Annotated in this window: 101 protein-coding genes, 3 tRNA genes, 1 pseudogene, 1 riboswitch and 1 other annotated feature (1 of these 107 only partly in view); of the genes and pseudogenes, 58 read left to right on the plus strand and 47 right to left on the minus strand. The window is 55.2% G+C overall.

The features are described 5' to 3' along the window. On the minus strand, window positions 1-56 hold the 5' portion of the coding sequence (locus AAER43_RS03000; RefSeq protein ID WP_014882440.1) for a YbaK/EbsC family protein. It extends 403 nt beyond the left edge of the window; 56 of the gene's 459 nt are visible here — the first part of the coding sequence; its start codon is at window positions 54-56; its stop codon lies beyond the left edge, outside the window. 328 nt (window positions 57-384) lie between these two features. On the opposite strand from AAER43_RS03000, the gene AAER43_RS03005 reads away from it, so the two are divergent. Further along, a complete protein-coding gene (locus tag AAER43_RS03005; RefSeq protein ID WP_014882441.1) occupies window positions 385-1731 on the plus strand; it encodes a PTS sugar transporter subunit IIC in 1347 nt (448 codons plus the stop codon). A 97-nt stretch (window positions 1732-1828) separates the two neighbouring features. On the opposite strand, the gene fhuF is transcribed toward AAER43_RS03005, so the two are convergent. Both fhuF and AAER43_RS03015 read right to left on the minus strand, forming a co-directional pair. After that, window positions 1829-2617 (minus strand): siderophore-iron reductase FhuF, encoded by a 789-nt coding sequence (gene fhuF / locus AAER43_RS03010; protein ID WP_023336732.1) that lies wholly within the window; start codon window positions 2615-2617, stop codon window positions 1829-1831. A 94-nt stretch (window positions 2618-2711) separates the two neighbouring features. Then, entirely contained in the window at window positions 2712-3776 is a 1065-nt protein-coding gene (locus AAER43_RS03015; RefSeq protein ID WP_050862269.1) for a GGDEF domain-containing protein, read from the minus strand. Window positions 3777-4037: 261 nt separating this feature from the next. Here AAER43_RS03015 and AAER43_RS03020 point away from each other — a divergent pair, with 261 nt between their 5' ends. After that, window positions 4038-4268, plus strand: a complete 231-nt coding sequence (locus tag AAER43_RS03020; protein WP_045282383.1) for a DUF1435 domain-containing protein — start codon at window positions 4038-4040, stop codon at window positions 4266-4268. A gap of 42 nt (window positions 4269-4310) precedes the next feature. On the opposite strand, the gene AAER43_RS03025 is transcribed toward AAER43_RS03020, so the two are convergent. The 4 genes from AAER43_RS03025 to rsmC form a co-directional block, all read right to left on the minus strand. Next, window positions 4311-4397: transfer RNA gene (locus tag AAER43_RS03025), tRNA-Leu, on the minus strand. Window positions 4398-4429: 32 nt separating this feature from the next. After that, window positions 4430-4515, minus strand: a tRNA-Leu gene (locus AAER43_RS03030). A gap of 28 nt (window positions 4516-4543) precedes the next feature. Then, window positions 4544-4630, minus strand: a tRNA-Leu gene (locus AAER43_RS03035). A 172-nt stretch (window positions 4631-4802) separates the two neighbouring features. Continuing rightward, window positions 4803-5831: a 16S rRNA (guanine(1207)-N(2))-methyltransferase RsmC gene (gene rsmC / locus AAER43_RS03040; RefSeq protein WP_014882445.1), complete on the minus strand. Its 1029-nt coding sequence runs from the start codon at window positions 5829-5831 to the stop codon at window positions 4803-4805. A 102-nt stretch (window positions 5832-5933) separates the two neighbouring features. Between rsmC and AAER43_RS03045 the strand changes: the two genes are divergently transcribed. From AAER43_RS03045 to AAER43_RS03080, 8 genes are all read left to right on the plus strand, one after another. Further along, a complete protein-coding gene (locus AAER43_RS03045; RefSeq protein ID WP_014882446.1) occupies window positions 5934-6347 on the plus strand; it encodes a DNA polymerase III subunit psi in 414 nt (137 codons plus the stop codon). Beyond that, window positions 6316-6759 (plus strand): ribosomal protein S18-alanine N-acetyltransferase, encoded by a 444-nt coding sequence (gene rimI / locus AAER43_RS03050; protein ID WP_014882447.1) that lies wholly within the window; start codon window positions 6316-6318, stop codon window positions 6757-6759. The genes AAER43_RS03045 and rimI overlap by 32 nt, the downstream gene beginning before the upstream one ends. Before the next feature lie 19 nt (window positions 6760-6778). Then, on the plus strand, window positions 6779-7456 hold the full coding sequence (gene yjjG / locus AAER43_RS03055) for a pyrimidine 5'-nucleotidase (protein ID WP_014882448.1): 678 nt from the start codon (window positions 6779-6781) through the stop codon (window positions 7454-7456). Between the two features lie 91 nt (window positions 7457-7547). Next, window positions 7548-9137, plus strand: a complete 1590-nt coding sequence (gene prfC / locus AAER43_RS03060; protein WP_050862270.1) for a peptide chain release factor 3 — start codon at window positions 7548-7550, stop codon at window positions 9135-9137. Window positions 9138-9436: 299 nt separating this feature from the next. Beyond that, window positions 9437-10054, plus strand: a complete 618-nt coding sequence (gene osmY / locus AAER43_RS03065; protein WP_050862271.1) for a molecular chaperone OsmY — start codon at window positions 9437-9439, stop codon at window positions 10052-10054. Between the two features lie 127 nt (window positions 10055-10181). After that, entirely contained in the window at window positions 10182-10343 is a 162-nt protein-coding gene (locus tag AAER43_RS03070; RefSeq protein ID WP_003856556.1) for a DUF1328 domain-containing protein, read from the plus strand. A gap of 120 nt (window positions 10344-10463) precedes the next feature. Continuing rightward, window positions 10464-11516, plus strand: coding sequence for a patatin family protein (locus AAER43_RS03075; protein WP_014882451.1), 1053 nt, complete (start codon window positions 10464-10466; stop codon window positions 11514-11516). Beyond that, complete coding sequence (locus AAER43_RS03080; RefSeq protein WP_050862272.1) at window positions 11513-12295, plus strand: TatD family hydrolase; 783 nt, start codon at window positions 11513-11515, stop codon at window positions 12293-12295. Before AAER43_RS03075 ends, AAER43_RS03080 begins: the two co-directional genes overlap by 4 nt. Here AAER43_RS03080 and AAER43_RS03085 read toward each other — a convergent pair. Then, window positions 12290-13150 carry a YjjW family glycine radical enzyme activase gene (locus AAER43_RS03085; RefSeq protein WP_014882453.1) on the minus strand — a complete coding sequence of 287 codons (861 nt, stop codon included), beginning with the start codon at window positions 13148-13150 and terminating at the stop codon, window positions 12290-12292. The genes AAER43_RS03080 and AAER43_RS03085 overlap by 6 nt on opposite strands. Next, window positions 13125-14660: a YjjI family glycine radical enzyme gene (locus AAER43_RS03090; protein ID WP_050862273.1), complete on the minus strand. Its 1536-nt coding sequence runs from the start codon at window positions 14658-14660 to the stop codon at window positions 13125-13127. The genes AAER43_RS03085 and AAER43_RS03090 overlap by 26 nt, the downstream gene beginning before the upstream one ends. Before the next feature lie 262 nt (window positions 14661-14922). Here AAER43_RS03090 and deoC point away from each other — a divergent pair, with 262 nt between their 5' ends. The 4 genes from deoC (at window position 14923) to deoD (ending at window position 19234) form a co-directional block, all read left to right on the plus strand. Continuing rightward, the gene (deoC, locus tag AAER43_RS03095) at window positions 14923-15702 is read left to right on the plus strand and encodes a deoxyribose-phosphate aldolase (RefSeq protein WP_023310320.1); all 780 of its coding nucleotides are present in this window, start codon (window positions 14923-14925) and stop codon (window positions 15700-15702) included. Window positions 15703-15811: 109 nt separating this feature from the next. Then, complete coding sequence (deoA, locus tag AAER43_RS03100; RefSeq protein WP_023332036.1) at window positions 15812-17134, plus strand: thymidine phosphorylase; 1323 nt, start codon at window positions 15812-15814, stop codon at window positions 17132-17134. Window positions 17135-17187: 53 nt separating this feature from the next. Beyond that, window positions 17188-18411 (plus strand): phosphopentomutase, encoded by a 1224-nt coding sequence (gene deoB, locus AAER43_RS03105; protein ID WP_014882457.1) that lies wholly within the window; start codon window positions 17188-17190, stop codon window positions 18409-18411. A 103-nt stretch (window positions 18412-18514) separates the two neighbouring features. Next, window positions 18515-19234: a purine-nucleoside phosphorylase gene (deoD, locus tag AAER43_RS03110; protein WP_050862274.1), complete on the plus strand. Its 720-nt coding sequence runs from the start codon at window positions 18515-18517 to the stop codon at window positions 19232-19234. 42 nt (window positions 19235-19276) lie between these two features. On the opposite strand, the gene AAER43_RS03115 is transcribed toward deoD, so the two are convergent. From AAER43_RS03115 to AAER43_RS03150, 8 genes are all read right to left on the minus strand, one after another. Then, window positions 19277-19981, minus strand: a complete 705-nt coding sequence (locus tag AAER43_RS03115) for a DUF1120 domain-containing protein (protein ID WP_023332037.1) — start codon at window positions 19979-19981, stop codon at window positions 19277-19279. A gap of 112 nt (window positions 19982-20093) precedes the next feature. After that, window positions 20094-20651: a hypothetical protein gene (locus tag AAER43_RS03120; RefSeq protein ID WP_050862275.1), complete on the minus strand. Its 558-nt coding sequence runs from the start codon at window positions 20649-20651 to the stop codon at window positions 20094-20096. Continuing rightward, window positions 20648-23038 carry a fimbrial biogenesis usher protein gene (locus AAER43_RS03125; RefSeq protein ID WP_050862276.1) on the minus strand — a complete coding sequence of 797 codons (2391 nt, stop codon included), beginning with the start codon at window positions 23036-23038 and terminating at the stop codon, window positions 20648-20650. The genes AAER43_RS03120 and AAER43_RS03125 overlap by 4 nt, the downstream gene beginning before the upstream one ends. A 45-nt stretch (window positions 23039-23083) precedes the next feature. Further along, the gene (locus AAER43_RS03130; protein WP_050862277.1) at window positions 23084-23785 is read right to left on the minus strand and encodes a fimbria/pilus chaperone family protein; all 702 of its coding nucleotides are present in this window, start codon (window positions 23783-23785) and stop codon (window positions 23084-23086) included. Window positions 23786-23854: 69 nt separating this feature from the next. Next, window positions 23855-24571 (minus strand): DUF1120 domain-containing protein, encoded by a 717-nt coding sequence (locus AAER43_RS03135; RefSeq protein ID WP_014882463.1) that lies wholly within the window; start codon window positions 24569-24571, stop codon window positions 23855-23857. A 239-nt stretch (window positions 24572-24810) separates the two neighbouring features. After that, window positions 24811-25521: a DUF1120 domain-containing protein gene (locus AAER43_RS03140; RefSeq protein WP_050862278.1), complete on the minus strand. Its 711-nt coding sequence runs from the start codon at window positions 25519-25521 to the stop codon at window positions 24811-24813. A 234-nt stretch (window positions 25522-25755) separates the two neighbouring features. Continuing rightward, entirely contained in the window at window positions 25756-26772 is a 1017-nt protein-coding gene (lplA, locus tag AAER43_RS03145; RefSeq protein ID WP_050862279.1) for a lipoate--protein ligase LplA, read from the minus strand. Window positions 26773-26811: 39 nt separating this feature from the next. After that, window positions 26812-27456, minus strand: a complete 645-nt coding sequence (locus tag AAER43_RS03150) for a YtjB family periplasmic protein (protein ID WP_014882466.1) — start codon at window positions 27454-27456, stop codon at window positions 26812-26814. Between the two features lie 117 nt (window positions 27457-27573). Between AAER43_RS03150 and serB the strand changes: the two genes are divergently transcribed. From serB to nadR, 3 genes are all read left to right on the plus strand, one after another. Continuing rightward, complete coding sequence (gene serB / locus AAER43_RS03155; RefSeq protein WP_008502066.1) at window positions 27574-28542, plus strand: phosphoserine phosphatase; 969 nt, start codon at window positions 27574-27576, stop codon at window positions 28540-28542. 74 nt (window positions 28543-28616) lie between these two features. Then, window positions 28617-30002, plus strand: a complete 1386-nt coding sequence (gene radA, locus AAER43_RS03160; RefSeq protein ID WP_014882467.1) for a DNA repair protein RadA — start codon at window positions 28617-28619, stop codon at window positions 30000-30002. 35 nt (window positions 30003-30037) lie between these two features. Beyond that, window positions 30038-31270, plus strand: a complete 1233-nt coding sequence (nadR, locus tag AAER43_RS03165; RefSeq protein WP_006810194.1) for a multifunctional transcriptional regulator/nicotinamide-nucleotide adenylyltransferase/ribosylnicotinamide kinase NadR — start codon at window positions 30038-30040, stop codon at window positions 31268-31270. Window positions 31271-31323: 53 nt separating this feature from the next. On the opposite strand, the gene AAER43_RS03170 is transcribed toward nadR, so the two are convergent. Beyond that, window positions 31324-32325 (minus strand): zinc-binding alcohol dehydrogenase family protein, encoded by a 1002-nt coding sequence (locus tag AAER43_RS03170; protein ID WP_050862280.1) that lies wholly within the window; start codon window positions 32323-32325, stop codon window positions 31324-31326. A 109-nt stretch (window positions 32326-32434) separates the two neighbouring features. On the opposite strand from AAER43_RS03170, the gene AAER43_RS03175 reads away from it, so the two are divergent. After that, a complete protein-coding gene (locus tag AAER43_RS03175) occupies window positions 32435-33334 on the plus strand; it encodes a LysR family transcriptional regulator (protein WP_050862281.1) in 900 nt (299 codons plus the stop codon). A 127-nt stretch (window positions 33335-33461) separates the two neighbouring features. On the opposite strand, the gene ettA is transcribed toward AAER43_RS03175, so the two are convergent. Next, on the minus strand, window positions 33462-35129 hold the full coding sequence (gene ettA, locus AAER43_RS03180) for an energy-dependent translational throttle protein EttA (protein ID WP_014882470.1): 1668 nt from the start codon (window positions 35127-35129) through the stop codon (window positions 33462-33464). Between the two features lie 227 nt (window positions 35130-35356). Between ettA and sltY the strand changes: the two genes are divergently transcribed. Further along, the gene (sltY, locus tag AAER43_RS03185; RefSeq protein WP_023332044.1) at window positions 35357-37294 is read left to right on the plus strand and encodes a murein transglycosylase; all 1938 of its coding nucleotides are present in this window, start codon (window positions 35357-35359) and stop codon (window positions 37292-37294) included. A gap of 55 nt (window positions 37295-37349) precedes the next feature. Continuing rightward, window positions 37350-37676, plus strand: a complete 327-nt coding sequence (trpR, locus tag AAER43_RS03190) for a trp operon repressor (RefSeq protein ID WP_014882472.1) — start codon at window positions 37350-37352, stop codon at window positions 37674-37676. Here the strand turns inward: trpR and yjjX are convergent. Next, window positions 37673-38188: an inosine/xanthosine triphosphatase gene (gene yjjX, locus AAER43_RS03195; RefSeq protein WP_014882473.1), complete on the minus strand. Its 516-nt coding sequence runs from the start codon at window positions 38186-38188 to the stop codon at window positions 37673-37675. The genes trpR and yjjX overlap by 4 nt on opposite strands. 50 nt (window positions 38189-38238) lie before the next feature. On the opposite strand from yjjX, the gene gpmB reads away from it, so the two are divergent. Next, on the plus strand, window positions 38239-38886 hold the full coding sequence (gpmB, locus tag AAER43_RS03200) for a 2,3-diphosphoglycerate-dependent phosphoglycerate mutase GpmB (protein ID WP_014882474.1): 648 nt from the start codon (window positions 38239-38241) through the stop codon (window positions 38884-38886). On the opposite strand, the gene robA is transcribed toward gpmB, so the two are convergent. Then, the gene (gene robA, locus AAER43_RS03205; RefSeq protein WP_023336739.1) at window positions 38883-39752 is read right to left on the minus strand and encodes an MDR efflux pump AcrAB transcriptional activator RobA; all 870 of its coding nucleotides are present in this window, start codon (window positions 39750-39752) and stop codon (window positions 38883-38885) included. The two genes, gpmB and robA, sit on opposite strands and share 4 nt — an antisense overlap. Before the next feature lie 211 nt (window positions 39753-39963). Between robA and creA the strand changes: the two genes are divergently transcribed. From creA to creD, 4 genes are read left to right on the plus strand one after another with little or no spacing between them, the layout of a single operon-like run. Next, a complete protein-coding gene (gene creA / locus AAER43_RS03210) occupies window positions 39964-40434 on the plus strand; it encodes a protein CreA (protein WP_050862282.1) in 471 nt (156 codons plus the stop codon). Between the two features lie 14 nt (window positions 40435-40448). Beyond that, window positions 40449-41138: a two-component system response regulator CreB gene (creB, locus tag AAER43_RS03215; RefSeq protein ID WP_057057765.1), complete on the plus strand. Its 690-nt coding sequence runs from the start codon at window positions 40449-40451 to the stop codon at window positions 41136-41138. Continuing rightward, the gene (creC, locus tag AAER43_RS03220) at window positions 41138-42562 is read left to right on the plus strand and encodes a two-component system sensor histidine kinase CreC (RefSeq protein ID WP_050862284.1); all 1425 of its coding nucleotides are present in this window, start codon (window positions 41138-41140) and stop codon (window positions 42560-42562) included. The genes creB and creC overlap by 1 nt, the downstream gene beginning before the upstream one ends. A 56-nt stretch (window positions 42563-42618) precedes the next feature. Continuing rightward, window positions 42619-43971 (plus strand): cell envelope integrity protein CreD, encoded by a 1353-nt coding sequence (creD, locus tag AAER43_RS03225; RefSeq protein ID WP_014882479.1) that lies wholly within the window; start codon window positions 42619-42621, stop codon window positions 43969-43971. Window positions 43972-44020: 49 nt separating this feature from the next. Here creD and arcA read toward each other — a convergent pair whose 3' ends face one another. Beyond that, window positions 44021-44737: a two-component system response regulator ArcA gene (arcA, locus tag AAER43_RS03230; protein ID WP_003856501.1), complete on the minus strand. Its 717-nt coding sequence runs from the start codon at window positions 44735-44737 to the stop codon at window positions 44021-44023. Window positions 44738-44832: 95 nt separating this feature from the next. On the opposite strand from arcA, the gene yjjY reads away from it, so the two are divergent. The 7 genes from yjjY (at window position 44833) to AAER43_RS03265 (ending at window position 51686) form a co-directional block, all read left to right on the plus strand. Beyond that, the gene (gene yjjY, locus AAER43_RS03235) at window positions 44833-44973 is read left to right on the plus strand and encodes a protein YjjY (RefSeq protein ID WP_085928893.1); all 141 of its coding nucleotides are present in this window, start codon (window positions 44833-44835) and stop codon (window positions 44971-44973) included. Window positions 44974-45372: 399 nt separating this feature from the next. Next, window positions 45373-46059 carry a tRNA/rRNA methyltransferase gene (locus AAER43_RS03240; RefSeq protein WP_050862285.1) on the plus strand — a complete coding sequence of 229 codons (687 nt, stop codon included), beginning with the start codon at window positions 45373-45375 and terminating at the stop codon, window positions 46057-46059. Window positions 46060-46270: 211 nt separating this feature from the next. Continuing rightward, the gene (thrL, locus tag AAER43_RS03245) at window positions 46271-46339 is read left to right on the plus strand and encodes a thr operon leader peptide (RefSeq protein ID WP_015572623.1); all 69 of its coding nucleotides are present in this window, start codon (window positions 46271-46273) and stop codon (window positions 46337-46339) included. Then, window positions 46278-46395: a sequence feature (Thr leader region), on the plus strand. (Overlaps the previous gene by 62 nt.) A 24-nt stretch (window positions 46396-46419) precedes the next feature. Continuing rightward, entirely contained in the window at window positions 46420-48882 is a 2463-nt protein-coding gene (gene thrA, locus AAER43_RS03250; RefSeq protein WP_050862286.1) for a bifunctional aspartate kinase/homoserine dehydrogenase I, read from the plus strand. Between the two features lies 1 nt (window position 48883). Further along, window positions 48884-49813 carry a homoserine kinase gene (gene thrB / locus AAER43_RS03255; protein WP_014882482.1) on the plus strand — a complete coding sequence of 310 codons (930 nt, stop codon included), beginning with the start codon at window positions 48884-48886 and terminating at the stop codon, window positions 49811-49813. Between the two features lie 3 nt (window positions 49814-49816). Continuing rightward, window positions 49817-51103: a threonine synthase gene (gene thrC, locus AAER43_RS03260; protein WP_050862287.1), complete on the plus strand. Its 1287-nt coding sequence runs from the start codon at window positions 49817-49819 to the stop codon at window positions 51101-51103. Window positions 51104-51392: 289 nt separating this feature from the next. After that, on the plus strand, window positions 51393-51686 hold the full coding sequence (locus AAER43_RS03265; protein ID WP_050862288.1) for a DUF2502 domain-containing protein: 294 nt from the start codon (window positions 51393-51395) through the stop codon (window positions 51684-51686). A 32-nt stretch (window positions 51687-51718) separates the two neighbouring features. Here AAER43_RS03265 and yaaA read toward each other — a convergent pair whose 3' ends face one another. Further along, window positions 51719-52492, minus strand: a complete 774-nt coding sequence (gene yaaA / locus AAER43_RS03270) for a peroxide stress protein YaaA (protein WP_014882485.1) — start codon at window positions 52490-52492, stop codon at window positions 51719-51721. A 66-nt stretch (window positions 52493-52558) separates the two neighbouring features. Further along, on the minus strand, window positions 52559-53989 hold the full coding sequence (locus AAER43_RS03275; RefSeq protein WP_023336743.1) for a sodium:alanine symporter family protein: 1431 nt from the start codon (window positions 53987-53989) through the stop codon (window positions 52559-52561). A 262-nt stretch (window positions 53990-54251) separates the two neighbouring features. Between AAER43_RS03275 and tal the strand changes: the two genes are divergently transcribed. The 3 genes from tal (at window position 54252) to AAER43_RS03290 (ending at window position 57348) form a co-directional block, all read left to right on the plus strand. Next, the gene (gene tal / locus AAER43_RS03280) at window positions 54252-55205 is read left to right on the plus strand and encodes a transaldolase (protein WP_014882487.1); all 954 of its coding nucleotides are present in this window, start codon (window positions 54252-54254) and stop codon (window positions 55203-55205) included. A gap of 110 nt (window positions 55206-55315) precedes the next feature. Further along, window positions 55316-55903 (plus strand): molybdopterin adenylyltransferase, encoded by a 588-nt coding sequence (gene mog / locus AAER43_RS03285; RefSeq protein ID WP_041911271.1) that lies wholly within the window; start codon window positions 55316-55318, stop codon window positions 55901-55903. A 122-nt stretch (window positions 55904-56025) separates the two neighbouring features. After that, window positions 56026-57348, plus strand: coding sequence for an MFS transporter (locus AAER43_RS03290; protein ID WP_050862289.1), 1323 nt, complete (start codon window positions 56026-56028; stop codon window positions 57346-57348). Here AAER43_RS03290 and satP read toward each other — a convergent pair. Then, window positions 57325-57891: an acetate uptake transporter gene (gene satP, locus AAER43_RS03295; protein ID WP_023332055.1), complete on the minus strand. Its 567-nt coding sequence runs from the start codon at window positions 57889-57891 to the stop codon at window positions 57325-57327. The two genes, AAER43_RS03290 and satP, sit on opposite strands and share 24 nt — an antisense overlap. Before the next feature lie 296 nt (window positions 57892-58187). On the opposite strand from satP, the gene dnaK reads away from it, so the two are divergent. The 4 genes from dnaK (at window position 58188) to nhaR (ending at window position 63639) form a co-directional block, all read left to right on the plus strand. Continuing rightward, on the plus strand, window positions 58188-60101 hold the full coding sequence (dnaK, locus tag AAER43_RS03300) for a molecular chaperone DnaK (protein WP_014882491.1): 1914 nt from the start codon (window positions 58188-58190) through the stop codon (window positions 60099-60101). Between the two features lie 87 nt (window positions 60102-60188). Further along, a complete protein-coding gene (gene dnaJ, locus AAER43_RS03305) occupies window positions 60189-61334 on the plus strand; it encodes a molecular chaperone DnaJ (RefSeq protein WP_014830600.1) in 1146 nt (381 codons plus the stop codon). Between the two features lie 172 nt (window positions 61335-61506). Then, complete coding sequence (nhaA, locus tag AAER43_RS03310) at window positions 61507-62682, plus strand: Na+/H+ antiporter NhaA (protein WP_023332057.1); 1176 nt, start codon at window positions 61507-61509, stop codon at window positions 62680-62682. A 57-nt stretch (window positions 62683-62739) separates the two neighbouring features. Continuing rightward, on the plus strand, window positions 62740-63639 hold the full coding sequence (gene nhaR / locus AAER43_RS03315; protein WP_014882493.1) for a transcriptional activator NhaR: 900 nt from the start codon (window positions 62740-62742) through the stop codon (window positions 63637-63639). Between the two features lie 57 nt (window positions 63640-63696). On the opposite strand, the gene rpsT is transcribed toward nhaR, so the two are convergent. Continuing rightward, window positions 63697-63960: a 30S ribosomal protein S20 gene (rpsT, locus tag AAER43_RS03320; protein ID WP_003856458.1), complete on the minus strand. Its 264-nt coding sequence runs from the start codon at window positions 63958-63960 to the stop codon at window positions 63697-63699. Between the two features lie 152 nt (window positions 63961-64112). On the opposite strand from rpsT, the pseudogene AAER43_RS03325 reads away from it, so the two are divergent. The 10 genes and pseudogenes from AAER43_RS03325 (at window position 64113) to AAER43_RS03370 (ending at window position 76341) form a co-directional block, all read left to right on the plus strand. Then, a pseudogene (locus AAER43_RS03325) lies at window positions 64113-64280 on the plus strand (DUF2575 domain-containing protein). 7 nt (window positions 64281-64287) lie between these two features. Then, window positions 64288-65214 carry a bifunctional riboflavin kinase/FAD synthetase gene (gene ribF, locus AAER43_RS03330; RefSeq protein ID WP_014882494.1) on the plus strand — a complete coding sequence of 309 codons (927 nt, stop codon included), beginning with the start codon at window positions 64288-64290 and terminating at the stop codon, window positions 65212-65214. Window positions 65215-65259: 45 nt separating this feature from the next. Beyond that, the gene (ileS, locus tag AAER43_RS03335) at window positions 65260-68076 is read left to right on the plus strand and encodes an isoleucine--tRNA ligase (protein ID WP_045135532.1); all 2817 of its coding nucleotides are present in this window, start codon (window positions 65260-65262) and stop codon (window positions 68074-68076) included. After that, complete coding sequence (lspA, locus tag AAER43_RS03340; RefSeq protein ID WP_008502034.1) at window positions 68076-68576, plus strand: signal peptidase II; 501 nt, start codon at window positions 68076-68078, stop codon at window positions 68574-68576. Before ileS ends, lspA begins: the two co-directional genes overlap by 1 nt. Window positions 68577-68693: 117 nt before the next feature. Next, window positions 68694-69143 carry an FKBP-type peptidyl-prolyl cis-trans isomerase gene (fkpB, locus tag AAER43_RS03345; protein ID WP_003856450.1) on the plus strand — a complete coding sequence of 150 codons (450 nt, stop codon included), beginning with the start codon at window positions 68694-68696 and terminating at the stop codon, window positions 69141-69143. Window position 69144: 1 nt separating this feature from the next. Next, window positions 69145-70095 carry a 4-hydroxy-3-methylbut-2-enyl diphosphate reductase gene (gene ispH, locus AAER43_RS03350; protein ID WP_014882496.1) on the plus strand — a complete coding sequence of 317 codons (951 nt, stop codon included), beginning with the start codon at window positions 69145-69147 and terminating at the stop codon, window positions 70093-70095. Window positions 70096-70300: 205 nt separating this feature from the next. After that, window positions 70301-71122: a 4-hydroxy-tetrahydrodipicolinate reductase gene (dapB, locus tag AAER43_RS03355; protein WP_050862290.1), complete on the plus strand. Its 822-nt coding sequence runs from the start codon at window positions 70301-70303 to the stop codon at window positions 71120-71122. Window positions 71123-71576: 454 nt separating this feature from the next. Continuing rightward, window positions 71577-72725: a glutamine-hydrolyzing carbamoyl-phosphate synthase small subunit gene (carA, locus tag AAER43_RS03360; RefSeq protein ID WP_014882498.1), complete on the plus strand. Its 1149-nt coding sequence runs from the start codon at window positions 71577-71579 to the stop codon at window positions 72723-72725. Between the two features lie 18 nt (window positions 72726-72743). Continuing rightward, window positions 72744-75968 carry a carbamoyl-phosphate synthase large subunit gene (gene carB / locus AAER43_RS03365; RefSeq protein ID WP_014882499.1) on the plus strand — a complete coding sequence of 1075 codons (3225 nt, stop codon included), beginning with the start codon at window positions 72744-72746 and terminating at the stop codon, window positions 75966-75968. Between the two features lie 139 nt (window positions 75969-76107). Further along, the gene (locus AAER43_RS03370; protein ID WP_014882500.1) at window positions 76108-76341 is read left to right on the plus strand and encodes a YgdI/YgdR family lipoprotein; all 234 of its coding nucleotides are present in this window, start codon (window positions 76108-76110) and stop codon (window positions 76339-76341) included. 46 nt (window positions 76342-76387) lie between these two features. On the opposite strand, the gene AAER43_RS03375 is transcribed toward AAER43_RS03370, so the two are convergent. Beyond that, a complete protein-coding gene (locus tag AAER43_RS03375) occupies window positions 76388-79324 on the minus strand; it encodes an autotransporter outer membrane beta-barrel domain-containing protein (protein ID WP_192856927.1) in 2937 nt (978 codons plus the stop codon). Between the two features lie 376 nt (window positions 79325-79700). Between AAER43_RS03375 and kefF the strand changes: the two genes are divergently transcribed. The 3 genes from kefF (at window position 79701) to folA (ending at window position 82683) form a co-directional block, all read left to right on the plus strand. Continuing rightward, complete coding sequence (gene kefF / locus AAER43_RS03380; RefSeq protein ID WP_014882502.1) at window positions 79701-80231, plus strand: glutathione-regulated potassium-efflux system oxidoreductase KefF; 531 nt, start codon at window positions 79701-79703, stop codon at window positions 80229-80231. After that, the gene (gene kefC / locus AAER43_RS03385; protein WP_032637522.1) at window positions 80224-82089 is read left to right on the plus strand and encodes a glutathione-regulated potassium-efflux system protein KefC; all 1866 of its coding nucleotides are present in this window, start codon (window positions 80224-80226) and stop codon (window positions 82087-82089) included. The genes kefF and kefC overlap by 8 nt, the downstream gene beginning before the upstream one ends. 114 nt (window positions 82090-82203) lie before the next feature. After that, window positions 82204-82683: a type 3 dihydrofolate reductase gene (gene folA / locus AAER43_RS03390; protein WP_006173915.1), complete on the plus strand. Its 480-nt coding sequence runs from the start codon at window positions 82204-82206 to the stop codon at window positions 82681-82683. A gap of 34 nt (window positions 82684-82717) precedes the next feature. Here folA and apaH read toward each other — a convergent pair whose 3' ends face one another. The 6 genes from apaH to lptD are packed head-to-tail and all read right to left on the minus strand — an operon-like array spanning window position 82718 to window position 89453. Further along, on the minus strand, window positions 82718-83566 hold the full coding sequence (gene apaH / locus AAER43_RS03395) for a bis(5'-nucleosyl)-tetraphosphatase (symmetrical) ApaH (RefSeq protein ID WP_014882504.1): 849 nt from the start codon (window positions 83564-83566) through the stop codon (window positions 82718-82720). Between the two features lie 4 nt (window positions 83567-83570). Continuing rightward, window positions 83571-83948: a Co2+/Mg2+ efflux protein ApaG gene (apaG, locus tag AAER43_RS03400; protein WP_014882505.1), complete on the minus strand. Its 378-nt coding sequence runs from the start codon at window positions 83946-83948 to the stop codon at window positions 83571-83573. A gap of 3 nt (window positions 83949-83951) precedes the next feature. Beyond that, window positions 83952-84773: a 16S rRNA (adenine(1518)-N(6)/adenine(1519)-N(6))-dimethyltransferase RsmA gene (gene rsmA, locus AAER43_RS03405; protein WP_008502020.1), complete on the minus strand. Its 822-nt coding sequence runs from the start codon at window positions 84771-84773 to the stop codon at window positions 83952-83954. Beyond that, on the minus strand, window positions 84770-85756 hold the full coding sequence (pdxA, locus tag AAER43_RS03410) for a 4-hydroxythreonine-4-phosphate dehydrogenase PdxA (protein WP_014882506.1): 987 nt from the start codon (window positions 85754-85756) through the stop codon (window positions 84770-84772). The genes rsmA and pdxA overlap by 4 nt, the downstream gene beginning before the upstream one ends. Beyond that, on the minus strand, window positions 85756-87042 hold the full coding sequence (surA, locus tag AAER43_RS03415; RefSeq protein WP_023332066.1) for a peptidylprolyl isomerase SurA: 1287 nt from the start codon (window positions 87040-87042) through the stop codon (window positions 85756-85758). The genes pdxA and surA overlap by 1 nt, the downstream gene beginning before the upstream one ends. Before the next feature lie 53 nt (window positions 87043-87095). Continuing rightward, a complete protein-coding gene (gene lptD, locus AAER43_RS03420) occupies window positions 87096-89453 on the minus strand; it encodes an LPS assembly protein LptD (protein WP_050862291.1) in 2358 nt (785 codons plus the stop codon). A 239-nt stretch (window positions 89454-89692) separates the two neighbouring features. Between lptD and djlA the strand changes: the two genes are divergently transcribed. Next, window positions 89693-90508, plus strand: coding sequence for a co-chaperone DjlA (gene djlA / locus AAER43_RS03425; RefSeq protein ID WP_050862292.1), 816 nt, complete (start codon window positions 89693-89695; stop codon window positions 90506-90508). A 30-nt stretch (window positions 90509-90538) separates the two neighbouring features. Here the strand turns inward: djlA and rluA are convergent, their stop codons facing one another. From rluA to araB, 6 genes are all read right to left on the minus strand, one after another. Continuing rightward, a complete protein-coding gene (gene rluA, locus AAER43_RS03430; RefSeq protein WP_023332069.1) occupies window positions 90539-91198 on the minus strand; it encodes a bifunctional tRNA pseudouridine(32) synthase/23S rRNA pseudouridine(746) synthase RluA in 660 nt (219 codons plus the stop codon). 13 nt (window positions 91199-91211) lie between these two features. Then, window positions 91212-94118 (minus strand): RNA polymerase-associated protein RapA, encoded by a 2907-nt coding sequence (rapA, locus tag AAER43_RS03435; RefSeq protein ID WP_050862293.1) that lies wholly within the window; start codon window positions 94116-94118, stop codon window positions 91212-91214. A 129-nt stretch (window positions 94119-94247) separates the two neighbouring features. Then, the gene (gene polB, locus AAER43_RS03440; protein ID WP_050862294.1) at window positions 94248-96605 is read right to left on the minus strand and encodes a DNA polymerase II; all 2358 of its coding nucleotides are present in this window, start codon (window positions 96603-96605) and stop codon (window positions 94248-94250) included. A 115-nt stretch (window positions 96606-96720) separates the two neighbouring features. Then, window positions 96721-97416, minus strand: a complete 696-nt coding sequence (araD, locus tag AAER43_RS03445; RefSeq protein WP_050862295.1) for an L-ribulose-5-phosphate 4-epimerase — start codon at window positions 97414-97416, stop codon at window positions 96721-96723. A gap of 47 nt (window positions 97417-97463) precedes the next feature. Beyond that, window positions 97464-98966 carry an L-arabinose isomerase gene (gene araA / locus AAER43_RS03450; RefSeq protein WP_050862296.1) on the minus strand — a complete coding sequence of 501 codons (1503 nt, stop codon included), beginning with the start codon at window positions 98964-98966 and terminating at the stop codon, window positions 97464-97466. A gap of 10 nt (window positions 98967-98976) precedes the next feature. Continuing rightward, window positions 98977-100686: a ribulokinase gene (gene araB / locus AAER43_RS03455; RefSeq protein ID WP_014882515.1), complete on the minus strand. Its 1710-nt coding sequence runs from the start codon at window positions 100684-100686 to the stop codon at window positions 98977-98979. Between the two features lie 337 nt (window positions 100687-101023). Here araB and araC point away from each other — a divergent pair, with 337 nt between their 5' ends. Continuing rightward, window positions 101024-101869, plus strand: a complete 846-nt coding sequence (gene araC / locus AAER43_RS03460) for an arabinose operon transcriptional regulator AraC (RefSeq protein WP_014882516.1) — start codon at window positions 101024-101026, stop codon at window positions 101867-101869. Window positions 101870-101997: 128 nt separating this feature from the next. Then, window positions 101998-102765 (plus strand): DedA family protein, encoded by a 768-nt coding sequence (locus AAER43_RS03465; protein ID WP_014882517.1) that lies wholly within the window; start codon window positions 101998-102000, stop codon window positions 102763-102765. A 42-nt stretch (window positions 102766-102807) separates the two neighbouring features. Here AAER43_RS03465 and thiQ read toward each other — a convergent pair whose 3' ends face one another. The 4 genes from thiQ to sgrR form a co-directional block, all read right to left on the minus strand. Then, window positions 102808-103509, minus strand: coding sequence for a thiamine ABC transporter ATP-binding protein ThiQ (gene thiQ, locus AAER43_RS03470; RefSeq protein ID WP_032637517.1), 702 nt, complete (start codon window positions 103507-103509; stop codon window positions 102808-102810). After that, window positions 103493-105103, minus strand: coding sequence for a thiamine/thiamine pyrophosphate ABC transporter permease ThiP (gene thiP / locus AAER43_RS03475; protein WP_050862297.1), 1611 nt, complete (start codon window positions 105101-105103; stop codon window positions 103493-103495). Before thiP ends, thiQ begins: the two co-directional genes overlap by 17 nt. Beyond that, window positions 105079-106062 carry a thiamine ABC transporter substrate binding subunit gene (gene thiB / locus AAER43_RS03480; protein WP_050862298.1) on the minus strand — a complete coding sequence of 328 codons (984 nt, stop codon included), beginning with the start codon at window positions 106060-106062 and terminating at the stop codon, window positions 105079-105081. The genes thiP and thiB overlap by 25 nt, the downstream gene beginning before the upstream one ends. Before the next feature lie 31 nt (window positions 106063-106093). Beyond that, window positions 106094-106194: riboswitch (TPP riboswitch) on the minus strand. A gap of 36 nt (window positions 106195-106230) precedes the next feature. After that, window positions 106231-107886, minus strand: coding sequence for an HTH-type transcriptional regulator SgrR (gene sgrR, locus AAER43_RS03485; protein ID WP_050862299.1), 1656 nt, complete (start codon window positions 107884-107886; stop codon window positions 106231-106233). An 88-nt stretch (window positions 107887-107974) separates the two neighbouring features. On the opposite strand from sgrR, the gene sgrT reads away from it, so the two are divergent. From sgrT to AAER43_RS03500, 3 genes are all read left to right on the plus strand, one after another. Continuing rightward, entirely contained in the window at window positions 107975-108127 is a 153-nt protein-coding gene (gene sgrT / locus AAER43_RS03490) for a glucose uptake inhibitor SgrT (RefSeq protein ID WP_014882529.1), read from the plus strand. Window positions 108128-108247: 120 nt separating this feature from the next. Continuing rightward, window positions 108248-109426: a sugar efflux transporter gene (locus AAER43_RS03495; RefSeq protein WP_045134566.1), complete on the plus strand. Its 1179-nt coding sequence runs from the start codon at window positions 108248-108250 to the stop codon at window positions 109424-109426. Window positions 109427-109643: 217 nt separating this feature from the next. Further along, window positions 109644-109796: a Hok/Gef family protein gene (locus tag AAER43_RS03500; protein WP_010427008.1), complete on the plus strand. Its 153-nt coding sequence runs from the start codon at window positions 109644-109646 to the stop codon at window positions 109794-109796. 92 nt (window positions 109797-109888) lie between these two features. Here the strand turns inward: AAER43_RS03500 and leuD are convergent, their stop codons facing one another. Genes leuD through leuA form a run of 4 tightly spaced genes read right to left on the minus strand, consistent with a single transcriptional unit; the run spans window position 109889 to window position 114570 of the window. After that, window positions 109889-110494 (minus strand): 3-isopropylmalate dehydratase small subunit, encoded by a 606-nt coding sequence (gene leuD, locus AAER43_RS03505; protein WP_014882531.1) that lies wholly within the window; start codon window positions 110492-110494, stop codon window positions 109889-109891. Window positions 110495-110504: 10 nt separating this feature from the next. Beyond that, window positions 110505-111905 carry a 3-isopropylmalate dehydratase large subunit gene (gene leuC, locus AAER43_RS03510; protein WP_014882532.1) on the minus strand — a complete coding sequence of 467 codons (1401 nt, stop codon included), beginning with the start codon at window positions 111903-111905 and terminating at the stop codon, window positions 110505-110507. A 2-nt stretch (window positions 111906-111907) separates the two neighbouring features. After that, window positions 111908-112999 (minus strand): 3-isopropylmalate dehydrogenase, encoded by a 1092-nt coding sequence (gene leuB / locus AAER43_RS03515; protein ID WP_014882533.1) that lies wholly within the window; start codon window positions 112997-112999, stop codon window positions 111908-111910. Further along, window positions 112999-114570 carry a 2-isopropylmalate synthase gene (leuA, locus tag AAER43_RS03520; protein ID WP_014882534.1) on the minus strand — a complete coding sequence of 524 codons (1572 nt, stop codon included), beginning with the start codon at window positions 114568-114570 and terminating at the stop codon, window positions 112999-113001. Before leuA ends, leuB begins: the two co-directional genes overlap by 1 nt. Window positions 114571-115343 lie beyond the last annotated feature (773 nt).

Consider the following 115343-nt stretch of genomic DNA (forward strand, 5'->3'; position numbering starts at 1 on the left):
ACCTCTATCTCCGGCGCGTTGTCGGCAAAAAACTGCTGTACGGACTGCAAACTCATTATTTCCTCCTGACAAATAACCTGCGTAATCTGTCATAAGAATTTATGCTCTGTAAATATCTCTTAAGTAACAAATATCCCGGATGGCTGATTTCTGGATCCCCTTCACAATCACAGAAACCGGTTACAGTAACCGGTTGCAGAGCGTGATGCGTAGATTAATACTGAGTATGTAACGTCCCCTGTATCCAATAATAAGAGCCAATTATGAAACCATTTCGTCTGAGCAGTACCGCGGGTACACAAGCCAGCAAGGTTGTGAAGCTGAGTTATGGAACAACGTGCGGCGCGAGCGCGTCCGTTATAAACGTCTGACAGGAGAGCTGCCATGTCTGCCAACCATGCTGCGTTTAATCTGATATTCCGTTTCGTTGAAAATTACGTTAGCCCGATTGCCGGGCGCATCTCTTCTCAACGTCATGTGATGGCTATCCGTGATGGCTTCATCTCCGCGATGCCGTTTATGATTGTGGGTTCATTTTTATTAGTGTTCGCTTACCCGCCATTTTCGCCTGATACCACCTGGGGTTTTGCACGCGCCTGGCTGGATATGGCGAAACAATTTGAAGGCCAGATCCTCACGCCGTTTGATATGACGATGGGGATTATGTCCATTTATATCTGTGCGGCCATTGCCTATAACCTGGGCAAACACTATGTCAAAACGCACCAGCTCGATCCGTTTATGTGTGCCATGCTGTCGCTCATGGCATTTTTGCTGGTCGCGGCACCGAAAACCAAAGGCACACTTCCTGTCGATAGCCTCGGTGGAACCGGTATTTTCACCGCCATTCTGGTCGCGATTTACTGCGTTGAGATGATGCGTTTCCTCAAGGCGCATAACATCGGTATTCGCCTGCCAGACCAGGTACCGCCGATGATCAAAAACTCCTTTGACCTGCTGATCCCGGTGCTGGTGGTGGTGTTAACGCTCTATCCGCTGAGCCTGGTGATTCAGTCTCAGTTTGACATGCTGATCCCGCAGGCGATTATGTCGATCTTTAAACCCCTGGTTTCCGCGGCAGACTCACTGCCTGCGATTCTGCTGGCGGTACTGATTGGGCATTTGCTGTGGTTCGCCGGGATCCACGGCGCGGCCATTGTCTCCGGGATGCTGCAGATGTTCTGGCTGACAAACCTTGGGGCCAACCAGACCGCACTGGCCGCCGGTCAGCCTTTGCCACATATTTTTATGGAAGCCTTCTGGACGTTCTTCATCGTGATCGGTGGGTCGGGCGCGACGATGGGGCTGGTGATTTGCTATCTGCGTAGCCGCTCGGCGCATTTACGTTCTATCGGGCGTTTGAGCGTGGTGCCCAGCTTCTTTAACATCAACGAACCCGTTATCTTCGGCACGCCGATTGTGATGAATCCGGTGTTCTTTATACCGTTCCTGCTGGCCCCCATGGTTAACGCCGTCCTGGCCTGGGCCGCGATGACCTTTGATTTGATTGGCCGCGTCATTTCCGTCGTACCCTGGACAGCACCGGCGCCGATAGGCGCAGCATGGGCCCTGGGCTGGGATTTCCGTGCAGCTATTCTGGTTGTCGTTCTGGCCTGCGTATCGGCTATCATCTACTACCCGTTCTTTAAAGTTTACGAGAAACAACTGCTGGAGCAGGAAGCTGAAGAAGCGCAGCGTAATGCGGAAGAGGATAATCAGCAGGTGGCCTAGGTAAAAGCAAAACGGCAACTTTCAGGTTGCCGTTTTTAGTGTTTGTTCCCTCTCCCCGTGGGAGAGGGGCAGGGTGAGGGCATCAGGCCGCACCCAATTACTTCAGCGTACAATCCCCGCACTGCTTAACGTCCGGCAGGCGATAGCGCTGGCAGCAGGTGCGGCGCACCAGGAGTCCGTCACGGAGTACAACGGTACGAAAGAGCGGGTTATCGCGGCCGTCTGAAAGCTGTTTTGCAAAGAAACAGGACTGACGCAGTGCATCAACGTTCTCATCACCAAGCAGCGGTTTCATTTCCGTTAAATACCAGTGGATTAAATATCCGGTATTACTCCAGATAAGCTTTCCGTTGATCTCCCCCGTCGCTTCAAGTGCATCCACCACCGGGATCAAGGCCTGAATGACAAGTTGCTCCAGTCGTTCCTGGGCAGAGAGTGGCGCCGCGTTCAGGTCCTCGTGCAGATCGATCCAGAAACAGGCCGCTCGACCGGTTTCGTGGAACTCGACATGGAAATGTTCCGGGGAGAGCGCCAGCATGCTTTTCTGGGTTAACACCGCCAGCATGAGCGGAGGCACCATCAGCCCGATATACCATTGTGCCCACAGGGAAAGCAAAGGCTTATTTTCTCGCGTCAGGGCTGGCTGATTGCGATAGATATGGTCGGAATAGGTGGCAAGCAGCGACTGCAGCGTAGAGGGTTGTCGCCACTCCGCGAGGGTCATGGCGTGGTGCGGGGGCGCTTCATCAAGCCGGATAAAGTCCAGCAGGTGAGCGCGTGTTTCCGCAATCTTATCCCGTATGGCATCCGCAAGCGACGCATTCCCGTTGGTGAGGGGCGCTCGCCAGAGAAGGGGTTCAACAATGTGTGCGGTATGCGTAGCCATAGTTGAGATAGGAATCTAAATGATAATGATTGCCAATCCTAACTATTGCTTATACCAATGGCAAGACTTTTGTCCTGATTCAACGCCGACTCGTCTACGCGGTTTGCAGCTCTTCGCTCAGAAGAATGTTGTTACGCCCCAGATGCTTTGCTTCATAGAGCGCTCTGTCTGCTCTCTCCAGCGCGCCTTCGACATCTTCATTTTCAAAAATGGCAATACCGATGCTGATGGTGACATTGGTGGCGACGCTTTCGTTGAAGAGATGCGGGATTTTCAAATCGTAGACTTTTTGCCGGATCCGCTCTGCCGTATGACGGGCGTGTTCAAGTGAAATATTCGTCAGCAGCACCATAAACTCTTCCCCGCCGAAACGCGCCACAATGTCACGCGAACGCACGGCGTCGCGGATTGCTGCAGAAACACGTTTCAGGGCCTGGTCACCCATCATATGGCCGTAGTGGTCGTTATAGGCTTTGAAGTGGTCGATATCCATCAGCAGAACAAAGTGTTCACCGTTTTCCACCGCTGGCAGGTTCTCCAGGCGGCTCTGAAGGCCGCGCCGATTATAGAGGCCGGTAAGCGGATCCATCATACTGAGATCGGTAAGGGTCTCCCGTTCTTCCAGCAGCCGGGAAAGCAGTTCCTGCGCAAAGCGATCGTTGCGTCTTTGCAAAATGTTATGAATAGCGATGGCCACCACAGGAAGTGCGAAAGAATAGGTCATTCTCAGCCACATCTCTGGATCGCTTAACCACAGACAGACAATAAACGCGGGGAGTGAATGCAGAGTAAATGCTTTGATATTACTGGCGAATGCCAGCGTTCCGATAAAAAGCACCGTTAATAGGGCGATTAACAAATACGTCGCCTGGTTATGGGTAATTAGCGAAAATTTCGAATCAATTTGCCATGCCCACAAAATACCGAAGATCCCTGAAACAATAGGAATATTTATCTTCCGCGCGCACTTTTTCCAGTGCCAGACGAACAGGCCGGTGCTGATGGAAAAAATAGCAATCAGCGGGGCGGAAAACACGCGCACGGAATAGAGCGGATTTGTTACCGAGAACACCGCTGAGGTTGCATTCAGAAATAAAAATAAACGTAACGATAATTGATATTTTCGTTGAACCAAAGACCGCCAGGATTGTGATGTCATAGTCGTGCGTTTTTATTAAAATTTAATTAAAACAGATAAATAGGCGTTGTTTCGCAATAAAATATGCAAAAAACTCAAAGAGTAATTATAAGAAAAACTTTATGTGTAGTTAACAGGTGAGCAATTTATCACCTTAGGCTATTCCTGTCATTCTACATAGCGGTAAAGGTCGAACTTTTTTGATTGTCTGCGCTGACAAATGATAATCTTTATCATATGATATTGTTTATCATTATCATTATCGTTATGAAAGGGCGATGCATGTTGAACAGGGTGCTGGGAAGTGCATGGGGGGTACTGCTGCCGGGCGCCGTGCTTGGCGGTTTGATGTTCGCCGATCTCTCCATTGATGTCTGGAAGACCATTCTTGTGTCGGGATTGCTGGTGACTTCATGCATGATCTGGCATAAGCAACTACGTCACTTTGTTTTACTGCCATCTGGTATGGCACTGATCGGTGGAATTCTGGTAATACTGATGAGTTTGAAATAACAGGGAAAAATAAGAGGTACAACAGAAGGGATGCAAGATAATTGGTGCGAGGGGGGGGACTCGAACCCCCACATCCGTAAGGACACTAACACCTGAAGCTAGCGCGTCTACCAATTCCGCCACCTTCGCACAGTTATCTTACTGGTTTGATATCGCCTCGTTGGTGCGAGGGGGGGGACTCGAACCCCCACATCCTAAGGACACTAACACCTGAAGCTAGCGCGTCTACCAATTCCGCCACCTTCGCCCAGTGCGAGCAATATCAACGTGATTTATGGTGCGAGGGGGGGGACTCGAACCCCCACATCCGTAAGGACACTAACACCTGAAGCTAGCGCGTCTACCAATTCCGCCACCTTCGCATACCATCGATACTGTAAAAGTATCGTAACCACGGAGGCGCATTCTAGATGTTTTCAGCTTTACGTCAACAGAAAAGTGCGCACGATTTATTGATCGCTGCAAAAATGGTCGGGAGCGAGGTGCCTGTTTGCCGGATAGCGCGTGCGCTTATCTGGCAAACAGAACGGGAGATTACTTTTTGGCCTGACGCGTCATCACGGTGCGATACACCTTAAAGCGGCCGGTCTGGGCGATCACTTCGTGGAAGCCAAAGGTTTCATCCAGCACTTTCGGATACGCCAGGAAGGCGTTCGCGACGATACGCAGTTCACCGCCACTGTTGAGGTGACGGGTCGCACCACGAATCAGCGCTTGCGCCGCTTCGAGGCTGGTCTCCATACCGTCGTGGAACGGCGGGTTAGAGATGATCATGTCAAAGCGGCCGGTCACGTCAGAGAAGACGTTGCTGGCAATAACATCGCCTTCAATGCCGTTTGCCGCAAGCGTTGCACGGCTGGCTTCTACCGCCGGGGCGCTTACATCACACAGGGTTAAACGGACTTTAGGCGAATGGCTGGCAAGCACCGTTGAAAGTACGCCCGCGCCGCAGCCCACGTCCAGCACTTTGCCTTTGGTGTGTGGTGTCAGGGTAGAAAGCAGCAGCTTGCTGCCGGTATCCAGCGCATCACGGCTGAACACGCCCGGCAGGGTTTTGATGGTCAGGCCGTCAAGCTGATACTCGTCCCAGTAGGTGTTAGCATCGAATTCTGTCTGTTTTTCCAGACGACCATGGTACAGACCGCAGCGACGCGCGCTGTCGACTTTATTCAGTGGCGCATAGCCTTCCAGCATCTGTTCAGCACTGCGCACGCCGCTGCGGTTCTCACCGACAACGAAAATGTCGCAACCCACCGGCAGCAGGGAAAGCAGGTTCATCAGCTGGAACTGGGCTTCCGGCTTGTTCTTCGGCCAGTAGTAGATCAGCGTATCGCAGTCAGCAATATCGCGTTGTTCCGCCACCAGGCTAAAGCGCGCGCGCTCGCCCATCTGACGGCTCAGCACCTGCCAGTGGTGGTAGTATTGGGTATGGGCACGGCTTTCAGCACAGTCGAAACGCGCAGGCAGGTCATCCTGCATATCTCCGGCAAACAGAATACGGCTTTCTTCGAAATCATCACTGTGACGCAGCAAGACTTCACTTGCCGGGGTAAATGCAGACATGAATTGTTCCTCAATAAACTCAGGCGGGGATTATAGTAGGTAGATGGCGCACTTTCGACACATTTGCTATATTTGCGCGCCTGAGAGACAGGAGTTTTCGCTATGACATCCCGACGAGACTGGCAGTTGCAGCAACTGGGCATCACCCAGTGGGCCTTGCGTCGCCCGACGGCGTTGCAGGGCGAAATCGCTATCTCCATCCCGGCGCACGTCAGGCTGGTGATGGTGGCGGAAGAACTGCCTGCCCTGAATGAACCCCTGATTGGTGATGTCCTTCGCAGCCTGAAGCTGACTTCCGACCAGGTTTTACAGCTGACGCCGGAACGGGTGGCAATGCTTCCTCCTGAGAGTCGGTGTAACAGCTGGCGCATCGGAGAGACGACCGACATCTCTCTTCAGGGGAGCCAGATCTGCTCGCCAGCGCTGGACGAACTGAAAGCCAACCCAAAAGCGCGCAGCGCGCTATGGCAACAAATCTGCGAATATGAACACGATTTCTTCCCTCACGACGCCTGACCTGACCACCGCGTTCGCGATTGAAACACGCGCCCACGCGTTTCCGTGGAGCGAAAAAACGTTTGCCAGCAACCAGGGCGATCGGTACCTCAACTACCGGCTGGACGTTGACGGCACTATGGCGGCGTTTGCCATAACGCAGGTCGTCCTTGATGAGGCGACGCTGTTTAACATCGCGGTTGACCCTGCGTTTCAGCGCCGGGGACTGGGAAGAGAACTGCTTGAGCATCTCATTCGTGAGCTCGAAACCCGTGACGTTTTTACCCTCTGGCTGGAGGTGCGCGCGTCGAATGTCGCCGCCATCGCGCTCTATGAAAGCTTAGGCTTTAACGAGGCGACAATCCGCCGTAACTACTACCCCACCGCAGAGGGACGTGAAGACGCCATTATTATGGCTCTGCCAATTGGATAACAAAGATAAGGTTGTAACGATGAAATGGGACTGGATTTTCTTTGATGCCGACGAAACGCTGTTTACCTTTGACGCGTTCGGCGGCCTACAGCGGATGTTTCTCGACTATAGCGTGACCTTCACCGCTGAAGATTTTCAGGACTATCAGGCGGTGAACAAGCCGCTGTGGGTGGATTATCAGAACGGCGCCATCACCGCGTTACAACTCCAGCACCAGCGTTTTGACGCGTGGGCGGAACGCTTAAACGTCAGTCCGGGCTCGCTGAACGAAGCTTTTCTCAATGCGATGGCAGAGATTTGCTCCCCACTGCCGGGCGCGGTTTCCCTGCTGGATTCTCTCAAAGGTAAAGCGAAGCTTGGGATCATCACCAACGGCTTTACCGCGCTGCAGCAGATCCGCCTTGAACGCACCGGCCTGCGCGATCATTTTGACGCGCTGGTGATCTCCGAAGAGGTGGGGGTGCCGAAGCCGGATCCGCGAATTTTTGATTATGCCCTGGCGCAAGCCGGAAATCCCGACCGCGACCGCGTGCTGATGGTAGGGGATACCGCAGAGTCTGATATTCTGGGGGGTATGAACTCCGGTCTGTCGACTGTCTGGCTGAATGCGCATGGCCGCGTGAAGCCTGAAGGCATTGAGCCGACCTGGACCGTCACGTCGTTGAACGAACTGGAGCAACTCCTGTGTAAACAATGATTGCCTGCCCCCCATTGATGGGTAAAATAGCCGCAATTTTGTATTCCATGACGCGTGGCGTGCTGCCGCGCTTATAAAAGAAGATTTAATTATGACGTTGTCTCCTTATCTGCAAGAGGTGGCCAAGCGCCGTACTTTTGCCATTATCTCGCACCCGGATGCCGGTAAAACGACCATCACCGAGAAGGTGTTGCTGTTCGGACAGGCGATCCAGACTGCGGGTACCGTTAAAGGCCGTGGCTCCAGCCAGCATGCGAAATCAGACTGGATGGAGATGGAAAAGCAGCGTGGTATTTCGATTACCACCTCCGTGATGCAGTTCCCGTATCACGACTGCCTGGTAAACCTGCTGGACACCCCGGGCCACGAAGACTTCTCCGAAGATACCTACCGTACACTGACGGCAGTGGACTGCTGCCTGATGGTGATCGACGCCGCGAAAGGGGTAGAAGATCGTACCCGTAAGCTGATGGAAGTTACCCGTCTGCGCGATACGCCGATCCTCACCTTTATGAACAAACTCGACCGTGACATCCGTGACCCGATGGAGTTAATGGATGAAGTGGAAAACGAGCTGAAGATCGCCTGTGCGCCAATCACCTGGCCTATTGGCTGCGGTAAGCTGTTTAAAGGGGTGTATCACCTCTATAAAGACGAAACTTACCTGTATCAAACCGGTAAAGGGCACACCATTCAGGAAGTGCGCATGGTGAAAGGTCTGGACAACCCGGATCTGGACGCTGCGGTCGGTGAAGAGCTTGCCGCGCAGCTGCGCGATGAGCTGGAGCTGGTGAAAGGTGCCTCGCATGAGTTCGACAAAGAACTGTTCCTGAGCGGTGAAATTACCCCGGTGTTCTTTGGTACCGCGCTCGGTAACTTTGGCGTAGACCATATGCTCGACGGTCTGGTGGAGTGGGCGCCACAGCCGATGCCACGCAAAACCGACACCCGTGAAGTGGAAGCGAAAGAAGAGAAATTCACCGGCTTCGTATTCAAGATTCAGGCTAACATGGACCCGAAACACCGTGACCGCGTCGCCTTTATGCGCGTAGTGTCCGGTAAGTATGAAAAGGGCATGAAGCTGCGCCAGGTGCGTATTGGTAAAGATGTGGTGATCTCCGACGCGCTGACCTTTATGGCGGGTGACCGCTCGCACGTTGAAGAAGCGTATCCGGGTGACATCATCGGTCTGCACAACCACGGTACGATCCAGATCGGCGATACGTTCACTCAGGGTGAAATGATGAAGTTCACGGGTATCCCGAACTTCGCCCCTGAGCTGTTCCGTCGTATTCGCCTGCGCGATCCACTGAAGCAGAAACAGCTGCTGAAAGGTCTGGTTCAGCTCTCTGAAGAGGGGGCGGTGCAGGTCTTCCGTCCTATCGCCAACAACGATCTGATCGTCGGTGCGGTCGGCGTACTGCAGTTCGACGTTGTCGTTGCGCGTCTGAAAAGCGAATACAACGTGGAAGCGATTTACGAATCGGTGAACGTGGCGACGGCGCGCTGGGTTGAGTGTTCTGACGTGAAGAAATTCGAAGAATTTAAGCGTAAGAACGAAGTACAACTGGCGCTGGATGGCGGCGATAACCTGACCTATATTGCCCCAACCATGGTGAACCTGAACCTGACGCAGGAGCGTTATCCTGACGTTCAGTTCCGCAAAACGCGCGAACACTAATTCCCTCTCAGAGCACGGCACTCGCCGTGCTCTTCTTTATTTCCTGTCTTATTAGTCCCTTGCGGAATGTTCTTAATTCACTGCGTTTTCACGCCTTTTGCCTATTTTTTGCCCAAATCTGAAAGCGGCATTGTGAGAGTGATCTATATTTAACTCAGTGTTTAGCACCGGGCGTGGATAAATTAACTGTTCAATGCATGGCTTTAGGTTATCCATTTCGCCCGTGTGTTTATTCGCAATATATAAAACTACTAAGGAAGTATGTAGCCCGAATAACGGGTCAACACAGGAATACATCGATGAATATGACAAGACTGAAGATTTCTAAAACTCTGCTGGCTGTAACACTGGGTAGCGTTCTGGTTAGCGGTTCCGCTCTGGCGGAAAGCAGCACCATGGATAAAGCACAGTCCACGGCCGATAGCGCAGGGCAAAAAATCGATAGCTCTATGAATAAAGTCGGTAATTTCATGGACGACAGCTCTATCACAGCAAAAGTGAAAGCCGCACTGGTGGATGACGAAGCGATCAAGAGCACCGATATTTCCGTTAAAACCGACAAGAAAGTCGTGACCCTGAGTGGCTTTGTGGAAAGCCAGGCCCAGGCCGAACAGGCTGTCAAAGTGGCGAAGGGTATTGAGGGTGTCACCTCCGTGAGCGATAAACTGCACGTTCGCGACAGCAAAGACGCTTCAGTGAAAGGTTATGCCGGGGATGCGGCAACCACCAGCGAAATCAAAGCTAAACTGTTAGCAGATGACATCGTACCGTCCCGTAAGGTGAAAGTTGAAACCACTGATGGCGTGGTTCAGCTTTCCGGTACGGTTGATTCCCAGGCGCAAAGTGAACGCGCCGAGTCAATTGCGAAAGCGATTGATGGTGTGAAAAGCGTTAAAAACGATCTGAAAACGAAGTAAATCTGGACCAGTCGCCCGCCAGGCTCAACCCTGCGGGCGAAATAAGAACGACTCTGGAAAAACGCCGGTGAGTGACCTGAGCGCTCACGTTTAGCGGCCGACATTAACTATGGTAAAGGAGAAGCTTATGTTTCGTTGGGGCATTATATTTCTGGTTATCGCGTTAATTGCCGCCGCATTGGGCTTTGGTGGACTGGCAGGTACAGCGGCATGGGCAGCTAAAATTGTCTTTGTTGTGGGTATTATTCTGTTCCTGGTCAGCCTGTTTACAGGGCGTCGACGTCCATAGCAAACGCAATATTCCATCAACAAAATAAAGCCAGTCACTGCGACTGGCTTTTTCTTATTTGCGTTACAGGTCGGGTGCGTTACTGTGGTGTTATAAAATAATCAAAACAGGAAAGCAGAGGTGGGGCAACGAATTCCCGTTACGCTCGGCAATATTGCGCCGCTGACGTTAAAACCGTTTCGCGCGGGTCAACTCGCACTGGTCTGTGAGGGCGGTGGGCAGCGCGGCATTTTCACCGCTGGCGTGCTGGATGAGTTTATGCGCGCGCAGTTCAACCCGTTTGATCTCTACTTTGGCACGTCTGCCGGGGCGCAGAATCTCTCTGCCTATGTCTGCAACCAGCCTGGCTACGCGCGAAAAGTGATTATGCGCTACACCACGGCGAAAGAATTTTTTAACCCGGTGCGCTTTGTGCGCGGCGGCAACCTGATCGATCTCGACTGGCTGCTGGAGTCGACCTCCAGCCAGATGCCGCTGGCAATGGACACGGCGGCCCGTCTGTTTGATAGCGGAAAAGAGTTTTGGATGTGCGCCAGTCGGGGGGATGACTATTCCCCGGGCTATTTCTCTCCGCAGAAGGAGAACTGGCTGGACATCATCCGCGCCTCCAGCGCCATTCCCGGTTTTTATCGTACCGGCGCCCTGCTGGACGGCATCAGCTATCTGGACGGCGGGATCAGTGACGCGGTACCGGTGCAGGAAGCCGCCCGTCGCGGTGCGAAAACGATCGTGGTGATCCGTACCGTGCCGTCGCAAATGTACTATACACCGCAGTGGTTTAAGCGGATGGAGCGCTGGTTGGGTGACAGCAGCCTGCAACCGCTGGTGAACATCGCGAAGCAGCATGAAACCACCTACGGCGCGATGCAGCGTTTCATTGAAAAACCGCCGGGTAAGCTGCGAATTTTCGAAATCTATCCCCCTAAACCGTTGCTCAGCATGGCGCTGGGCAGCCGCGTCCCTGCGCTGCGCATGGACTACAAAACGGGGCGGCTGTGCGGACGCTACTTCCTGGCGACGGTCGGTAAGATGCTGGCGGAGCAACCGCCTCTGCATCGGCACAAACCCATCATTACGCCCCCTGCAATTGTCGCCAACGACGCCCTGACGATGCCGCTGGTGGACATTCCACAGGCGAATGACGCTTTATTAGATAACGAGGATCTGGCGTGACGCACCGCTTTGTTGATACCCACTGCCACTTTGATTTTCCGCCGTTTACGGGAAATGAGGCGCAAAGTATTGCGAAAGCCGCTGAGGCAGGCGTTCAGGCGATCGTTGTACCGTCGGTAGAAGCGGCTGATTTTTCGCGTGTGCTGACGCTCTCCACGCGTTACCCCGCTCTCTATGCTGCGCTCGGCCTGCATCCGATAGTGATTGAGCGCCACCTTGATGAGCATATTGAGGCACTTGATGAAGCCCTGCAGACCGCAGGAGACAAACTTGTCGCTATCGGCGAGATCGGGCTCGATCTCTATCGTGAGGATCCGCAGTTTGAACGCCAGCAGACGATCCTCGACGCGCAGCTTCGGCTGGCTAAGCGTCACGACCTGCCGGTGATCCTCCATTCAAGACGCACGCACGATAAGCTGGCGATGCACCTGAAACGCATCGATCTACCGCGTAGCGGCGTGGTGCACGGTTTTTCCGGCAGCCTGCAGCAGGCGCAGCGTTTTATCGAGCTGGGCTATAAAATTGGCGTGGGGGGCACCATTACCTATCCGCGTGCCAGTAAAACCCGCGATGTGATGGCACAGTTGCCACTCTCTGCGCTGCTACTGGAAACGGATGCCCCGGATATGCCGCTGAGTGGTTTTCAGGGCCAGCCGAATCGTCCGGAGCAGGCTGCGCGCGTGTTTACCTCCCTGTGTGAGCTGCGAACGGAGCCTGAAGAGGTGATTGCCGCTGCGTTACTGGAAAATACGCGTGCGGTATTTGGCATCACGCTATAGGTAAAGCGCTGGACGAATCACCGTTATCTTCTGTTTTTCCAGTGCCTGCGCCAGCGGTTCAATGTCCTCCGGCGTGGCGCTGCGCCATGACGCCGCCTCACCGTAAACCCCATGCGCATGAAACGCGTTAATACGCACCGGAACATTCCCAAGCCCGCGGATAAACGTGGTCAGCGGCTTAAGATGTTCCAGATAATCGCACTGCTCCGGGATAACCAGCAAGCGCAGTTCCGTCAAACGGTGGCGATCGGCAAGCCAGCGAATGCTCTGTTTAATCAGCGGGTTTTCGCGCCCGGTCAGGAAACGGTGATGCGCGTTTCCCCATGCCTTGAGATCCAGCATCGCCCCATCCAGTACCGGCAGCAGTTTCTCCCAGCCGGTTTCGCTTAGCAGCCCGTTGCTGTCCACCAGGCAGGTTAAATGCTGCAGTTCAGGATCGGTTTTGATTGCGCTAAAAAGGGCGATTAAAAATGGCAGCTGTGTTGTGGCCTCGCCGCCGCTCACGGTAACGCCCTCAATAAAGGGGGCAGCTTTTCGGATCTGCGTGAGGATCTCCTCCACGCTCAGGCGGTGCGCCATGGGCGTGGACTGCTGCGGGCAAAGATGAAGGCAGGTATCACACTGCTGGCAATGACTCTCCTGCCACCATACGCGTCCGGCCTGAATGTTGAGTGCATCATGAGGGCAGTGGGGCACGCAGTCGCCGCAGTCGTTGCAGCGCCCGATGGTCCATGGGTTGTGGCAGGTTTTACAGCGCAGGTTGCAGCCCTGCAGGAACAGGGCCAGACGACTGCCCGGCCCGTCCACGCAGGAAAAAGGAATGACCTGACTAACTAAAGCGCATCTGTTGTTCATGGCTTATCACGCGCGGCTGACGTTCCAGGATGCGGGTATTGCGTGCGGCTTCTTCGCCAAGCCAGGTCGTATTGGTGCGCGAACCGGCTTCGCGGAATTTTTCCAGGTCCGACAGGCGCACCATGTAGCCCGTCACGCGGACCAGATCGTTACCCGCAACGTTGGCGGTGAACTCCCGCATACCGGCCCTGAACGCGCCCAGGCAAAGCTGCACTATCGCCTGTGGGTTGCGTTTTACCGTCTCATCCAGCGTTAAAATATCGCTGATACCGGAGTGATAATGTCTGTGGTGTGGCGCAACGGCCAGCAGATGGCTGATGGGATCCGGTTCGTCACCATAAGGCAGACGCGCGCCTGGCGTGGTGCCTGAATCAGAGCTGATGCCCGACTGCGCATGGAGCATGGCGCGCTGTTTCCAGCCGTGCTTCACCGGCGTGTTTTCTACAAACGCCGCAAGCTGTTCGCTGATGCGATAGCCCAGCGCGTTAGCCTGCTCGTCTTTGCCATAGCGACCGTTGATTCCGTCCTTCTCACAGAGCGTGTTTACCGCTTCCGCCAGGCCGTACATGCCAAACATCGGCACAAAACGCCCGGCATCAATCAGCCCCTCTTTTATCAGGAAGCTATTCTCAAAGAAGCCTGATTGTTGATAGAGAAAATCACAGCGGGCATCAATGATGGCGATTTGCTGCTGACAGTAGTGCGGAAGCGTACGGTTGAAGAAGTCGTCAACGGAGGTGCTGTGCTCTGCAATGGCTTTGAGGTTAAGGCGCACCAGGGTGCTGCCACCGCCAGCCAGCGGCAGGGAGTTGTAACAGCTCACCACGCCAAAACGGCCTTTTGTGAAAATTTTATCATTCACGGGGCCGTTTGAAATATGCGGTTTACTGCATTCGCAAATGTTTTTTGCCACCTCAAGCAGCAAATCGTCCGGGGTGATTTCAGGATCGTAAATAAAGGTCAGATTCGGCGCGACCTGCTTAAGCTCTGCATCTGCACGTAGAATGGCGCGGATGATGGGGCCGTCAGCGGGCCCGATGTTTGCGTGCATAAACGCATCAGGGAGCGTTCTGTCGAGATAGCGCCAGAAACGTTTTATTCGGCTATCGATTTCTTCTTGTGTTAGAATTCTAACATATGGATTCAGTATCGCATCAAGCTGCCCCAGATAGACCGGCATAGATGTCACTGAAGGAACATGATGGTAGAGAATGGTTAATAGCGAGAGGGCATCATCCAGATCCTTTGCCCCTTCCAGCTCCAGCCATTCAGAACCGTTAGCCAGGAATTTTTCATAATCCGGCAGGACGTAGCGCGGTTTGTAAGGCGCATGGCCTTCGAACATGTCGCAGATAAATCCCTCGTCCAGCGCGGCGCGGGCGGCTTCAGGAAGTGCCGGATAAGGCAGATTGTTTTCCGCTTCCAGCGCCAGAAAATGACGTTTTTGTTCCGGGGTTAACACCGGACTTGTCACAATGTGCTGGCAACGTTGTTGCAGGGTATCTGGCATGTTCGCTTCCTTGAGTGTTCTGCTGATGATGAACGAATTGTAGAAAGCCAGCCTGTTGGGGCTTTTGATCCCACAGGGGGTATCGCGGCTTTAGTCAGCAATAAGTGCGCTAAAGTTTGAAGAAGATCTCATTACAGTAATGCAAATTTGTACGCAGTTTTCATTAACTGTGATGAATGTCGAAGTGTGGATGCGGGTGGATGTTAAAATACTCACAGACCCGCAAGGTAAAATTGATACGGCACTGCCGTTGGAGAATGTTATGACCGATTTAACTGCAAGCAGCCTGCGCGCGTTGAAACTGATGGACCTGACTACCCTGAACGATGACGACACCAATGAGAAAGTCATCGCCCTGTGCCATCAGGCGAAAACGCCAGTGGGTAACACCGCAGCCATCTGTATCTACCCGCGCTTTATTCCGATTGCCCGCAAAACGCTGAAAGAGCAGGGCACGCCGGATGTGCGCATTGCAACCGTAACTAACTTCCCGCACGGCAACGACGATATCGAGATTGCGCTGGCAGAAACCCGCGCGGCCATTGCTTACGGTGCAGACGAAGTTGACGTGGTATTCCCGTACCGCGCGCTGATCGCCGGTAACGAGCAGGTTGGCTTCGACCTGGTGAAAGCCTGTAAAGACGCGTGCGCGGCGGCAAACGTACTGCTGAAAGTGATCATCGAAACCGGCGAGCTGAAAGAAGAAGCGCTTATTCGTAAAGCGTCTGAAATCTCCATCAAAGCCGGTGCGGATTTCATTAAAACCTCTACCGGTAAAGTACCGGTGAATGCGACCCCGGAAAGCGCGCGCATCATGATGGAAGTCATTCGCGATATGGGCGTGTCCAAAACCGTTGGTTTCAAACCTGCGGGCGGCGTGCGTACTGCCGAAGACGCGCAGCAGTTCCTGGCGATTGCCGACGAGCTGTTCGGCGCCGACTGGGCCGATTCCCGTCACTACCGCTTCGGTGCGTCCAGCCTGCTGGCAAGCCTGCTGAAAGCGCTGGGTCATGGCGACGGTAAGAGCGCAAGCAGCTACTGATTGCCAGACAATGCCGGATGACGCTTTGCTTATCCGGCCTACAGGGTCGTAGGGCGGGTAAGCGTAGCGCCACCCGCCACAATTCCCCCGATTCCGCATGGAGGTTACCGTGTTTCTCGCACAAGAAATTATTCGTAAAAAACGTGATGGACATGCATTAAGCGACGAAGAGATCCGCTTCTTTATCAATGGCATTCGTGATAACACCGTCTCTGAAGGGCAGATTGCGGCTCTGGCGATGACCATTTTCTTCCACGATATGTCGATGCCCGAGCGCGTGTCGCTGACCATGGCGATGCGAGATTCAGGAACCGTTCTGGACTGGAAAAGCCTTAACCTTAACGGCCCGATTGTGGACAAACACTCCACCGGCGGTGTGGGTGACGTGACCTCCCTGATGCTGGGCCCTATGGTGGCCGCCTGTGGCGGTTACATCCCGATGATTTCCGGGCGCGGTCTGGGCCACACCGGCGGTACGCTCGACAAACTGGAAGCCATTCCGGGCTTCGATATCTTCCCGGATGACAACCGCTTCCGCGACATTATTAAAGACGTGGGTGTGGCAATTATCGGCCAGACCAGCTCTCTTGCCCCGGCAGACAAGCGTTTCTACGCGACCCGCGACATCACCGCCACCGTTGACTCCATTCCGTTGATCACCGCCTCTATTCTGGCGAAAAAGCTGGCAGAAGGGCTGGACGCGCTGGTGATGGACGTGAAGGTGGGCAGCGGTGCCTTTATGCCGACCTATGAGCTTTCTGCCCAGCTCGCCGAAGCGATCGTTGGCGTCTCCAACGGCGCAGGCGTGCGCACCACCGCGCTGCTCACTGACATGAACCAGGTACTGGCCTCCAGCGCCGGTAATGCGGTCGAAGTGCGTGAAGCCGTCCAGTTCCTGACGGGGGAATACCGCAACCCGCGCCTGTTCGACGTGACCATGGCGCTGTGTGTAGAGATGCTGATCTCCGGCAAGCTGGCGAAAGACGAGGCGGAAGCCCGCGCGAAACTGCAGGCCGTGCTGGACAACGGCAAAGCGGCAGAGATCTTTGGCCGTATGGTCGCCGCACAAAAAGGCCCGACCGACTTCGTTGAGAATTACGCCAAATACCTGCCAACCGCGACGCTCAGCAAAGCCGTATATGCCGACAGCGAGGGCTTTGTCTCAGCAATGGACACCCGTGCGCTGGGTATGGCGGTGGTCTCGATGGGCGGCGGTCGTCGTCAGGCGTCAGACACCATTGATTACAGCGTCGGCTTTACCGATATGGCCCGTCTGGGCGACAGCGTTGATGGCCAACGTCCGCTGGCGGTGATCCACGCCAAAGATGAAGCCAGCTGGCAGGACGCGGCGAAGGCGGTGAAAGCGGCCATTACGCTTGCTGATAAAGCACCAGAAAGCTCACCTTCGGTCTATCGCCGTATCACCGAATAGCGGTATACTGATCTGATCGAATTTTTATGAAGCACTACGTACGGAGAACAATTATGAAACGTGCATTTATTATGGTGCTGGACTCATTCGGCATCGGCGCAACCGAAGATGCAGAACGTTTTGGTGACGTGGGTTCCGATACCATGGGTCACATCGCGGAAGCCTGTGCGAAAGGCGAAGCGGACAACGGTCGTAAAGGCCCTCTGACCTTGCCAAACCTGACCCGCCTCGGTCTGGTGAAAGCGCATGAAGGTTCTACCGGTAAAATCGCAGCCGGTATGGACGGCAACGCGGAAGTGGTGGGCGCCTACGCCTGGGCTCACGAGCTCTCTTCCGGTAAAGATACCCCGTCTGGCCACTGGGAAATCGCCGGTGTGCCGGTCCTCTTCGACTGGGGTTATTTCTCCGATCACGAGAACAGCTTCCCGCAGGAGCTGCTCGATAAGCTGGTGAAGCGTGCCAACCTGCCGGGCTACCTCGGTAACTGCCACTCTTCCGGCACCGTGATTCTGGACCAGCTTGGCGAAGAGCACATGAAAACCGGCAAGCCGATTTTCTACACCTCCGCTGACTCCGTTTTCCAGATTGCCTGCCACGAAGAGACGTTTGGCCTGGATAAACTCTACGAGCTGTGTGAAATCGCCCGTGAAGAGCTGACCGAAGGCGGCTACAACATTGGTCGCGTTATCGCCCGTCCGTTTATCGGCGATAAAGCAGGTAACTTCCAGCGTACCGGTAACCGTCACGACCTGGCCGTTGAGCCACCGGCCCCTACCGTGCTGCAGAAACTGGTCGACGAGAAAGACGGTCACGTGGTGTCCGTGGGTAAAATCGCAGACATCTACGCTAACTGCGGCATCACCAAAAAAGTGAAAGCCACCGGTCTGGATGCGCTGTTCGATGCCACCATCAAAGAGATGAAAGAAGCGGGCGATAAGACCATTGTCTTCACCAACTTCGTGGACTTCGACTCTTCCTGGGGGCACCGTCGTGACGTCGCGGGCTATGCTGCCGGTCTGGAACTGTTCGACCGCCGTCTGCCAGAGCTGATGGAGCTGGTGGGTGAAGATGACATTCTGATCCTGACCGCCGACCACGGCTGTGACCCAACCTGGACCGGTACCGACCACACCCGTGAGCACATTCCGGTGCTGGTGTACGGACCGAAAGTCAAACCAGGTTCACTGGGACACCGTGAAACCTTCGCAGACATCGGCCAGACCCTCGCGAAGTACTTTGGTACGTCCGACATGGAATATGGCAAGGCTATGTTCTGAGGTCATTGCCCGGTGGCGCTTCGCTTACCGGGCCTACGGTTTTGTAGGCCGGGTAAGGCGTAGCCGCCACCCGGCAAAAACAACAATGTAAAAGGAACTGAAGATGGCAACTCCTCACATTAACGCAGAAATGGGTGATTTCGCTGACGTCGTATTGATGCCGGGCGACCCGCTGCGTGCGAAGCACATTGCAGAAACTTTCCTCGAAGACGTGCGTGAAGTGAACAACGTGCGCGGCATGCTGGGTTTCACCGGTACCTATAAAGGCCGCAAAATCTCTGTGATGGGCCACGGTATGGGTATCCCATCCTGCTCTATCTACACCAAAGAGCTGATCACTGATTTCGGCGTGAAGAAAATCATCCGCGTGGGATCCTGCGGTGCGGTGCGCATGGATGTTAAGCTGCGTGATGTGGTTATCGGCATGGGCGCATGCACAGATTCTAAAGTGAACCGTATTCGCTTTAAGGATCATGACTTCGCGGCGATTGCTGACTTCGACATGGTGTGTAACGCGGTGGACGCGGCCAAAGCGCTGGGCGTTGATGCGCGCGTAGGCAACCTCTTCTCTGCCGATCTGTTCTACTCCCCGGACGGTGAAATGTTCGACGTGATGGAGAAGTACGGCATCCTCGGCGTGGAGATGGAAGCGGCGGGTATCTACGGCGTAGCGGCAGAATTCGGTGCGAAAGCACTCACCATCTGCACCGTCTCTGACCACATCCGTACCCACGAGCAGACGACCGCTGCTGAACGTCAGACCACCTTCAACGACATGATCAAAATCGCGCTGGAATCCGTTCTGCTGGGCGATAAAGAGTAATGTTGTGCTGCCGGGCGGCGAAAGCCGCCCGGTTTCTGTGACTTACAGGTACACCACGCTGATGGTGGCCTGACCATCAAACTCGGTATCTTCTGTCAGAGACAGTTTCTTCAGGTTTTCCACTGCCAGCGAAATGTTCAGCGGGAAAGAGACGCTGGTCACCGCCATCGGGGCCGTTTTGCCCGCAGAGGCGACGCTCATCAAGCCCAGATCCTTATTGGCGATAGTGCCACCATTGGCTTTTTGCCAGCGACTCATGCCCACACCAGCAGTGACTGCCGTACGAATCGGTTCAACCGTCGCCCCGTTTGCCGTCACTTCACCCGTGCTGGTATAGATGGAATAGGCACCGATATTCTTGCCATCGTGCGTTTTGCCAAGGCCAAAGGTCGTCATGCTGCCGCGCAGTTCGCCGCCGTTTGACGTGGCGTTCTGCACCTTCAGGTTTGAGTCGGTTCCGGTGCTGGCGTTCGAATCCGTACGGTTGTCGGCAATACTCCAGCCCACTTTGGTAGGGGTAGGGCAGGTGATAGTCAGCGTCAGACCCTTTTCACCTAACTGCGTGGTCTGGGTTTGCGAGAGATCGCCAACCTGAACGGTACCGAAGTCAATCACGCCATCGTTGCTGAGTTCCGGCGTACAGGAGTTGCTGGTCAGTGAGGCTTTCACTTTCAGCACTGCCGTATCTCCCGCATGAGCACAGGTCGCTGTCAGCGCCAGCGCAGCGGCAAGGAGACTCTTTTTCATGGTTATTCCTTAACATAGATATATCGTTAAAATAAATGGACGAATCCACGTGTTTTGCCTTTATTTTTCTTCTTTTCTCTTCACCCGAATAATCTATTCGGCGGTGAATGCGTTACTCTGTCGTTAATAGCTCCCAGGCGAGTGCGCTTTCCAGCTCGGTATTATCGGAAATGCCGCGCAGCTGATCGTCATTAATGACAGGTATAATTTTTATCGTCACACTCATTTGTTTGCCACGTACCGGCAGGCCATTTTGATATGCAAGGATGCCGTCATTATTCCTCAGAAAGACTTTTTCCTTGGGGGTTTCCGCAGAGGTGAACGAGACCCGGTCAGAGGTTCTGACCAGATTATAGTGATGACCATCGACCAGAATATTGCTGGCAACCAGCACCAGTCGGCTCTTCTGACCAAACAGAACGCCCCCGTTGCTGCCGGACGTGGATTGCAGAAAAAGCGCCATCACCCTTGGCTGCGGGCAAAAAACCGTGGCGGTGACCTCTTTGCCCGGCATGCGGTTCCAGTTTTTACGCGAGGTGATAATGTCGTCCTGTTTGAATCTGCCAAAGGAGACGTTCGGTTGCGACAGCGTAATTTGACACGCTTCGGCCACGACATAAGACGAAAAAAGTGATGCTGCACCGATGAGCACTGCGTTAACTATTTTCACTGGCAAACTCCTTCTGCTTTTTCGTAATAGGCGTCTTTATCTTTTTCGTCTTTCAGGGTGTAAGCGATCTGGCAGAGTTTGGTTAAATTGTCGTCCACCACATAAAGCGCAGGCGTATCCGACGCATCGGGAATAAATACGCTGCCGTTATCCATTACGCTGACAATATAGTTACCGTCCTGATCCACCACGCTCAGCCCTTTTTCCAGCCATGACCCGTTGACTCGCTTGACGTCCAGCATGACGCGACGCGTATTCAGTACGTTAAAATCGATCAGCGCAAAAGAGCCATACGCGGCGGAGACGGTCTGAATACCGTTTGATAAATCCATTCCCTGAGGTAACGAGCTGGCATTAATCACAATTTGCGATTTTTGCCATTCCCGAAGTCCGGGAACCACGGCCTGTCCCCAGCGATCTGTCCAGACGGTTCCATCGGGGGTGGTGATTTCAATACCGCTTTCCGGTTCGCTTAACCGGGCGATGCCGAATGTCTCTTTTACCGGATAGGGCGAAAACGTTATGCCATGACGATGCAGCGCTACGCCACCGTTTAAGGATGCGCTGTAGTTATGCTGATTGCCGTCATTCAGGCCAGCGGATAAACCGAGCTGCGTATAGTGAAGGTTGGTGGTGATATTGCCGTTGAAGGCGTTACTCTTATCCTGGTTATCGCGGTCTGCGGAGACGTTGTAGTTAAGGTTTTGACCGATAGAGCCGCTTTCCTGAACGCCATAATTTTGTTTTTCCCCCTGAGCGCGCATGTAGGTACTGACGCGATCCTCGCCAAAAGGAACGATCAGGCTGACATAAAAGAGATCGTCATCGCGGCTGGTGCTGCTCTGGTTCTGGGTATCACTATTGCTCATGGCATGCTGCCAGTTTACGGACAGCGAGGTACGCCCGAGACTTTTACTCCAGGAAGCCATCAGATAGCGTGAATCACCGCTGTTTTCATCACCGGAATTCACGCTGTATTGCATTGAGATCGCGCCAATGTACTCATTGTTCCAGGTGAGGCTGGCGTTCCAGTTATTTTCGTAGGTCTGCGCCTCTTCATCCATGGCTTCCGTGAGTTCGCGGAAGCCGCCACTGAACTGGGACGCGCTTACCCCCATCGTCAGCTGGGCGGGCAGTAAGATATTGCTGCTAAGTTCAGCCTTGCTGCCTTTCAGTCGATCGTAAAAGTGGGACTGGCTCAGTAAAAAGCTCGGTGAGATCGCCCAGTTTTCGTTGATGGAAACGTCGAGTTTGGCACCGGTAGCCTGATATTTTTCTGCCAGTACGCCGGCGGCTACGGCGGACATGCGCGTGTTCAGCATCGTTCCGTCAGAGAGCGTAAATACCCAGGGCGTACTTGACTCATCCCCGCTGTCGCGAACCCGTCCGAGAGAGAGGTTTAACCCTTCGGCACGGTTACTTCCCTGTATATTGAGGGCGGAAGAGGGAACGGTAAATTGGGTTGTCGAACCGTCCGTTTCCACCACGCTGACGTCAAGATCGACATTTCCGCGCACCAGGGGCACGTCCGTCAGGGAGAAAGGGCCTGCGTTGACCAGGGAAGAGTAGATCAGCTGTCCCGACTGGCGAACCTCTACGCGGGCCTGATTCGTCCGGGCAATTCCCGACACCTCAGTGGCCTGGATATTAGGCTGAAGGCCGGTTTCAGGCATCAGCTGCACGCCGGTGATTTGCGCGCCGCTAAACAGGGCCGAATTGACGTTGATCTGCCCAACCTGCGCCCGCATTTTCCGCTCTTCAAAAACGTGTTCAGCGTAGGTGTACAGGTTCTCTGTGCTGCGAGTCCCGTTGTCATCCGTCAAAATGAAATTGCTGCGCAGCGTCCAGTTCGCAAGGTTAATGCCTGCCCCCAAATTTCCCTGGGCATAACGGCTGCTCCCGCCCGAGCCGTACTCGTTAATGTTACTGAAGGCGCTATAGTTGATTAAGCCCGCAACACCGCCGTGCGAGTAATATTTCGCGGCATAAAATCCAGTGTCCATTGCCTCTGCGGGAACGAAAATCTCCAGTGATTCGGTATTCGGTAGAAGCGTTACCGTCGCGGAAGGGTAATCTTTCAGCAGGTTATGACATTTCTCTTTTTCGCTGATATTCAATGGCAGTAGGCCAGCTGCACGGGTGAAGTCATCATCAATGCAAAGCTGCCCCTCTTCTCCAACCCGAATGGCCAGGCTCCCCTTCTCAACGCCGTTAATTTTGACCTGCACGGCATGCTGGCCGGGCAGGTAGCGTTGTGCATCAGAGAAGTAATGGGCGAGATTAGTACTGATTCCCCGCGAGGCCAGTATATCGGTATTGAAATCCAGATCGGATGCATGCAGCGCCGACGACGGCAGAAAAGCGACCGCCACTGCTGTTCGACGCATCGTGTTTTGCAAAGCGCGCGGTATCACTAAAAATTCCCTGTGATATCAGCGTGTAAGCGCGGCAGTGTACTTGTCCACTTCAATCCCGTAGCGACTGGCAGGGTTGAACTCGACGGCATTATCGCCGCTACCGATCGGGGTATTTGTCTGCACCTTCATGGTCTCACCCGGCAGGATAAAGGTTTTATTAACCACTCCCTCGGTGTGGGAAGGCAGTAGCGTCACTGATGTGGAAAAACGTACAACGTACGGCGAGGTATTACGGACCTGAACCTCTTTCTCTTGGACGGACCAGGTCAGTAATTTCCATGCATCCGTGACAACAGGAAGATTTTTAGGATGGATCAACACCGGTAAATCCTGACGAAGATTGATACCGACTTTAACGTTTTTATCTTTGGTTTTAGGCGGAATGCCTTCAAAGATCACGCGTTTATAATGTTCAACGGTCAGCGGTTCTTTGGTTTCAAGAATAAAGCGCACCTGCTGTTCCTGGCCTGGCTCAAGGCGTACAACCGGCTGAGTGACGTTGAGCTTGACCCCATTCTCCCCCTCAATGTCGTTAATGGAGGTATAAAGCAGGGTGGGGATGGAGTCCGTGTTTTTCACACTCATGACACCGCCGTGGTTGGCTTCATCAATCATCAGCAGTGTGGTTTCTGGCACCATGCCTGCAGCATAGAGTGTCGCTGGAAGGGTGAGAAAAAGAGCGCAGACCAAAGGAGAAATTTTCACAATTCTTTCCATGAATATTGATATTGAACAATGGGTTAAAACTCCCCGCCTGAGCGGGGAGTTTAGCGTCGTGAATGCGGGTTACAGATAAACCAGCGTGATTGTGGACTGACCGTCCAGGTCGGTCCTGTCAGTCAGGGTCAGATTTTTGCTTGGCGCAATCGCCAGCGCGATCTTCAGAGGGAAAGCCGCCGTCGTGAAGGCCAGCGGAGCGCGTTCGCCGGTTTTGGCAACGGTCATGACGTCGGTACCATCGTTAGTGAGGATGCCGGTGGCCCACAGGTTGATCCAGCTTCTGCTGCTGATGGTACCGCCGGTATACATCGCTGCGGCGATAGGCTGAACGGTTGCACCGTCAGCAGTGACCGCATTCATGTAAGTTGAAACTGAATAGGCACCGATACTTTCGCCAGCGCTGGTTTTTCCGACACCGTTGAGCTGGTAATCGCCGTATGCCTGTGCGCCGCTTGCGGTAGCGTTATCCACATGGAACTCGCTTGACGTTTTATGTGCGCCCGCGTTTGAGTCTTTGCGGTCATCTTTGATTGTCCAGCCGACGCGGGTTGCAGACTGGCATGTGATGGTCAGAGTGACATCTTTATGCCCAGCCTGATAAGCCACACCGGAGGAGAGTGAGTCCAGACCCACTTCGCCAAAATCGGCCACGCCGCCGTTGCTAATTTCAGGAACGCAGCCTGCGCTGGTCAGCGTACCGTGAACTTTTAACATTGCAGTAGGTTCGGCATAAACTGCTGTCGCCGCCATCATCATAACGGTGGCGAGAAGGCACTTTTTCATTGTTATTCCTTAACCATAGAAAGAGATAATTCGGATATTTTTAATTTAAATGAATCTTGCCAAAAGATAATTTCTGGCATAAGAGTCGCGGCCGATTCTATTAACGAATCAACGCATTAAATAGTTAGATTTTCTTACGACAGTATTGAGATTTTATAATGTCGATTAAACATTTCTGAACGTATGTTTTATGCAGAAACGGCGGAAATATCCGCCGTTGAGTCACGCGTTTTTATCTGTTAGAGATAAACCAGAGTGATGGTGGTTTCGCCGCTCAGCTGCGCTTCCTCAGTGGTGGTCAGACGGTCAGTGTTAACAATGGCCAGAGAGACTTTGAACGGGTAGACAACGCTGGTGATGGCCAGCGGTGCGGTATAACCTGGTCTGGTAGCGGTCATGATCTCGGCGTTACCGTTGGCAATCACACCGGTGGCCAGGTTACGCCACATATATTCGCCTTTGCTGTTGAGGAAGTTTGGCGCAAAGATCGCCTGAGCAGGCACACCGTTAGCGGTGATCTCATTGATACGGGTACTGATTGCATAGGCGCCAATTTTATCGCCAGCAGCGGTGGTACCTACGCCGTAGGTGGTACCTGAACCGTAAACGTCCCCACCATTGTCTGTGGCGTCACGAATGTAAAACTCGCTGGAGTTCAGGTAGGTCGCCGCATTGGAATCTTCTTTGTTATCAGCAATACTCCATGCCACTTTAGTCGCTGACGGGCAATTGATCGTCAGAGACATATCTTTATGACCCATCTGGTTGGTCTGGGTTGGAGAAAGCTGGTCCAGCGCGATTGTGCCAAAATCAATCGATCCGCCGTTACTGAGTTCCGGCGTACAGGATGCATGGTTCATCTTGCCCTGAACCTTCATGACGATGCTGCCTTCGGCGAATGCAGCCGAAGAGGTCATCGCAATCAGCGTTGCGAGAAGAAGCTTTTTCATTGTTATTCCTTAACCATTAATAAAATAAATGTATAAATTTCCGTGAAGTCATTAACTTGCTGAAATGCAAGCGCAGGGATTCTATTAATGGTTATTGTTATTTCTGTAATGAGTATTTCTAATCTCTGAATTGAGTTTTATTAAAATGTGTAAATACATTCACGGTTGTATTTACACATTCCGGCAGGATAAGAACGGAGGAAGCTATTTTCTCTTCTTAACCGGGGGCGAGAATTATTTTATCGCCTGAGCGATCCACGCCGACAATTCCCGAAGTTCCCGCTCTTGTTCCGGATAATGTTCAAGCAACCCTTCGCACACATGTTGCAGCATATCGGGACGGTATACACAGCCCTGCAGGCGTGACGCCAACGCTTCCAGCGGTGCCGGGTTAAGACTATCCGTAAAAATTTGTGTGCGGGTAATATGACCTTTCTCCACGTCAAAGTGCAGCTCCACGCCGCCCCAGGTAAAACGTTCATCCAGCAGATGTGAAAACGCCGGTGCCTGGCCGAAGTTCCACTCCCAGCTGCTCTGGCGGGCAAAGGTTTCAGCGAAGTTGGGCAGGTCAGGCGTTTTATCAGGCGAAATCACTTCCGCCTCCACACGCTCGCCGTAGTGCGCAAAGAAGGCCTCACGGATCGCGTCGCAAATCTGCTCGTGAGTAATACCCGGCAGAAGCTCCACCAGATTCGCCACGCGGCCGCGTACGGAGGTAATGCCCTTAGCCTGTAACTTTTTCTTGTCAGGATTGAGGTAGTGAGCCAGCCGGCTGAGATCGGCATTCAGCAGCAGAGTGCCGTGGTGGAAACCGCGATCGATTGTTTCGCGATAGGCTGAGCCGGAGACCTTCCGGTCGCCCTCGGGGGTCTTGACGACCAGATCGTTCCGGCCTGATGCCTCTGCGGTTACGCCGAGCGCATTCAGCGCGTTCAGCACAATCGACGTAGAGATGCTTTTGTCGTATTCCGGCTTGCCTGCCATAAAGGTAAAGCAAGTGTTGCCCAGATCGTGAAACACGGCTCCACCGCCGCTGCTGCGGCGCGCCAGGCGGACATGGTCCTCTTCCATGCGGCGGGTATTGCACTCTTTCCACGGGTTTTGCGCGCGGCCAATCACCACCGTGTCGGCATTGCGCCAGAGAAACAGTACGCGCTGGGTGGCGGGCATCTGGCGGAAGATGCACTCTTCCACCGCGAGATTAAACCAGGGATCGTAAGAGTCAGAGATAAGCAGGCGTAACGTCGTCATGGCAGAGTTCCTTTTCTATATCCTCCGCCTACTTTATCACTATTCTTTCTTCTCGCTCTCTTCGTCTTCCGGAACCGACTTGCTGGCGGTCAGCAGGAACGGCGACTGTTGCCATCGGGTGCGCTTACCCTGCAGCAGCGTGCGCGCCAGCACCACGCCAATCGCCAGTGAGAGTAATAACATCAGGCGCAGAATATTGGTGGTGTTATCCACCTGCTTGGCTTCGGTCGGCAGGGTATGAGTGTCGAGCGTCAGGCGCAGATAGCCCAGCGGGCCATTTTTTCCCTGAACAGGTTCGACGAGCTGCTGGTTGAAATAGCCTCCGGCTTTTTTGCCGTCCAGCGCCAGCCTGTCGCGCACGTCGACGTGCTCACCGGCGCGGGCAATCAGGTCGCCTTTTTCATCGTACACGCCCGCATCGAGAATGCGGCTGTTTTCCGTAAGCTGACGCAGGATCTGGCCGATGCGCTTATCGTCCGGCGTCTCGGTGCGCATATAGGGGGCGACGTTAAGGGTCACCTGACGCGCCAGCGTGCGGGCCAGCTCTTCAAACTGCGGGTTACGCTGCCGTTGATGATTCTGGCTAAACCACGATGCCCCTTGCATCAATGCCACTAACAGTGCGAGACAGGAAAGGACAATCACGGCGCGATGAAGCCGGAATTTCAGTTTTGCGCGAGCCATATTCCACCTGCTGAAAATTTAGGGCTTAATGTTGCCAGAAGTGATGGTTACAGGGTAGCCTCATGCGTTATTTTCCCTCTGGAACCTTCCGGCGCGAACGAAATTACAGGAGCTTTGATGCCGAACATTACCTGGTGTGACCTGCCAACGGATGTCTCTTTATGGCCAGGATTGCCGCTCTCGTTAAGTGGCGATGAGGTGATGCCTCTGGATTACCACGCTGGCCGTAGCGGCTGGCTGCTGTATGGACGCGGCCTGGATAAGCAACGCCTGACCCAGTATCAAACCAAACTGGGTGCGGCAATGGTCATCGTCGCAGCCTGGTGCGTAGAAGATTACCAGGTTATCCGCCTGGCGGGTTCTCTGACGCAGCGTGCTACGCGTCTGGCGCATGACGCAGGGCTGGACGTTGCCCCGCTCGGTAAAATTCCGCACCTGAAAACGCCGGGTCTGCTGGTCATGGACATGGACTCCACCGCTATTCAGATCGAGTGTATTGACGAGATTGCTAAACTGGCCGGCAGCGGTGAGCTGGTGGCGGAAGTCACTGAACGTGCGATGCGCGGCGAGCTGGATTTCACCGCCAGCCTGAGACAGCGCGTGGCGACCCTGAAAGGGGCCGATGCTAACATCCTGCGCCAGGTGCGTGATGTGCTGCCGCTGATGCCAGGACTGACGCAACTGGTGCTGAAGCTGCAGTCCCTTGGCTGGAAGGTGGCGATTGCCTCCGGTGGCTTCACCTTCTTCGCGGATTATCTGCGCGAGAAACTGCATTTGACCACCGTGGTGGCCAACGAACTGGAAATTATGGACGGCAAGCTGACCGGACAGGTGATTGGCGACATCGTGGATGCGCAGTACAAAGCTAACACCCTGACCCGTCTGGCCGAAAAATATGAAATCCCGGTGGTCCAGACCGTCGCCATCGGGGACGGCGCGAACGACCTGCCGATGATCAAAGCTGCTGGTCTTGGCATTGCCTACCATGCCAAGCCAAAAGTGAACGAAAAGACGGAAGTGACTATCCGTCATGCTGACCTGATGGGGGTGTTCTGCATCCTTTCTGGCAGCCTTAATCAGAAATAACGGTCTGCTTTGTAGGCCGGGTAAGCGTAAGCGCTACCCGGCACGTAGTCCGCACAGAAATAACGAGGTACACCGTGGCGAAAGCTCCAAAACGCGCATTTGTCTGTAATGAATGTGGTGCGGATTATCCGCGCTGGCAGGGGCAATGCAGCGCCTGTCATGCCTGGAACACCATCACCGAAGTGCGTGGTGTGGCGGCTTCGCCGAGTGTGGCCCGCAATGAACGCCTGAGCGGCTATGCGGGCAATGCAGGCGTGTCGAAGGTGCAAAAGCTTTCAGACATCAGCCTGGAAGCGTTACCGCGCTTCTCCACCGGGTTTAAAGAGTTTGACCGCGTGCTCGGCGGCGGCGTGGTGCCGGGCAGTGCGATTCTGATCGGCGGTAACCCCGGGGCGGGTAAATCGACCCTGCTGCTGCAAACGCTTTGCAAGCTCGCCGAGCAGATGAAAACCCTGTACGTCACGGGGGAAGAATCACTCCAGCAGGTGGCGATGCGTGCGCACCGCCTGGGCCTGCCAACCGGCAACCTGAATATGCTGTCGGAAACCAGTATTGAGCAGATCTGCATGATCGCCGAAGAAGAGCAGCCGAAGCTGATGGTGATCGACTCCATTCAGGTGATGCACATGGCGGACATTCAGTCCTCGCCGGGCAGCGTGGCGCAGGTGCGCGAAACCGCGGCCTACCTGACACGCTTCGCCAAAACGCGCGGCGTGGCGATTGTGATGGTCGGCCATGTGACGAAAGACGGTTCCCTGGCCGGGCCAAAAGTGCTCGAACACTGTATCGACTGCTCGGTGATGCTCGACGGCGACGCGGATTCCCGCTTCCGCACCCTGCGCAGCCATAAAAACCGTTTCGGCGCGGTGAATGAATTAGGTGTTTTTGCCATGACGGAGCAGGGGCTGCGTGAGGTCAGCAACCCGTCGGCCATCTTCCTGAGCCGTGGCGACGAAGTCACCTCTGGCAGTTCGGTCATGGTGCTGTGGGAAGGAACGCGCCCGCTGCTGGTTGAAATCCAGGCGCTGGTGGATCACTCGATGATGGGCAACCCGCGTCGCGTGGCGGTGGGTCTGGAACAGAACCGTCTGGCGATCCTGCTGGCGGTGCTGCACCGTCACGGTGGTCTGCAGATGGCGGATCAGGACGTCTTCGTGAACGTGGTGGGCGGGGTGAAGGTCTCGGAAACCAGCGCGGACCTGGCGTTGCTGCTGGCGATGGTCTCCAGCCTGCGCGACAGGCCGCTGCCGCAGGATCTGGTGGTGTTTGGCGAGGTTGGCCTGGCCGGAGAGATCCGACCGGTGCCGAGCGGCCAGGAGCGTATCTCCGAAGCGGCAAAACACGGCTTCCGCCGCGCGATTGTGCCCGCCGCTAACGTGCCGAAAAAAATCCCCGAAGGGATGCAGGTTTTTGGCGTTAAGAAACTCGCAGATGCGTTAAATGTCTTTGACGACTTATAATTACGTATTCGATTTTGCAGGAGGCACCGTAATTTATGTCATCATTTGACTACATCAAAACCGCAATCCGCCAGAAAGGCTGCACGTTGCAGCAGGTGGCGGACGCCAGCGGTATGACCAAAGGCTATTTAAGCCAGCTGCTGAACGCCAAAATCAAAAGCCCCAGCGCGCAGAAGCTCGAAGCGCTGCACCGTTTCCTGGGACTTGAATTTCCCCGTATGCAAAAGAACATCGGCGTGGTGTTTGGCAAGTTTTACCCGCTGCATACTGGTCACATCTACCTGATTCAGCGCGCCTGTAGCCAGGTGGACGAGCTGCACATCATTATGGGGTACGATGAAACCCGTGACCGCCAGTTGTTCGAGGACAGCGCCATGTCGCAGCAGCCGACGGTGCCTGACCGCCTGCGCTGGCTGCTCCAGACCTTTAAGTACCAGAAGAACATTCGCATTCATGCTTTTAACGAAGAGGGCATGGAGCCCTATCCGCACGGCTGGGATGTGTGGAGCAACGGCATCAAAGCGTTTATGGAAGAGAAGGGCATTGCGCCTAACTGGATCTACACCTCTGAAGAGTCCGACGCGCCGCAGTTCCGCGAGCATCTGGGCATCGAGACGGTGCTGATCGATCCGAAACGGACCTTCATGAACATCAGCGGGGCGCAGATCCGCGAAAACCCGTTCCGCTACTGGGATTATATCCCGACCGAGGTAAAGCCCTTCTTTGTACGTACCGTTGCGATCCTGGGCGGTGAGTCGAGCGGAAAATCCACTCTCGTTAATAAGCTGGCGAATATCTTCAACACGACCAGTGCGTGGGAGTATGGCCGCGATTACGTTTTCTCGCACCTCGGCGGTGACGAGATGGCGCTGCAGTATTCCGACTACGATAAAATCGCGCTCGGCCACGCCCAGTACATTGATTTTGCGGTCAAATATGCCAACAAAGTGGCGTTTATTGATACCGATTTCGTCACCACGCAGGCGTTCTGTAAAAAGTACGAAGGGCGCGAGCACCCGTTCGTGCAGGCGCTGATTGACGAATACCGCTTTGACCTGGTGATCCTGCTGGAAAACAACACGCCATGGGTCGCTGATGGCATGCGCAGTCTCGGCAGCTCCGTAGACAGGCGCGAGTTCCAGTCCATGCTGGTGGAGATGCTCAACGAAAACAACGTTGAGTTTGTGCATGTTGAAGAGTCGGACTACGACTCCCGTTTCCTGCGCTGCGTCGAGCTGGTGAAGGAGATGATGGGGGAGCAGGGTTAATCTTACCCCTCACCCTAACCCTCTCCCCAAAGGGGAGAGGGAACGATTACCCCTCAGAACGCAACCACCACTTTCCCTCGCATATGTCCCTCCAGCACTTTGCGGTGCGCCTCGGTAATGCTTTCCACGCTCAGTCCGTGAAGCGTTTCGCTGAGCGAGCTTTCCACCACGCCGTTGTCCACCAGCTTTGCAACCTCGTTTAAGATCTCGCCCTGACGCGCCATATCAGCGGTCTGGTACATGCTGCGGGTGTACATAAACTCCCAGTGCATGGCGGCGGATTTCGATTTCAGCTTATCCTGGTTCAGCGGATGCGCGTTCTCAACGATGGAGCAGATGTGCCCCTGCGGTGCGATCAGTTCGCTGACGGCATCCCAGTGGCCGTCGGTGTCATTGAGGATGAAAATGTAATCCACATAAGTGATACCCAGTTTTGCCAGCTCACCTTTCAGGTCGCGGTAGTTCACTACCCGATCCGCACCGCGCTCGCGGCACCACCGGGCGGAATCTTCTCTTGATGCTGTCGCGATGATGTTCACCTTGCTGTTGTGCTTTGCAAACGGGATCGCCAGCGAGCCCACGCCGCCCGCGCCGCCAATAATCAACAGCGTTTTATCCGCGTCCGCATCCTGAATGTTCAGCCGTTCGAACAACCCTTCCCAGGCGGTCAGCGCGGTCAACGGCAATGCGGCTGCTGCCGCCCAGCCAAGGCTGGCAGGTTTGTGCCCGACAATACGCGCATCGATCAGCTGATGGGTGGTATTGCTGCCCGGACGAGTGATATCCCCCGCGTACCACACTTCGTCACCGGGTTTAAATCCCGTAACGGCCGCGCCCACGGCTGTTACGATACCGCTGGCATCCCACCCGAGAATGCGCGGCTCGTTCAGCCCGTTTTTGACAATGCCTGCATGCACCTTGGTGTCGACCGGGTTAACAGACACGGCTTTCACTTCGACAAGCAGATCGTGCTCGCCGGGCTGCGGCATCGGCGGGGCGATTTCAATGAACGTGCCGGGATTCGCAGGATTAACGGCAATGGCTTTAACTGACATGGATGGACTCCTCAATGGCATGCGTTTTATTGAGGCTAGTCTATTAAGTGATCAGCTGCATGATAAGATGGACAATCAAGAACGAAGTGTTCTCACAGGATGAACAATCATGTTTAAACAGCTTCAGGATATGGCGCTGTTTGCGCTGGTGGCGGAGATGGGTAGCTTTACTGCTGCGGCACAGAAGGCTGAACTGCCAAAATCCAGCGTCAGCCAGCGAATAAGCCAGCTGGAGCAGCAGGTAGGAATACGCCTGCTCAACCGCACGACGCGCAGAATCAGCCTGACTTTTGCAGGCGAGCATTATCTGGTGCACTGTCGCGAAATGCTGGCGGCCAGCGAGCGGGCGGAGTATGCCATTCAGCGGCTACGCGAAAACCCGAGCGGGCGGCTGCGCATCACCTGCCCGGCGGGAATTGGTGCGACGCTGCTGGCGCATATGAATGCCGAATTCCAGCTTCGCTATCCTGACGTGTCGCTGGACGTGTCGATCTCTGATGATGTGGTGGATCTGGTCGAGTCCGGCTTTGACGTGGCGCTGCGTACCGGTAAGCCGCAGGACTCCTCCCTGATTGGCCGGATGATCGGACATTGTCCGCGCTATATGCTGGCTTCACCCGACTATCTGGCGCGTCGGGAGCCGTTAATCCATCCCCGCCTGCTGGTGGAGCACCGCTGCATTACCCACAAAGCCTGGTCTGAGTGGCTGCTGCGAAGCGAGAGTGAGGATTACCGCTACCTGCCGGATAACGCCCACATGACGGATAACCTGGTGTACGCCCGTGAATGTGCGATTGCTGGCGCCGGGATCACGTTATTACCCGCCTTTCTTCTGGAAGATAAGATTGAGACAGGGGCGCTGGTAAAGGTGCTGCCGGAGTGGAACGTCGAGGGGAATGATTTGTGGCTGGCTTATCCGAGCCGCAAGCTGAACTCGCCTGCGCTGATGAGCTATATCGACTTTGCGATACAGTTTGACGAGGTGAAGCGGTATTACGTGGACAAATAAAAAAGCCGGGTGGCGCTGACGCTTACCCGGCCTACGAACTGTGCGGCCTGATGCCCTCACCCTGGCCCTCTCCCACGGGGAGAGGGAACAAATACTAAAAACGGCAACCGAAGTTGCCGTTTTGCTTTTATTTCGCAATACGCTTGTACTTAATACGCTTCGGCTCCAGCGCGTCAGCGCCCAGCGTGCGTTTCTTGTACTCTTCGTATTCGGTGAAGTTACCTTCGAAGAACTCCACTTTCCCTTCATCCTGGTAGTCCAGAATGTGGGTCGCGATACGGTCAAGGAACCAACGGTCGTGCGAGATAACCATCGCGCAGCCCGGGAACTCCAGCAGGGCGTTTTCCAGCGCGCGCAGGGTTTCGATGTCCAGGTCGTTGGTCGGTTCATCGAGCAGCAGTACGTTACCGCCAACCTGCAGCAGCTTCGCCAGGTGCAGACGACCACGCTCACCGCCGGACAGCTCGCCCACGCGTTTGCCCTGGTCGGTGCCTTTGAAGTTGAAGCGGCCAACGTAAGCGCGGCTTGGCATCTCGGTGTTGCCGATACGCATAATATCCAGACCGCCGGACACTTCTTCCCACACGGTTTTGCTGTTATCCATCGCGTCACGGAACTGATCAACGGACGCCAGCTTCACGGTTTCACCCAGGGTGATAGAGCCGCTGTCAGGCTGCTCCTGACCGGACATCATGCGGAACAGCGTCGATTTACCCGCGCCGTTCGGACCGATGATCCCGACGATAGCCCCTTTTGGTACGGAGAAGGTCAGATCGTCAATCAGCAGGCGATCGCCGTATGACTTACGCAGATTGGTGACTTCAACCACTTTATCCCCCAGACGTGCTCCAGGCGGAATAAACAGTTCGTTGGTCTCGTTACGTTTCTGGTATTCGGTGTTGTTCAGCTCTTCAAAGCGTGCCAGACGGGCTTTGCCCTTAGACTGACGGCCTTTAGCGCCCTGACGAACCCACTCCAGTTCTTTCTCGATAGACTTACGACGCGCGGCTTCCTGAGAAGCTTCCTGCGCCAGACGCTGATCTTTCTGCTCCAGCCAGGAGGAGTAGTTACCTTCCCATGGAATACCTTCACCACGGTCCAGCTCCAGGATCCAGCCTGCGACGTTGTCGAGGAAGTAACGGTCGTGGGTAATTGCCACCACGGTGCCTTCGAAGTCGTGCAGGAAGCGTTCCAGCCACGCCACGGATTCCGCATCCAGGTGGTTGGTGGGTTCGTCAAGCAGCAGCATGTCTGGTTTTTCCAGCAGCAGGCGGCACAGCGCTACGCGGCGGCGTTCACCCCCGGAAAGATTGGCGATTTTCGCATCCCAGTCCGGCAGGCGCAGGGCATCGGCCGCGCGCTCCAGCTGTACGTTCAGGTTATGACCGTCGTGCGCCTGGATAATCTCTTCAAACTTGCCCTGCTGAGCGGCCAGCTTGTCGAAGTCTGCATCCGGCTCGGCGTATTTGGCATACACTTCATCCAGACCTTTCAGGGCGTTAACCACTTCGGAAACCGCTTCTTCAACGGATTCACGAACGGTGTGTTCCGGGTTCAGCTGAGGTTCCTGCGGCAGGTAGCCGATCTTGATGCCAGGCTGCGGACGGGCTTCACCTTCGATGTCTGTATCGATGCCGGCCATGATGCGCAGCAGGGTGGACTTACCGGCACCGTTGAGACCCAGAACACCAATTTTTGCGCCCGGGAAGAAGCTCAGCGAGATATTTTTAAGAATATGACGTTTCGGCGGGACAACTTTGCCGACACGATGCATGGTATAAACGAATTGAGCCACGTTGGACTTCGCCTCTTTTATCGTAATGAGAAGGAATTTCAGCCTCGAAGTGTAGCCTTTTTCACGCCCTAATCCCAGCCAGGAACGTCGGGAGTGTTAAAACGCGCAAGAAAGGTAAAAAAGTGTCCATAACGTGGCGCGTTGCAGGATGCCTGGTTAGCATAAGTTGGTGTGACTTTGACGTGGCAAGACGCTGCAATTGACGAAAAAACAATGAGGAAGAGCTTGTGGAAAAAGCCAAACAGGTGGTCTGGCGTCTGCTGGCTGCCAGCGTATGCGTAATGGCGGTAAGCCAGGCGGTGCATGCCGATTCACTGGATGAACAACGTAATCGCTACGCCCAGATTAAACAGGCGTGGGACAATAAGCAGATGGATACCGTGCAGGCGCTGATGCCGACGCTGAAGGATTATCCGCTGTATCCGTATCTGGAGTATCGCCAGATCACTGACGATCTCATGAACCAGCCGACCGTCACTGTGAATAATTTCATTCAGGCGAACCCGACCCTGCCGCCTGCGCGAACCCTGCAATCTCGTTTTGTGAATGAACTGGCGCGTCGCGAAGACTGGCGCGGGCTGCTGGCGTTTAGCCCCGATAAGCCGAATACCACCGAAGCGCAATGTAACTACTACTATGCGAAATGGGCGACCGGACAGCAGGAAGAGGCCTGGGCCGGGGCGAAGGATCTTTGGCTGACCGGCAAAAGCCAGCCGAATGCCTGTGATTCGCTGTTTGGCGCGTGGCGAGCCTCCGGCAAGCAGGATCCGCTGGCCTATCTTGAGCGTATTCGCCTGGCGATGAAAGCCGGCAACACGCGCCTGGTGACCGCGCTGGCGGGGCAGATGCCCTCCGATTATCAGACGATCTCTACGGCCGTTATCGCGCTGGCAAACGATCCGAACAGCGTCCTGACCTTTGCCCGCAGCACGGGTGCGACTGACTTTACCCGTCAGATGGCGGCGGTGGCTTTTGCCAGCGTGGCGCGCGACGATGTGGAAAACGCCCGGCTGATGATCCCGCAGCTGGTGCAGGCTCAGCAGCTGAATGACGATCAAACCCAGGAGCTGCGTGACATCGTGGCGTGGCGACTGATGGGCACGGATGTGACCGACGAACAGGCACGCTGGCGAGATGATGCCATTATGCGTTCGAACTCCACGTCGCTGGTGGAGCGCCGCGTGCGCATGGCGCTGGGCACCGGCGATCGCCGGGGGCTGAATACCTGGCTCGCACGTTTGCCGATGGACGCCAAAGAGAAAGATGAATGGCGCTACTGGCAGGCCGATCTGCTGATGGAGCGCGGTCGTGATGATGAAGCCAAAGAGATCCTCCACGGCCTGATGCAGCAGCGCGGCTTCTACCCGATGGTGGCCGCGCAGCGCCTGGGCGAGGAGTATACCTTCCGCATTGATAAAGCGCCCGCGAATGCGAACCCGGCGCTGACGCAGGGGCCTGAGATGGCGCGCGTGCGCGAGCTGATGTACTGGAATATGGACAATACCGCGCGCAGCGAGTGGGCGAATCTGGTAACCAGTCGCACCACCGACGAGAAAGCCCAGCTTGCCCGCTATGCGTTTGATAACCACTGGTGGGATCTGAGCGTGCAGGCGACGATCGCCGGTAAGCTTTGGGATCATCTTGAAGAGCGTTTCCCGCTGGCGTACAACGATCTTTTCGAACGCTACACCAGCGGCAAAGATATCCCGCAAAGTTACGCGATGGCGATTGCCCGTCAGGAGAGTGCCTGGAATCCGAAAGTCCGCTCCCCGGTGGGGGCCAGCGGTCTGATGCAAATTATGCCGGGAACGGCGACCCATACGGTGAAGATGTTTAACATTCCCGGGTACAGTAGCCCCTCACAGCTTCTCGATCCGGATACCAACATCAACATCGGTACCAGCTATCTGCAGTATGTTTATCAGCAGTTTGGCAATAACCGCATTTTCTCGTCGGCGGCGTATAACGCGGGGCCGGGGCGCGTGCGTACCTGGCTCGGCAACAGCGCCGGACGCATCGATGCCGTGGCGTTTGTGGAGAGCATTCCGTTCTCAGAAACGCGCGGTTATGTGAAGAACGTGCTGGCGTACGATGCTTACTATCGCTACTTCATGGGGCAGAAAGATACCCTGATGAGCGATGCCGAGTGGCAGAGACGTTACTGATCGGCGTGGGTTGTGTTATGCTGTACTCGCTAATGAGTACAAGAGGCAGCATAACATGACCCAGCATTCCCCGTATTCCTCGGCAATGGCCGAACAGCGTCACCAGGAGTGGCTTCGTTTTGTGGAGCTGCTTCGCCAGTCTTACGATCAGGATTTGCACTTACCTCTTATGCAGCTGATGCTGACCCCAGACGAGCGTGAAGCGCTGGGCACGCGCGTGCGGATCATTGAAGAACTACTGCGCGGTGAGATGAGCCAGCGTGAGCTGAAAAATGAGCTGGGCGCGGGCATCGCGACGATCACCCGCGGCTCGAACAGCCTGAAGTCTGCGCCGGTCGAGCTGCGCCAGTGGCTGGAAGCGGTGTTGTTGAAAAATACCTAACGATAAATCGCGTTATGGAACGGGCTTAACGCCAAAATCACCGCCTGGTGGTAAACGCCTGAACGCGTGAGCGTGCCCGCAGTAAAGACGCCAATCGCCCCTTCTTTACGTCCAATCTCATCAATGCCGGTGTACTGTGACATCACCGGCCCGAGCGCTTCGCCTTCGCGCACTTTGTTCAGAATGATCTCTGGCAGCGGCAGGGTGGCAGAACGCGCTTCACCGCGCTGCTCTCGGCTTTCTATCACTACCCAGCTAAAGGTGGCACCTTCGTCGATCCCGGCTTCAATGGCGACCCAGAAGTCCGCCTTTGGGGCCGCGGCTTTAGCATTTGCCACGCGATTTCGTGCGCCAGCGCGCGTTTCCTCGCTGCCAAACGGCTGTTCAGGTACGCCACTCTCGACGCCGATGGCTTCGATATGGCAGGATCCTTCGCCGAAAATCTCTTCAAAAGCCTTTAGAATTGCCTGAATTTTGGCAGGATTGGTGGTAGCAGAGACAACATGGTGCATAATTAAGCTCGATTCAAAAAAAACTCATCGCAGTATAACGGAAAAAAAGCATGTTACAGGTATACCTTGTTCGCCACGGTGAGACGCAGTGGAACGCCGAGCGACGTATTCAAGGCCAGTCAGACAGTCCTCTCACTGAGAAGGGGATCCAGCAAGCGTGGCAGGTGGCAGAGCGTGCCAGGACGCTGGGCATTACCCACGTGATCACCAGCGATTTAGGTCGCACGCAGCAGACAGCGCGCATCATCGCAGATGCCTGCGGCTGTGACGTGATGCTTGAGCCGCGTCTGCGCGAGCTGGATATGGGCGTGCTGGAAAAACGCCATATCGATACGCTGACCGAAACGGAAGAGGGCTGGCGTCGTACGCTGGTCAACGGTACCGAAGATGGCCGCATCCCTGAGGGGGAATCCATGCAGGAGCTGAGCGTGCGTATGCATGCCGCACTGGCGGAATGTCTGAAGCTTCCGGCAGGTAGCCGTCCGCTGCTGGTGAGTCACGGTATTGCGCTGGGCTGCCTGGTGAGCACCATTCTGGGATTACCGGCTTATGCTGAACGTCGTCTGCGTCTGCGCAACTGCTCTATTTCCCGAATTGATTATCAGGAAAGTGCGTGGCTGGCGTCGGGTTGGGTCGTGGAGATGGCAGGGGACATTTCGCATCTCGATGCCCCTGCGCTTGATGAACTGCAGCGTTAACGACGTATCGGAATTAAGAATTCCATCCGCAGATTGATTGGGCCTTCTTCCGGTTTCGCATCCTGCGCCGGGTAGTAGCGCTCAATGTCCTGACCTTTACGGCGATTCAGATTCAGCATCGGCATGCAGGTCCCGTAAACGGTCAGGATGAACTCCTGAACGCCCGTTCCCAGTCCTTCATACGAGAACATCACGTATTCGCCGCCTTCCAGCACGACCGGTTTAGACCCCTGAATATAACCATTTGCCATCTCTGGCGTCAGCGCGGTGGTGTAGAACACCTCCTGCTCGTCGTCTTTTTCCTGGCTTGGGTGCGTTTCGTTGAGACCATAGAGGATCGGTGGGATCGCTGGCGCATGACTCAGGAAGTCGCGCCAGAACTGGACACGCATCTGATGACGGAACTCAGAAATCTGCTCAAGAGAACAGGAGTAACTCTGGGTCGTACCGATCAGATGGGTTTCCGGCAGCGTGACAATTTCGTATTTCGGCATGGCGAACTCGCCCAGACGCAGCGGCGGGCGCATACCAAACGAGCTCCAGTCTGGCGAGCGGCGATAGAGCGCTGGCGTCAACGAGAACTGTTTTTTAAACGCACGGGTGAAGGTCTGCTGCGAATCAAAACGATACTGCAAGGCAATATCCAGAATGGGCCGCGCGGTCAGGCGCAATGCCACCGCAGACTTGGACAAACGACGTGCGCGAATATAGGCCCCGATAGCATGACCGGTGACATCCTTGAACATCCTTTGCAGATGCCACTTGGAATAGCCTGCTTTAGCCGCCACATTATCCAGTGACAAAGGCTGGTCGAGATGACCTTCCAGCCAGGTGAGCAGGTCGCGAATAATTCCAGCCTGATCCATATACTATCCTCATCCTTAAAACAGCAGGTGCCTGATAACAGGTTAGCGGATAATAGCATTTTTTGATGTTTTAGCATTCAGTGTTTTTTTTGCGCATTAATGCCTTTTCTCCCCCGTTTTGGGCGAATATATTCTAATCCTGTGATCTTGCTACATTTTTGTCTAAAGTGTTGAATAATCGCTCAATGCAATTTTAAAGAATGGTAACAATATGAAATACAAGACTTTGCTTCTTACCGCTCTGTTGCTGGTTGTTGGCCGTGCGGCGCAAGCGGAACAGATTGGATCTGTCGATACCGTGTTCAAAATGTTTGGCCCGGACCACAAAATTGTGGTGGAGGCGTTTGACGATCCAGATGTGAAAAACATCACCTGCTACGTCAGCCGTGCGAAGACGGGCGGTATTAAAGGCGGTCTGGGGCTGGCGGAAGATACCTCAGATGCGGCGATCTCCTGCCAGCAGGTGGGGCCGGTTGAGCTGAGCGATAAAATCAAAAACGGTAAAGCGCAGGGTGACGTGGTGTTCCAGAAACGGACGTCGCTGGTGTTCAAAAAGCTGCAGGTAGTGCGTTTCTATGATGCGAAGCGCAATACGCTGGCTTATCTTGCCTATTCCGACAAAGTGGTGGAAGGCTCGCCGAAAAACGCCATCAGCGCCGTGCCGATTATGCCATGGCATTAATTCAGGGATGAACCATGCAACAACCTGTGGTCTGGCTGGTTGAAGACGAAACCAGCATCGCCGATACGCTTATCTACATGCTTCACCAGGAAGGCTTTGCGGTAAAGGCGTTTGAGCGCGGTTTACCGGTGCTGGAGGAGGCGCGGCGGCAGATCCCGGCGCTCGCCATTCTGGATGTTGGGCTGCCGGACATCAGCGGCTTTGAACTCTGCCGCCAGCTGCTGGCTCAGCATCCGTCACTTCCGGTGCTGTTTCTCACGGCACGCAGTGATGAAGTGGATAAACTCCTCGGGCTGGAAATGGGCGCCGACGACTACGTCGCCAAGCCTTTTTCTCCGCGAGAGGTTTGCGCCCGGGTAAGGACAATTTTACGGCGGATGCAAAAATCCGCCGCGCCAGCAGAAACGATGCGTATCGGGCAATTTGAGCTAAATGAACCTGCCGCCCGAATAAGCTGGTGCGGTGAAGTTTTACCTCTGACCCGCTACGAGTTCTTGCTGCTCAAAACCTTCTTACAGGCCCCCGGGCGGGTATTTTCGCGCCAGCAGCTGATGGACAAGGTATGGGGTGAAGACGGCGACAGCTTCGATCGTACCGTGGATACCCATATCAAAACCCTGCGCGCCAAGCTGCGGGCGGTGAACGATGAACAGTCTCCCATCAGTACCCATCGGGGTATGGGCTACAGTCTGGGCCTTTACTGATGCGCATTGGGATGCGGTTGTTGCTGGGATATTTCCTGATCGTGGGCATCGCCGCGTGGTTTGTGCTGTCGATTTTTGTTCAGGAAGTGAAGCCCGGCGTGCGCAGGGCCACCGAGGGGACGTTGATCGATACCGCGACCTTGCTTGCCGAAATCGGGCGCGACGATCTTCTTTCGGGGAATGCGCGGCAGGGCAAACTGGCGCAGGCCTTTTCACAGCTCCATCAGCGGCCTTTCCGCGCCAACCTCGGCGGCATCCATAAGGTGCGTAACGAGTATCACGTCTATATGACCGATGCGCAGGGCAGAGTGGTGTTTGATTCCGCCGGTCTGGCCGTGGGGCAAGATTACTCGCGCTGGAACGATGTCTGGCTGACGCTTCGCGGTAAATACGGCGCACGTAGCACTCAGAGCAATCCAGACGATCCTGAGAGTACGGTAATGTATGTTGCCGCGCCGGTTGTGGAGCAGGGTAAGATTATCGGCGTGCTGTCGGTCGGGAAACCGAACAGCGCGATGGCTCCGGTTATCCACCGCAGCGAGCGGCGGATCCTCTGGGCGGGTAGCGCGTTGCTCGGCATTGCCTTGCTGATCGGTCTTCTTGTCGCCTGGTGGATCAATCGTTCTATCAGTACGTTATCGCGCTATGCCGATTCGGTGACCACCGACACGCCTCTCCCGCTACCTAATCCGGGCAGCAGCGAACTGCACAAGCTGGCCCAGGCGCTGGAGAATATGCGCATTCGTCTCGAAGGGAAAAATTACATTGAACGCTATGTCCATGCGCTCACCCACGAGCTGAAAAGCCCGATGGCGGCCATACGCGGCGCGGCGGAAATCCTCGCCGAGCAGCCGCCGCCGCAGGTGGCAGCACGCTTTATTGATAACATTCTGGTACAAAACGCACGCATGCAGTCGCTGGTTGAAAAACTGCTCGCGCAGGCGCGGCTTGAAAATCGGGTCGAGATTACGCCGGAGGTCATCCGGGTCAAATCACTGTTTACGCGGCTTGCTGACGCGCGCTCGGCCCTGCTATCGGCAAAAGCGATTGTGCTGACTATCCAGCCTGTTCCGTTTAATGTTGAAGGCGATCCCGATCTCCTCGAACAGGCGCTCGGCAATTTGCTGGATAACGCCATCGATTTTACGCCTCAGGGCGGAACCATTGAACTGGCGGCCCGGGAAGAGCAGGGGCAGATACAGCTTGTCGTCATCGACAGCGGAAGCGGGATCCCGGATTACGCGCTGGATCGTATTTTTGAACGCTTCTATTCCCTTCCGCGCGAGAACGGGCTTAAGAGCAGTGGGCTCGGACTGGCCTTTGTGCAGGAGGTGGCGCGTCTGCATCAGGGAGAGATTACATTGCGCAATCGTGATGAGGGCGGCGTGATGGCCACGCTGACACTTCACCGTCCCTTCACATAACTTCAAACTGCCCCCACACAGCCTGGTTACGCTCTCTTCATCACAAAGGAGACGTAATGATGAAATCCCCCCTGTTCTGGAAAATAAGCACCCTGCTGGGGTGCATTCTGCTGCTGTTAGTCCCGTTGTTTATGGTAAGTAACCTCATTGCAGAGCGTGAAAGCTACCGTAATGATGTCGAAAATACGCTTCGCCAGAGCACCAGCGGACCGCAAAAACTGGTCGGCCCGCTGATTGCGATTCCGGTGACAGAGATCTTTTACAAGCTAGAGGATGAGAAGAAGGTCGAGTACAAGAAAAGCTATCTGCATTTTATCCTGCCGGAGTCGCTGCTTGTTGAGGGTAACCAGCGCGTTGAGTCCCGAAATATCGGCATCTATGACGGACAGATCTGGAACACCGATCTCAAAATAAAAGCGCAGTTCAGCACCGAAAAAATGACGCAGCTTAAAGGGGAGACGATGACCCTGGGGCAGCCGTTTATCGTTGTTGGAGTGGGCGATGCACGCGGTATTGGCACGGTGAAAGTCTCCAGTATCAACGGCGAGACGCTGAGCGTAGAGCCGGGTTCGGGCGTATCTGGCGCGCTTTCCGGTGTTCATATCCCGCTGACGGATAAAGCGCTGGAGTCAAAAACGTTTGCCATGGAGATGTCGCTGAATCTGGCGGGGACGGGGAGTTTTGCCGTGGTGCCCGTGGGACGTAACAGCGAAATGGCGCTGAACAGCAACTGGCCGCATCCGGGCTTCATGGGCAACTATCTGCCGGTGAAACACAAAATCGGTGATTCAGGTTTTCAGGCGAACTGGCAGAGCAGCTGGTTTGCGAACAACCTTGAGAGCTGGTTCAACGGGAGTGAATCTCCTGCGTGGGAGTCGATCCCGGCTTTTAGCGTCACGGTAGCCACACCTGCCGATCAGTATCAGCTGACTGACCGGGCAATCAAGTATGCTATTTTGCTGATTGCGCTGACGTTTATGGCCTTCTTTGTCTTCGAAACCTTAACCGGGCTGCGCCTGCACCCAATGCAGTATCTGCTGGTGGGGCTGTCGCTGGTGCTGTTCTATCTGGTGCTGCTGGCGCTGTCAGAACACGTCGGCTTTACACCTGCCTGGGTTGTTGCAAGCCTGGTGGGTGCTGCGATGAACGGGATGTACCTGCAGGCGGTGCTAAAAAGCTGGAAGCGCAGCGGGTTGTTTGTGCTGGCCTTGCTGGGGCTGGACGTGGTGATGTGGTTCCTGCTGCGCTCGGAGGATAGTGCGCTGCTGTTGGGGTCAGCGGTGCTCGCATTGGCACTGTTCGCCGTGATGTACCTGACCCGGCATTTCGACTGGTATTCGCTTTCACAGCCGAAGCGCCCTGAGCCACCCGCAGAGCCCGATAACGACACGATGCGGATCTGGAAATAAAAAAAACGGCGCGAATGCGCCGTTTTTCTTTATTGCATTGACTGCGGGATTACTCCTGCAGGTCTCCGCAGAAACGGTACCCTTCGCCGTGGATAGTGGCGATGATTTCCGGCGTATCAGGCGTAGATTCGAAATGTTTACGAATACGACGGATGGTCACGTCTACGGTACGGTCGTGTGGTTTCAGCTCACGGCCGGTCATTTTCTTCAGCAGTTCTGCACGGGACTGAATTTTGCCCGGGTTTTCGCAGAAGTGCAGCATCGCGCGGAATTCGCTGCGCGGCAGTTTATACTGCTCACCGTTCGGGCTAATCAGCGAACGGCTATTGATATCAAGTTCCCAGCCGTTGAATTTGTAGCTATCGACGCTACGACGCTCTTCACTGACCGTGCCCAGGTTCATGGTGCGGGACAGCAGGTTGCGTGCACGAATGGTTAACTCGCGTGGGTTGAACGGCTTGGTGATGTAGTCATCCGCACCGATTTCCAGGCCAAGAATTTTATCAACTTCGTTGTCACGGCCTGTCAGGAACATTAACGCGACGTTCGCCTGCTCACGCAGTTCGCGCGCCAGAAGAAGCCCGTTTTTGCCCGGCAGGTTGATATCCATGATTACCAGGTTGATATCATTTTCAGAAAGGATCTGATGCATCTCTGCGCCATCGGTCGCTTCAAAGACATCGTAGCCTTCTGCTTCGAAAATGCTCTTTAACGTGTTGCGTGTTACCAACTCGTCTTCAACGATAAGAATGTGCGGGGTCTGCATGTTTGCTACCTAAATTGCCAACTAAATCGAAACAGGAAGTACAAAAGTCCCTGACCTGCCTGATGCATGTCGCAAATTAACATGATCGGCTTAACGTGACTAAAGTACGTAATTGCGTTCTTGATGCACTTTCCATCAACGTCAACAACATCATTAGCTTGGTCTTGGGTACTTTCCCTTTGGACCCGACAGTGTCAAAAACGGCTGTCATCCTAACCATTTTAACAGCAACATAACAGGCTAAGTGACACCAGACACCCAATAAAACTACGCTTCGTTGACATATATCAAGTTCAATTGTAGCACGTTAACAGTTTGATGAAATCATCGTAGCTGAATGCTAGCCTTTGTCACAATTTTTCAATAAACCAACTAGTTGCGGACATTGATATATAAACGAAGCGAATCCAATCAGAATAGGGTATTCATGATGCCATTATCATTATAAAACATAGGGATAATGGTCTTCTGTTAACATTCTAACTGATTGTTCAGACACAAAATAGTTTAGCGTCTTTAATTTGTTGTGAAACGCTATTTCGGTGATTTGTGTTGCAAATTTGTAAATTTGCGCTGCGTAATATGTTGAAGTACATCACATTTTTACCCGCTAACTGATTAAAAAGAGAGCATAAATGCATCTGTCGATTGTACTGGTCGCCCCAGCCAGAGCAGAAAATATAGGCGCTGCGGCGCGTGCCATGAAGACCATGGGTTTTACCGATTTACGTATTGTGGACAGCACTGCGCACCTGGAGCCTGCTGCCCGCTGGGTGGCGCATGGTTCGAGAGATATTCTCGATAATATAACGACTTACGATACGCTTGCCGACGCACTGCATGACATTTCGTTTACCGTTGCGACCACCGCCCGCAGCCGCGCGAAGTTCCATTACTACGCCACGCCTGCTGAGCTGGTGCCCATGCTGGAAGAGAAAAGCCAGTGGCTTGAGAAAGCGGCGCTGGTGTTTGGCCGCGAAGATTCCGGACTCACTAACGAAGAGCTGGCACTGGCGGACGTTCTGACTGGCGCGCCGATGGTCGCGGATTATCCGTCTCTGAATTTAGGCCAGGCGGTCATGGTCTATTGCTATCAATTAGCATCCTTAATACAAATCCCCCAGCAGCCCGATACAGGAACCGATGAAAACCAGCTGGCTGCCCTTCGCGCTCGCGTGGAGAACTTGCTCTTGCGGCTGGATGTGGCGGACGATCAAAAAATGGCTGACTGGCTACACCAGCGTCTCGGACGACTTGAGCAGCGGGACACGGCAATGTTGCACCGTTTGCTGCACGATATTGAAAAAAAATTAGCCGAGTAAAATGCTGTCATAAGTTTTTACTATGGCGAAATTGTCTGTCATGAAGGGTTGCATTTGGGGGAATCGGATGAAAATAAATCGGCAAACAGCGGGGCGTGAGTCTCTGCGGAATTGTGATCAAATTAAAAATTCATTGACTTAAGGTGCCCGATCCTTTAACCCTAAAAGAATACAGCACAGACAGATAATAATGACAGAGTACACAACATCCATGAAACGCATCAGCATCACCACCATTACTACAACCATCATCATTACCACAGGTAACGATGCGGGCTGACGCGTACAGGAAAAACAAAAAAAAGCCCGCACCTGAACAGTGCGGGCTTTTTTTTCGGCTAAAGGAAACGAGGTAGAACCATGCGAGTGTTGAAGTTCGGCGGTACATCAGTGGCAAATGCAGAACGTTTTCTGCGTGTTGCCGATATCCTGGAGAGCAACGCCAGGCAGGGGCAGGTTGCGACCGTGCTCTCTGCCCCGGCAAAAATCACGAACCATCTGGTGGCGATGATTGAAAAAACCATCGGTGGTCAGGATGCACTTCCGAACATCAGCGACGCCGAGCGTATCTTCGCTGAGCTGCTGCAGGGGCTGGCGGAGGCACAACCCGGCTTCCCGCTCGCACAGCTGAAGTCTTTCGTTGAGCAGGAGTTTGCTCAGATCAAACATGTGCTGCACGGTATCAGCCTGCTGGGTCAGTGTCCGGACAGCATCAACGCGGCGTTGATCTGCCGCGGTGAGAAACTGTCAATCGCCATCATGGCTGGCCTGCTGGAAGCGCGTGGCCACGGCGTGACCGTCATCAATCCGGTTGAAAAACTGCTTGCGGTGGGCCACTACCTCGAATCTACCGTTGATATTGCCGAATCAACCCGCCGTATTGCCGCGAGCAAAATCCCGTCTGACCACATGATCCTGATGGCGGGCTTTACCGCCGGAAATGAGAAGGGCGAGCTGGTGGTACTGGGCCGTAACGGCTCCGACTACTCTGCCGCCGTGCTGGCTGCCTGTTTACGCGCAGACTGTTGTGAGATCTGGACTGACGTCGACGGCGTGTATACCTGCGACCCGCGCCAGGTACCGGACGCCAGGTTGCTGAAGTCGATGTCTTACCAGGAAGCGATGGAGCTTTCCTACTTCGGCGCCAAAGTGCTTCACCCACGTACCATCTCCCCGATTGCCCAGTTCCAGATCCCTTGCCTGATTAAAAACACCGGTAACCCGCAAGCGCCAGGCACGCTGATTGGTGCCAGCTTCGATGAAGATGGCCTGCCGGTGAAAGGCATCTCCAACCTGAATAACATGGCGATGTTCAGCGTCTCCGGTCCGGGGATGAAGGGCATGGTCGGCATGGCGGCGCGCGTATTTGCCGCAATGTCACGCAACGGTATCTCGGTGGTGCTGATCACGCAGTCCTCTTCCGAGTACAGCATCAGCTTCTGCGTGCCGCAGGCCGACTGCCTGCGCGCACGCCGTGCGCTGGAAGAAGAGTTTTATCTGGAGCTGAAAGAGGAGTTGCTGGAGCCGCTCTCCATTCAGGAGCGTCTGGCCGTCATCTCCGTCGTGGGCGACGGGATGCGCACCCTGCGCGGTATCTCCGCGAAGTTCTTTGCCGCGCTGGCCCGCGCCAACATCAATATCGTGGCGATTGCCCAGGGCTCGTCTGAGCGTTCTATTTCCGTCGTGGTGGATAACGACGATGCCACCACCGGCGTGCGCGTGGTGCATCAGATGCTGTTCAATACCGATCAGGTCATTGAGCTGTTCCTGATTGGCGTGGGCGGTGTCGGCGGCGCGCTGCTCGAGCAGGTGAAGCGTCAGCAGGCGTGGCTCAAGAAGAAGCATATCGATCTGCGCGTCTGCGGTATTGCCAATTCCAGAGCGCTACTGACCAATGTGCATGGTCTGAATCTTGAAAACTGGCAGGCCGGGCTGGAAGAGGCGAAAGAGCCGTTTAATCTGGGTCGCCTTATCCGTCTGGTAAAAGAGTACCATCTGCTTAACCCGGTGATTGTCGACTGTACGTCAAACCAGGCCGTTGCCGACCAGTATGCGGATTTCCTGCGCGAAGGCTTCCACGTGGTGACGCCGAACAAAAAGGCCAACACCTCGTCGATGGATTACTATCACCAGCTGCGTCTGGCGGCGAGCAAGTCGCGCCGTAAGTTCCTGTACGACACCAACGTGGGCGCGGGCCTGCCGGTTATCGAAAATCTGCAAAATCTGCTGAATGCGGGCGACGAACTGCAGCGCTTCTCCGGCATTCTCTCCGGCTCCCTGTCGTTTATCTTTGGCAAGCTGGACGAGGGCATGAGCCTCTCGGAAGCCACCCGCGCCGCGCGCGAGCTGGGCTATACCGAGCCGGATCCACGTGACGATCTCTCCGGCATGGACGTGGCGCGTAAGCTGCTGATCCTCGTGCGCGAAACCGGTCGCGAGCTGGAGCTTTCGGACATTGTGATTGAACCCGTGTTGCCAGCCGAGTTTGACAGCAGCGGTGATGTCAGCACCTTTATGGCGAATTTACCCCAGCTTGACGATGCTTTTGCCGCGCGCGTGGCGAAAGCCCGTGATGAAGGTAAGGTATTGCGCTATGTTGGCAACATTGAAGAAGATGGCGTGTGCCGGGTGAAGATTGCCGAAGTGGATGGCAACGACCCGCTGTACAAAGTCAAAAACGGCGAAAACGCCCTCGCGTTTTACAGCCACTATTATCAGCCATTGCCGCTGGTGCTTCGCGGCTATGGCGCAGGGAACGATGTTACAGCGGCGGGTGTGTTTGCCGATCTGCTGCGTACCCTGTCATGGAAGTTAGGAGTTTAACATGGTCAAAGTTTATGCCCCGGCTTCCAGCGCCAATATGAGCGTCGGATTCGATGTGCTGGGTGCGGCGGTCACGCCGGTGGACGGTTCGCTGTTGGGCGATACGGTTACGGTTGAGGCGGCGGCGAGTTTCAGCCTCAATAACGTGGGCCGATTCGCCAGCAAACTGCCGTCCGACCCGCGCGAGAATATCGTCTATCAGTGCTGGGAACGCTTCTGTCAGGAGATCGGCAAAAACGTGCCGGTCGCCATGACGCTGGAAAAAAGTATGCCGATTGGTTCGGGGCTGGGCTCCAGCGCCTGTTCCGTGGTTGCCGCGCTGGTGGCGATGAACGAGCACTGCGGCAAGCCTTTGAATAACAGCCGCCTGCTGGGGTTAATGGGCGAGCTGGAAGGGCGTATCTCCGGCAGTATCCACTATGACAATGTGGCACCGTGCTTCCTTGGCGGTATGCAACTGATGATCGAAGAAAATGGCATCATCAGCCAGCAGGTGCCAGGGTTTGATGAGTGGCTGTGGGTGCTGGCGTATCCGGGGATTAAGGTCTCTACCGCGGAAGCGCGTGCGATCCTGCCTGCGCAATATCGTCGTCAGGACTGTATTGCTCACGGACGTCATCTGGCGGGCTTTATCCACGCCTGCTATACCCGTCAGCCGCAGCTGGCGGCGAAGCTGATGAAAGATGTCATTGCCGAGCCGTACCGCACGAAGCTGCTGCCTGGCTTTAACGAGGCGCGACAGGCCGCCATGGATATCGGCGCCCAGGCGTGCGGCATCTCCGGCTCCGGCCCGACGCTGTTCGCCCTGTGCGATAAGCCAGACACCGCGCAGCGCGTGGCGGACTGGCTCTCTAAACACTACCTGCAAAATCAGGAAGGCTTTGTTCATATTTGCCGTCTGGACACGGCTGGCGCACGAGTACTGGGATAACGAATGAAACTCTATAACCTTAAAGATCATAACGAGCAGGTCAGCTTCGCGCAGGCAGTGACTCAGGGGCTGGGCAAAAATCAGGGGCTGTTCTTCCCGCATGACCTGCCAGAATTTCAGCTGACCGAGATTGATGAACTGCTGAAGCAGGACTTTGTCACCCGCAGCACCAAAATTCTGTCTGCGTTTATCGGCGACGAAATCCCTCAGGAGCTGCTGGAAGAGCGCGTGCGTGCGGCGTTTGCCTTCCCGGCTCCGGTGCAGCAGGTGGAGCCTGACATCGGTTGTCTGGAGCTGTTCCACGGCCCGACACTGGCGTTTAAAGACTTCGGCGGCCGCTTTATGGCGCAGATGCTGACCCACATCAGCGGCGACAAGCCGGTGACCATTCTGACAGCCACCTCCGGCGATACTGGTGCCGCGGTCGCGCATGCGTTCTACGGCCTGAAAAACGTCCGCGTGGTGATCCTCTATCCAAAAGGCAAAATCAGCCCGCTGCAGGAAAAACTGTTCTGTACGCTCGGCGGCAACATTGAGACCGTGGCGATCGACGGTGACTTTGATGCCTGTCAGGCGCTGGTCAAGCAGGCGTTCGATGATGAAGAGCTGAAGGCCGCGCTGGGGCTGAATTCCGCCAACTCCATCAACATCAGCCGTCTGCTGGCGCAGATTTGCTACTACTTCGAAGCGGTAGCGCAGCTGCCGCAGGAAGCGCGCAATCAGCTGGTGGTGTCCGTACCAAGCGGTAACTTCGGTGACCTGACGGCGGGATTACTGGCGAAATCGCTCGGTCTGCCGGTGAAGCGCTTTATCGCCGCTACCAACGCCAACGACACCGTGCCGCGCTTCCTGAAAGACGGGAAATGGGCACCGAACGCGACGCAGGCAACGCTCTCCAATGCCATGGATGTGTCACAGCCAAACAACTGGCCGCGCGTGGAGGAGCTGTTCCGCCGCAAGGTATGGCGTCTGGTGGACCTGGGCTACGCGGCGGTGACGGATGAGACCACTAAAGCGACCATGCGCGAGCTGAAAGCGGTGGGATATACCTCTGAGCCGCACGCGGCAATTGCGTATCGCGCACTGCGCGACCAGCTCAACCCGGGGGAATATGGTCTGTTCCTCGGTACCGCCCATCCCGCCAAGTTCAAAGAGAGCGTGGAAGCGATCCTGGGCGAAACGCTGCCGCTGCCAAAAGAGCTGGCCGAGCGTGCCGACCTGCCGCTGCTGTCACACGAGCTGCCTGCGGATTTTGCCGCGCTGCGTAAGCTGATGATGACTCGCGCGTGATTGTGTTGCCCGGTGGCGGCTATGCCTTACCGGACCTACGGGGTTTGTAGGCCGGGTAAGCGCAGCGCCACCCGGCAAAAGCAGCACCGATCTTTAGGCCGGGAAAGGCGAAGCCGCCACCCGGCTTTTTTGTGAAGAAAATAAGGAGGAATAAAGCAGGAAAAAAGCAGAAATTCCCAATAAATGCGGTCACTTAGCGTTTAGGATTGCAGAGAATAACATCCCCCGTTCCCCTCGCGTACTCTCCTTACATCGGCCCACGTTGGGCAAGAAGAATAAGGAGTCACAGATGTCTACACTGAAACCTGCACTCATCGCGCTTTCACTGGTGCTGGTCGCTCCCATGGCGGCACAGGCATCCGAAATCACCCTCGTACCGGCGGTTAAACTGCAGATTGGCGACCGGGACAACAGCGGGCATTACTGGGACGGCGGCCGCTGGCGCGACCACGACTGGTGGAAGGCGCATTATGACTGGCGTGATAACCACTGGCGCCCGCATGACGAACATCGCGATCGTGACGATCGACACGACCATCATCATGAAGATCGCCATCCAGGGCCGGACTGGAAGCACCATTAATGCAACACCCCGCCAGCAGGCGGGGTGTTGTTTTACTGTTCGTGGCGTTTAAAGACCAGTTCGCCTTTCCCCGACGCGTCTTCGTCAAAGAAATAGCCTTCGCTGTTAAAACCGGTCAGCTGCTCCGGCTTGGTCAGGCGGTTCTGAATGATATAGCGGCTCATGAGGCCCCGCGCCTTTTTGGCATAGAAGCTGATGACCTTGAACTTGCCGTTTTTCTCATCCAGGAAGACCGGCTTGATGATCTCCGCATCCAGCTTTTTCGGTTTCACCGACTTGTAGTATTCATCGGATGCCAGGTTAATCACCACGTTATCGCCCTGAGCGCGTAGCGCCGCGTTCAGCTTGTCGGTGATGATTTCGCCCCAGAAATGGTACAAGTCTTTGCCTTTGGCGTTTTCCAGACGAATGCCCATCTCCAGACGGTACGGCTGCATTAGATCCAGAGGACGCAGTACGCCATACAGACCCGACAGCATACGCAGATGCTGCTGGGCAAAATCGAAGTCGGCTTCACTGAAGTCTTCCGCCTGCAGACCGGTATAGACATCACCTTTAAACGCCAGAATCGCCTGACGCGCGTTAGCAGGGGTGAAATCCGGATGCCATTCATGGAATCGGGTCGCGTTCAGGTCCGCCAGCTTGTCGCTGATGCCCATCAGCGAGGCGATTTGCGGCGCAGAGAGCTTGCGCGCTTCACGGATCAGCTGCTGTGAATAATCCAGCAGTTCTGGCTGGGTATAGCGCTCAGTGGCGAGCGGGCTCTGGTAGTCGAGCGTTTTTGCAGGTGAAATCAGAATCAGCATATCCAGTCCTTGCAGGAAATTTAGAGCGACTTTAACAAAAAATCGCCCTGAATTGATCGATAGCTGTTATCGCCGGGGCAAATCATCCCAGGTGCCAGGGGCAAGTTGTGACGCAATTTCGGGGTAACGTGATGCATCAAATACCGGGGCAACCCCCAGCTTGCGCTGGCGAAGATAATCTTTGGCAATAAGCGTCACAACGGGGGAGAGCAGCAGGATCGCCGTCAGGTTAGTGATTGCCATTAGCGCCATAATGACATCCGCCAGCTGCCAGATCATAGGCATCGTCAGAAGGGCGCCCGCGAACACCATCAGTATCACCCCCAGGCGAAGCAGGAGGATAGCAGGGCGAGCGTTGAATCTCAGGAAAATGAGGTTGTTTTCAGCGTACAGATAGTTGACCACAATTGAGCTGAAGGAGAACAACATCAGTATGAGCGAGACAAAGCCAGCCCCCCAGCCGCCGGTCAGGTTCACCAGCGCCTGCTGAAGAAATTGTATCCCGACGGCATCCGAGGTATGGGGTACCGGGCCGGCCAGCAGGAGGATCATGGCACTGGCGGAACAGATGATCACCGTATCCATAAAGACGCCGATCATCTGCACAATACCCTGCGCAGCCGGGTGTGGCGGCCACGAAGAGGCGGCCGCTGCGACGTTGGGAGTGGAACCCATTCCGGCTTCATTGGAGAACATGCCCCGTTGAAAACCTGCCATCAATGCCTGGCTCAGGGTATAGCCCAGCGCGCCTGATGCGACTTCTCGCCAGCCAAAGGCGCTTTTAAAGATGGACGCAATGACCCCAGGAACCTGTTCGAAATGCAGTGCTGCAACGACCAGACTCGCGGCAACCCAGAGCAGGGCCATAATGGGCACCAGCCACTGCATCAGGCGGGCGACGCCCCTAAGGCCGGCAGAAATGGCGAGCAAAACAAAGAGGGCTAACACGCTGCCCGTGAGCCACTCCGGACAGGAGAAGGTATAGCGCAGAGCATGGGCAACCGAGTTTGACTGGACGGTATTAAAAATGAGGCCGTATGCGAACAGTAAAAAAAGCGAGAACAGCACGCCCATCCAGCGCATCCCTAAGCCACGCGCCATATACCATGACGGGCCGCCGCGAAACTGTCCGCTTTTATCCTTCTCTTTGTAGAGTTGCGCCAGCGAACTTTCGGCGAAAGAGGTGGCCATCCCCAGAAGTGCCGTGACCCACATCCAGAACACTGCGCCAGGCCCTCCTGCGCTGATGGCCAGCGCAACGCCTGCCAGATTGCCGCTGCCAAGGCGTGCCGCAAGGCTGGTACACAGAGCCTGAAACGAGGTGAGTCCGCCCGGATGGGGCGTGACGCTGTTTTTCAGACTTCTGCCAAACTTGCGAATATAGCGAAACTGGATAAACCCACTGCGTAGCGTAAACCAGATACCTGCTCCCAGGAGCAGGTAAATCATTATCGAACCCCAGAGGACTTCGTTAATAAAGAAAAAGAAATCAGGCATTAACGTCCCTCTTGTTGATGCCAATGTGAATATGTAAGCGCTACCACTGATTGGGCATGCTGTTGCTTAGCAGCCTGTTAATATTCTCAGTTTATCATACTCTGCCTAAGCGCACTGTCTGCGGTTGCGCTACCCCTCCGTCGTGTTATCATCAGGGCAGACCGGTTACATCCCCCTAACAAGTAAACCTGTCATTTTTCCGCTGCAGGCATGCTGTCGGTAGCGTGAATTATCCAGGGCACGTTAAAAGAGAAACACTATCATGACGGATAAATTGACCTCCCTTCGTCAGTTCACCACTGTCGTAGCTGACACCGGAGATATCGCGGCAATGAAGCTGTACCAGCCGCAGGATGCCACAACTAACCCTTCTCTGATCCTTAACGCCGCACAGATCCCTGAGTATCGCAAACTGATTGACGAGGCCGTGACCTGGGCGAAAGCACAGAGCAATGACCGCGCGCAGCAGGTTGTGGATGCCACTGATAAACTGGCCGTGAACATCGGTCTGGAAATTCTGAAACTGGTCCCGGGCCGTATCTCCACCGAAGTGGATGCACGTCTGTCCTACGACACCGAAGCGTCAATTGCTAAAGCAAAACGTCTGATCAAACTGTACAACGATGCGGGCATCAGCAACGACCGTATCCTGATCAAACTGGCGTCTACCTGGCAGGGCATCCGCGCGGCGGAGCAGCTGGAAAAAGAAGGCATCAACTGTAACCTGACCCTGCTGTTCTCCTTCGCGCAGGCGCGTGCTTGTGCTGAAGCTGGCGTATACCTGATTTCTCCGTTCGTAGGCCGTATTCTGGACTGGTACAAAGCCAACACCGACAAGAAAGAGTACGCGGCGTCTGAAGATCCAGGCGTGGTTTCCGTGACTGAAATCTACGAATACTACAAACAGCATGGTTATGAGACCGTGGTGATGGGCGCAAGCTTCCGTAACGTCGGTGAAATCATCGAACTGGCTGGCTGTGACCGTCTGACCATCGCACCTGCGCTGCTGAAAGAGCTGGCTGAAAGCGAAGGTACCATCGAGCGCAAACTGTCTTACACCGGTGAAGTGAAGGCGCGTCCAGAACGCATTACCGAATCCGAGTTCCTGTGGCAGCACAACCAGGATCCAATGGCGGTAGACAAACTGGCGGACGGTATCCGTAAGTTTGCTATTGACCAGGAAAAACTGGAAAAAATGATCGGCGACCTGCTGTAATCATTCTGCGTGACCGGGTCCCCGGTCACGCTACTTCTTTCGTACTCTGTCTGAATTTCCCCTCTGCGTGTATCATTCCCTTTAATCAGTACTTTTTGAATGGAATGGATATGAATACCTTACGCATCGGCTTAGTGTCGATTTCCGACCGCGCCTCCAGCGGCGTTTACCAGGATAAAGGCATCCCTGCTCTGGAAGAGTGGCTGGCAAGCGCGTTGACCACCCCGTTTGAGATCCAGACCCGCCTGATCCCGGACGAACAGCCAATCATCGAGCAGACCCTGTGTGAGCTGGTCGATGAAATGAGCTGTCACCTTGTGCTGACGACGGGCGGAACCGGCCCTGCGCGCCGCGATGTGACCCCGGACGCGACGCTGGCGATTGCCGATCGTGAAATGCCAGGCTTCGGTGAACAGATGCGTCAGATCAGTCTACACTTTGTCCCGACGGCCATTTTGTCTCGCCAGGTGGGGGTGATCCGCAAACAGGCGCTGATTCTGAACCTGCCGGGCCAGCCGAAGTCCATCAAAGAGACGCTGGAAGGACTGAAAGCGGAGGATGGCAGCGTCATCGTCCACGGCATCTTTGCAAGTGTACCGTATTGTATACAGCTGCTGGACGGGCCGTACGTCGAGACGGACGACAAAGTGGTAGCAGCATTTCGTCCTAAAAGCGCCCGCCGCGAGACAATCTCCTGAAATTAATTAAAATGTGACATTAGCGTCAGCCGCAGTGGCGTGTAAATGGATTTACGATATAGTAATTTTTTCTTTACGATTGCTGTAAAAAATAATCCACAACACATGCACAATGGTTCGCTATGTCACATAACACCCGACCTCTGAATCGACAGGATTATAAAACCCTCACGCTCGCCGCTCTGGGCGGCGCGCTGGAGTTTTACGACTTCATCATCTTTGTTTTCTTCGCCGCTGTGGTAGGGGAGTTGTTCTTCCCGGCGGATATCCCGGAATGGCTGCGACAGGTGCAAACCTTCGGCATTTTTGCTGCCGGATATCTGGCACGTCCGCTGGGCGGCATTGTGATGGCGCACTTTGGCGATCTGGTCGGGCGCAAGAAAATGTTTACCCTGAGTATCCTGCTGATGGCCGTGCCGACGCTGGCGATTGGCCTGCTGCCAACCTATGCCTCAATGGGTATTGTTGCCCCGTTATTGCTGCTACTGATGCGTATTCTTCAGGGGGCCGCGATCGGTGGTGAGGTACCGGGGGCGTGGGTGTTTGTTGCGGAACATGTTCCGGCGCGCCGCATTGGTATCGCCTGCGGCACCTTAACCGCGGGGTTAACGGTGGGGATTTTGCTTGGTTCCATCGTTGCGACCATTGTAAACACCAGCATGACGCAGCAGGCTGTGCACGACTGGGGCTGGCGCTTACCGTTCCTGCTGGGCGGAGCGTTTGGCCTGGTGGCGATGTACCTGCGTCGCTGGTTGCAGGAGACGCCGATTTTCCTTGAGATGCAGCAGCGCAAAGCGCTGGCTCAGGAGTTGCCGGTCAAAGCCGTGGTGGTGCGCCATAAAAAAGCGGTCGTGGTGTCGATGCTGCTCACCTGGCTGCTCTCGGCGGGCATCGTGGTGGTGATTTTGATGTCGCCGGTCTGGCTGCAAAAACAGTACGGGTTCGCCCCGGCAGTGACGTTACAGGCGAACAGTATCGCGACCATTATGCTTTGCTTTGGCTGTCTTGCCGCCGGGCTGGCTGCCGATCGCTTCGGTGCCAGCGTGACCTTTATCGTCGGCAGCCTGTTACTGGCCGTATCAAGCTGGGCGTTTTACCATTTGGCAGGCAGCCACCCTGAACAGCTGTTCCTGCTGTACGGTGTGGTAGGCCTGTGCGTAGGCGTTGTCGGGGCGGTACCGTATGTGATGGTACGCGCGTTTCCGCCTGAGGTGCGCTTCACCGGCATCTCATTTTCTTACAACGTCTCGTATGCCATCTTTGGCGGACTGACGCCGATTGCGGTGACGGTATTAATGGGTGTGTCTCCCCTGGCGCCGGCCTGGTACGTGCTGGCGTTGTCGTTAATGGGGCTGGTATTGGGGATTTGGCTTCGGCAGTCAGGGGAAAATCGTGCCCGCGAGGCGGGCACGACAGACGAATCAGTGTTTTTCACCAATCGGTAGAATAGTGCGGCCGAACTGCTCGTTCAGCACTTCACCCATGGCCAGGTAGATAGCGCTTGCGCCGCATACCAGGCCAATCCAGCCTGCAACGTGTACGATGCCTTCGTTATCCACCAGGTGGCCGATGGCCAGCAGGGCGAACAGTACGGTCAGGCTCAGGAAGACGAACTGCAGCGCGCGGTTCCCCTTCAGCGTGCCGAAGAACATGAACAGGGTGAAGACGCCCCACAGACCCAGATACACGCCCAGGAAGTGGGCATTCGCTGCGTCTGCCAGACCCATTTTAGGCATCAGCAGGATAGCGACCAGCGTCAGCCAGAACGAGCCGTAAGAGGTGAAGGCGGTTAAGCCGAAGGTGTTGCCTTTCTTATATTCCAGCAGACCCGCGAAGATTTGTGCGATGCCGCCGTAAAAAATGCCCATCGCCAGGATAATGCCATCCATCGGGAACATCCCGATGTTGTGCAGGTTCAGCAGGATAGTGGTCATGCCAAAACCCATCAGGCCCAGCGGAGCCGGATTAGCCAACTTAGTGTTGCCCATAAGTCCTCAAAAAAATCATCATTAATATGGTGAAATGGTTAAACCCGCGTCATTACTCCCTGACGGGGCGCGGCATCATAATGGGCGCAATCGATGCCGTCTATGATCTCATCAGGGTGAAATTAAAAATTTTTTTACGCTTGCCCCTTGATGGATGCCGTAGCGACCCCATCTTGTAGTCAACCGCAGTGTGTGGACCTGAAAAAAATCAAATCTGGGCAGTTGAAAAAGCACGTTCTGCCCTTATTACAGGTACACAACCACATGTTGACTGAATTTTTAGTGGAGACGTTTAGATGGGTAAAATTATTGGTATCGACCTGGGTACGACCAACTCTTGTGTAGCGATTATGGACGGCACTACTGCACGCGTGCTGGAGAACGCCGAGGGCGATCGCACCACGCCTTCTATCATTGCTTATACCCAGGATGGTGAAACTCTGGTTGGTCAGCCGGCTAAACGTCAGGCAGTGACAAACCCGCAAAATACCCTGTTTGCGATTAAACGCCTGATCGGCCGCCGCTTCCAGGACGAAGAAGTTCAGCGTGACGTTTCTATCATGCCTTACAAAATCATCGCAGCAGATAACGGCGATGCATGGCTTGATGTGAAAGGCACCAAAACTGCACCACCGCAGATCTCTGCTGAAGTGCTGAAAAAAATGAAGAAGACTGCTGAAGATTACCTGGGTGAGCCAGTAACTGAAGCCGTTATCACCGTACCTGCCTACTTTAACGATGCTCAGCGTCAGGCTACCAAAGATGCTGGCCGTATCGCAGGTCTGGAAGTAAAACGTATCATCAACGAACCTACCGCAGCGGCTCTGGCTTACGGTCTGGATAAAGAAGTGGGCAACCGCACTATCGCGGTTTACGACCTGGGTGGTGGTACCTTCGATATCTCTATTATCGAAATCGACGAAGTTGACGGCGAAAAAACCTTCGAAGTTCTGGCAACCAACGGTGATACCCACCTGGGTGGTGAAGACTTCGATACCCGTCTGATCAACTACCTCGTAGACGAGTTCAAGAAAGATCAGGGCATCGACCTGCGTAACGACCCGCTGGCCATGCAGCGCCTGAAAGAAGCCGCTGAGAAAGCGAAGATCGAACTGTCTTCCGCTCAGCAGACCGACGTTAACCTGCCGTACATTACTGCAGATGCGACCGGTCCTAAACACATGAACATCAAAGTGACCCGTGCAAAACTGGAAAGCCTGGTCGAAGACCTGGTGAACCGTTCTATCGAGCCACTGAAAGTTGCTCTGCAGGATGCTGGCTTGTCCGTGTCTGATATCAATGACGTTATCCTCGTTGGTGGTCAGACCCGTATGCCAATGGTCCAGAAGAAAGTGGCTGAGTTCTTCGGTAAAGAGCCACGTAAAGATGTTAACCCGGACGAAGCCGTTGCTATCGGTGCTGCCGTTCAGGGTGGTGTATTGACCGGTGAAGTGAAAGACGTTCTGCTGCTGGACGTTACCCCGCTGTCTCTGGGTATCGAAACCATGGGCGGCGTGATGACTGCGCTGATCACTAAAAACACCACTATCCCGACCAAGCACAGCCAGGTGTTCTCTACCGCTGAAGACAACCAGTCTGCGGTAACCATCCATGTGCTGCAGGGTGAGCGTAAACGTGCGTCTGATAACAAATCTCTGGGTCAGTTCAACCTGGATGGTATCAACCCGGCACCACGCGGCATGCCGCAGATCGAAGTGACCTTCGATATCGATGCTGACGGTATCCTGCACGTTTCCGCGAAAGACAAAAACAGCGGTAAAGAGCAGAAGATCACCATTAAGGCTTCTTCCGGTCTGAACGAAGAAGAGATCCAGAAAATGGTTCGTGAAGCAGAAGCGAACGCGGAATCTGACCGTAAGTTCGAAGAGCTGGTTCAGACCCGTAACCAGGGTGACCATCTGCTGCACAGCACCCGTAAGCAGGTTGAAGAAGCGGGCGACAAACTGCCAGCGGAAGATAAAACGGCTATCGAAGCTGCACTGACCGCGCTGGAAACGTCTCTGAAAGGCGAAGACAAAGCGGATATCGAAGCGAAGATGCAGGAGCTGGCACAGGCTTCCCAGAAGCTGATGGAAATTGCTCAGCAGCAGCACGCGCAGCAGCAAGCGGGCGCTGACGCTTCCGCGAACAACGCGAAAGACGACGACGTTGTCGACGCTGAGTTCGAAGAAGTTAAAGACAAAAAATAATCGCCCTGATGCAGGGTAATTAATCGGCACGGGCGTAGGAGAACTCTCCACGCCCGTGCTCGCATGTTAAGGGGCTTAAAAAAACCAATGGCAAAGCAAGACTATTACGAGATTTTAGGCGTTCCGAAAACTGCGGAAGAGCGTGAAATCAAAAAGGCGTATAAGCGCCTGGCCATGAAATTCCACCCGGACCGCAACCAGGGGGATAAAGAGGCTGAAGCAAAATTTAAAGAGATCAAAGAAGCCTACGAAGTCCTGACCGATGCACAAAAACGTGCGGCCTATGACCAGTACGGCCACGCAGCCTTTGAACAGGGCGGCATGGGCGGCGGCGGATTCGGTGGCGGCGGCTTTGGCGGCGGTGCTGATTTCAGCGACATCTTCGGCGACGTGTTCGGCGATATCTTTGGCGGCGGTCGTGGTCGTCAGCGCGCAGCGCGCGGCGCAGACCTGCGCTATAACATGGAGCTGACGCTGGAAGAGGCCGTTCGCGGTGTCACCAAAGAGATCCGTATCCCGACGCTGGAAGAGTGTGACGTGTGCCACGGCAGCGGCGCGAAAGCGGGTACCCAGCCGCAGACCTGTCCAACCTGTCACGGTTCCGGTCAGGTGCAGATGCGTCAGGGCTTCTTCGCAGTACAGCAGGCCTGTCCTCACTGTCATGGCCGCGGTACGCTGATTAAAGATCCGTGCACTAAATGCCACGGTCATGGTCGCGTTGAGAAAACCAAGACCCTGTCCGTCAAAATCCCGGCAGGCGTGGATACGGGCGACCGCATCCGTCTGGCAGGTGAAGGTGAAGCCGGTGAGCACGGCGCACCGGCAGGCGATCTGTACGTTCAGGTCCAGGTGAAGCAGCATGCCATCTTCGAGCGTGAAGGTAACAACCTGTACTGTGAAGTGCCGATCAACTTCGCCATGGCGGCGCTCGGTGGTGAAATTGAAGTGCCTACCCTGGATGGTCGCGTCAATCTGAAGATCCCGGGCGAAACCCAGACCGGTAAGCTGTTCCGCATGCGTGGTAAAGGCGTGAAGTCCGTTCGCGGCGGTGCTCAGGGCGACCTGCTGTGCCGTGTGGTTGTAGAAACCCCAGTGGGGCTGAACGACAAGCAAAAACAGCTACTGAAAGAGCTGCAGGAGAGCTTTGGCGGCCCAACGGGCGAGAAAAACAGCCCGCGCTCCAAAAGCTTCTTTGATGGCGTCAAAAAATTCTTCGACGATTTGACCCGCTAATCTGTTAGCCGGTTTTCCACGATATAAAGCCCGGAAGCGATTCCGGGCTTTTTTATTTTGGGGGATAGATCGGTAAAACTGAGTCTACACTCAATATTAATCTGTTTTTGCCGAGCTATTTGGCTTGGTATTATGGTTTTATCGAGGTATTGTTGTAAAAGAGAGAACTTAAATGAAATTACTACACCGTTTCTTTAGCAGTGAGGCGTCCGGTGGTGTGATCCTGATTATTGCCGCGGCAGCCGCAATGGTGCTGGCGAACCTAGGCATGACGCGCGATCTCTATCACGCATTTTTGGAAACACCCGTTGAGCTGAAGGTCGGGGCGCTGGAAATTAACAAGAACATGCTGCTGTGGATCAACGATGCGCTAATGGCGGTGTTCTTCCTGCTGGTGGGACTTGAGGTCAAACGGGAGCTGGTGTTGGGCTCCCTCGCCAGCCGTCAGCGCGCCGCCTTTCCGGTGATCGCCGCTATCGGCGGGATGGTCGTTCCGGCACTGCTGTTCCTTGCGTTTACCTGGCAGGATCCTGTTGCGCGTGACGGGTGGGCTATCCCGGCGGCAACGGATATCGCGTTTGCGCTCGGTGTCTTAGCCTTGCTCGGCAGCCGCGTGCCGATGGCGTTGAAAATCTTCCTGATGGCGCTGGCGATCATTGATGATCTGGGCGCGATCGTGATTATCGCGCTGTTTTATACCAGCGATCTGTCGATTCTGTCGCTGAGCGTGGCGGCAGGCGCAATTGCGGTCCTGGCGCTGCTGAACATTTTCAATGTCCGCCGCATCGGCATTTACATCCTCGTGGGGATGGTACTCTGGACAGCGGTATTGAAATCCGGCGTGCATGCCACGCTGGCCGGGGTGATTGTTGGCTTCTTTGTGCCGCTAAAACCGCAGGAGGGTAAATCCCCCGCTAAACAGCTTGAGCACGTCCTGCATCCGTGGGTCGCCTTTATGATCCTGCCACTGTTTGCCTTTGCTAACGCCGGCGTTTCCCTGCAGGGCGTGACGCTGGATGGGCTGACGTCTGTCCTGCCGCTGGGCATTATTGCCGGGCTGTTTATTGGTAAACCGCTGGGGATCAGCCTGTTCTGCTGGCTGGCGCTGAAGATGAAGCTGGCATCGCTGCCGAACGGCACCACCTTTGGTCAGATTATGGCTGTCGGCGTGCTGTGTGGTATTGGATTTACCATGTCGATCTTTATCTCGACGCTGGCGTTTGGCGCAAATGCCCCTGAACTCATCGTCTGGGCGAAGCTCGGCATTCTTATCGGTTCATTACTGGCCGCGGTAATCGGTTATACCTTGTTGAAGGTGAAATTGCCCGGACAGGCTGTCCAGGCATAACGGAAACCGGGAGAAGATGAGCCTTCTCCCGTTACATACTCAGGGAGTGAAGACGCTATGTCTCATTTGAATTACAACCATCTTTACTACTTCTGGCACGTCTACAAGCAGGGCTCGGTGGTGGGGGCGGCTGAGGCGCTCTATCTCACGCCGCAGACCATTACCGGCCAAATCAAGGCGCTGGAAGAGCGCCTGCAGGGCAAGCTGTTCAAGCGTAAAGGCCGCGGGATTGAGCCAAGCGAACTTGGGGAACTGGTCTTTCGCTATGCGGACAAGATGTTCACCCTCAGCCAGGAGATGCTGGATATCGTCAACTATCGCAAAGAGTCTAACCTGCTCTTTGACGTCGGCGTGGCGGATGCGCTGTCCAAACGGCTGGTGAGCGGCGTGCTGGATGCCGCGGTGGTGGAAGATGAACAAATCCATCTGCGCTGCTTTGAATCCACCCACGAGATGCTGCTGGAACAGCTGAGCCAGCATAAGCTGGATATGATTATCTCGGACTGCCCCATCGACTCCACGCAGCAGGAAGGGCTGTTCTCAGTGAAGATTGGCGAATGCGGTGTCAGCTTCTGGTGCATTAATCCACCGCCGGAAAAACCCTTCCCGGCCTGTCTGGAAGAGCGTCGCTTATTAGTGCCGGGAAGGCGGTCAATGCTCGGGCGTAAGCTGTTGAACTGGTTTAACTCGCAGGGGCTGAAGGTGGAGATCCTCGGTGAATTCGACGATGCGGCACTGATGAAAGCCTTTGGCGAAGCGCACAATGCCATCTTCGTTGCGCCAACGCTGTACGTGCTCGATCTCTATTCAGACAACAAGATTACGGAGATTGGCAGAGTGGATAACGTGATGGAGGAGTATCACGCCATATTTGCCGAAAGAATGATTCAGCACCCGGCGGTGCAGCGAATCTGCAACCGTGACTACTCGGCGCTGTTTACGCCACCGGCAATCTGAAGACATAAAAAAACCCGCATTAAGCGGGTTCTTTAAACAAGCAACAACAAGTAGCGATTAAGCCAGTTTGTTGATCTGCGCGGTCAGGTTTGCTTTATGACGCGCTGCTTTGTTTTTGTGGATCAGACCTTTAGCAGCCTGACGATCCACGATTGGTTGCATTTCGTTAAATGCGTTCTGCGCTGCAGCTTTGTCGCCAGCTTCGATTGCTGCGTATACTTTCTTGATGAAAGTACGCATCATAGAGCGACGGCTTGCGTTGTGCTTACGAGCCTTTTCAGACTGAACGGCACGTTTCTTAGCTGATTTGATATTAGCCAAGTCCAACTCCCAAATATGATCTATGTGGACAATTCAAAGGCCGAGGAATATGCCCTCTTTGCCTTCTTTTGTCAATGGATTTGTGCAAATAAGCGCCGTTAAAAAGCGACGCTACGTTACGTAGTGATGGCGCAGGATTCTACCAGCTTGTCTTGCGTGAATACAGCCTTTCGGCATAAAAATCGCAGTTCACGAGCAGATTTTTTCGCTGTGAAAGGTCAGCCTGATGAAATCATTACGGCTTTCTGTTTTGCGCGAACAATCGCCGGTTAACCTTAACCGCGGTACAAGGTATACTTTGGCGATTTTCACTGTTTTGAGCCAGACATGAAGCTGATACGCGGCATACATAATCTCAGCAGCGCACCACACGGGTGCGTGCTGACTATTGGTAATTTCGACGGCGTGCATCGTGGTCATCAGGCGCTGTTGCAGGGATTGCGTAAAGAGGGGGAGGCCCGTGGCCTGCCCGTGGTGGTGATGATTTTCGAACCGCAACCGCTGGAGCTGTTTGCGGGGGATAAATCGCCCGCCCGTCTCACTCGCCTGCGTGAGAAGCTTCGCTACCTGGCAGAGTCCGGCGTGGACTACGTGCTGTGCGTGCGTTTCGATCGTCGCTTTGCCGCACTGACAGCACAAAATTTCGTCAGCGACCTGCTGGTTAAGCGTCTTGGCGTACAGTTTCTCGCCGTGGGGGATGATTTCCGCTTTGGCGCTGGTCGGCAGGGCGATTTCTTGCTATTACAGAAGGCGGGCCTGGAGTACGGTTTTGACGTGACCAGCGCGATGACCTTCTGTGAAGGCGGCGTGCGCGTCAGCAGCACGGCGGTGCGTCAGGCGCTGGCGAATGATGAACTGGATACGGCAGAAACGCTGCTGGGGCACCCGTTTACCATCTCAGGCCGCGTCGTGCATGGCGACGCCCTGGGGCGCACGATAGGTTTCCCGACGGCGAATATCCCGCTGCGTCGTCAGGTTTCCCCGGTTAAAGGGGTCTATGCGGTGGAAGTGGCAGGACTGGGCGATAAGCCGTTTTACGGCGTTGCCAACATTGGCACGCGTCCCACTGTCGCCGGTGTACGTCAACAGTTAGAAGTGCACCTGCTGGACGTTGTAATGGACCTTTATGGTCGCCATATAGATGTAATACTGCGTAAAAAAATACGCAATGAGCAGCGATTTGCTTCACTGGATGAACTAAAAGCGCAGATTGCGCGTGATGAATTGACGGCCCGCGAGTTTTTTGGGCTATGAACCCGGCTTAAATGCCTACGTGATAAATACGGAACCGAGAATCTGATGAGTGACTATAAATCAACCCTGAATTTGCCGGAAACAGGGTTCCCGATGCGCGGCGATCTCGCCAAGCGCGAACCGGGAATGCTGGCGCGTTGGACCGATGATGACCTGTACGGCATCATTCGTGCAGCCAAAAAAGGCAAAAAAACCTTCATTCTGCATGATGGCCCTCCCTATGCGAATGGCAGCATTCATATTGGTCACTCTGTAAACAAGATTCTGAAAGACATTATTGTGAAGTCCAAAGGCCTCACAGGATATGACTCGCCTTACGTTCCGGGCTGGGACTGCCACGGTCTGCCAATCGAGCTGAAAGTGGAGCAAGAGTTTGGCAAGCCAGGTGAGAAGTTCACCGCCGCTGAGTTCCGCGCAAAATGCCGCGAATACGCTGCCACGCAGGTTGACGGCCAGCGTGCGGACTTTATCCGTCTGGGCGTATTGGGCGACTGGTCGCACCCGTACCTGACTATGGACTTCAAAACTGAAGCCAACATCATCCGTGCGCTGGGCAAAATCATCGGTAACGGCCACCTGCACAAAGGCGCGAAGCCGGTGCACTGGTGCGTGGACTGCCGTTCTGCGCTGGCAGAAGCCGAAGTAGAGTATTACGACAAAACCTCGCCTTCTATCGACGTGGCGTTCGACGCTGTCGATCAGGATGCGGTGAAAGCCAAATTTGGCGTCTCCTCCGTTAACGGCCCGGTCTCGCTGGTGATCTGGACCACCACGCCGTGGACGCTGCCAGCCAACCGTGCAATCTCCCTGTCCGGTGAGTTTGACTACGCGCTGGTGCAGATTGAGGGTCGCGCGGTTATCCTGGCGAAAGATCTGGTGGAGAGCGTGCTGAAACGCGCGAACATCACCGACTACACCGTGCTGGGTACCGTGAAAGGCGACGCGCTGGAACTGATGCGCTTCAAACACCCGTTCCTGGGCTTCGACGTTCCGGCCATCCTGGGCGACCACGTTACGCTGGAAGCCGGTACCGGTGCGGTACACACCGCCGGTGGTCACGGTCCTGACGACTACAACATCAGCCTGAAGTACGGTCTGGAAATCGCTAACCCGGTGGGGCCGGACGGCTCGTACCTGCCTGGTACTTATCCGGCTCTGGACGGTATCAACGTCTTTAAAGCCAACGACATCATCGTGGATATGCTGCGCACCAGCGGCGCGCTGCTGCACGTTGAGAAAATGCAGCACAGCTATCCATGCTGCTGGCGTCACAAGACGCCGATCATCTTCCGTGCAACCCCGCAGTGGTTCGTCAGCATGGATCAGAAAGGCCTGCGTGAGCAGTCTCTGAAAGAGATCAAAGGCGTGCAGTGGATCCCGGACTGGGGCCAGGCGCGTATCGAATCCATGGTCGCTAACCGTCCTGACTGGTGTATCTCCCGTCAGCGTACCTGGGGCGTGCCGATGTCTCTGTTCGTACATAAAGAGACGCAGGAACTGCACCCGAATACCCTGGAACTGATGGAAGAAGTGGCGAAACGCGTCGAAGTTGACGGCATTCAGGCGTGGTGGGATCTCGATGCCCGCGACATCCTGGGCGCGGACGCGGACAACTACGAGAAAGTGCCAGATACCCTGGACGTGTGGTTCGACTCTGGTTCGACCCACGCCTCGGTGGTTGACGTGCGTCCAGAGTTTGCCGGTCACGCTGCCGACATGTATCTGGAAGGGTCTGACCAACACCGCGGCTGGTTCATGTCATCCCTGATGATCTCCACCGCCATGAAAGGTAAAGCACCTTATCGCCAGGTACTGACTCACGGCTTCACCGTGGATGGTCAGGGTCGTAAGATGTCTAAATCCATCGGGAACACCGTTTCTCCGCAGGATGTGATGAACAAGCTGGGCGCAGACATTCTGCGTCTCTGGGTGGCTTCTACCGACTACACCGGCGAAATGGCAGTGTCGGACGAGATCCTGAAGCGTGCTGCCGACAGCTATCGTCGTATCCGTAACACTGCGCGCTTCCTGCTGGCGAACCTGAACGGTTTTGATCCAGTGAAGGACATGGTGAAACCGGAAGAGATGGTCGTGCTGGACCGCTGGGCGGTAGGCTGTGCGAAAGCGGCGCAGGACGATATCCTGAAAGCCTATGAGTCTTATGATTTCCACGAAGTGGTGCAGCGCCTGATGCGCTTCTGCTCCATCGAAATGGGCTCGTTCTATCTCGACATCATCAAAGACCGCCAGTACACCGCGAAAGCGGACAGCGTGGCGCGTCGTAGCTGCCAGACCGCCCTGTTCCACATCGCTGAAGCGCTGGTTCGCTGGATGGCGCCGATCATGTCCTTCACCGCAGATGAAATCTGGGGCTACCTGCCAGGCGACCGTGAGAAATATGTCTTCACGGGCGAGTGGTACGAAGGTCTGTTCGATCTCTCCAGCACCGAAGCGATGAACGATGCCTTCTGGGACGAGCTGCTGAAAGTGCGTGGCGAAGTGAACAAGGTTATCGAGCAGGCGCGTGCGGACAAGAAAGTCGGCGGCTCTCTGGAAGCGGCAGTCACCCTGTACGCCGAACCTGAGCTGGCGGCAAAACTAACCGCGCTGGGTGATGAATTACGATTTGTCCTGTTGACCTCCGGTGCGAAAGTTGCGGATTATGCCGAGGCCTCTGCTGATGCTCAGCAGAGCGAGCTGCTCAAAGGACTGAAAGTCGCGCTGAGCAAAGCCGACGGTGAGAAATGCCCGCGTTGCTGGCATTACACCACGGATGTCGGCCAGGTGGCGGAACACGCAGACATCTGCGGACGCTGTGTAAGCAACGTCGCCGGTGACGGCGAAAAACGTAAGTTTGCCTGATGAGTAAAACTCTCTGTTCAACAGGACTGCGCTGGCTGTGGCTGGTTGTGGTAGTGCTGATTATCGATCTGGGCAGCAAATTCCTGATCCTCCAGAACTTTGCTCTGGGGGAGACGGTCCCGCTGTTCCCGTCGCTTAACCTTCACTACGCACGTAACTACGGTGCGGCGTTTAGCTTCCTTGCTGACAGCGGTGGCTGGCAGCGCTGGTTCTTCGCGGGTATCGCTTTAGGTATTTGCGTCATACTGGCAGTGCTGATGTACCGTTCGAAGGCAACGCAAAAGCTGAATAACATCGCCTACGCGCTGATCATTGGCGGCGCGCTGGGCAATCTGTTCGATCGCCTGTGGCACGGCTTTGTGGTCGATATGATCGACTTCTACGTCGGCGACTGGCACTTCGCGACCTTTAACCTCGCCGATAGCGCAATTTGCATCGGTGCGGCGTTAATCGTGCTGGAAGGTTTCTTGCCGAAACCGGCCGCGAAAGAGCAGGCGTAAGCATCAATGCCGGGTGGCGCTACGCTTACCCGGCCTACAGAATTTGTGGCCTCCCGTAGGCCCGGTAAGCGTAGCGCCACCGGGCAACAGGTGACCCAAAACAAGCGAGCAATTTGCATGTCTAAATCCGTACAGAGCAACAGCGCGGTTCTCGTTCACTTCACGCTGAAGCTGGATGATGGCTCCACGGCTGAATCCACCCGCAATAACGGCAAACCGGCCCTGTTCCGTCTTGGCGATACCTCCCTGTCTGAAGGTCTTGAGCAGCAGCTTCTTGGCCTGAAAGAGGGCGAGAAAAAAGCCTTTTCGCTGGAGCCAGATGCTGCGTTTGGTGTGCCAAGCCCGGATCTGATCCAGTATTTCTCGCGTCGCGAATTTATGGACGCTGGTGAGCCGGAAATCGGGGCGATTATGCTCTTTACCGCTATGGACGGCAGCGAAATGCCTGGTGTGATCCGCGAAATCAACGGTGACTCCATTACCGTTGATTTCAACCATCCGCTTGCCGGGCGTACCGTTCATTTTGATGTTGAAGTGCTGGAGATTGACCCAGCACTGGAGGCCTGAAATGCAGATCCTGTTGGCTAACCCGCGCGGCTTCTGCGCCGGTGTAGACCGCGCTATCAGCATTGTTGAAAACGCGCTGGAAATTTACGGCGCGCCGATTTATGTGCGTCACGAAGTGGTGCACAACCGCTACGTGGTCGACAGCCTGCGCGAGCGTGGTGCTATTTTCATCGAGCAGATTAGCGAAGTGCCGGACGGCGCGATCCTGATCTTCTCCGCGCACGGCGTCTCTCAGGCCGTCCGTAACGAAGCGAAAAGCCGCGATCTGACGGTCTTTGATGCCACCTGTCCGCTGGTGACGAAAGTGCATATGGAAGTGGCGCGCGCCAGCCGTCGTGGTGAAGAGTCGATTCTGATTGGCCACGCGGGTCACCCGGAAGTCGAAGGCACGATGGGCCAGTACAGTAACCCGGAAGGGGGCATGTACCTGGTGGAGTCGCCTGAAGATGTCCTGACGCTGAACGTCAAAAACGAAGCCCGTCTGTCGTTTATGACCCAGACGACGCTCTCCGTCGACGATACCTCTGACGTGATTGACGCACTGCGTCAGCGCTTCCCGAAGATCGTCGGGCCGCGTAAAGACGATATCTGCTACGCCACCACCAACCGTCAGGAAGCGGTGCGCGCGCTGGCTGAACAGGCGGATGTGGTGCTGGTGGTCGGCTCGAAAAACTCCTCTAACTCTAACCGTCTGGCCGAACTGGCACAGCGTATGGGTAAAGCGGCATTTCTGATCGACGACGCGACGGATATTCAGGAAGCGTGGGTGAAAAATGCGGCCTGCGTCGGCGTGACCGCAGGCGCTTCCGCGCCGGATATTCTGGTGCAGAACGTCATTGTCCGCCTGCAGGAACTCGGCGGCGGCGAAGCGGTTCCGCTCGAAGGACGCGAAGAGAACATTGTTTTCGAGGTCCCGAAAGAACTGCGTATCGATGCTCGCGAAGTGGAATAACCCCTTATCTGATGAAAGGCCAGCATCTCATGTGCTGGCCTTTTTTTTGCTCCGTACTTTATCGTGACGACAAAATCATGTCTTTTACTGATATTTAAGTCTGTTTCACGTTAAATTCTAATTATCGGTGTTTTCAGTTGGCAGCCTTTGCGAAGGCTGGTTAATCTGAAAACGATTTACATCATTTTAACGTAAGAGAATAACTATGCATGATGCACAGATCCGTGTCGCCATTGCGGGCGCGGGTGGACGTATGGGCCGTCAGCTGATTCAGGCGGCACTTCAGATGGATGGCGTGGCACTGGGCGCGGCGCTGGAGCGTGAAGGGTCATCACTGTTGGGAGCCGATGCAGGTGAACTGGCGGGCGCAGGAAAGACCGGTGTCACCGTACATAGCAGCCTGGAAGCGGTTAAGGATGACTTCGATGTATTTATCGATTTTACCCGCCCGGAAGGGACGCTGACGCATCTGGCGTTTTGCCGTCAGCACGGTAAGGGGATGGTGATCGGCACCACCGGTTTTGACGACGCAGGTAAGCAGGCCATCCAGGATGCATCGAAAGAAATTGCGATTGTCTTCGCGGCAAACTTTAGCGTGGGCGTTAACGTTATGCTGAAGCTACTGGAGAAGGCGGCGAAGGTGATGGGCAACTACACCGACATTGAGATTGTTGAAGCGCACCACCGCTACAAAGTTGATGCGCCGTCAGGCACGGCGCTGGCGATGGGCGAAGCGATTGCTCATGCACTCGATAAAGATTTAAAAGACTGCGCGGTCTATACCCGCGAAGGTCATACCGGCGAACGCGTACCGGGCACGATTGGTTTTGCTACCGTCCGTGCGGGTGACATCGTCGGCGAACATACGGCGATGTTCGTCGATATTGGCGAACGCGTCGAAATTACGCATAAAGCTTCCAGCCGAATGACGTTTGCCAATGGTGCAGTGCGTTCCGCTTTGTGGCTGAAAGGCAAGAAGAGCGGCCTTTTTGATATGCGAGATGTGCTTGATCTCAACAATCTGTAAGCATTATTACCCATCGTGATGTGGTTATTGCAGTCGTAATATATTGATTGCATAGGGCAATATTTTATTGCCCTTTTATTTTAACTCATTTTCTTTAATTTTTGCTCTAAAGCTTAAAAACAAGCGCTTTTATCGCTTGTTTTCGTTACTGAAATGTAAATTTTGACCATTTGGTCCACTTTTTACTGCCTCGCCGAATAATTTTTCATTAAAACTTGCACGCAAGCGTTTTCTACAGTGATTTACCTGATCTTTTTGTCGCTTAAGTGGCTTTACTCTCGCCAGGCTTGCAAAAGGATAAACAAAATATCCGTTTTAAGTTGACTTTTAGCCTCCCAATCTCCAGAATGCCGCCGTTTGCCAAAAATCCGCTGGCAACACATTTGCATTGATTCATGACATGGTTATGAATTAATATGCAAATAAAGTGAGTGAATATTCTCTGGAGGGTGTTTTGATTAAGTCAGCGCTATTGGTTCTGGAAGACGGAACCCAGTTTATCGGTCGGGCCATAGGGGCAACGGGTTCGGCGGTTGGGGAAGTCGTTTTCAATACTTCAATGACCGGTTATCAAGAAATCCTCACTGATCCTTCCTATTCTCGCCAAATCGTTACTCTTACTTATCCTCATATCGGCAATGTCGGCACCAATGCGGCTGACGAAGAATCTTCTCAGGTACATGCGCAAGGCCTGGTCATCCGCGACCTGCCGCTGATTGCCAGCAACTTCCGCAGCACTGAAGATCTCTCGTCTTACCTGAAGCGCCATAACATCGTGGCGATTGCTGATATCGATACCCGTAAGTTAACGCGTCTGCTGCGCGAGAAGGGTGCACAGAACGGCTGCATCATCGCGGGTGATAACCTCGATGCCACGCTGGCGCTGGAAAAAGCGAAAGCCTTCCCGGGTCTGAACGGCATGGACCTGGCGAAAGAAGTGACTACCGCTGAAGCCTATAGCTGGACGCAGGGTAGCTGGACGCTGGAAGGCGACCTGCCGGAAGCGAAAAAAGAGAGCGAGCTGCCGTTCCACGTGGTGGCCTATGATTTCGGCGCCAAGCGCAACATCCTTCGCATGCTGGTTGACCGCGGCTGCCGTCTGACGGTGGTTCCGGCGAAAACCTCTGCCGAAGACGTACTGAAGATGAACCCGGATGGCATCTTCCTTTCTAACGGTCCTGGCGACCCGGCTCCGTGCGACTACGCTATCGACGCCATCAAGTCCTTCCTGGAAACCGACATCCCGGTATTCGGCATCTGCCTCGGCCATCAGCTGCTGGCGCTGGCGAGCGGTGCGAACACCATCAAAATGAAGTTCGGCCACCACGGTGGTAACCACCCGGTGAAAGATATTGATAACAACACGGTGATGATCACCGCGCAGAACCACGGTTTTGCCGTCGATGAAGCGTCAATGCCGGCTAACCTGCGCGTGACGCATAAATCACTGTTCGATGGCACCCTGCAAGGGATTCATCGTACCGATAAGCCAGCGTTCAGCTTCCAGGGCCACCCGGAAGCCAGCCCGGGCCCGCACGACGCCGCGCCGCTGTTCGATCACTTCATCGAACTTATCGAGCAATACCGTAAGACCGCTAAATAATCAGGAGCCGAGAAGACCATGCCAAAACGTACAGACATAAAAAGCATCCTGATCCTTGGCGCTGGCCCGATTGTTATCGGCCAGGCCTGTGAATTTGACTACTCCGGTGCGCAGGCATGTAAAGCCCTGCGTGAAGAGGGGTACCGCGTTATCCTGGTCAACTCCAACCCGGCGACCATCATGACCGACCCGGAAATGGCGGATGCAACCTACATCGAGCCGATTCACTGGGAAGTGGTACGCAAAATCATTGAGAAAGAGCGTCCGGATGCTGTGCTGCCAACCATGGGTGGCCAGACGGCGCTAAACTGTGCGCTGGAGCTGGAGCGTCAGGGCGTGCTGGCCGAGTTCGGCGTGACCATGATTGGCGCGACCGCCGATGCGATTGATAAAGCAGAAGACCGTCGTCGCTTCGACGTGGCGATGAAAAAAATCGGCCTCGACACCGCACGTTCTGGTATCGCGCACAATATGGAAGAGGCGCTGGCCGTTGCGGCTGAAGTGGGCTATCCGTGCATCATCCGTCCATCCTTCACCATGGGGGGGACCGGCGGCGGTATCGCCTACAACCGCGAAGAGTTCGAAGAGATTTGCGAACGCGGTCTGGATCTCTCGCCAACCAAAGAGCTGCTGATTGATGAATCGCTGATTGGCTGGAAAGAGTACGAGATGGAAGTGGTGCGTGATAAAAATGACAACTGCATCATCGTCTGCTCCATCGAAAACTTCGATGCGATGGGTATCCACACCGGCGACTCCATCACCGTTGCGCCAGCCCAGACGCTGACCGACAAAGAGTACCAAATCATGCGTAACGCCTCGATGGCGGTGCTGCGTGAAATCGGCGTGGAAACCGGCGGCTCAAACGTGCAGTTCTCGGTGAACCCGAAAACGGGGCGTCTGATTGTTATCGAAATGAACCCGCGCGTGTCCCGTTCCTCCGCGCTGGCCTCCAAAGCGACCGGCTTCCCGATTGCGAAAGTGGCGGCGAAACTGGCGGTGGGTTACACCCTCGATGAGCTGATGAACGATATCACCGGTGGCCGCACGCCAGCCTCCTTCGAACCGTCCATCGACTACGTTGTGACCAAAATTCCACGCTTCAACTTCGAGAAATTCGCCGGTGCGAACGACCGCCTGACCACCCAGATGAAATCTGTCGGTGAAGTGATGGCGATTGGCCGCACGCAGCAGGAATCCCTGCAGAAAGCGTTGCGCGGTCTGGAAGTGGGTGCAACCGGCTTTGACCCTAAAGTCAGCCTGGACGACCCGGAAGCACTGACCAAAATTCGCCGCGAACTGAAAGATGCGGGTGCAGAGCGTATCTGGTACATCGCCGATGCCTTCCGTGCTGGCCTGTCCGTCGACGGCGTATTCAACCTGACCAACATTGACCGCTGGTTCCTGGTGCAGATTGAAGAGCTGGTGCGTCTGGAAGAGAAAGTGGCAGAGCTGGGCATCAACGGCCTGGACGCAGACTTCCTGCGTATGCTGAAGCGTAAAGGTTTCGCCGATGCGCGTCTGGCTAAACTGGCGGGCGTACGTGAAGCGGAAATCCGCAAGCTGCGTGACCAGTATGACCTGCACCCGGTTTACAAGCGCGTGGACACCTGTGCGGCGGAGTTCTCCACCGACACCGCGTACATGTACTCCACCTATGAAGACGAGTGTGAAGCGAACCCGTCCGTCGACCGCGACAAGATTATGGTGCTGGGCGGCGGTCCAAACCGTATCGGCCAGGGCATTGAGTTTGACTACTGCTGCGTACACGCCTCGCTGGCGCTGCGCGAAGACGGTTACGAGACCATCATGGTCAACTGTAACCCGGAAACGGTCTCAACCGACTACGACACCTCCGACCGCCTCTACTTCGAGCCGGTTACTCTGGAAGACGTGCTGGAAATCGTGCGCATTGAGAAGCCAAAAGGCGTTATCGTGCAGTACGGTGGCCAGACTCCGCTGAAGCTGGCACGTGCGCTGGAAGCCGCAGGCGTACCGGTTATCGGTACCAGCCCGGATGCCATTGACCGTGCGGAAGACCGCGAGCGTTTCCAGCAGGCGGTTGACCGTCTGAAGCTGAAACAGCCAGCCAACGCCACCGTCACCGCCATTGAGATGGCCGTTGAGAAGGCGAAAGAGATTGGCTATCCGCTGGTGGTGCGTCCTTCTTACGTCCTGGGCGGTCGCGCGATGGAAATCGTGTATGACGAAGCTGACCTGCGTCGTTACTTCCAGACGGCGGTGAGCGTTTCTAACGATGCGCCAGTGCTGCTCGACCGCTTCCTCGACGACGCGGTAGAGGTGGACGTTGACGCCATCTGCGACGGCGAAATGGTACTGATTGGCGGCATCATGGAGCATATCGAGCAGGCGGGCGTGCACTCAGGTGACTCAGCCTGTTCTCTGCCAGCCTACACCCTGAGCCAGGAAATTCAGGATGTGATGCGTCAGCAGGTGCAGAAGCTGGCCTTCGAGCTGCAGGTTCGCGGCCTGATGAACGTCCAGTTCGCGGTGAAAGACAACGAAGTCTACCTGATTGAAGTGAACCCGCGTGCGGCACGTACCGTCCCGTTCGTCTCCAAAGCCACCGGTATTCCGCTGGCGAAAGTGGCGGCGCGCGTGATGGCGGGCCAGACGCTGGCGCAGCAGGGCGTGACCAAAGAGATCATTCCGCCGTACTACTCGGTGAAAGAAGTGGTGCTGCCGTTCAACAAATTCCCGGGCGTTGACCCGCTATTAGGGCCAGAAATGCGCTCTACCGGGGAAGTGATGGGCGTGGGCCGCACCTTCGCTGAAGCGTTCGCGAAAGCGCAGCTCGGCAGTAGCTCCACCATGAGAAAATCAGGCCGTGCGCTGCTCTCCGTTCGCGAAGGCGATAAAGAGCGTGTGGTTGACCTGGCGGCCAAGCTGCTGAAACAGGGCTTCGAGCTGGATGCAACTCACGGTACGGCGATTGTGCTGGGTGAAGCCGGTATCAACCCGCGCCTGGTGAACAAGGTGCATGAAGGTCGTCCGCACATTCAGGACCGTATCAAGAATGGCGAATACACCTACATCATCAACACCACCGCAGGCCGTCAGGCGATTGAAGACTCCAAGCTGATTCGCCGCAGCGCGCTGCAGTACAAAGTTCACTACGACACTACCCTGAACGGCGGTTTCGCAACAGCTATGGCGCTGAACGCGGATGCCACCGAGAAGGTGATTTCAGTGCAGGAAATGCACGCGCAGATTAACAAGTAAGACAAAATGCCCGGTGCCATTCGGTTGCCGGGCATTCTTCCCCTCTTCAGAACCTTCTGGTTTTCCATCCGCTTTCAGTCAGTTAGCCTAAAATGGTTAGGTCGATAACGAAATTCATCTGAGAGCAGGGGAAAACACCATGCAAAATAAATTACTGATCGCTTCCGTTCTGGCTGCCACTGCACTGTTTACCGTAGCAGGCTGTTCGTCTAACCAGGCAGTCAAAACCACCGATGGCAAAACCATCGTGACTGACGGGAAACCGCAGGTAGATGATGACACCGGACTGGTGTCGTACAAGAACGCCGAAACCGGTCAAACAGAGCAGATTAACCGTGACCAGGTGAAATCCATGGGCGAGCTGGATAACTAAAAAAAAGCCGTGGCAAATGCCACGGCTTTTCGCTTTTGCTGGACGATTACCAGCGGTGGTTCAGCAGGATATGGCCGCCATAGGCAGCATAGCTGTTCTCACCCCATTCGCCGCTGGCGCGCAGCGAAAGCGTCGTGGTTTCGTTCAGGTTGCCGGTGACGCCCAGTTCTAACTGACCACGATCTTCCGGCGTATCGTTGCTCACGGTTTCATCATTAAACGCCAGATCGTTTTGGCCTGCCCCTTTCAGCCAGTTCACCGCAACGTACGGCTGCCAGGCTTTCACGTCCTTCTGCTCGAAGTAGCTGGACTTAACGCCCAGACGACCAAAGATGCTGTCGTTGTCCAGGGTCGTTACGCGTACGCCGTCGCGATCGGTATGATTTTCCTGATCGAGATAGCTGTAGATCACCTGCGCCTGCGGCTCGATCTTCCAGGTACGCGCGTTTTCTGACGGGATAACCCACGCGTGGCCAACTTCGACAGACGCAGCGAAGCCTTCGCTGTCGTAGTCTTCATCATTGCGGTTGCTGGTCACTTTATTGTTGTACCAGCTATAAGCGGCCCAGGTATCAATGTAGCTGCCCAGACGTAATTTCTGATCTTCCTGCCAGGTGGCATACACCCCAACATTGAAACCGTCCACCTTGCCTTGAGCATCACGCACGTTGTGCTTCGCATCCGAATGCGTCTTCGCCTGGCCAGCACCGAACATGCCACCGGCACGCAGGATCCCATTGTCCATTGGCTTGCTCATGAAATCGCTGCCGACTTGCAGAACGGTCGTGGTGGTGTCGTAGCTGACTTTATCGCCGCCCGCGTCGTTCTCGTGATAACGCCCCTTAACGTACATCCAGGTGTTCAGATCGTCTTCATTGCGGAAGGTGATTTGATCGCGATCGTCACGCTTGTGCAGGAACATACCCTGGGCAGCAAGGTAGTTGCCTAAGTAAGCGCCAACTTCAGGGGCCATAACTTCAGGGGCTGAGTTGCCACCGTTATCGCTATTACCACCGTTATCCGTGTTGCCCCCGTTATCGCTATTACCGCCGTTATCCGTGTTGCCATCGGTATCGGTATTGCCACCGTTGTCGGTATTGCCACCGTTGTCGGTATTGTCGCCGTTATCGGTATTACCACCGTTATCGGTATTGTCACCGTCGGTGTTTCCGCCGTCATCATTATCGTCTGCCGGCTCATCTGATGGCGTCGCCTTCGATTCCAGATACCAGTTGCCGTCGCCGTGCTGATAGAGATTGTATTCATAAGCCCCGGCAACAATCGGCGCTGCCAGCGTCAGTTGGGCTTCAGAACTGCCACCGACGCTCACAATTTCCATACCATTTACCGTTTGAGCGCCCAGACCGCCTATATTCTTAACGCTGACATCAGACTGACCGAAGCTGCTGCCCGTAATGGTGAGGTGGTCGGTTGGTGCGTTATCTTCGCCGAGGCTGCTGTTCATTACGATCTGGCTACCAGAAGAACCCGTGTAGTCGCCGTTTATTATGAAATTGTTGCCAACACTGTTATTGGCCGCGCCGAGTAGCAGCGTGCCACCGTTGGTAACGTTGCCGTTGACCGTATCGATACCTGAAACGCTCAGGGTCGTGTTACCCTGAACCGCATTCCATGCCGCCAGCGTACCGCCGGTCAGGATATCAATGTTGTTATTCACTTCACCTGCCGTGGCAAACGCTGCACCATTTTCAACGGTGACGGTGGCGTTACTGCCTTTCACGCCGAGCGTTGCACCACTGGCGATCAGCGTCGTACCGTTATGCAGAACGGTATTTCCCGTGTAGCTATTATTGCCGGAGAGCGTCAGGGTGTTTGAATCTGCTTTTTCGACATTACCGCTGCCGGTAATGCCGGTGGTGAATGTGGAGGAACTGCCCTGATTAAAAATAACGGTGCCGTTGTTGGTCAGGCCACCGCTCAGCGTGGCGGTGTTCTTGCCATCACCAAGCTGGAGAGAGGCATCTTTTGCAACGAGGGTATTACCGGCATTCGCGACGGCGCCTGACAGGACTAAATCACCGCTGTTGACCTGTAAAGAGTCATCTGCGCCGATAATGTCTAAATTGCCTGACAGCGTCCACTTTTCACCATCCATTTTTACTGATGCAAAGCCATCCCCTTCCTTCAGTCCGATGAAATTGCTGTCTTCTGTGCCCGTACCAACCAGTGAAAGCGTGTTGCCTTTTGACGCGGTGGAGATGACATCTCCTTTGAGTGACGATCCTGTGTTCAGTACCAGCGTATTATTTTTCGTGCTGGCAAACATAATAGCTGTCGTATCGCCACTAATCGCGCCACTGTTTGTGATGTCCGCTTTCGACGTGTCCGTGACGTTGATACCGTACTGCGTTCCCTCTAAGGTGCCGGTATTAATAATTTTGGTATTACCATCGCTCAGGCTGATACCATCGCCGTTTGTACCCGTTATTTTTCCGCTATTATTTATTCCCACACCAATCTGAGAACTCAGGCCTGTGTTTCCTCTGATTATGCCTGTGTCAGTGTTAGCGATATTGACGGCTGAAGAGCTTTCACTGACGAACACGCCATTCTCTGTGCCTGTGATGTTTCCATCATTGTTTAGATCGCCAAGCATTGACTGAACATTTACGGCATTGGCTGTTGTAGAGGAAATGGTTGCACCGCTTTCATTATGAATAATGACTCGCTGAGCCCCGGTATTAATATCTAATCCATTCCCTTTTCCGGAAATATTACCTTTGTTGGTCGTGGATGTGACATTGATGCCTGTGACCGATACGGCACTCTCGCTTCCTGCGGAGGAAATGGTGACATCTTTATTTATCACGTATTCTGCATCAGCGGAAAAATCCTGGGGTACTGAGGTTGACTGGCTAATAGTTCCAGCGAAGGCCACTACCGGTGTGAATATAAGTAAAGCAGGAAATATATTTCCCAGAGTTTTTGTGGTCTTGTTTAATTTGAATATTTTGTTGCGCATTTACACGTCCATTTGAAAAGAAGTGGCGCTAATTAATGACTTAAAATAGCGCTTCTGGGCTACTTAAAAGAATGATTCAACGATAAAAAGCGTAAAATTATTAATTTTTCAATGTGTTATGTATAGATCATTTTGCTAAAGAATAATTTTATATTTTCTTAATTGATCACTTGCTAATATGCTTTAGCGCTTAATTATTCATTTCAAATATCATCTGATAACAGTCATTTTTGTTGGTTTGAGGTCTGCTATACCCGCCAGGAAGGAGGGTTGCCAATAGTTGCGTTTTACCTTTACGCGGCCTGTTGACCCTTTCACCGGGCGGGTTAACTGTCTACACTCACTGCTACAAGAAGAGAAGAAGACAGGTCATTTGATGATACTCATAATTTACGCGCACCCTTATCCGCAGCACTCGCATGCGAATAAGCGGATGCTTGAGCAGGTAAGGACGCTTGATAACGTAGAGATACGTTCCCTCTATCAACTTTATCCCGATTTTAATATCGATATCGCTGCTGAACAGGATGCGCTCTCCCGTGCCGATCTGATTATCTGGCAGCATCCAATGCAGTGGTACAGCACGCCTCCGCTCCTGAAACTGTGGATTGATAAAGTCTTCTCCCACGGTTGGGCGTATGGCCACAATGGCAATGCGCTAAAAGGGAAAAGCCTGATGTGGGCGGTGACCACTGGCGGAGGAGAAAGCCACTTTGATATTGGTTCTTTCCCGGGGTTTGACGTGCTGGCCCAGCCGCTACAGGCCACTGCACTCTATTGTGGTTTGAACTGGATCCCACCTTTTGCGATGCACTGCACGTTTGTCTGCGACGATGAAACGCTGCAGGCGCAGGCTCGCCATTACAAACAACGCTTACTTGAGTGGCAGGAGACGCACCATGGATAGCCATACGCTGATACAGGCGCTGATTTATCTCGGCGCGGCGGCGCTGATTGTGCCCGTGGCGGTACGCCTGGGGCTGGGCTCGGTTCTCGGCTACCTGATTGCGGGCTGCGTCATTGGGCCGTGGGGTTTTCGTCTGGTTACGGATGCAGAGGCGATTCTCCATTTCGCTGAAATCGGTGTTGTGCTGATGCTGTTTGTGATTGGTCTGGAGCTCGATCCGCAGCGCCTGTGGAAACTTCGCGCCTCGGTATTTGGCGGCGGGGCATTACAGATGGTGGCCTGCGGCTTGCTGCTGGGCGGGTTCTGCATCCTGCTGGGAATGGACTGGAAAGTGGCTGAGCTCATCGGCATGACGCTGGCGCTCTCCTCGACGGCCATTGCCATGCAGGCGATGAACGAGCGAAACCTGACGGTCTCCCAGATGGGGCGCAGTGCGTTCTCGGTGCTGCTGTTCCAGGATATAGCGGCAATTCCGCTGGTGGCGATGATCCCGCTGCTGGCGGCAAGCGGATCCTCCACGACGCTGGGCGCGTTCGCGCTGTCGGCACTGAAGGTTGTAGGGGCGCTGGCACTGGTGGTCCTGCTGGGCCGCTACGTGACCCGTCCGCTGCTGCGTTTCGTCGCCCGCTCGGGTCTGCGCGAAGTGTTCAGCGCCGTGGCACTGTTCCTGGTCTTTGGTTTTGGTTTGCTGCTGGAAGAAGCCGGGCTGTCGATGGCGATGGGGGCATTCCTTGCGGGCGTTCTGCTGGCAAGCTCTGAATACCGGCACGCGCTGGAAAGCGATATTGAGCCGTTCAAAGGGTTGCTGCTGGGACTGTTTTTCATCGGCGTGGGGATGTCCGTCGACTTCGGCACGCTGGTCACACACCCGCTGCGGATTATCATCCTGCTGGTCGGTTTCCTGGTCATTAAAATGGCAATGCTGTGGCTGATTGCGCGGCCTTTAAATGTGCCGGGTAAACAGCGCAGCTGGTTTGCAGTACTGCTGGGGCAGGGGAGTGAATTTGCGTTCGTGGTCTTTGGCGCCGCGCAGATGGCAAACGTGCTGGATCCTGAGTGGGCAAAAGCGCTGACGCTGGCGGTCGCACTCTCGATGGCTGCAACGCCTGTTCTGCTGGTGGTGCTGACTCGCCTCGAAAAATCGGGTAGCGATCAGGAGCGCGAAGCCGATGAAATCGACGAGGAGCAGCCACGCGTGATCATCGCTGGTTTTGGTCGCTACGGACAGATCGTAGGGCGTTTGCTGCTGTCGAGTGGGGTGAAAATGGTCATCCTCGACCACGATCCCGACCATGTCGATACGCTGCGTAAATTTGATATGAAAGTGTTTTACGGTGATGCCACCCGTGTCGATCTGCTGGAATCCGCGGGGGCCGCAAAAGCGGAGGTGTTGATTAACGCCATTGACGATCCGGAGACCAGCATACAGATGGTGGAGCTGGTAAAAGAACATTTCCCGGCGCTGACGATCATTTCCCGCGCGCGCGATGTGGATCATTACATCCGGCTACGTCAGGCAGGCGTTGAGGCACCCGAGCGTGAAACATTCGAAGGTGCGCTGAAATCCGGGCGTATGGCGCTCGAGAATCTGGGGCTCGGGGCGTATGAAGCGCGCGAACGTGCGGATCTGTTCCGCCGCTTTAACACCGGGATGGTGGAAGAGATGGCGGCGATGGCAGGCAGCACGGCCACGGAGCGGGCTGCGGTGTTTAAACGCACCAGTGCGATGCTGACGGAAATCATCAATGAGGACCGCAATCATCTGTCGCTGATCCAGCGTCATGGCTGGCAGGGCACGGAAGAGGGCAAGCATACCGGCGATCCGGCTGACGAGCCCGAGAGTAAACCTTCAGTGTGAAGTGGCGTTGCCAGCAATATTAAAAAATTTCTGTATCTTTACTCTGCCGCCAGTCGACGAAAGATTAAGCTTTCCGTATAGTGGCGGCAATTTTTTGCATCCGGGAAATTTTCAATGATCAGTCTGATTGCAGCGCTGGCGGTAGACCGCGTTATCGGTATGGAAAATGCCATGCCGTGGAACCTGCCTGCCGATCTCGCATGGTTTAAACGTACGACGTTAAACAAGCCGGTAGTGATGGGCCGCCTGACCTGGGAGTCGATTGGTCGTCCATTGCCGGGCCGTAAGAATATCGTTATCAGTAGCCAGCCGGGTACTGACGATCGCGTCGAATGGGTTAAGTCCGTAGATGAAGCGATTGCTGCCTGCGGTGATGCCGAAGAGATCATGGTGATCGGCGGTGGTCGTGTTTATGAGCAGTTCCTGCCTAAAGCGCAGAAGCTGTATCTGACCCACATTGATGCGGAAGTGGAAGGGGATACCCATTTCCCGGATTACGATCCGGACGAGTGGGAATCCGTATTCAGTGAATTCCACGACGCCGATGCGCAGAACTCCCACAGCTACTGCTTCGAGATTCTGGAACGTCGTTAAGTTTTTCCCCCTCACCCTGGGTGAGGGGGATTCATCAGGAGGCGACGGCCTCACTCTCCCCTGAGTCCTGCTGTCGGTTGGATGGCTGCACGAAGTAAGCTTTATCTTCCCAGCGTAAGCAGGTTAACTCGCCTCCCCAGCAGCAGCCGGTATCCAGACCGTAGATACCCTCTGGCATGCCTTTGCCCTCCAGTGCCGCCCAGTGACCAAACGCTATGCTGTATTCGGTTGTTACCGGCCCCGGAATGGCAAACCACGGTTTGAGGGGGGCAGGTGCGCTTTCCGGCGTTTCCTTGGAATACATGTCCAACTGCCCGTTCGGGAAGCAGAATCGCATGCGGGTGAACGCATTGGTGATAAAGCGCAGGCGGGCCAGACCGCTGAGCTCTTCGCTCCAGTGGTTCGGCATATCGCCGTACATGGCATCCAGGAAGAAGGGATACGAGTCGCTCGCCAGTACCGCTTCTACGTCACGCGCACAGGTTTTTGCCGTCTCAAGATCCCATTGCGGGGTGATCCCGGCATGGGCCATGACCAGTTTTTTATCCTCGTCGACCTGCAACAAGGGCTGACGGCGCAGCCAGTTAATCAGATCGTCCGCGTCTGGCGCTTCCAGCAGCGGAGTGAGGCGATCTTTAGGCTTGTTGCGGCTGATCCCGGCAAACACGGCCAGCAGATGGAGATCGTGATTGCCCAGCACCATGCGCACGCTATCGCCCAGCGATTTGACGAAACGTAAAACCTCAAGCGAGCCCGGGCCGCGCGCGACTAAATCGCCCGTCAGCCAGAGGGTGTCCTGTCCTGGCGTAAAGTCGACCTGTTTTAACAATGCGATCAGTTCATCGTAGCAACCGTGAACGTCGCCAATCAGATATGTAGACATTAGATTAATGAATGAGTGTGGTTACGGCGAGACGGAACACAGGAATAGCAACGCGGAACACATTGCCATCGACGTCGACCATTTCGTAATGGCCTTGCATGGTACCCAGCGGCGTTTCAATCACCGCACCGCTGGTGTACTGGTACTCTTCGCCAGGGGCGATGTGGGGCTGTTCGCCCACGACACCTTCACCCTGAACTTCAATTTCGCGGCCATTGCCGTTGGTGATAAGCCAGTAGCGCCCGCGCAGCTGCACGGGCATCCGCCCCAGATTGCGAATGGTCACGGTGTAAGCAAAGACAAAACGCTCTTCATCGGGTGAGGATTGCGATTCAACATAGACGCTTTGTACATGGACACATACGCGGGGCGAATCAATCATGGCTTAACTCTCCTTCGGCGGCGCATTTTCGCTGATGTAATTAGCCAGCTTGCAGTACTGCTCTACGGAAATGTTCTCCGCACGCATTGCCGGGTCGATCCCCAGCTCGGCTAACACCTCAACGGTAAATGAATTGCTCAGGCTGTTACGGATCGTTTTACGGCGCTGGTTAAAGGCTTCTGTGGTAATGCGGCTGAGGACACGCAGATCTTTAACCGGATAGGGTTTCGTTTTATGTGGCACAAGGCGCACAACCGCTGAATCCACTTTCGGTGGTGGTGTGAACGCTGACGGCGGCACTTCGAGTACCGGGATCACGTTACAGTAATATTGTGCCATCACGCTTAAACGACCATACGCTTTACTGTTCGGCCCTGCAACCAGACGGTTAACCACCTCTTTTTGCAACATGAAGTGCATATCGGCAATGGCATCAGTATAGCTAAACAGGTGGAACATGAGCGGCGTGGAGATGTTGTACGGCAGGTTGCCGAAGACGCGCAGCGGCTGACCCATTTTCTCCGACAGTTCGCCAAAGTTCATGGTCATGGCGTCCTGCTGGTAGATGGTCAGCTTCGGTCCGAGGAACGGGTGCGTTTGCAGGCGTGCGGCAAGATCGCGGTCCAGTTCGATGACGGTCAGCTCGTCGAGGCGTTCGCCTACCGGCTCGGTCAGTGCAGCAAGGCCCGGACCGATTTCGACCATAGCCTGACCTTTTTGCGGATTAATAGCCGAAACAATGCTTTCGATCACGAACTGATCGTTGAGGAAGTTTTGCCCGAAGCGTTTTCGGGCTAAGTGGCCCTGATGGACTCGATTAGTCATTGAGTATTAACAATCATTTTGATGGCGAGATTAAGCGCCGTAATAAAACTGCCGACATCCGCTTTCCCCTGTCCTGCCAGATCCAGCGCAGTACCGTGGTCAACGGACGTTCGAATAAAGGGTAAACCGAGGGTGATATTCACCCCGCGGCCAAAGCCCTGGTATTTTAGCACGGGCAGGCCCTGATCGTGGTACATCGCGAGGACGGCGTCGGCATTATCCAGGTATTTCGGCTGAAAAAGCGTGTCCGCAGGGAGCGGCCCGCTAAGATTCATACCTTTAGCGCGCATTTCTTCAAGCACCGGAATAATGGTGTCGATCTCTTCGGTGCCCATGTGTCCACCTTCTCCCGCATGCGGATTCAGGCCGCAAACCAGAACGTGTGGCTGTTTGATGCCGAATTTGGTTTGCAGGTCATGATGCAGGATCCCGATGATCTCCCGCAGCAGTGCCGGGGTGATGGCATCAGGAATGGCCTTAACAGGCAGATGGGTGGTCACGAGCGCAACGCGCATTGCCTCCGTCGCCAGCATCATCACTACTTTCGGGCTGTGCGAGCGCTCTTCAAAGAATTCCGTGTGCCCGGTGAAGGGGATACCCGCTTCGTTGATGACGCCCTTGTGCACGGGGCCGGTGATCAGGGCAGCAAATTCACCCTTCAGGCAACCGTCGCAGGCGCGCGCGAGGGTTTCCACGACGTAGTGGCCGTTTTCCGTGCTGAGCTGGCCTGGAATGACCGGTGTACGAAGAGGGACAGAAAGAACCGTGAGCGTACCGGCTTGCTGTGGTGCTGGCTGTTGGCCTTCAACGTAAGGAATAAGCGTTAAAGGCAGACCGAGCAGCTTCGCCCGGTCTTGTAACAGTGTTGCATCTGCGCAGACAACCAGTTCCACCGGCCAGCTTCGCTGGGCGAGCTGGACAACGAGGTCTGGCCCAATCCCGGCGGGTTCGCCGGGGGTGATCACAACACGATGCGGTTTCATTAGTTACTCAGAACTTTCACGTAAGCACTGGCGCGTTGTTCCTGCATCCAGGTTGCCGCTTCTTCAGAGAACTTACGGTTAAACAGCATACGGTAAGCGCGGTCTTTCTGCGCCGCATCCGTTTTATCCACGTTACGGGTGTCCATCAGCTCGATCAGATGCCAGCCAAATGAAGAGTGTACCGGAGCACTGATCTGGCCTTTGTTCAGCTTCATCAGCGCATCGCGGAAGGCAGGATCGTAAATATCTGCTGCAGCCCAGCCCAGATCGCCGCCCTGATTAGCAGAGCCTGGATCCTGAGAGAACTCCTTCGCGGCATTGGCAAACGAGGTTTTACCGCTCTTAATGTCTGCCGCAATCTGCTCCAGCTTCGCACGTGCCTGATCGTCAGTCATGATCGGTGACGGTTTCAGCAGAATATGACGAGCGTGAACTTCAGTCACGGAAATGTTCTGGCTCTGACCACGCAGATCGTTCACTTTCAGAATGTGGAAGCCCACACCGGAACGGATTGGACCCACGATATCGCCTTTCTTCGCCGTACTCAGCGCCTGGGCAAAGATGGATGGCAGCTCCTGAATACGTCCCCAGCCCATCTGGCCGCCTTTCAGCGCCTGTTGGTCAGCGGAGTAGGTGATAGCCAGCTTGCCAAAGTCGCCGCCGTTACGCGCCTGTTCGACAATAGAACGTGCCTGACTTTCTGCTTCCGCAGCCTGATCGGAGGTTGGGTTCTCTGGCAGTGGGATCAGAATGTGGCTCAGGTTCAGCTCTGTGCTCGCATCGTTCTGGTTACCCACCTGTTTTGCCAGCGCGTCCACTTCCTGCGGCAGGATCGTGACGCGACGACGGACTTCATTGTTACGCACTTCCGAAATCAGCATCTCTTTACGGATCTGGTTGCGGTAGGTGGCGTAGCTGATGCCGTCATAGGCCAGACGACTGCGCATCTGATCCAGAGACATGTTGTTTTGCTTTGCGATGTTAGTGATGGCCTGATCGAGTTGCTCGTCAGTCACCTTCACGCCCATTTTCTGACCCATCTGCAGAACGATCTGATCCATGATCAGTCGTTCCAGGATCTGATGGCGCAGCGTGGCGTCATCCGGAAGTTGCTGACCTGCTTCGCCCGAATTGAGCTTCACAGATTTCATCAGACCGTCAACGTCACTTTCGAGCACGACGCCGTTGTTAACAACAGCGGCGACCTTATCAACAACCTGGGGGGCCGCGAAGCTGGTATTCGCAACCATAGCGACACCGAGCAGCAGCGTTTTCCAGTTCTTCATACTTTTTCCATTTCAATTAACCGCAAAGCGGATTACGTTGTAAATCAAATACATTACAAGGAACTACGGTATGGCAGGATGTTCGAACGCAGCATCTGCTGGGTGCCCAGGCCGTAGTTGGAACTCAGGCCGCGCAGTTCGACATTAAAGCCAATCACGTTATCATATTTGCTCTGATTGTTTTGAGTATCCCAGCCGTTAAGCTTACGTTCGTAGCCGACACGCAGCGCATAACAGCAGGAGTTATATTGCAGACCCACCATCTGGTCAGCAGGTTTATTGGCGTTAGTGTCAAAGTAGTAAGCGCCTACGATTGACCAGCGATCGGCGATAGGCCAGCTTGCTGCGCCACCCACCTGCGAAATCCCGTCTTTGTATTGGTCAGCATTGGCGTAGTTCGGCAATGTCGCCTGAATATATTCCGGACTGGCATAGCGGTACGTCAACTGCACTATACGGTCTTCATCACGACGATACTCTATGGCCGCACTACTATTAGCAATGTTATCGAGGCGAGTATCATATTGCACACCGCCACGCAGGCCCCAGCGGTCAGTCATGCGCCAGTAGGTGTCTCCTGCCCACACCAGCGATCCCGTTTTGTTGTCTTTCTCCCAGTTGATGTTGTCATCACCGGTACGTGACTCGGTGAAATAGTAGATTTGACCAACAGAAACGTTAAAACGTTCAACGGCAGCATCATCATAAACGCGCGTTGTGACACCGGTCGTTAACTGGTTAGCGGAGGCGATACGGTCCAGACCGCCGTAAGTACGATCACGGAACAGGCCGCTGTAGTCAGACTGCAGTAAAGAAGAGTCGTAGTTTTGAATATTGCTCTGATCGCGATAGGGCACGTACAAATACTGCATACGCGGTTCAAGCGTCTGGGTATAACCATCCGCCAGCAGACCCATATCACGTTCGAAGATCAACTTGCCGTCCATTTTAAACTGCGGAAGGGTTCGGTTTACGGATTCTTCAAGATGACCGGTATTGTTAGGATTCGCGTTGTAATCATCAATGTTCTTTTGCTGGTAGTGTGTCGCCATCAGCTTGGCTTCGGTATTCAGACTTGCCCAATCATTAGACCATGGCAGGTTGATGGTCGGCTCCAGGTGAATACGCGTGGCTTCCGGCATGTCAGAGTTGGTATTCACGAAATGTACCGCCTGGGCGTAGACGCGGGTGTCGAAAGGACCGACATCGTTCTGGTACCAGTTCACATCCAGTTGCGGTTCTGCGCCGTAAGTGCTTCGCGTTTGGGTACTAAAGACCTGGAACTGCTTGGTTGACACCGTGGCGTTAAAGTTTTGAATCGCATAGCCAACGCTGAATTTTTGCGTGGCATAACCATCGGTACTTGAACCGTACTTGGAGTCAAAGTCATTAAAGTAGTAAGGATCGCTGACCTTGGTATAGTCGACGTTAAAACGCCAGACCTGATCCATAACACCCGCATGGCGCCAGTAGTACAACCAGCGGTGCTTGTCGCCTTCGGTCGGGTGCTCATCCTGGAAGACTTTATCTGACGGCAGATAATCCAGCTCCATCAGACCCGCACCGGCCTGAGTCAGGTAGCGGAACTCGTTCTCCCACATGACGTTGCCGCGCTTATGGATATAGTGCGGCGTGATCGTGGCGTCCATGTTGGGCGCGATGTTCCAGTAATACGGCAGGTAGAACTCAAAGTAGTTCGAGGTGCTGTATTTGGCATTGGGGATCAGGAAGCCCGAGCGACGCTTGTCACCCACGGGAAGCTGAAGATAAGGGCTGTAGAATACCGGTACCGGACCCAGCTTAAAGCGGGCGTTCCAGATCTCCGCGACCTGCTCTTCACGGTCGTGGATCACTTCGCTCCCGACCACGCTCCAGGTGTTTGACCCTGGCAGACAGGAGGTAAAGGAGCCATTTTCCAGGATCGTATAGCGGTTTTCACCGCGCTGTTTCATCAGGTCCGCTTTACCGCGTCCCTGGCGACCCACCATCTGGTAATCACCTTCCCAGACGTTAGTATCTTTCGTATTCAGGTTTGACCAGGCTTTCGGACCTTTCAGGATGACCTGATTGTCGTCATAGTGCACATTACCCAGCGCATCCACCGTTCGTACCGGCTCGGCCGCGCCTTCCGGCTGCTTCTGGTGCAACTGCACTTCATCTGCCTGCAGGCGGCTATTGCCCTGGTTAATATCCACATTGCCCGTAAACGTGGCGTTGTCAGGATAAGTACCCTTAGAACTGTCTGCAGTAATGGTTACCGGCAAGCTATTTGTATCACCCTGCACCAGTGGGCGATTATAACTTGGAACGCCAAGCATACACTGCGAGGCGAGATCGGCCGCCAGCCCCTGTTGACTGTACAGGGCGGTGCCAATCATTGTGGCCAGAAGGGTGGGGATACGTTTTTTCATACGTTGTATTTTATTGTTCCGTCATCAGTGGCTACGGCTTACAAACGCTCAGAGACTATCTTACTCATCAGCGCAGTACCAGCGTTAATCCTGCCCGTTTGCGTGCCAGAGTGTTAGGCTCGCTATCGAATGACGAGTATGATAAAGCAAATTATAGGCGATGTCCTTCAATTGACCGTGGCTTGAACACTGTGATGATGACGTTGCGTCGGCCAGGAATATGACTATCCGGGGAGTATATGCAGTATTGGGGTAAAATAATCGGCGTTGCGTTCGCCATCATCATGGGTGCCGGGTTCTGGGGAATCGTGCTTGGGCTCATTATCGGTCATATGTTTGATAAGGCGCGCAGCCGCAAAATGGCCTGGTTTGCGAATCAGCGCGAGCGCCAGTCACTCTTTTTCTCCACCACCTTTGAAGTCATGGGGCATTTAACCAAATCCAAAGGCCGCGTGACCGAAGCCGATATTCAAATCGCCAGCATCTTTATGGACCGCATGAATTTGCATGGTGAATCCCGTGTGGCCGCGCAGAATGCGTTTCGCATTGGGAAATCAGATAACTATCCGCTGCGTGAAAAAATGCGTCAGTTCCGCAGCATCTGCTTCGGACGTTTTGATTTAATTCGGATGTTTCTGGAAATTCAAATCCAGGCGGCGTTTGCTGACGGTTCACTGCATCCTAATGAACGTGATGTTCTGTACGTCATTGCAGAAGAGTTGGGCATCTCCCGAATGCAGTTCGACCAGTTCTTACGCATGATGCAGGGCGGCGCGCAGTTTGGCAGGGGGTATCACCAGCAGTCTTCCGGCGGTGCATGGCAGCAGGCGCAGCGTGGACCGACGCTGGACGATGCGTGCAACGTACTTGGCGTGAAACCCACTGATGATCAGACCACCATCAAACGCGCCTATCGCAAGCTGATGAGCGAGCATCACCCTGACAAACTGGTCGCGAAAGGCTTACCGCCGGAAATGATGGAGATGGCGAAGCAGAAAGCGCAGGAAATTCAGAAGGCTTACGAGCTAATTAAAGAGAAGAAAGGTTTCAAATAAAAAAGGGCCCGACAGTGTCGGGCCCTTTTTTCAGAAGTCCACCGGGGCGTTAAACGTCATCGTGTTACCGAAGGCCGGATGGGTAATGGTCAGCGTCTGGGCGTGAAGCTGCAGACGCGGTGCTAACGCCAGCGCTTCCGGCGGCGCGTAAAACCGGTCGCCTAAAATCGGATGACCCAGCGCAAGCATATGCACGCGCAGCTGGTGTGAACGTCCGGTAATCGGCTTAAGGAGTACGCGCGCGGTGTTATCCGGTGCGTACTCCAGCACTTCATACTCGGTCTGCGCGGCTTTGCCGGTTTCATAGCAGACCTTCTGCTTAGGCCGGTTCGGCCAGTCGCAGATCAGCGGCAGATCGACCAACCCTTCTGCCTGTGCAGGATGTCCCCAGACGCGCGCCACGTACTGCTTCTTCGGCTCGCGCTCGCGGAACTGGCGCTTCAGCTCGCGCTCCGCCGCTTTATTGAGCGCCACCACAATCACGCCGCTGGTTGCCATATCCAGACGATGCACAGATTCCGCCTGTGGATGATCGCGCTGAATGCGCGTCATCACGCTGTCTTTGTGCTCATCCAGACGCCCCGGTACGGACAACAGGCCGCTCGGCTTGTTAACTACCATAATGTGTTCATCCTGATACAGGATGACCAGCCAGGGATCCATCGGCGGATTGTAGGGCTCCATTACCATTTTTTTGCTCTTCTTACTGATGCGTGACAACAATCAGACGCAATGCGTCCAGTCGCCAGCCCGCCTGATTCAGGCTTTCCATAATTTGCTGACGGTTGCTTTCAATGGCAGCCAGTTCATCGTCACGGATGTTCGGGTTCACCGCCTTCAGCGCTTCCAGACGGGACAGCTCCGCTGAGAGTTTCTCATCGGCCTCGGTGCGTGCAGCATCGATCAGCGCACGGGCCGCTTTCTCGATCTGGCTTTCGCCCAGCTGCAGAATGGCATGCACGTCCTGCTGTACCGCATTCACCAGCTTGCTGCCCGTATGGCGGTTTACCGCGCTCAGCTGACGGTTGAAACTCTCGAATTCAACTTGCCCTGCCAGGTTGGTACCGTTTTTATCCAGCAGCAGACGCACAGGCGTTGGCGGCAGGAAGCGGGTCAGCTGGAGCTGTTTCGGTGCCTGGGCTTCCACAACGTAGATCAGTTCTACCAGCAGCGTACCCACCGGCAGTGCCTTGTTCTTGAGGAGTGAAATCGTGCTGCTACCGGTATCGCCGGAAAGGATCAGATCCAGTCCGTTACGGATCAGCGGGTGTTCCCAGGTGATGAACTGAGCATCTTCGCGGGACAGCGCCACATCACGCTCGAAGGTGATAGTACAACCATCTTCCGGCAGGCCCGGGAAATCCGGCACCAGCATGTGATCGGACGGGGTCAGGACAATCAGGTTCTCGCCGCGATCGTCCTGGTTAATTCCGACGATGTCGAACAGGTTCATGGAGAAGCTGATCAGACTGGTGTCATCATCTTGTTCTTCAATGCTTTCAGCCAGCGCCTGCGCTTTCTCACCGCCGTTGGAGTGAATTTCCAGCAGGCGGTCGCGACCCTGCTCAAGCTGCGCTTTCAGCGCTTCATGCTTCTCGCGGCAGGATTTGATCAGATCGTCAAACCCGTCACTGTTTTCCGGTGCGGCCAGGTAGCCGATCAGATCGCTATGCACCTGATCGTAAATGGTGCGGCCCGTCGGGCAGGTATGCTCAAACGCATCCAGACCTTCGTGGAACCAGCGCACCAGCACGGACTGGGCAGTTTTTTCCAGATACGGCACGTGGATCTGAATATCATGCGCCTGGCCGATACGATCCAGACGACCGATACGCTGTTCCAGCAGATCCGGATTGAACGGCAGATCGAACATCACCAGATTACTGGCAAACTGGAAGTTACGGCCTTCAGAACCGATTTCCGAGCACAGCAGAACCTGTGCGCCACTGTCCTCTTCACCAAACCACGCCGCGGCGCGGTCACGTTCAACGATGGACATCCCTTCGTGGAACACGGCGGCGCGAATACCTTCACGCTCGCGCAGCACCTGCTCCAGCTGCAGCGCGGTAGCCGCTTTGGCGCAGATCACCAGCACCTTCTGGGAGCGGTGGGCGGTCAGGTAGCCCATCAGCCACTCCACGCGCGGGTCGAAGTTCCACCAGGTGCCGGTATCGCCTTCGAATTCCTGGTAGATTTGTTCCGGGTAGAGCATGTCGCGGGCGCGCTCTTCCTGGGTTTTGCGCGCGCCCATAATGCCAGAGACTTTGATCGCCGTCTGATACTGGGTGGGCAGCGGCAGCTTGATGGTATGCAGCTCGCGTTTCGGGAACCCTTTCACGCCGTTACGGGTGTTGCGGAACAGCACGCGGCTGGTGCCGTGGCGGTCCATTAGCATGTCGATGAGCTCTTTACGCGCAGGCTCCGCGTTATCGCTATCGCTGTTCGCGGCCTGCAGCAGCGGTTCAATATCCTGCTCGCCAATCAGCTCGCTCAGGGTGTTGAGTTCCTCATTAGAAAGACGATTGCCTGCCAGCAGCATGGCCACGGCATCCGCGACCGGACGGTAGTTATTCTGTTCTTCCACGAACTGCCCGAAATCGTGGAAACGGTTTGAGTCAAGCAGGCGCAGACGGGCGAAGTGGCTTTCCAGACCCAGCTGTTCCGGCGTTGCGGTCAGCAGCAGGACGCCAGGGACGCGCTCCGCAAGCTGTTCGATAGCCATATACTCGCGGCTTGGCGCGTCTTCGCTCCAGACTAAATGGTGCGCTTCGTCAACGACCATAATGTCCCACTCGGCATCGCACAGGTGCTCAAGACGCTGCTTGCTGCGGCGCACGAAGTCCAGGGAGCAAATGACCAGCTGTTCGGTTTCAAACGGGTTGTCGGCGTCGTGCTGCGCTTCGGCATAGCGTTCGTCGTCAAACAGGGAGAAGCGCAGGTTAAAGCGGCGAAGCATCTCGACCAGCCACTGGTGCTGCAGGGTTTCAGGCACCACGATCAGCACGCGCTCGGCGGCACCGGAAAGCAGCTGTTGATGCAGGATCATACCCGCTTCAATGGTTTTACCCAGGCCCACTTCATCGGCCAGCAGTACGCGAGGGGCATGGCGACGGCCCACGTCATGGGCGATATTCAGCTGGTGGGGGATCAGGCTGGTGCGCTGACCGCGCAGGCCGCTCCACGGCATACGGTACTGTTCACTCTGGAACTTGCGCGCGCGATAGCGCAGCGAGAAGCGATCCATACGGTCAATTTGCCCGGCAAACAGGCGGTCCTGCGGCTTACTGAAAACCAGTTTGCTGTCGAGCAGCACTTCACGCAGGATGACATTGGCTTCGTCCGTATCAAGACGCGTACCAATGTAAGCGAGCAGTCCATTCTCTTCTTTTACGTCTTCAATCTTGAGCTGCCAGCCGTCATGGCTGGTCACGGTGTCACCCGGATTGAACATCACGCGGGTTACAGGGGAGTCATTGCGAGCGTACAGGCGGTTTTCACCGGTGGCAGGGAAGAGGAGGGTTACCATACGCGCATCGACGGCAACGACGGTTCCTAATCCAAGTTCGCTTTCTGTATCGCTGATCCAGCGTTGACCAAGTGTAAAAGGCATAGTTGTTCGGCTCTAATCTTTAATTGCAGGCAATAGTTCGACCCCCGTCAAAAAAAGACGGTCATCGAAAAATGGGTCCGGGAATGGAAAGGGCGCTATGGTACTGGATGGCAGCCATTTCGTCACGTGTCAAAATAGGCCAAGTTGCCCTGTCACTAGTGTAGCAAAATCGTCGTCGATGAAGGGCAAAATTCCGTCGGCGACCGGCTGAAGCTGACGCGTCAGGTAGTGATCGTAATCGAGTGGTGAGTATTGATAATCTACCGGTTCCGGACCGTTAATTGTCCAGACGTATTTGATCGTTCCCCGGTTCTGATACTGCGGGGCGCGGCCGCGCTTCACGTTCTCTTCATCCGCCAGGCGCGCGGCGCGTACGTGGGGAGGCACATTACGTTGATACTCTGCCAGCGGGCGGCGCAGGCGTTTGCGGTAAACCAGTTGGTTATCCAGCTCACCCGCCATCAGGCTGGCGATGGTTTCGCGCACGTAATCCTGATAGGGCTCGTTGCGGAATACCCGCAGGTAAAGCGTTTGCTGGAACTGCTGCGCCAGCGGGGTCCAGTCGGTGCGCACCGTCTCCAGCCCTTTGAACACCATCCGCTGCGTGTCACCTTCCTGAATCAGCCCGGCGTAGCGCTTCTTGCTGCCCTGGTCGGTACCGCGAATGGTGGGCATTAAAAAGCGGGCGAAATGGGTTTCAAATTCCAGTTCTAACGTGCTGGTTAACCGCTCTTTTTGCAAACTTTCGCGCCACCAGGCATTCACGAAGGCGACCAGTTCTTTGCCGATTCGCGCGGCGTCCTCTTCAGAATGGGCGGCTTTCAGCCAGACAAAGGTGGAGTCGGTATCGCCATAAATGACGTCATAGCCCCGGGATTCAATCAGCGCTTTGGTTTGACGCATGATTTCATGCCCGCGCATGGTGATGGATGACGCCAGTCTGGGGTCGAAAAAGCGGCAGGCGCTGGTGCCCAGCACGCCGTAAAAAGCATTCATAATGATTTTCAGCGCCTGCGAGAGGGGCTTATTGCCGTGACGCTTCGCCTCGTCGCGCCCGTGCCAGATGTTTCCCACAATTTCAGGCAGGCAGTGTTTTTCACGCGAGAAACGGGCGCCGAGAAAGCCTTCAGTGCTGTGTGCGTCGTCCGGCTGCGCCATCCCTTCCACCAGCCCCACCGGGTCAATCAGGTACGTGCGGATAATCGACGGATACAGGCTTTTATAATCCAGAACCAGCACCGAATCGTAAAGCCCTGGCCGGGAGTCCATCACATACCCGCCGGGGCTGGCCTGTGGCGGTACGTCCCCAAGGTTGGGGGCAACGTACCCTGCCCGGTGCATGCGGGGGAAATAGAGGTGGCTAAAGGCCGCTACCGAGCCGCCGTGCCTGTCGGCCGCGAGGCCGTTTACCGTCGCGCGCTCCAGCAGGAATGGCATGATCTCGGTTTTGTGGAAAATCTGCGTAACCAGCTCGCAATCTTTCAGGTTATAGGTGGCGAGCGCCGGTTTATCTTCATTAAAGCGTCGGTCAATCTCATCCATTCTGTCCCAGGGGTTGTCAATGGATTTGCCCTCGCCAAGCAGCGCCTGCGCTACGGCTTCAAGAGAGAATGACGAGAAGTTCCAGAAGGCGGATTTCAGTGCCTCGATGCCGTCGATAATCAGGCGGCCATTGGCCTGGGCGAAGAAGACGCCATTCTTAAAGCCGTGCTCGCGCCACTCCAGCTCGCTGTTGCCGCGCCCGAGTATCAGCGGAATGCGATACCGCTCGGCATGTTTTTGCAGCACGCGCAGGTCGAACTGCACCACGTTCCAGCCGATCAGGACATCGGGATCGTAGTCGGCAAACCACTGGTTAAGCTTCTCCAGCAGCTGGGGTCGGCTATTGACATATTCAAGCCGGAAATCCAGCGTGGACGCATCGCCATTTGGCGGCCCAAGCATGTACACAACCCGATCGCCGCAGCCTTCCAGACCAATGCAGTACAGCTCGCCGTGGCGGGTGGTTTCAATGTCCAGGGAGACCCATTTTAGCGGCGGGCGATAGCCCGGGTTAGGCTTCAGACGAGCGTTAACGAGGCGACTGTTTTGCGCTGTGCCATCCACCCAGACGGGCGCGGTAATAAACCGTTCCATCAGGAAACGCTCGGGGGGGCGGATATCCGCTTCGTAGAGCGTTACGCCCGCCTCGCGCAGCAGCTTTTCATAGCGCATCAGTTGACGATGGGCGCGACAGTAAAGGCCGTATACCGGCTGACGGTGGAAATCTTTCAGCTCAAGAGGGGTGATGCGCCAGCCGTTTTCGCCGCGCAGTAGTTGTTTGACTTTTTCGATGTGCGATTCAGGAATAAACGCCACGGACTCCTGCGGCGGCAGCGTTACGTGCAACGGGCCGCTGTCCGTCGCCAGCCAGAATTCAACCTCAGTGCCCTGAGGCGTATCCCGCCAGTGCCGGGTCAGTAAAAAGCCTTCTTGCGCCTGCGTCACACCGTTATCCCATAAACAAAACCAGGCTTGATTATAGCCTGGTTAAGGGGTGTTTGCTGGGGTTTTATACAGTGTCTGTTTTGCCGGATGGCGCTGCGCTTATCCGGCCTACAAGCTACTGCCCGTAATACGCTTTCGCGCCGTGCTTGCGCAGGTAATGCTTATCCAGCAGGGTTTGCTGCATATCCGGTAGCTGTGGTGCGAGCTGGCGACAGAAGATCCCCATATAGGCGACCTCTTCCAACACGATGGCGTTATATACCGCGTCTTCCGCGTTTTTACCCCAGGCGAAGGGACCATGGGAGTGCACCAGCACGCCAGGCATCTGCGCCGCGTCGATACCCTGTTTTTCGAAGGTTTCGACAATCACGTTGCCGGTTTCCCACTCGTACTCACCGTTGATTTCCGCCTCGGTCATTAAGCGCGTGCAGGGAATGGTGCCGTAAAAGTAATCCGCGTGGGTGGTACCCGTGGCGGGAATGGACTGGCCCGCCTGCGCCCATATGGTGGCGTGACGCGAATGGGTATGCACGATGCCGCCGATGGTCGGGAATGACTGATACAGCAGACGGTGGGTAGGCGTATCGGAGGAGGGTTTTTTGTTGCCTTCCACCACTTCACCCGTTTCGATGCTGACCACCACCATATCGTCTGCCGTCATCACCGTGTAATCCACGCCAGAGGGCTTAATCACGAACACACCTTTTTCGCGGTCAACGGCGCTGACGTTGCCCCAGGTCAGGGTCACCAGGTTATGTTTCGGCAGCGCCAGGTTGGCTTCGAGCACCTGTCGTTTGAGATCGTCTAACATTGTTGTCTCCCTGCCCGGTGAACACGGTGCCACCGGGCATTTCGTACTTAGCGTTTCGAACCGTAATAGACTTCGTTCCAGCGCAGCGCATCTTTGAACGCAGGCAGGCGGGTGTCGTTATCAATCACGGTCAGTTCGATATCGTGCAGCTCGGCGAACTGACGCATGTCATTCAGATCCAGCGCGTGGCTGAACACCGTGTGGTGCGCGCCACCGGCCAGGATCCAGGCTTCTGACGCGGTTGGCAGGTCTGGCTGTGCTTTCCACAGGGCGTTGGCGACCGGCAGTTTTGGCAGTGAATGCGGCGTTTCAACTGCATCGACGCAGTTCACCAGCAGGCGGAAACGATCGCCAAGGTCGATCAGACTGGCGTTGATGGCCGGGCCCGTGCGGGTGTTGAAGATCAGACGAGCCGGATCGGCTTTACCGCCAATGCCGAGGTACTGCACGTCAAGAATCGGTTTCTCTTCCACCGCAATAGACGGGCACACTTCCAGCATGTGCGAGCCGAGTACCAGGTCATTGCCGTTTTCGAAGTGGTAGGTGTAGTCCTCCATAAAGGAGGTGCCGCCCTGCAGACCGGTTGACATCACCTTCATGATGCGAAGCAGAGCGGCAGTTTTCCAGTCGCCTTCGCCTGCAAAGCCGTAGCCCTGCTGCATCAGACGTTGTACTGCCAGACCCGGGAGCTGTTTCAGGCCGTGGAGGTCTTCAAACGTTGTCGTAAAGGCGTGGAAGCCGCCCTGTTCCAGGAAGCGCTTCATGCCAAGCTCAATGCGCGCGGCATCCAGCACGTTCTGGCGCTTGTCGCCGTTGATTTGTGCCGCAGGCGTCAGGCGGTAACTACTTTCGTACTCGTCTACCAGCGCGCTCACGTCGCCATCGCTGATTTCATTCACTACCTGCACCAGGTCGCCCACCGCCCAGGTATTGACGGAGAAACCGAACTTGATTTGTGCTGCGACTTTATCGCCATCGGTGACCGCCACTTCACGCATGTTGTCACCGAAACGCACCACTTTCAGATGGCGGGTATCTTGTTTCGATACCGCCTGACGCATCCACGAGCCGATACGGTTTTGCGCCTGGCTGTCCTGCCAGTGACCAGTCACGACGGCATGCTGCTGACGCATACGCGCGCCGATGAAGCCGAACTCGCGGCCGCCGTGCGCGGTCTGGTTCAGGTTCATGAAGTCCATATCGATGCTGTCCCACGGCAGGGAGGCGTTAAACTGGGTATGGAACTGCAGCAGCGGTTTGTTGAGGATAGACAGGCCGTTGATCCACATTTTGGCCGGTGAGAAGGTGTGCAGCCACACGACCAGACCGGCGCACTTGTCGTCGTAGTTCGCGTCGCGACAGATATGGGTGATCTCATCCGGCGTTGTACCCAGGGGTTTCAGCACCAGTTTGCATGGCAGTTTGGCTTCCGCGTTGAGGGCATTAACGACGTGCTCCGCATGTTTCGTCACCTGCTGCAGCGCTTCCGGCCCGTACAGGTGCTGGCTGCCAATCACAAACCACACTTCATAATTATTAAAAATGGTCATCATCGTGTCCTTAATGGGTCAGGGTTGCCGTCGTGTCCGCGGTGTGTTTTGACGGGGCGGCGACAGGGAGATAGTGAAGTTCGGCGCTTTTTGCCCATTGCTGGTAGCGCTGATAAAGCTGTTCAAAGCGTTGTGCCTGCTGGGCACGCGGCTCGAGTGTGTTTTCGACGGCGCTCGCCATATGCTGCTGCGCGGTGGGGATATCCGCGTGGACACCGGCTGCCACGGCGGCGAAAATCGCCGCGCCCAGCGCGCAGCATTGATCGGACGCGACAATCTGCAGCGGACGGTTCAGCACGTCGCAGCAGGCCTGCATAATGACCGGATTTTTACGGGCGATGCCGCCCAGTGCCATCACGTTATTCACGTCGATACCCTGTTCGGTGAAGCACTCCATAATGGCGCGCGCGCCGAAGGCAGTGGCGGCAATCAGGCCACCGAACAGCGCAGGGGCGTCGGTCGCCAGGTTGAGATCGGTAATCACCCCTTTCAGTCGCTGGTTGGCAAACGGCGTGCGGCGGCCGTTAAACCAGTCCAGCACCACCGGCAGGTGATCGAGAGACGGATTTTTCGCCCAGGCTTCCGTGAGCTGTGGCAGAAGCTGTTTTTTGCTGTCGGCGATCTGGCTTTTCAGTTCAGGATGCGCAGCCGCGAGCTGATCCAGCGGCCAGCCCAGCACGCGGCCAAACCAGGCGTAGATATCGCCGAACGCGGATTGACCCGCTTCGAGACCGATGAAGTCCGGCACCACGCTGCCGTCAACCTGGCCGCAAATGCCTTTTACCGCGCGATCGCCAACGGTGGCTTTATCCGCCGTCAGAATGTCGCAGGTGGAGGTGCCGATAACTTTCACCAGCGTGTTAGGTTGTGCGCCTGCCCCCACGGCACCCATATGGCAGTCAAACGCGCCCCCGGAAATCGCCACGTTCTGCGGCAGGCCGAGGCGTTTTGCCCACTCTTCGCAGAGCGTGCCCACCGGAATATCGGCGGTGAAGGTGTCGGTAAACAGCGGGTAGGTCAGGTTTTTATTGATAATTGGATCGAGTTCATCGAAGAAGGCTGCCGGAGGCAGACCGCCCCAGCTTTCATGCCACAGGGATTTATGCCCGGCGCTGCAGCGTCCGCGGCGAATATCCTGCGGACGGGTGGTGCCGGAGAGCAGGGCGGGAACCCAGTCACACAGCTCAATCCACGATGCCGCAGCCTGCGCGACGGTCGCATCGGCACGGGTGACATGCAGGATTTTGGCCCAGAACCATTCGCTGGAGTAAATCCCGCCGATATAGCGTGAGTAGTCTGTTTTGCCCGGCTGATGGCAAAGACGGGTGATGGCTTCGGCCTCTTCCACGGCGGTATGGTCTTTCCACAGCACGAACATGGCGTTCGGGTTGTCGGCGAATTCCGGGCGCAGCGCCAGTACGCGGCCTTCGGCATCCACCGGGGCAGGCGTTGAGCCGGTGCTGTCGACGCCAATCCCAACGACATCGGCCCGCTGGGCATCCGTCAGTTCCGCCAGAACGGTTTTGACGGCCGCTTCCATCGACTCGATATAGTCACGCGGGTGGTGACGGAACTGGTTATTTGGCGCATCACAGTAGCGCCCCTCTTGCCAGCGCGGGTACCACTCAACGCTGGTTGCTATCTCCTGGCCAGTCGTACAGTCCACTGCCAGCGCGCGAACCGAGTCGCTGCCAAAATCGAGGCCAATTGCAATTGCCATGGTGTTGCTCCATCCGAAAAACAGGTATGGAAGAACATTAGAGACTGGGGACAAAAATCGTCAGGCAGGATCCGCTAATCTTATGGATTAAATTGCTGTTACAGCGGAAAGTGTGACGCCGTGCAAATATTCAATGTGGACATTTCTGCCGCACTTATAGACACTTTTGTTACTGCTTATCTGCCTCCTCTGGCGGAGAAATCAGGGGGAAAGGCTGAAACATGGCGGACGTAAAAGAGGCGTGATGCTTTCTGGATCTTTTCGCAGACCATTTTTGACCTGCTTTTAGTGATATGGACAATTGGTTTCCTTCAGGACCGTTGGGAGAACTGAATCTATGGCCGAAACGCAAAACGATCCCTTGTTGCCGGGATACTCGTTTAACGCGCACCTTGTGGCAGGGCTGACCCCTATCGAGGCTGAGGGATATCTCGATTTTTACGTCGACCGACCGCTCGGGATGAAAGGGTATATCCTCAACCTGACCGTGCGCGGAGAGGGGATCATCAAGAATGGCGACCAGCAGTTCGTCTGCCGCCCCGGCGATATCCTGCTGTTCCCGCCGGGGGAGATCCACCACTATGGCCGTCATCCGGATGCCAAAGAGTGGTATCACCAGTGGGTCTATTTCCGTCCGCGCGCCTACTGGCAGGAGTGGCTTACCTGGCCTGCTATTTTTGCGCACACCGGTTTTTATCGCCCGGATGAAGTGCATCTGGCGCAGTTCCGTGAGCTGTTCGCGCAGATTATTGACGCGGGGCAGGCTGGTGGTCGCTACGCTGAACTGCTGGCGATAAACCTGCTTGAACAACTGCTGCTGCGACGGATGGAGGCCATTAACGAGTCGCTTAATCCTCCGCTGGATAACCGTGTGCGCGACGCCTGCCAGTACATCAGCGACCATCTCGCCGACAGTCAGTTCGATATTGCCAGCGTCGCCCAGCATGTGTGTCTGTCGCCGTCACGGCTGTCACATCTGTTTCGCCAGCAGCTTGGCGTCAGCGTCCTGAGCTGGCGTGAGGATCAGCGTATCAGCCAGGCGAAACTGTTGCTCAGCACCACCCGGATGCCGATTGCCACCGTGGGGCGTAACGTTGGCTTTGAAGATCAGCTCTATTTTTCTCGTGTCTTTAAAAAATGCACCGGTGCCAGCCCGAGTGAATTCCGCGCGGGATGTGAATAAACGGTAAAAAAAGATAAACAAACAGGTGAACGCAGAAAGCTACCTGTAAACTATTCAGACAATTGTTGCCTTGACGCAGTGCGGGGCGCTAAGCAGAATCGCTGATTCGTTTTCTGACCGGAATAGTTATGCAGGCATTGCTGGAACACTTTATTACCCAGTCCGTTATGTATTCGCTCATCGCCGTGGCGCTGGTGGCCTTTCTGGAGTCGCTGGCGCTCGTGGGGTTAATCCTGCCCGGCACCGTGATGATGGCGGGTCTTGGCGCGCTGATTGGCAGCGGCGAGGTCAATTTCTGGCAGGCGTGGCTGGCCGGGATAATCGGCTGCCTGCTGGGCGACTGGATCTCCTTCTGGCTGGGCTGGCGCTTTAAGAAGCCGCTGCACCGCTGGTCGTTCATGAAAAAGAACAAAGCGCTGCTGGATAAAACCGAGCATGCGCTGCATCAGCACAGCATGTTTACTATTCTCGTTGGCCGCTTTGTGGGACCCACGCGTCCTCTGGTGCCGATGGTTGCCGGAATGCTGGATCTGCCCGTTGCAAAGTTTGTGGTGCCGAACATCATCGGCTGCGTCTTCTGGCCGCCGTTCTACTTCCTGCCGGGGATCCTGGCCGGTGCGGCCATCGATATTCCTGACGGCATGCAAAGCGGTGAGTTTAAGTGGCTGTTGCTGGCAACGGCGGTGCTGCTGTGGCTGGCTGCGTGGCTGTGCTGGCGGTTGTGGCGCAGCGCGAAAGCCAGTGTCGATCGCCTGACACGCTATCTTCCGCGCACTCGTCTTTTGTGGCTGGCCCCCCTGATGCTGGGCGTTGCGGTGGTGGCGCTCGTCGCACTGATTCGCCATCCTCTGATGCCGGTGTACGGTGAAATCCTGTTGAAGGTGGTGAGCCGTTAATGTGTTTCCCTCTCCCTGTGGGAGAGGGCCATAGTGATGGCATCAGACTGCGCTGATGCCCAGCAGCGACGACGCGGTAGCGTTACCCTTCAGAAGTTCTTCTGTCATCCCATCCCACACAATTCGTCCTTCGGCAATGACCACCGATCTGGGGGCAATCCGTGCGGCATCTTCGATGCTGTGCGAAACCATCAGCATCGTCAGCTGCCGGCGCTGACAGACGTCCTGCACAAGCGTCAGCATCTCCTGGCGCAGCGCCGGGTCGAGCGCTGAGAACGGTTCATCCAGCAGCAGTATCGGCTGTTCACGGACCAGACAACGGGCAAGCGCCACGCGCTGACGCTGGCCGCCGGAAAGCTCGCCGGGCAGCCTGTCGAGAAATTCCGCGATCCCCATCTGGGCGGCAATGACCTCCAGCTTCTGGCGCTGGGGGACGTTCAGCTTGAGTCCCGGATGCATCCCCAGCGCGATGTTTTGCCGCACCGTCAGGTGGGTAAACAGGTTGTTTTCCTGAAACAGCATGGAGACAGGACGTTTTGCAGGTGGCGTATGGGTATGGTCCCGATTTTCAATGATTATCGATCCGCTTGCCGGCTGCAGAAACCCCGCAACCAAATTGAGCAGCGTGCTTTTTCCCGCACCGCTTGGGCCAAGCACCGCAATAATCTCTCCCTGACGCACGGAGAGCGTGAAGCGCATCGGCAGATGCTGGTAAAGCCAGGTTACATCAGTCAGTTTTAACATCACGCCCCGGAAGTTTTTCGATAACGGTAAAGAGTCCAAAGCACAGCAGAAGCAGCAGCAGCGCCGTGACGGCCCCGTCCTGGCTGCGGTAGGAGCCAATCTGCTGATAAAGCCAGAACGGCAGCGTGCGGAAATCGTCATTGCCGAAAAGGGCCACCACGCCAAAATCCCCGATGGAGAGTACGCAGGCGAAGGCCAGCGCCTGAGCGAGCGGTCGTTTCAGGGCGCGAAGTTCCACCACCTTTAACCGCCGCCAGCCGGTTATCCCAAGGGACTGACACAGGACGCTGTAGCGGCTGTTGACATCCCGCATAGGATTTTCCAGTACTTTCAGCGCGTAGGGGATGGCCATTAAGGCATTGGTAAAAATGACGATGCCGTCGGCGCTTTCCGGCAGGCCGACGGTGGTGTTGAACAGCAGAAAGAAACCGGTCGCCAGCACAATGCCCGGCATCGCCAGGATCAGCATGCCCGTTAGCTCCAGCGCTTGTCCGGCATTACGGGCATGACGCGCGTAGAGCTCGCGGCTGCTCCAGAGCAACATCATGGTCAGGATCACGCATAGCGCTCCGGCTGCCAGCGCAATGCGTACCGAGGTCCACGTCGCTTGCCACAGCACGGGCTGTTGCAGTACTGACACCACATTCCTGTTCAGGCCATCAACGATAACGGCCAGCAGCGGTGGCAACAGAAGCAGGAGTGCCAGCACGATCAGGATAAAATCGGAGACGCGGCTGTGCAGGCTATCCTGCGGATCGCGCCAGCCCGAGAGGCTATTGCTGCCCGGGGGAATCGCTTTGCTCAGGCGCTGGCTCAGCAGCACCAGCACCAGACAGCACGCCATCTGCACGATCGCCAGAAGCGCGGCGCGGCCCGGATCGTAGTCGTAACTTAAGGCCTGATAAATCGCCAGCTCAATGGTGGTCGCCTGTGGCCCGCCGCCGAGAGAAAGCACGGTGGCGAAGCTGGCGAAGCAGAGCATAAAGATCAGCGCGGCAACCGGGGCAATCTGACGTCTTAACCACGGCCATTCGACAAAGCGGAAAAACGACCATCCACGCATGCCAAGCTGAGCGGCAATCTGGCGTTGTTCGCCGGGAATATTCTCCAGTGCCTGCAAAAAGAGGCGCGTTGCCATCGGCATATTGAAAAACACGTGCGCCAGCAGAATGCCCTGCAGGCCGTATGGCGAGCAGGTCCATTCCAGACCAAGCCGGGCAAACAGCAACGCCAGCCAGCCCTGTCGACCGTAAACGCTCAGGATACCAAATACCGCGACCAGCACGGGCAGGATCAGCGTCATGGCGCACAGGCGCAGCAGGACTACTCTTCCGGGGAAACGCCGACGATACAGAGCCCGCGCAAGAAAAATAGCCGGGAGCGCTGACAGCAGGGCAGAAAGAAACGCCTGCCAGAAGGAGAAACGAATGACGTGCCAGAGATAGCTATCGCGCCAGAGCGCGAGCAGATCGCTCTCCGGCGCGTTGAACCACAACGCAAGGAATGCTCCCAGACTGACTATCACCATCAGCATGGCGGCGAGCAGTCCGGGAAGTAACCAGCCGGGAATTAACGGCTGACGGCGCGTTGCCATTCATTTACCCATGCTGCTCGCTGCGCGGCCACCTGCTGCGGCGTAAACTCCAGCGACGTTTGTGGTTTGGTTAACTGGTCGAAACCGGCCGGCAGTGCAACGTGGGTGACGGGATACATCCAGTTGCCCGCAGGAATGGCATTCTGGAACGCCGGAGAAACCATAAATTTCAGGAACTTCTCGGCGAGTTCCGGCTGTTTGCTGGCAGCGGTACGCGCGGCAACCTCCACCTGCAGATAATGCCCTTCGGCAAAATTCGCGGCGGCGTAGTTGTCTTTCTTCTCGGCGATAATGTGGTAAGCCGGCGAGGTGGTGTAGCTTAGCACCAGATCGCTTTCGCCTTTCAGGAACAGACCATACGCTTCACTCCAGCCTTTGGTCACAGTGACGGTTTTGGCGGCCAGCTTCTGCCACGCTTGCGGCGCGTTCTCCCCGTAGACCTTCTGCATCCAAAGCAGCAGTCCCAGGCCTGGCGTGCTGGTACGCGGATCTTCATAAATCACGCGCCATTTCTGGTCGCTCTCCACCAGCTCCTTCAGGCTCTTCGGCGGATTTTTCAGCTTGTTTTTGTCATAGACGAAAGCAAAGTAGCCGTAGTCGAACGGCACAAAGGTGTCGTTGTTCCAGCCGCCCGGCACGTTGACGGCCTCTGCCGCTACGCCGCTTTTGGCAAACAGTTTGGTGTGCGTGGCGGCTTCCAGCAGGTTGTTATCCAGCCCGAGCACCACGTCGGCTTTGCTGTTTTTCCCTTCCATACGCAGACGGTTAAGCAGCGACACGCCATCTTCCAGCGCCACGAATTTCAGCTCGCAATTACAGTCAGCTTCAAAGGCTTTTTTTATTACCGGGCCTGGGCCCCAGTCGGCAGAGAACGAGTCGTAGGTATAGACCGTCAGGACGGGTTTCGCGAACGCAGGCAGCGCAAACAGCGCCAGCAGAGGAAGAACTTTTTTTAACACTTTGCACCTCAGGGTTGAGTGGCAAAGGATTTTGAGAGACAGCCTCAAATCCCTTCGCCGGCGTTATCCGGATCAGGTTCGACGGGTATTATCTCAGCGCACATCTGTGATGCAGCACCCCGTTGAGAACGGCGCTATTGTAATGATTTGGTGAATATTACGAAAGCGTTATGGCTCCGGCGGCGCAAACCAGGCTGATTTGAAATCAAACCAGCCCAGGGTGTTCATCCGCAGACCGCGCATACTGCGTTGACCCTGGATCATCAGCCAGTGGTGTATCAGAGGTACAATCGCCTGTTCAGCCAGCAATTGCTGGCACCACACGGCAAGATTCATGTCGCCAGCGCGCCACTGGGCAGCGTCCTGCTGCCAGTCACGGTTGATACAGTGCTGGATCAGCGGGATCTCATACAGATGAGAAAAGAGCGAGAAATCGAGCGGCAGGGTGAAGTTGGCGCTGTTTAGCCAGATATCACTGACGATCTCCCCCCGGTGCCATTCGTCATAGTCCACTTCTCTGATCTCCAGCGTCACGCCTTCGGCTGCCAGCAGCCTGGCCATGATCCCGGCGATAAAACGATGCTCCACGTGCTCGCGGTAGTAGGTCAGGGTGATGGACTCCAGCCCGGCAGGTTTGTCGCAGTGCGCCGGGCGGGCGTGGTGCCAGCGCGGAAGCAGGCCGTACGCCGGGAACCAGTATGTCTGGTACTGCTCTTCCGCATGGTAGATCAGATTGGAGGGGGACAGCACGTGGCTGACCCACTGACGAACGGCCTGGTTTGCCCCGCGGTGGGTGCGGCTATCAAACAGCAGGTAGTAGCATCCCTCCTCCAGACGACTCTCCACCGCTTTTTCTCCCGAGGTGGGGCCTTCCAGCGTCAGCCCGCAGCTGAGATCTTCATTGAGATCCGGTAATACCCAGACGTTCACTTCGTCGATCAGTGCCCGATAGCCAAAGTAGTCATCAAACGCGCGAATTTTCAGCTGGTTGTTGTTATTGCGGGACACGGAGTAGGGGCCGGTGCCAATCGGCAGGCTGGCGAAATTGTTCAGCGACTCCCACTCGGCGGGCAAAATCATCGACGGCACATAGCCCAGCAGCCAGGGAAGCCATTTGTCCTGCTGCGACAGCTCAATATCCAGCGTCCATGCCGTCGGGGAATGGACGCGGGAAATGTGTGAATAAAGCGGTAGCTTGCGGGCACGTTCCAGAGAGGCGATGACGTCGCGCATGTCCAGCTCGCGACCGTGGTGAAAGTGGATGCCGGGGCGTAAGAAGAAGCGCCAGTGGCACGGGGAAAGTTGCTGCCAGTGATGCGCGATATCCGCTTCCAGTTCCCCATTTTCCTCATTTATCCGCGTCAGGCCGCTGAAAATCTGCCGGGCCATGTGGGTTTCAGAACGCCGTAACGCCGTGCCGGGTAACAGATTTTTCATTGGACGGTAGTAGAGCACCCGCAGAATGTGGCGGCCCTGACGAAAGCTACGTCCAAGATGTGAGACCAGCATCTGGCGCACGGCGGCTTTGTCGCCCACCAGCTGCACCAGCTGGTCGATGCGATCCTGCTCCAGCAGATCCTCCGCGCGCTGCTGCTGCAACGCCAGACCGGTATAGAGAAAGGTCAAACGTGAGCGCTTCCCGCGTCCTGCCTCCGCTTCCCAGCTTAACCAGCCCTGCTGCTGCATGGTGTTAAGCAGCGTGCGCATATGACGGCGCGAACAATTGAGCAGGTCAGCCAGCTCGTTGAGCGTGGTCTCCTGCGATTGCCCCTCGCAGCACTGCCAGAGGCGGATAAATTGTTGTTGCAGACGACCAGAAGGCATAAAAGGGGAACTCCTGACAAAAAACCAGCAATTTATTTATCCCTATATTAGGCCAATAATTCTCCCCGATGAAGTGAGGAGGTAAATTATGAAGAGGTCTACCGCACGTCAGTTTTATCAGCAGTACTTTTCAGCGACAAAAGGAGCGTCCTGGCTGGCCCGCCGGTGTGCAGAGCAGCGGCTGAAAATGTTAGAAGAACTGATGCAGTGGGACGTTACGAAACCGACCTCTTCCCGCTAACTCGCCTCGATCATGTGTGACTGAGTATTGGTGTTTATCACCCGCCAGCAAAATGTTTTTGCTGGCTTTTTTCGTTTATTCTTTCACCCAATTTCGATTCGCTTTCACAAGGACTTGCGTATGCTGTGGTTGATGACGATGGGGCGCCGCCTGAATGGCGTATATGCCGCTTTTATGCTGGTAGCCTTTATGATGGGCGTGGCGGGGGCGTTGCAGGCGCCGACGTTGAGCCTGTTCCTCAGCCGCGAGGTGGGGGCGCAGCCGTTTTGGGTCGGCCTGTTTTACACCGTTAACGCCATTGCCGGGATCCTGGTCAGCCTCGCGCTGGCGAAACGATCGGACAGCCAGGGCGATCGCCGCAAGCTGATCCTCTTTTGCTGCGCCATGGCCGTGGGCAACGCGCTACTCTTTGCGTTCAATCGCCATTACCTGACGCTCATTACCTGCGGCGTCCTGCTGGCATCGCTGGCGAATACCGCCATGCCGCAGCTTTTCGCCCTGGCCCGAGAATACGCGGATAACTCCGCGCGGGAAGTGGTGATGTTCAGCTCGGTGATGCGTGCTCAGCTTTCACTTGCATGGGTCATCGGCCCGCCGCTGGCCTTCATGCTGGCGTTGAACTACGGTTTTACCGCCATGTTCTCCATTGCCGCGGCCATTTTTGCCATCAGCCTGGCGCTGATTGCCTTCGTGCTACCGTCTGTGGCGCGCGTCGAACAGACGACGGATAAGCCGATTACGCAAGTGAGCGGCTGGCAGGACAAAAACGTCCGTATGTTGTTTATCGCCTCCACGCTGATGTGGACCTGCAATACCATGTACATCATTGATATGCCACTGTGGATCAGCAGCGATCTCGGTCTGCCGGACAAGCTCGCCGGGATCTTAATGGGAACGGCTGCCGGGCTGGAGATTCCGGCGATGATTCTTGCAGGGTATTACGTAAAGCGCTTCGGTAAACGCAAAATGATGGTGGTTGCGGTTGCCGCCGGGGTGTTGTTTTACCTTGGGCTGATCTTTTTCCATTCGCGCGAAGCACTGCTGGCGCTGCAGCTGTTCAATGCCATATTCATCGGGATCGTGGCCGGGATCGGCATGCTCTGGTTCCAGGACTTAATGCCGGGACGCGCTGGCTCGGCGACCACGCTTTTCACCAACAGCATTTCGACAGGCGTCATTCTGGCGGGGGTGATTCAGGGAGCGCTGGCGCAGAGCTACGGACATGCCTCGGTTTACTGGATGATTGCCGCGATTTCGGTCATCACACTTGGGCTGACATGCCGGGTTAAGGATGTTTGATTCTGGAAGGCGGCTTCACGAAATGAAACGACTTTCTGACAGATGAAGAGAAGGCGCATAGAGTGCGTGGCGGGTGCTTGAGGCTGTTTGCCTCAGGCTTTCGCAAGAGGCAAACAGTGGAGAGTCCCACATCAATAAAACTGATGGGGAGACCAACTTCACAACCCACATTGCGAGGTTAGTCTCTTCATTGCCGAAAAGCAATAAGGAGGCTGGAATGCCAAAACGTACTCTGCTGTTAGGTTTGTTTCTGATCTGTACGACGCTGTTGATCTTCACCTGGATGGTGCGTGATTCGCTATGTGAATTGCATTTCAGACAGGAGAAAACAGAGCTGGCAGCAGTGTTGGCTTACGAAGCAAAACGTTAGCGGTATTGGCGGGGAAGGTTTCCCCGCCTCTCCAGAGTGGTTGAGCCTCAACGCACCCTTATCAATGGCCCGCTTTTCGCGGGCCATTGCCTTTAGCCCATAAACGCAGGCTGTTTTTTCTCGTACGCTGAGATGGCGTCTTCGTGCTGGAGCGTCAGACCAATACTGTCCAGACCGTTCAGCATGCAGTGACGGCGGAATGCATCAATGCTGAAGCTGTAGGTCTTCTCACCCGCTTTAACCACTTCCGCTTCCAGATCCACTTCAAACGCCATGCCCGGATTCGCCTTAACCAGCGCAAACAGCTCATCGACCTGTTCGTCACTCAGCGTCACCGGCAGCAGCTGGTTGTTGAAGCTGTTACCGTAGAAGATATCCGCGAAGCTCGGGGCGATAACCACCTTAAAGCCGTAATCGGTGAGCGCCCAGGGAGCATGTTCACGCGAAGAACCGCAGCCAAAGTTTTCCCGCGCCAGCAGAATGGACGCGCCTGTGTATTCCGGGAAGTTCAGAACAAATTCTGGATTAGGCACTTCACCTTTGTCATCCAGGAAACGCCAGTCGTTGAAAAGGTGTGCACCAAAACCGGTGCGGGTCACTTTCTGCAAAAACTGCTTAGGAATGATGGCGTCAGTATCGACGTTAGCGGCATCCAGGGGGACAACCCGGCCTGTGTGTTGGGTAAATTTCTCTGCCATGATTGTCTCCTTATTTCAGGCTGCGAATGTCGGCGAAATGGCCGGTAACGGCTGCAGCGGCGGCCATTGCCGGGCTGACCAGATGGGTACGCCCACCGCGGCCCTGACGGCCTTCAAAGTTACGGTTGCTGGTGGAAGCACAACGTTCGCCTGGATTCAGACGGTCGTTGTTCATGGCCAGACACATGGAGCATCCCGGCAAACGCCACTCAAAACCTGCTTCGATAAAGATCTTATCCAGCCCTTCCGCTTCTGCCTGAGCCTTCACCGGACCGGAACCGGGAACCACCAGCGCCTGCACGCCCGGCGCAACTTTGCGGCCTTTAGCAATCTCTGCAGCAGCACGTAAATCTTCGATACGGGAGTTGGTACAGGATCCAATGAAGACTTTATCAATGGTCACGTCGGTCAACGGCACACCGGGCTTCAGTCCCATATAGGCCAGCGCTTTCTCCGCACTGGCACGCTCGACCGGATCGGCAAAGGAGGCCGGGTCAGGAATGCTGTCGTTAACGGAAATCACCTGACCCGGGTTGGTGCCCCAGGTCACCTGAGGCGCAATCTCTTCTGCCTGCAGCGTGACAACGGTGTCAAAGGTTGCCCCGTCGTCGGTTTTCAGGGTTTTCCAGTACGCGACCGCATCGTCAAAATCCTGGCCTTTTGGCGCGTGCAGACGACCTTTCACATAGTTGAAGGTCGTTTCGTCTGGTGCCACCAGGCCTGCTTTGGCGCCCATCTCAATGGCCATGTTGCACAGGGTCATACGACCTTCCATGCTCAGCGCCTGAATAGCGTCGCCGCAAAATTCCACTACATGACCGGTACCGCCTGCGCTGCCGGTTTTGCCGATGATAGCCAGCACGATGTCTTTCGCCGTGATCCCCGGTGCGGCTTTACCTTTCACTTCAATCTTCATGGTTTTGGCGCGGCCCTGTTTCAGGGTCTGCGTCGCCAGAACGTGTTCCACTTCAGACGTACCGATACCAAACGCCAGCGCGCCAAACGCGCCGTGCGTTGCGGTATGAGAGTCACCGCAGACGATGGTCATGCCCGGCAGGGTAATCCCTTGCTCCGGCCCCATCACGTGGACGATGCCCTGATAAGGGTGGTTCAGATCGTACAACTCCACGCCAAATTCGTTGCAGTTCTTGATCAGTTCCTGCATCTGGATACGTGCCATCTCACCCGACGCATTGATGTCTTTGGTCTGAGTGGAAACGTTATGATCCATCGTCGCGAAGGTTTTTCCCGGCTGACGCACGGGACGCTTGTGCGCACGCAGGCCGTCAAATGCCTGCGGGGAGGTCACTTCGTGTACCAGATGACGGTCGATATACAGCAGTGGGGTTTCGTTTGGTGCTTCGTAGACAACGTGTGCATCAAACAACTTTTCATATAAGGTTTTGGCCATGATTACACCCCTTCAGCGACATAGCGGGCAATGATGTCGCCCATTTCATCAGTACTGACTGCTGCCGTGCCGCGTGCTAAATCACCGGTACGGACGCCTTCTTCTAACGCCCGGTTAATGGCGTTTTCAATTGCGGTTGCTGCATCACCTGCATCAAGGCTGTAGCGCAGCAGCAGAGCCAGGGAGAGGATCTGTGCAATCGGGTTGGCGATGTTTTTGCCTGCGATATCCGGTGCGGAGCCCCCGGCAGGTTCGTACAGCCCGAAGCCTTCTTCATTCAGGCTGGCGGATGGCAACATCCCCATGGAGCCGGTGATCATCGCGCACTCGTCAGACAGGATATCGCCGAACAGGTTAGAGCAGAGCAGCACGTCAAACTGGGAGGGATCCTTAATCAGCTGCATGGTCGCGTTATCAATGTACATATGCGACAGCTCAACGTCCGGATACTGCTTCGCGACTTCGCTGACGATCTCACGCCACAAAATGGACGACTGCAGCACGTTTGCTTTATCAATGGAGGTCACTTTATGACGGCGTTTACGCGCCGACTCAAAGGCGATATGGGCAATACGTTCAATTTCGAAACGGTGATATACCTCGGTATCGAATGCTTTTTCATGCTGGCCGCTGCCTTCGCGGCCCTTTGGCTGACCGAAGTAAATTCCGCCGGTCAGCTCGCGTACGCAGAGAATGTCGAAACCGTTGGCCGCGATATCCGCGCGCAGCGGGCAGAATTCTTCCAGCCCCTGGTAGAGCTTCGCCGGACGCAGATTGCTGAACAACTTAAAGTGTTTACGCAGCGGCAGCAGCGCGCCGCGCTCTGGCTGCTCAGCCGGCGGCAGGTGTTCCCATTTTGGGCCACCGACGGAGCCAAACAGCACGGCGTCGGCATTTTCGCAGCCTTCGACGGTGGCTTTTGGCAGCGGCGTACCGTGGTTATCAATGGCAATACCGCCCACGTCGTAATGGCTGGTGGTGATTTTCATCGCAAAACGCGAGCGAACGGCTTCCAGTACTTTCAGCGCCTGTGCCATCACTTCCGGGCCAATACCGTCACCCGGCAACACAGCAATATGGTAATTCTTCGACATTACACGGTTTCCTTGTTGTTCTCTTTATTCTGAGCTTTGCGTTGCAACTCTTTTTCGACTTCAGCGGCGCGCCAGATGTTGTTCAGGACATGCACCATTGCTTTCGCGGAGGATTCGACAATATCCGTCGCCAGACCCACTCCGTGGAAACGGCGACCGTTGTAATTGACGACGATATCCACCTGGCCTAAAGCGTCTTTACCATGCCCTTTCGCCGTCAGGTCATATTTCACCAGCTCAACGTCGTACTCGGTGACGCGGTTGATTGCCTGATAGATGGCGTCGACAGGGCCGTTACCGTTTGCCGCTTCGGCTTTAATCTCGTCACCACAGGCCAGTTTGACCGAGGCGGTGGCGATGTCGCTGGAGCCGGACTGCACATTGAAGTAATCCAGACGGAAGTGCTCTGGCTCTTCCTGCTGTTTGTTAATAAAGGCCAGCGCTTCCAGGTCATAGTCGAACACCTGACCTTTTTTGTCGGCCAGCTTCAGGAATGCGTCGTACAGCTGATCCATGTTGTAATCGCTGTCCTGATAACCCATCTCTTCCATACGGTGTTTCACCGCAGCGCGGCCGGAACGGGAGGTCAGGTTCAACTGCACCTGGTTCAGACCGATAGATTCCGGGGTCATGATTTCGTAGTTTTCGCGGTTTTTCAGTACGCCGTCCTGGTGGATACCAGAGGAATGCGCGAACGCACCCGTGCCGACAATCGCTTTGTTGGCCGGGATCGGCATGTTGCAAATCTGGCTGACGGTCTGGCTGGTGCGCCAGATTTCGTTGTGATTGATGCGGGTGTGCACGTTCATGATGTCTTTGCGCACTTTGATCGCCATGATCACTTCTTCCAGCGAACAGTTGCCCGCGCGTTCACCGATACCGTTCATCGCGCCTTCTACCTGACGCGCACCAGCGTGGACAGCGGCGATGGCATTGCCCACCGCCAGCCCTAAATCATCGTGGGTGTGGACGGAGATAATTGCTTTATCAATATTCGGTACGCGGTCATACAGGCCGGTGATGATGTTTGAGAACTCAAACGGCATGGTGTAGCCGACGGTGTCCGGGATGTTGATGGTTTTCGCGCCCGCGTTGATGGCGGCTTCCACAACGCGCGCCAGGTCTTCGATTGGCGTACGGCCCGCGTCTTCGCAAGAGAATTCAACGTCATCGGTATAGTTACGTGCGCGCTTAACCATATACACCGCGCGTTCAATCACCTCATCCAGCGTGCTGCGCAATTTGGTTGCGATATGCATTGGCGAAGTAGCAATGAAAGTGTGAATACGGAAGGCTTCGGCCACTTTCAGCGACTCGGCCGCAACGTCGATGTCTTTCTCTACACAGCGTGCCAGGCCACAGACGCGGCTATTTTTAATGGTGCGCGCAATGGTCTGTACGGATTCGAAATCACCCGGAGAAGAGACCGGGAACCCCACCTCCATGACGTCGACGCCCATTCGCTCGAGAGCCAGCGCAATCTGCAGTTTCTCTTTTACACTCAGGCTTGCCTGTAATGCCTGTTCACCGTCACGTAAAGTAGTATCGAAAATAATGACTTGCTGGCTCATGGGTTAGGTCCTTGTCAGTCTTAGGGCGCCTTGCTACGAGCATAAAAAAACCCGCGCAGTGGCGCGGGTTTTTAGTCTTACTGGTGACGATTCAACGCTGAATTTCGCCCGCCAGTCTACCGCGCACAGAAGATGCGTTTAGTAGTAGTAGACCGGTGAAACGATGGGTGCGTGTCATGAATCGTGCTCCGTTAAATTCAATATACTTTTAGTGGTACTGGATACGGCTGTTCATGTCAACCCCTGACGGTAAAAACGGTTCCGACAGACTGAACAGACAGGTTATAGGCTTTAGCTTATTGTGCTGGATTTTGCTTTTCAGGCTATATGAATTGTCTAAAATTGGACTCAAAAAACATTTGCAGAAATAAGTACATTTAGCAGGTATTTTGAAATATGTATTTTTCGTCGTGGATGTTTTCTTTTTAAAGTATTTAATATCATTGATTTACCATTGGCATAGGCATTCTTTCTCTCTGGCCGTGAATGAATGGGAATAACAGATTATTAACGTAAGTATACGCAAAGTCGATAACAGTTTAATTATACTTAAGTCATCCTTAACCAGATGACCATTGTGTATTGACTTGGTTTATGGTTTCATTCTAACTATAAAGTCAAATATATCTGTTATGCCGGTTTTTATTTGTGTGTTATCGCGTGATCTTTATATATTCCGATTTTTAAACAATTCTCTTTTGTTGGACGTATTGGCATGGTAAATCATATTTTTCGGGATTATTACAATGCGTCGGCGAAGGACGTGCTGTGTA

It is taken from the genome of Enterobacter sp. FUJ80071, assembly GCF_038739915.1.
Taxonomy (GTDB): Bacteria; Pseudomonadota; Gammaproteobacteria; order Enterobacterales; family Enterobacteriaceae; genus Enterobacter; species Enterobacter kobei.

What these genes read in the sequence shown, in the direction of transcription:
- AAER43_RS03005 (WP_014882441.1), top strand. Translation starts at nt 385, where the DNA reads ATGTCTGCCAACCATGCTGCGTTTAATCTGATATTCCGTTTCGTTGAA.
- fhuF (WP_023336732.1), bottom strand. Translation starts at nt 2,617, where the DNA reads ATGGCTACGCATACCGCACACATTGTTGAACCCCTTCTCTGGCGAGCG.
- AAER43_RS03015 (WP_050862269.1), bottom strand. Translation starts at nt 3,776, where the DNA reads ATGACATCACAATCCTGGCGGTCTTTGGTTCAACGAAAATATCAATTA.
- AAER43_RS03020 (WP_045282383.1), top strand. Translation starts at nt 4,038, where the DNA reads ATGTTGAACAGGGTGCTGGGAAGTGCATGGGGGGTACTGCTGCCGGGC.
- rsmC (WP_014882445.1), bottom strand. Translation starts at nt 5,831, where the DNA reads ATGTCTGCATTTACCCCGGCAAGTGAAGTCTTGCTGCGTCACAGTGAT.
- AAER43_RS03045 (WP_014882446.1), top strand. Translation starts at nt 5,934, where the DNA reads ATGACATCCCGACGAGACTGGCAGTTGCAGCAACTGGGCATCACCCAG.
- rimI (WP_014882447.1), top strand. Translation starts at nt 6,316, where the DNA reads ATGAACACGATTTCTTCCCTCACGACGCCTGACCTGACCACCGCGTTC.
- yjjG (WP_014882448.1), top strand. Translation starts at nt 6,779, where the DNA reads ATGAAATGGGACTGGATTTTCTTTGATGCCGACGAAACGCTGTTTACC.
- prfC (WP_050862270.1), top strand. Translation starts at nt 7,548, where the DNA reads ATGACGTTGTCTCCTTATCTGCAAGAGGTGGCCAAGCGCCGTACTTTT.
- osmY (WP_050862271.1), top strand. Translation starts at nt 9,437, where the DNA reads ATGAATATGACAAGACTGAAGATTTCTAAAACTCTGCTGGCTGTAACA.
- AAER43_RS03070 (WP_003856556.1), top strand. Translation starts at nt 10,182, where the DNA reads ATGTTTCGTTGGGGCATTATATTTCTGGTTATCGCGTTAATTGCCGCC.
- AAER43_RS03085 (WP_014882453.1), bottom strand. Translation starts at nt 13,150, where the DNA reads ATGAACAACAGATGCGCTTTAGTTAGTCAGGTCATTCCTTTTTCCTGC.
- AAER43_RS03090 (WP_050862273.1), bottom strand. Translation starts at nt 14,660, where the DNA reads ATGCCAGATACCCTGCAACAACGTTGCCAGCACATTGTGACAAGTCCG.
- deoC (WP_023310320.1), top strand. Translation starts at nt 14,923, where the DNA reads ATGACCGATTTAACTGCAAGCAGCCTGCGCGCGTTGAAACTGATGGAC.
- deoB (WP_014882457.1), top strand. Translation starts at nt 17,188, where the DNA reads ATGAAACGTGCATTTATTATGGTGCTGGACTCATTCGGCATCGGCGCA.
- deoD (WP_050862274.1), top strand. Translation starts at nt 18,515, where the DNA reads ATGGCAACTCCTCACATTAACGCAGAAATGGGTGATTTCGCTGACGTC.
- AAER43_RS03115 (WP_023332037.1), bottom strand. Translation starts at nt 19,981, where the DNA reads ATGAAAAAGAGTCTCCTTGCCGCTGCGCTGGCGCTGACAGCGACCTGT.
- AAER43_RS03125 (WP_050862276.1), bottom strand. Translation starts at nt 23,038, where the DNA reads ATGCGTCGAACAGCAGTGGCGGTCGCTTTTCTGCCGTCGTCGGCGCTG.
- AAER43_RS03130 (WP_050862277.1), bottom strand. Translation starts at nt 23,785, where the DNA reads ATGGAAAGAATTGTGAAAATTTCTCCTTTGGTCTGCGCTCTTTTTCTC.
- AAER43_RS03135 (WP_014882463.1), bottom strand. Translation starts at nt 24,571, where the DNA reads ATGAAAAAGTGCCTTCTCGCCACCGTTATGATGATGGCGGCGACAGCA.
- AAER43_RS03140 (WP_050862278.1), bottom strand. Translation starts at nt 25,521, where the DNA reads ATGAAAAAGCTTCTTCTCGCAACGCTGATTGCGATGACCTCTTCGGCT.
- lplA (WP_050862279.1), bottom strand. Translation starts at nt 26,772, where the DNA reads ATGACGACGTTACGCCTGCTTATCTCTGACTCTTACGATCCCTGGTTT.
- AAER43_RS03150 (WP_014882466.1), bottom strand. Translation starts at nt 27,456, where the DNA reads ATGGCTCGCGCAAAACTGAAATTCCGGCTTCATCGCGCCGTGATTGTC.
- serB (WP_008502066.1), top strand. Translation starts at nt 27,574, where the DNA reads ATGCCGAACATTACCTGGTGTGACCTGCCAACGGATGTCTCTTTATGG.
- nadR (WP_006810194.1), top strand. Translation starts at nt 30,038, where the DNA reads ATGTCATCATTTGACTACATCAAAACCGCAATCCGCCAGAAAGGCTGC.
- AAER43_RS03170 (WP_050862280.1), bottom strand. Translation starts at nt 32,325, where the DNA reads ATGTCAGTTAAAGCCATTGCCGTTAATCCTGCGAATCCCGGCACGTTC.
- AAER43_RS03175 (WP_050862281.1), top strand. Translation starts at nt 32,435, where the DNA reads ATGTTTAAACAGCTTCAGGATATGGCGCTGTTTGCGCTGGTGGCGGAG.
- trpR (WP_014882472.1), top strand. Translation starts at nt 37,350, where the DNA reads ATGACCCAGCATTCCCCGTATTCCTCGGCAATGGCCGAACAGCGTCAC.
- yjjX (WP_014882473.1), bottom strand. Translation starts at nt 38,188, where the DNA reads ATGCACCATGTTGTCTCTGCTACCACCAATCCTGCCAAAATTCAGGCA.
- gpmB (WP_014882474.1), top strand. Translation starts at nt 38,239, where the DNA reads ATGTTACAGGTATACCTTGTTCGCCACGGTGAGACGCAGTGGAACGCC.
- robA (WP_023336739.1), bottom strand. Translation starts at nt 39,752, where the DNA reads ATGGATCAGGCTGGAATTATTCGCGACCTGCTCACCTGGCTGGAAGGT.
- creA (WP_050862282.1), top strand. Translation starts at nt 39,964, where the DNA reads ATGAAATACAAGACTTTGCTTCTTACCGCTCTGTTGCTGGTTGTTGGC.
- creB (WP_057057765.1), top strand. Translation starts at nt 40,449, where the DNA reads ATGCAACAACCTGTGGTCTGGCTGGTTGAAGACGAAACCAGCATCGCC.
- creC (WP_050862284.1), top strand. Translation starts at nt 41,138, where the DNA reads ATGCGCATTGGGATGCGGTTGTTGCTGGGATATTTCCTGATCGTGGGC.
- creD (WP_014882479.1), top strand. Translation starts at nt 42,619, where the DNA reads ATGATGAAATCCCCCCTGTTCTGGAAAATAAGCACCCTGCTGGGGTGC.
- arcA (WP_003856501.1), bottom strand. Translation starts at nt 44,737, where the DNA reads ATGCAGACCCCGCACATTCTTATCGTTGAAGACGAGTTGGTAACACGC.
- AAER43_RS03240 (WP_050862285.1), top strand. Translation starts at nt 45,373, where the DNA reads ATGCATCTGTCGATTGTACTGGTCGCCCCAGCCAGAGCAGAAAATATA.
- thrA (WP_050862286.1), top strand. Translation starts at nt 46,420, where the DNA reads ATGCGAGTGTTGAAGTTCGGCGGTACATCAGTGGCAAATGCAGAACGT.
- thrB (WP_014882482.1), top strand. Translation starts at nt 48,884, where the DNA reads ATGGTCAAAGTTTATGCCCCGGCTTCCAGCGCCAATATGAGCGTCGGA.
- thrC (WP_050862287.1), top strand. Translation starts at nt 49,817, where the DNA reads ATGAAACTCTATAACCTTAAAGATCATAACGAGCAGGTCAGCTTCGCG.
- AAER43_RS03265 (WP_050862288.1), top strand. Translation starts at nt 51,393, where the DNA reads ATGTCTACACTGAAACCTGCACTCATCGCGCTTTCACTGGTGCTGGTC.
- yaaA (WP_014882485.1), bottom strand. Translation starts at nt 52,492, where the DNA reads ATGCTGATTCTGATTTCACCTGCAAAAACGCTCGACTACCAGAGCCCG.
- AAER43_RS03275 (WP_023336743.1), bottom strand. Translation starts at nt 53,989, where the DNA reads ATGCCTGATTTCTTTTTCTTTATTAACGAAGTCCTCTGGGGTTCGATA.
- tal (WP_014882487.1), top strand. Translation starts at nt 54,252, where the DNA reads ATGACGGATAAATTGACCTCCCTTCGTCAGTTCACCACTGTCGTAGCT.
- mog (WP_041911271.1), top strand. Translation starts at nt 55,316, where the DNA reads ATGAATACCTTACGCATCGGCTTAGTGTCGATTTCCGACCGCGCCTCC.
- AAER43_RS03290 (WP_050862289.1), top strand. Translation starts at nt 56,026, where the DNA reads ATGTCACATAACACCCGACCTCTGAATCGACAGGATTATAAAACCCTC.
- satP (WP_023332055.1), bottom strand. Translation starts at nt 57,891, where the DNA reads ATGGGCAACACTAAGTTGGCTAATCCGGCTCCGCTGGGCCTGATGGGT.
- dnaK (WP_014882491.1), top strand. Translation starts at nt 58,188, where the DNA reads ATGGGTAAAATTATTGGTATCGACCTGGGTACGACCAACTCTTGTGTA.
- dnaJ (WP_014830600.1), top strand. Translation starts at nt 60,189, where the DNA reads ATGGCAAAGCAAGACTATTACGAGATTTTAGGCGTTCCGAAAACTGCG.
- nhaA (WP_023332057.1), top strand. Translation starts at nt 61,507, where the DNA reads ATGAAATTACTACACCGTTTCTTTAGCAGTGAGGCGTCCGGTGGTGTG.
- nhaR (WP_014882493.1), top strand. Translation starts at nt 62,740, where the DNA reads ATGTCTCATTTGAATTACAACCATCTTTACTACTTCTGGCACGTCTAC.
- ribF (WP_014882494.1), top strand. Translation starts at nt 64,288, where the DNA reads ATGAAGCTGATACGCGGCATACATAATCTCAGCAGCGCACCACACGGG.
- ileS (WP_045135532.1), top strand. Translation starts at nt 65,260, where the DNA reads ATGAGTGACTATAAATCAACCCTGAATTTGCCGGAAACAGGGTTCCCG.
- lspA (WP_008502034.1), top strand. Translation starts at nt 68,076, where the DNA reads ATGAGTAAAACTCTCTGTTCAACAGGACTGCGCTGGCTGTGGCTGGTT.
- fkpB (WP_003856450.1), top strand. Translation starts at nt 68,694, where the DNA reads ATGTCTAAATCCGTACAGAGCAACAGCGCGGTTCTCGTTCACTTCACG.
- ispH (WP_014882496.1), top strand. Translation starts at nt 69,145, where the DNA reads ATGCAGATCCTGTTGGCTAACCCGCGCGGCTTCTGCGCCGGTGTAGAC.
- dapB (WP_050862290.1), top strand. Translation starts at nt 70,301, where the DNA reads ATGCATGATGCACAGATCCGTGTCGCCATTGCGGGCGCGGGTGGACGT.
- carB (WP_014882499.1), top strand. Translation starts at nt 72,744, where the DNA reads ATGCCAAAACGTACAGACATAAAAAGCATCCTGATCCTTGGCGCTGGC.
- AAER43_RS03370 (WP_014882500.1), top strand. Translation starts at nt 76,108, where the DNA reads ATGCAAAATAAATTACTGATCGCTTCCGTTCTGGCTGCCACTGCACTG.
- AAER43_RS03375 (WP_192856927.1), bottom strand. Translation starts at nt 79,324, where the DNA reads ATGCGCAACAAAATATTCAAATTAAACAAGACCACAAAAACTCTGGGA.
- kefF (WP_014882502.1), top strand. Translation starts at nt 79,701, where the DNA reads ATGATACTCATAATTTACGCGCACCCTTATCCGCAGCACTCGCATGCG.
- kefC (WP_032637522.1), top strand. Translation starts at nt 80,224, where the DNA reads ATGGATAGCCATACGCTGATACAGGCGCTGATTTATCTCGGCGCGGCG.
- folA (WP_006173915.1), top strand. Translation starts at nt 82,204, where the DNA reads ATGATCAGTCTGATTGCAGCGCTGGCGGTAGACCGCGTTATCGGTATG.
- apaH (WP_014882504.1), bottom strand. Translation starts at nt 83,566, where the DNA reads ATGTCTACATATCTGATTGGCGACGTTCACGGTTGCTACGATGAACTG.
- apaG (WP_014882505.1), bottom strand. Translation starts at nt 83,948, where the DNA reads ATGATTGATTCGCCCCGCGTATGTGTCCATGTACAAAGCGTCTATGTT.
- rsmA (WP_008502020.1), bottom strand. Translation starts at nt 84,773, where the DNA reads ATGACTAATCGAGTCCATCAGGGCCACTTAGCCCGAAAACGCTTCGGG.
- pdxA (WP_014882506.1), bottom strand. Translation starts at nt 85,756, where the DNA reads ATGAAACCGCATCGTGTTGTGATCACCCCCGGCGAACCCGCCGGGATT.
- surA (WP_023332066.1), bottom strand. Translation starts at nt 87,042, where the DNA reads ATGAAGAACTGGAAAACGCTGCTGCTCGGTGTCGCTATGGTTGCGAAT.
- lptD (WP_050862291.1), bottom strand. Translation starts at nt 89,453, where the DNA reads ATGAAAAAACGTATCCCCACCCTTCTGGCCACAATGATTGGCACCGCC.
- djlA (WP_050862292.1), top strand. Translation starts at nt 89,693, where the DNA reads ATGCAGTATTGGGGTAAAATAATCGGCGTTGCGTTCGCCATCATCATG.
- rluA (WP_023332069.1), bottom strand. Translation starts at nt 91,198, where the DNA reads ATGGTAATGGAGCCCTACAATCCGCCGATGGATCCCTGGCTGGTCATC.
- rapA (WP_050862293.1), bottom strand. Translation starts at nt 94,118, where the DNA reads ATGCCTTTTACACTTGGTCAACGCTGGATCAGCGATACAGAAAGCGAA.
- araD (WP_050862295.1), bottom strand. Translation starts at nt 97,416, where the DNA reads ATGTTAGACGATCTCAAACGACAGGTGCTCGAAGCCAACCTGGCGCTG.
- araA (WP_050862296.1), bottom strand. Translation starts at nt 98,966, where the DNA reads ATGACCATTTTTAATAATTATGAAGTGTGGTTTGTGATTGGCAGCCAG.
- araB (WP_014882515.1), bottom strand. Translation starts at nt 100,686, where the DNA reads ATGGCAATTGCAATTGGCCTCGATTTTGGCAGCGACTCGGTTCGCGCG.
- araC (WP_014882516.1), top strand. Translation starts at nt 101,024, where the DNA reads ATGGCCGAAACGCAAAACGATCCCTTGTTGCCGGGATACTCGTTTAAC.
- AAER43_RS03465 (WP_014882517.1), top strand. Translation starts at nt 101,998, where the DNA reads ATGCAGGCATTGCTGGAACACTTTATTACCCAGTCCGTTATGTATTCG.
- thiQ (WP_032637517.1), bottom strand. Translation starts at nt 103,509, where the DNA reads ATGTTAAAACTGACTGATGTAACCTGGCTTTACCAGCATCTGCCGATG.
- thiP (WP_050862297.1), bottom strand. Translation starts at nt 105,103, where the DNA reads ATGGCAACGCGCCGTCAGCCGTTAATTCCCGGCTGGTTACTTCCCGGA.
- sgrR (WP_050862299.1), bottom strand. Translation starts at nt 107,886, where the DNA reads ATGCCTTCTGGTCGTCTGCAACAACAATTTATCCGCCTCTGGCAGTGC.
- sgrT (WP_014882529.1), top strand. Translation starts at nt 107,975, where the DNA reads ATGAAGAGGTCTACCGCACGTCAGTTTTATCAGCAGTACTTTTCAGCG.
- AAER43_RS03495 (WP_045134566.1), top strand. Translation starts at nt 108,248, where the DNA reads ATGCTGTGGTTGATGACGATGGGGCGCCGCCTGAATGGCGTATATGCC.
- AAER43_RS03500 (WP_010427008.1), top strand. Translation starts at nt 109,644, where the DNA reads ATGCCAAAACGTACTCTGCTGTTAGGTTTGTTTCTGATCTGTACGACG.
- leuD (WP_014882531.1), bottom strand. Translation starts at nt 110,494, where the DNA reads ATGGCAGAGAAATTTACCCAACACACAGGCCGGGTTGTCCCCCTGGAT.
- leuC (WP_014882532.1), bottom strand. Translation starts at nt 111,905, where the DNA reads ATGGCCAAAACCTTATATGAAAAGTTGTTTGATGCACACGTTGTCTAC.
- leuB (WP_014882533.1), bottom strand. Translation starts at nt 112,999, where the DNA reads ATGTCGAAGAATTACCATATTGCTGTGTTGCCGGGTGACGGTATTGGC.
- leuA (WP_014882534.1), bottom strand. Translation starts at nt 114,570, where the DNA reads ATGAGCCAGCAAGTCATTATTTTCGATACTACTTTACGTGACGGTGAA.